Consider the following 109,577-nt stretch of genomic DNA (forward strand, 5'->3'; position numbering starts at 1 on the left):
TTCCACTATTCCGAGCCGATGCCGGTTCTCTCCGCACTGAATTTCTTCGAGCGAAATGCGGGCAAGATCGCGGCGGGCGAGCCGGTCGCGGTCGAGACCGTATCCGGTTCGAAAACCTGACCTCTTCGCCATTGGCCTGGCATCGCATTTCGGAAACCCGTCTGCGATACAAGGTCGCTTGACTCAGCACATCATGTCTTTCCTGTTACGATGGATCGACGCACAGCCGAACCAGGACTATTCCGTGACCGCGACACATTCCGTCATCAACCAGACCCCGCTGCTCGCCGGCAACGCGTTTCGCGACGATCCGCTGCTGTTGCAGACCGCTTCCGGATATCCGGAGGCGCAATTGCGCGAATGGCAGCAGATCGGGGCCTATGTGCGCTCCGCCGAAGCGCAGGATCTCGCCCGGCTGGCGAACACCGAAACGCCGCGGCTGAAAACGCATGACCGTTATGGCCACCGCATCGACCGGGTCGAGTTTCACCCGTCCTACCACGCGCTGATGCGCCGTTCGGCGGGCTGGGGCCTGACCGGTTCGGTCTGGGAGGCGAAGGCCCAGGGCGCGCCGCCCGGCCACGTCGCCCGCGCGGTCTCCTTCTACATGGTCTCGGGACTGGAAACGGGGCATCTGTGTCCGATCACAATGTCCAGCGCGTCCGTCGCGGCGCTGATGGCGACGCCGGACCTCGCACGCGGATGGGCGCCGGGAATCGCGTCGCGCAAATACGATTCGTCGAACAAGCCACCCGCCCAGAAGGCCGGACTGACCATCGGCATGGGCATGACCGAGAAACAGGGCGGCACCGATGTTCGCGCCAATACGACCGAGGCGATCCCGGAGGGCAAGGGGCTTTACCGTCTGACCGGGCACAAATGGTTCATGTCGGCGCCGGCGAGCGACGGCTTCCTCGTCCTCGCGCAGGCGCCGCGCGGCCTGAGCTGTTTCCTGCTGCCGCGCATCCTCCCGAATGGCGAGGCGAACGCGATCCGATTCATGCGCCTCAAGGACAAGCTCGGAAACCGCTCCAACGCGTCGTCAGAGGTGGAATTCGAGGCCGCTCTTGCGAATCTCGTTGGCGAGGAGGGCGAGGGCGTTCGCACGATCCTCGAAATGGTGACGCTGACGAGGCTCGATTGTGCCGTCGCGTCCGCCGGTCTCATGCGGGCCTCGCTTTCCGAGGCCGTCCACCACGCACGCCATCGCCACGTGACCGGAGACGTTCTCTCGGACAAGCCGCTGATGGTCCGCGTTCTCGCCGACATGGCGATCGATACGGCCGCGGCCACCGCATTGTCGATGCGGCTTGCCCATGCGTTCGACCATGCGCGCACCGACGCGTTCGAGGCGGCCTATGCCCGCGCCATGACGCCGGTCGTGAAATACTGGGTCTGCAAGGTCGCGCCGGCGATGATCGGCGAGGCGATGGAGTGCATGGGCGGCAATGGCTACACGGAGGATTTCCCGCTCGCGCGCCACTATCGCGAGGCCCCGGTCAACTCGATCTGGGAGGGATCCGGCAACGTCATGGCGCTCGACCTGTTGCGCGTATTGCGCCAGACGCCGGAAGTCTATGATGCGATTCTCGACGACATGGCCCGCCATCTCGGCCGCCGCGCGGCCGGCACGCTCGACGTGCTGAATGCCGCGCTCGATCTGGCGCGCACAGACGAGGGATCGATCCGTATCGTGGTCGAGCAGCTTGCGCTCGCGGCTGCCGCCGCCGAACTCTACCGAATTGGCGCGGGACGGCTGGCGGACGCGTTCTGCGAAACACGACTGGCAGGCCAATGGCGGTCCAGCTACGGCATGCTCGACAGCCGTTTCGATGCCGCCAACCTGCTTGAAGCGCTCTATCCGCCGGACAATTGAGCCGTAACCGCGAGGACGAGCGGGATCGTGACGAACGAGACCGCCGTCTGGACAGTGACGATGGCGGCATAGAGTTGTGCGTCGCCGCCCATCTGCCGGGCAATCACGTAGCCGTTCATCGCCGTCGGGACCGCTGCGCACAGCGCGAGATATGAGATCTGCGTCTCGTCGAGGCCGAGCGCGAAGGCTACCGCGATCACGATGGCCGGATAGAGCAGGAGCTTCAGCGTGATCGCCAGCCAGACGGTCGCGTTCGGCCGTAGCGCGTCGCGCGGATGCAGGCCGGCGCCGATGGCGAGCAGCCCCATGCCGAGCGCCGCCCGGGCGAGAAGATCAAGCATCTCGAGCGCCGTTTCCGGAAGCGAGAAGGGCAGGGCGCGCATGACGATCGCGGCGCCCGCGGCGAGAATGAGCGGATTGACCGCAATTCTGCGCAGGACCCCGAGAAGGTTCGCATCACGATTCGTGAACCAGGCGATGACGGCCACCGATCCGACATTGATGGGGATGATCATCACCGCCATGACCAGTGCGACCATGGCCGCGCCTTCGGCGGGGAACATCTTTTCCGCCACCGCGAAGGCCAGAAAACCGTTCCAGCGCATCACCGACTGGAAGACGCTGGAAAAGGATGCGCCGCTCATGGACATCCGGTCGCGAAGCAGGGGCCAGAGGGCGAGCGTGCCGATCGCGATCGACGAGCTTGCCACGCCGAGTGCGATGGCGATCGAATCGAGGCTGAGCGTCGAGAAATCCGCGCGCAGAATCGTCACGAAAAGGAGCGTCGGGTAGAGGACGTAGAAGCCCATCATGTCCAGTCCGCGCCAGAAGTCGGGCGTGAACAGGGTCAGTCGCCGCAACGCCTGTCCGAACAGAATCAGCAGGAAAATCGGCAGAATGGCGGTGAAAACGGGGATCATTCGGGAGGAGTCCGGACGGTGGAACCCCTCTCTTGCCCCATCCCGGCGGTCGCGGGCAAGGGCTGTGGAAAGCCGTTAACCTTAACAAAGGGTTTACATTGCGGGTCGAAGGCGCGCAGCCGATAGTCGGGGCGATCGAACGGTGGCGGTATGCGGCGAATCCTTGTTGGCAGTATTCTCTTGAGCTGGATTACGTTCCTGGTGAGCGTGACGGTGCGCGGCGTCGGTGGCGCGGAGCACGGCCTGCTGGCCGAAATACAGCTCTTGCTGACCGGTTCACCGGCATTTTCCTTGTCTTTTGGGTTTGCACGGGCGCTTCTGACCGGCGTGGTCGTCGTCACGCTGACCGCCGTGCTTTGGGCGCTGATGATCGCGGTTTCCGCCGCCGAGGAGGAGCGCCGCGAACGCACCGTTTCACTGGTTGGCGCTTTCGCCTGGGTCCTGACCGTAACGGCCGTGCTGACGATCACGTCGATCTTCGCCGAAGCGCCGCAGGCCCTGACGATGCTGTTCGCCATTCAGATCGCGACACTCGCGTCGATGCTGGCGGCCGGCGGCGTGGAGATCGCCGCCGAGGTATTGCGCTCGGTGTCTAGTGACGAGGCCACCGAGCCGAAGCCGGTCGCCGCCATCCGGCAATTTGCACCGGGCCATGCAGGCCTCGCGCTTGTCGGAACGCCGGCGAACGACCGGGAGCCGCGCTGATGCGTTATCTCTTTTGGCTCTGGCTGGTGCCGTTGTCGCTGTTCTGGGGCTGGTTCGGCCTTTCCTACTACGACATGAATTTCGGCCTGACGATGTTCAGCCGCGAGTTGCACGATCTGGTCTTCAGGATTTACGGAACGCTTCTCCACATCGATCCCGCCACGATCCCGTGGCTGTTCTTCAAGGCCTGCATTTTCGATACGGTGCTGATCTTCGGGATTGTCGCGTATCGCAAGCGCCGGGCGATTCGGAACTGGTGGACAAGCCGCAAGGCCGGTCAGGAGCCGAAGACCGGTGAAGCGCCGCACGAAGCCGCGCCGGTTCAGCTTCCCGCCGAATAGAGCCTGTCGAGCGCGCCCTGCAGGATGAAGGCGGCTGCGGCCGAATCGATCCGGTCGGCGCGCTTGCCGCGCGAGACATCCTGCTCGATCAACGAACGTTCCGCCGCCACCGTCGACAGTCTTTCGTCCCAATAGGCGACGGGCATGTCCGTCAGCCGCGCCAGGTTGCGGGCAAAGGCGCGGGTCGCCTGCGCGCGCGGCCCTTCGGTTCCGTCCATATTGAGCGGCAGGCCGAGCACGATCGCGCCCGCATTGTCCTTTTCGAGCAAGGCCAGCAGCGCCGTCGCGTCGGCGGTGAACTTCTTGCGCCGGATCACCGGGCGGGGAGTCGCGAGCGACAGGCCGCGATCGCTGACCGCGATACCGATCGTCTTCGTGCCCAGATCGAGGCCCGCGACAACCTGTCCGGGCTTCAGCGACGCGGGAATGTCCTCAATTGCGATTTCTGGCATGGCCGACCGGTTTTGACCGTGTAATTCTTGGTCGAGGCTTCTACAGGGAAGCGAAAACCAATGCGAGGAGATATGGCAATGAAACTCACCTGGTACGGCCATTCGGCATTTCGCGTCGAAACAGGCGACGCGCAGATCCTCATCGATCCGTTCCTGTCCGGCAATCCGTCATGGTCGGGCGGCTGGGAAGACGTCGCCGACGGCGTAACCCATGTGCTGCTGACGCACGGCCATGACGACCACATCGGCGACGCGGCCGACATCCTCAAGAAAACCGGGGCGCAACTCGTCGCCAATTTCGAGGTCTGCATGTATCTCGTCGGCCAGGGCGTTGACGACAGCCGGATCAATCCGGGCAATTTCGGCGGCACCGTCGATTGCGGCGGCTTCACCACGACATTCGTGCGTGCCGACCACTCTTCATCGAGCCAGACAGGCGGCGGCGGAAACGTCTATCTCGGCAATCCCGGCGGCCTTGTGCTGCATTTTCCCGATCAACCGACGCTCTATCACATGGGCGACACCGACATTTTCGGCGACATGGCGCTGATCAACGAGTTGCACAAGCCCGAGATCGGCATCGTGCCGATCGGCGACCGGTTCACCATGGGCGGGGCAGTGGCGGCGCTGGCGTGCCGGCGATACTTCTCCTTCGCGAAAGTGATCCCGTGCCACTACGGCACATTCCCGATCATCGACCAGGATGCGGCGACTTTTACGGAAGCGATGGAAGGCGATGCCGATACGGTTGTGGCGCCGGAAATCGGTAAGCCGTTCGAAGTTTGAACGGGGGCGGCGAACTGTCGGCGCGGGTGATCCTCACCGACTGTAACATTTGGGAAATTACGGGTGTTCGCAAAGCGCGTAGGCTTCGAGGCGGGATGGGTATTTTGATTCTCCGCTTCACGTGCGGAGCAGCGCGAAGGGAATCGCTCAATGAAGAAGTACCTCACCTGTACAGCAGCGACAGTCGGCCTGCTGTTTTCTTCGGCCGGCCTGGCGACCGCAGCGGATGAAATCGGCTATCCGTCCTATGGGCTCTATGCGAGCCTCCACGGCGGCTGGTACCTGCCGCAGGAGCCGACCGCCACGTTCGAAGTCGGTCCGGACACGGTGCTCGGCGGTATCAATGTCGATAATGGCTACCGCATCGGCGGCGCGATCGGGTACGACTTAACCCGCAATTTCGCTGTGGAATTCGAAACGTCCTTTGCGCGCGCGAACGTCAACTCGATCGATGTCGGCCCCCCGGTGAATGCAACCCAGCCGGCGCCGGGCTACGGCACGCTTCTGACCCTGATGGGCAACGCGATCGTCGGCGAGGATTACGGCAAGTGGCGGCCCTATGTCGGCGCCGGTATCGGTGGCGCGCTCGTCACGCTCAATGTCGATTTCATGTCCGGGCTCGACGACAGTGACTGGGCGCTCGCCGGACAGGTCTTCGCCGGTATCGACTATGCGATCAGCGACAACGTCTCGGTGGGTGCGCGTTATCGCTACCAGCATGTCGGTTCGACCAACTACTTCGACGACGGCGACGAGCCCGTCGGCCTCAGCGATTTTGGCGCGCACAGCATCGAATTCGGCCTGAAGGTCAAATTCGGCGGCTAGGCCTTCGAGAAGACCATCGCGCTGACAGGGACGGGCGCGGCGCGTGTTGCGCCGCGCAAACGGCAAGGCTATAGCGGGCGAAAGCGAATGATCTCCCGGAGAATTCCATGTCCGTCGACCTTGCCACCGTCAAGCGCGTCGCCAAACTCGCCCGCATCGCCGTTACCGAAGAGGAAGCGGCGAAGATGGAGGGTGAACTCAACACAATCCTCGGCTTCGTCGAGCAACTGAACGAAGTCGATGTCTCGGGTGTCGAGCCGATGACTTCGGTGACGCCGATGGAGATGAAGAAGCGCATCGACGTGGTGACCGACGGCGACAAGGCCGAGGATATCGTTGCCAACGCGCCTGCTTCGGAAGACAATTTCTTCCTCGTGCCCAAGGTGGTGGAGTAGGCGCTCATGGCGATCGCAATCACCCGCGAGACGCCTTTGCAGGATGACGTGCGCGGCCTGGTCGCCGCGCTCAATGATCATCTCATCCCGCTGTCGCCACGCGAGTTCCAGTTCCAGATGACCGTCGAGCAGATGGCCGGTCCGGAGACCGTGCTGTTTGTCGCCCGCGACGAGAGCGGCAAGGCGGTCGGAATTGGCGCGCTGAAGGTGCATGACGGGACCTTCGGCGAGGTCAAGCGCATGTATACGGATCCCGCCGTGCGCGGCTCCGGCGTGGGCCGGAAGCTCCTCGACGCAATCGAGGCCGAGGCGCGCGAGCGTGGACTGGCCGAACTGAAGCTCGAAACCGGTGGCACGCCGCCATTCGCGGACACCTGGACCGTCTATGAACGGTGCGGCTTTTCGCGCTGCGGCGTCTTCGCCGACTATCCCGATACGCAATACAACGTCTTTTACGAAAAGAAGCTGACCGCATGACCGACCTGACCAGCCTCACCATTGCCGAAGCGCGCGAGAAACTGCGCGGCAAGGAGGTCACCTCCGCTGAACTGACTGACGCCTATCTGGCCGCCATCGACGGCGCCAACGGCGCGCTGAACGCCTATGTGAAGGTGACGCCGGAGAAAGCGCGCGCCATGGCGAAGGCGTCCGACGAGAAGCTCGCCAAAGGCGAGGGCGGCGCGCTGGAGGGCATCCCGCTCGGTATCAAGGACCTGTTCGCCACCGAGGGCGTCCACACCCAGGCGTGCAGCCACGTGCTGGACGGTTTCGAGCCGCGTTACGAATCGACGGTCACCGCCAATCTGTTCGCCGACGGCGCGGTCATGCTCGGCAAGCTGAACATGGACGAGTTCGCCATGGGGTCGTCCAACGAGACGTCCTATTACGGCCCGGTGAAGAACCCGTGGCGCGCGAAAGGCTCCAACAAGGACCTCGTGCCCGGCGGATCGTCGGGTGGCTCGGCCTCGGCCGTCGCCGCGCATCTGTGCGCCGGCGCGACAGCCTCCGATACGGGCGGCTCGATCCGCCAGCCGGCGGCGTTCACCGGCACGGTCGGCATCAAGCCGACCTATGGCCGTTGCTCGCGCTGGGGCATCGTCGCCTTTGCCTCGTCGCTGGACCAGGCGGGCCCGATCGCGCGCGACGTGCGCGACGCCGCGATCATGCTGAAATCCATGGCCTCCGTGGACGACAAGGACACGACCTCCGTCGACCTGCCGGTGCCGGATTTCGAAGCGGCGATCGGCCAGTCGGTGAAGGGCATGAAGATCGGCATTCCCGCCGAGTACCGAATGGACGGAATGCCCGAAGAGATCGAAGCGCTGTGGCAGCAGGGCATCGAATGGCTGAAGGACGCAGGCGCGGAGATCGTCGATATCTCCCTGCCGCATACCAAATACGCCCTGCCGGCCTATTACATCGTCGCGCCAGCGGAAGCCTCGTCCAACCTCGCGCGCTATGACGGCGTGCGCTACGGGCTGCGCGTTCCGGGCAAGGACATCATCGACATGTACGAGAAGACCCGCGCCGAAGGCTTCGGCGCCGAGGTCAAGCGCCGCATCATGATCGGCACCTATGTGCTGTCGGCCGGCTACTACGACGCCTACTACCTGAAGGCGCAGAAAGTGCGCACGCTGATCAAGCGGGACTTCGAGACGGTCTTCGACAAAGGCGTCGATGCGATCCTGACCCCGGCCACGCCCTCGGCGGCCTTCGGTATCGCCGATCAGGATATGGCGGTCGATCCGGTCAAGATGTATCTGAACGATATCTTCACGGTGACGGTGAACATGGCCGGCCTTCCTGGCATCGCCGTTCCGGCCGGTCTCGACCACCAGGGCCTGCCGCTGGGCCTCCAACTGATCGGCAAGCCCTTCGACGAGGAAACGCTGTTCCGCACGGGCCACGTGCTCGAACAGGCTGCGGGCAAGTTTTCGCCGGAGAAGTGGTGGTAGGCTGCGTTTCGCGCCTTACTGCGATCCGCGCAGGGCGGTGTTTCCGCGCCAGGGTTCGATCTCGCAACGGCGCAGCAGGCGTCCGGCTTCAGCGGTCAGTGTGAAGCCGATGCCTGAGGTGGCTTCGGTGGCGTCGTTGCTTGGGCCGAGCGCCATCAGGGCGGTGTCGCGGTCGTGGCCGCCGAGATTCACGATCGCCTTGTCGAAACACTCGCAGGACAGCGTGATTTCCGCGTTGGCCTTGATGCCGGCCATCCGGTTGCCATAGGCCTCGGCGCAGGTCGCGTAGGCTTTTCCCCGACGGTAATATGAACTGTCCATCTCGCGCATCGTGTCACGCAACGAGCTTTTCGCATCGGCGACCAGCGCTTCGACTGTGCCCAGTTGTCCGGTCGCGCTAAGATGCGAAGCGACGCCGCCAAGCGCGCCCGCAGCGAGGACTGTCGAGAAAAGGACAAGTGAAAAGCGCAAGATATTTCCTTCCGGCAGTAATCCTTGTCAAAATCGCGTGAAGAAAATCTTGCAGTTTCGGTCGAGCTTTTCGAAAAGTACGGTTTTCTGGCACATTGGCGCCGCCAAATTCTCGAATGGCCAGCATTGAACGGAGATTTCCATGTCCAAAGCCAACCAACTGCTGCTCGAAGCCCTCGACAGCCTGAAAGCCGGCGATTTGCGGACCGGGCCGGAATGGGAGCGCGCGCACGAGATTTGCCAGGCGCATGAAGGCGAGGCGGATTTCGACTGGATTCACGCGCTGTGCCACCGCATCGAGGGCGATGACGGGAATGCCGGCTACTGGTATCGCAGCGCCGGCCGCGCGCGGAACCGGGGCACGATTGCCGAGGAATGGGCGGCGATCCGGGGTGCCCTCGCGGGATAAGGCCGCTTCCTACAATGCCGCGATGTCGCAGCGCTGGAAGAGAAGGCGCAGGCGGAACTGCATAAGGATCGATTGAAACGGACTACTCGTGAGGGGGTTCGCGGTGCCGTCCCTGGAGAACTTCATGGCATTTCGTTCGAGCTGTCCGGCGATGTCTCGCCCTTGCGCGCGGCGAACACTCTTTTCGTATCCGGATGGGCTGCCGTTGCGCGGATAGGCGGTCTGGCTCGTGAGGCGGATGCTGTCACGCACGGAGCTTTCGAACAGCCGCAGATAGATCAGCGGGACGGCGATTTCCTGTGAAGCCGTGGTCCACGTGCCATAGGCATCGCCGAAGCACCGGCAGGCTTCCTGGCGCTTCAGCGGGGTTTTGCGCGTCATCACGCGCGAGAAGTCGCGCATGCATATGCGGTATCCGTCATTCGCACTGCGGGACGTGTTGTCGGGCGATTCGCCAAAGGCCGCGCCGTGAAGCGCCATGATCCCGGATCCGGCTGAGGAGAGGGCATCCGGATTGTGTTGAAGGTAGCTCGCTCCGGCTCCGACGACGCCGGCAAAAACGATTGCGGCGGCGATCAGTTTGACGGACATGGCGCGTTCCTTCTTCTCGACCGTGCGCGCCCTGGATCGCGCCGCCGGTCGCCAGCTCCATGCGCAACCATAGCATGCAGCCATTAACAGAATGCCCAACCCTGCCTTGCGTTTTGTATCCATGCGCATCGCTGTGCGTTTTTGCACATGTCACGCACCACCACCCGGCTACAGGTCGAGCTCCCAGCGCAATCGCAAGCAAGGAGAAGGGGTAATGCGCATAATGATCCGATTGTTCATATTTCTGACTATTCTGGCCGCGGGTCCGGCCCTGGCCGCGGATCGAGCCATCATCGTGATGGACGCTTCCGGTTCCATGTGGGGCCAGATCGCAGGCAAGACCAAGATCGAGATCGCCCGCGAAACACTCGCTGGCGTTCTGCCCGACATTCCAGGTGACATGGAACTCGGCCTGATTGCCTATGGCCACCGCGAAAAGGGCGTATGCTCCGATATCGAGGAAATCGTTCCGCCTGCCGCCGGCACGCGCGAGCGTATCGCAGAGGCGGCCAACGGGCTCAATCCGAAGGGCAAGACGCCGCTCAGCGACGCGGTCCTGCAAGCCGCGCAGTCGCTCCGATACACCGAGGACAAGGCGACCGTCATCCTCGTCACCGACGGGATCGAGACCTGCGAGGCCGATCCCTGCGCGGTGGCGAGCGAGCTCGAAAAGGCCGGTGTCGATTTCACCGTTCATGTCGTCGGCTTCGGCCTGTCGGAGGAGGAGGGCAAGCAGGTCTCCTGCCTCGCCGAAAACACCGGCGGCCGCTACCTGCAGGCGAAGGACGCGGACGAGCTGTCCGACGCCCTGACACAGACCGTCGCGGCGACGCCGGAACCAGAACCTGAGCCAGAACCGGCAGCTATCGAAGACAATGTTACCGTGAAGGCGGTGCTTGCCGAAGGCGGTTCGGACTACGATCTCAATGGCCGCTGGGATTACTTCCCGATGGAGGGCGACAATCCGGCCGAGAAATCCGTTAAGGGCGGGTATGACACGGTCTTCACCACGACGCTCGAACCGGGCCGCTACCTGCTGCGCTACCGGAAGGACATGGTCGTCTCCGAGACGGTGGTCGAGGTGACGGAAGGCGAGGCGATCGACCGGGACCTCGTTCTCGACGCCGGTGTCGTCACCGTCCGCGTGCTGCCCGACGATGGCGCGGACGTGGATAACGCGGCTCGTTACGACCTCGAGATCGGCGATGTCCGGGATGGCGGTTACGGCGAGGGCACCAAGGTGGTTCCCGCCGGCGAAATCCGGCTGACGACCCGGCTCGGCGAAAGCAATGCCGAAGAAAGCTTCACGCTGGCTGCGGGAGAGATCGTGGAGCGCGAGGTGGTGATGGGAATCGGTATCCTCGCGATCAACGCCGAATATTCCGAGGGTGGCCCGATGGTCGAGTCTGGCAGTCTGCGGGTCGACGTGTTGTCGGGCAAGAAGTCGCTGGACGGCAAGCGCAAGGACATCGATGGCGGCTACGGACCGGGCAATGAGTTCAAGCTGCCTCCCGGAGACTATCTCGTGCGCGCCCGTCTCGACAAGGCGATTGCCGAAGCGCCTGTCACCGTGACGCGTGGCGAGATGACGGACATCACCGTCAACCTCGACGCCGGTGTCCTGTATGCCTCCGCGCCGGGCGCCTACCGGATCGATGTCTTCGAGGCGAAAGCCGACCTTCAGGGCAATCGCGACCAGATCGACGGCACCTATGGCGAGGAATACCAGATCACCCTCAATCCGGGCGACTATCTGGTTGTCGCGACGATGGGCGACGGAAATGGCGAGAAGAAGGAAGCGACCGCCAGCGTGACGGCCGCCGAACGCAGCGAAGTCACGATCGACTAGGCAGCGGCCCAAGCCCGAAAATACGCATGAAAAAACCCCCGGATTGTGCTCCGGGGGTTCTTTTGTGGTTCCGGCGAGGGAGGAACAAGCTGGAGTGCCGGAACCGGGAGCCGGTTACGCGGTCTGCAGGGCCTCTTCGGCCTCGATCTCGTGCTTGAGACGCTCGAAGAGGTCGTGGTTCTTGCAGAAATAGGGTGTTTCGTCCGGTTGATCGTTTTCGGCCATCCAGGACTGGCAGGTATCCTCGCGGCCGCAATCGGCGCAACGCGCCTGGGCCCGCTTCATCACAGCGTCGCTGTTCGGGCGCGATTCCAGCGCGCCGCGCATGCGCAGCTTGTCGACCATGACATGGAACAGCGAGCCGCGTCCCGGGGCTGCAAAGAAGTGGCGCATGGAAAGCATTGGATTTCCCCCTCCAGTGATCATTTGTGGAGGCAGTTTCCCGCCCTTTGTCCGCATCGACATTGATCCTGATCAAATGGGCCAAGGCAGACAGATTTTGTTCCGTCTCCACGCCGGGCCGGAATTCCGATAGTCTCGCCATCTGAGTCGCAACCCATCAGGAAACCGCCGGAATGAACCGAAATGTCCTTTATATCGTCGTCGCCGCACTCGTGGTCGCGGTCGCCGTTATCGGCTATCTCTACTATCAGGAACAGCAGAAGCCCGATGGCATCAAGATAGAACTCGGCGAGAAGGGGCTCTCCATAGAAGCCGAGTAATCGCGGACCGGACGGGCTGGCCGAAGGGGCCTGGTGGATACTCCGCCAAGCAAAAGCGGCTTGCAGCCATTATTGCGTTGCACTATCGAAACGGAAACATTCCGAACCGAAAAGCACCACATGACCCTCGTCGATACCCGCACACCCGAACCGAAACGCTTCATTCCCGGCGCGACCGGCGATTGGGAGATCATTATCGGCATGGAAGTCCATGCCCAGGTGATCTCCAATTCGAAGCTGTTTTCGGGTGCCTCGACAGAGTTCGGCGCGGAGCCGAACAACAATGTCTCGCTGATCGACGCGGCGATGCCCGGCATGCTGCCGGTGATCAACGAGGAATGCGTCAGGCAGGCGGTGCGCACCGGTCTCGGCCTGAAGGCGAAGATCAACAATCGCTCGATCTTCGATCGCAAGAACTACTTCTTCCCGGACCTACCGCAGGGCTACCAGATTTCCCAGTTCAAGGATCCGATCGTCGGCGAAGGCAAGATCATCATTTCGGTCGGTCCGGACAAGCAAGGCAATTTCGAGGATGTCGAGATCGGTATCGAGCGGCTGCATCTCGAACAGGATGCCGGCAAGTCGATGCACGACCAGCATCCGACCATGTCCTATATCGACCTGAACCGCTCGGGCGTGGCGCTGATGGAGATCGTCTCCAAGCCGGACTTGCGCTCCTCCGACGAAGCCAAGGCCTACATGACCAAGCTGCGCTCGATCGTGCGCTATCTCGGGACGTGCGACGGCAATATGGACGAGGGCTCGATGCGCGCCGACGTCAATGTCTCCGTCCGCAAGCCGGGCGGCGAGTTCGGCACGCGCTGCGAGATCAAGAACGTCAACTCGATCCGCTTCATCGGCCAGGCGATCGAATACGAGGCGCGCCGCCAGATCGCCATTCTCGAGGATGGCGGCACGATCGATCAGGAGACGCGTCTCTTCGATGCCGCCAAGGGCGAGACGCGCGCCATGCGCTCCAAGGAGGACGCGCATGACTACCGCTATTTCCCCGATCCGGACCTGTTGCCGCTCGAATTCGACGACGCTTTCGTCGCCGAACTGGCGAGCGATCTGCCGGAGCTTCCCGATGAGAAGAAATCGCGATTTGTCTCGCTGGGACTCTCCGCTTATGATGCCTCCATTCTGGTCTCGGAGAAGGCAATCGCGGACTATTTCGAAAAGGTAGCGGACGGACGCGATGCCAAGGCGGCGGCGAACTGGGTGATCAACGATCTGCTCGGCGCGCTGAACAAGGCCGGCCTGTCGATCGACGAGACGCCGGTGACGCCCGCACAGCTCGGCGGCGTGATCGACCTCATCAAGAGCGGCGACATCTCCGGCAAGATCGCCAAGGACCTGTTCGAGATCGTCTGGAACGAAGGCGGCGACCCGGCGAAGATCGTCGAGGATCGCGGCATGAAGCAGGTCACCGACACCGGCGCCATCGAAGCCGAGGTCGACAAGATCATCGCGGCCAATCCTGACAAGGTGGAACAGGCAAAGGCGAAGCCGACGCTCGCCGGCTGGTTCGTCGGACAGGTCATGAAAGCCACCGGCGGCAAGGCTAATCCGCAGGCCGTTCAGGCGCTGGTGAAATCCAAGCTCGGCATCGAGGACTAGGTCAGGGGGAGACTGTCAGAATGTGGCTACGGACAGCATCGCAGGATGATCTCGAGACCATCAGCGCCATGTTGTCCGAGACATGGCACGCCACCTATGACAGCATCTACGGCAAGGAGAAGGTCGCCGAACTGACCGAGGCCTGGCATTCCGTGCCGGCGCTCAAGCAGCGGCTGTCGAAGCCGCGCTCCGAGTTCATCGTCTGCGACGACGGCGCGGAGATCACCGGCATGGCCTTCGTCAGCCAGATCGACTCCGAAACCTCCATGCTGCACCAGCTCTATGTGCGCCCGTCCGCGCAAGGGCAGGGCGTCGGCAAGAAACTGCTGATCGAGATGGAAGCCTGCTTCCCGGACGTCCGCAAGATCCGCCTCGAAGTCGAGGAGGCCAACGACCGCGCCATCGCCTTTTATGAACGCGAAGGCTTCAAGAGGGTCGACACCACTCCCGATTGCGGCGTCAAGGGCTCCGGCATCCCGGCCGTGATCATGGAAAAGGTGATCTGGTAGGCGGTTGATCGCAGAATGGGCCGAAGCGGCCCGGATTTCGGCGGTTCAGACGCGGTGGGATGTTCGCCCGGGATACGGCGAAGGACGGCTTTGAGCCCGAGATCAACAAGACTGCGCTTTGCCGGCCTGTCCGCTCTGATCGGCGTGAAGTGAAGCGTGCCTCAATATTTCTTTCGCGGACTGGCCCGCGGCCGAGCGGATCTCCCTGGCCAAGTCGGAGTCCGGAAGCGCCCGCGAAAGGACCATTCCTCCAACGCAAAGGGCGCTGATCGCCTGTGCCCATTGCTTTGCCTCGTCCTTCTCCCCGGACATATTCGCCTGAAACAGAGAGACCATCGCCTCGAGCAAGACCTGCAAAGATTTTTGTGCGTCTGCTCCACCCCGGGCGATGTCGGACGGCAAAGCGATCATCGGGCACTGGCCGTCCAGATCGTTCAGGTGCTCGGGCGACAGATAGGCGTCGATCATCTGAAACGCCATCTCGGGTTTCAGATTGGTCACGTCCACGCCGGCGTCCTCGCGCCATACCGCGCCACGCCCCATCAAGAAGCTCATCACGGCTTCGCTGAACAGGTCTTCCTTGTTCTTGAAGTGGTTGTAGAACCCGCCGCGCGTCAGCCCGGCCGCCTGCATCACCATGTCTATCGAAACACCGTTGAAGCCGTGCCGGTTGAACAACATGCGGGCTGTCTCGACAATCTTCGCGCGCGTTTTCTTTTTATGGTCAGCGCTGTACGGCATGTTTTCCTCCGGTGTCCGACAGCACGGTACCACGTGCTAAAATATGTTCTTTATCATATTTAGAAACGTGCCAATCGTGTTGTCATCGCGCAAGGCAAGGAACTCCCGCTCATGGCCCCCACACTGCTCCCGGTTACATTCACCTTCATTAGCGTTCTCGCGATCTGTCTCATGCCGCTCACCGGTTGGATCGGCCTCTATCGCGGCAAGACGAATATCCTGCGTGCCGACGGCGGCGACCCGACGCTTTTCAAACGCATCCGAATTCACGGCAATCTTATGGAAAACGCACCGCTTTTTGCACTTGTCCTCGGCGCGTCCGAGACCGCCGGCCTAGGGTCGTCATGGCTCTGGCTGGCAGTGGCCACTTTTCTGGCAGGGCGTGTCCTGCACTACATGCTCTACGACAAAAAGACACGCGGCGTGGCGATGTCTGTGACATTGCTGCCGGGCTTGGTGATGGGGTTCTGGCTTCTGTTTCAACTGCAAAGCCAGGTCTAGACTATCCGCATTGGGGACCGGGCTCGGGGTGACCTGAGCTGACATTCGTCGAAGTGCTTTCGTCTGGAGCGAAAGGGCAAAAGTCTCGAAGGGGACCGTCTGCGGACAGTCCGCTTCGGGCATCGAGAATGGGATAGCTGCCGCTAAGCGCGGACTGATCTCGACGGCGACTTGCGACTCCGTTGCGGCCATTTGCAATTCGAGGACCGAATGACCGCCTCTGGTCCTAAAGCGGAGATTGTCTCCACCGACGCATGGAGAAGGCCGCCTCGTCAGTTATGTAGAAAGTATTTCTCGCTATCGGTGCACGGTATCGGTAGCCTCGTTGCGGACAACTCGGCGAAGCAGTAAGGATGAGGTATTGGCGTCAGCGAGCCGACCTTCATGTCGATAACACCGAATGGCAGCAACGAGCCCGATTCAGTCGTTTCCTCTACGGTCTTGACCGTCCGCTTCGCGAGACGCTCGTTGTGCTTGGCCGGCTCGGCACGTCGTTACACACGGGCTGTCATGCGGTTCTGCTGATCAGGCCGTCATTGTGGGAAGCTCACGCTCCACCAGTCGATCTGCTTCGTTGTGAAGCTCGACATAGGTGCCGATCACGAGTTCCCTGATCCATTTCGATGCCGGATCGTTGGCGAGGCGCGATGACCAGAAGAAACGGGTTCGAAACGGCGACGGAGTGATCTGCGGGACAAGCGGGCGCAGCCCGTATGTCTGCATGTCCCAAGCCATGAGCACGCGCGGGAACGTGCCGATGAGATCGCTGCTCGCCAGCAGCGGGCCAAGGCTCGAGAATTCCGAGATCAGGGCGCCGATGGTGCGGTCCGGCGGATCGCGGTCGGCGGGCTTGTCGAGCGGACTGGCCGACTCGTTGGCGATGTTTACCTGCACATGCGGATAGCGCGACCAGGCCGCGGGCCCCCAGTTGGAAAGCGCAGGGTGGCCGGCGCGCACGAAACTCGTCCACTGGAAAGCCGGAACCTCGACCTCCTCGAGGCCATCGGGAAGCCGCGTCTCGCCGCCCAGATGCGCGACGTCGACCAGCCCTTCCGCCACCGCCTCGTAGACCTGCCGCGGGGCCGACAGCCATTCCAGTCGCGCGGCCGGCGCAGCCTGATGAAGCCTGTTCACGACTTCCGACAGCATCTTCCCCACGATCGGGCAGGCCACGCGGAAAACGCGGTCGCTCGTGGCTGGAACGAATGGTTCCGGCAGGGCGAGAACGCGCTTAATGCTGCGCAGGATCGGTCGCACGTCGTCGATCAGCGTGAGGGCGAACGGGCTCGGCTGCATGCGCCCGCCGACCTTGACCAGAAGGGGATCGCCGACCTGATCGCGCAGCCGCGCCAGCGCGTGGCTGATGGCCGAGGGCGTCTTTCCAAGTTTCGCGGCGGCCGAAGCCACGCTGCCTTCCAGCATGAGCGCTTCGAAGACGACCAGCAAATTCAGGTCGATGCGGTGCAGCTGAATTTCCTTCATGACCGCTGAAAACCTTTCGTTTGAGGCCCGGCCCGTCTTTCGCCAAGCTCACCCTACGTCAGAACTCCACTGCTAACCAACGTGAAAGGAACCCAGGCGATGGGACTGAGAATTATTGGCTCCGGCTACGGCCGCACAGGCACGATGTCGACGAAGATGGCGCTGGAACAGCTCGGTTTCGGCCCCTGTCACCACATGGTCGAGGTGATGGGCAACCCGGCACAACCGCCCCATTGGACCGCGATCGCCGCCGGCGCTGAACCCGATTGGGCCGAGGTCTTCGCCGGCTATGACGCCCAGGTCGATTTTCCGGGCGCCTCCGTCTGGCACGAATTGTCCATCGCCTTTCCGGACGCGAAGGTGATCCACACGGAACGCCCGGAAGAGGAATGGTGGGCCAGCTATTCCGCGACGATCGGCAAGTTCTTCCAACATCGCGAGGGCCTGGACTTGCCGCCGCCGGTTGCTGCGGTCTTCGAGACGATGGACAAGCTGCTGGTGGAGGGAGTGTTCGGCGGACTCGATCGGGAAAGCTCTCTTTCCGCCTACCGCAGCAACAACGAAAAGGTGCGCGCCACAATCCCGTCAGAGCGGCTGCTGGTCTTCACCCCCGCCGACGGTTGGGAGCCGCTCTGCCGCTTCCTCGACGTGCCGGTGCCTGCCGGCGAATTCCCGCGCAGCAACGCCCGCGACGAATTCTGGGCGCTGTTCGGAGGCGAACCGGAGCTGGCCTGATACCGCCGGTTGCCCGCAACCTAAATCCGTTGCCGGAATGAGAGCCGCCGTTCGCGCGTCCGAAGTGAACGGCGGTGAAGTCCGTTAAGCCGACCTCAGTGGCTCCCAGTAAGAAAGCCCGCTTTCCGCCCGCAATTGACCTTCGATAAACCAGAGGCGAATGGCAGCTTCCGGGATGGCTGAAAATGACCGCTCATGGCCGAAATGCGGGCGCGAAGCTGCCGATAGCATGGTCGAGACGAAGTGCGACAAAGGTCAGTGTTGTCCGCTTCGCAAACGCCGGCGGTCGATTGATTGACCGGCGAGAATTTGCCGAAACGGTCATGTGTCCCTGGTCGTTTAAGGGATGCGCATGAAACCCCGCGTTACCGCGTTTCGTTTCCCTCCGGGTCGTATATCTGCACCACGGAACATTCGATCACGTAGTCCCGTGCCTCCGGATCGCAGGTGGCGTCGGCGGCGTTTTGGGCGATCTGCTCGCTCGGCAGCCCGCAGATCACCTCGTGCCAGTGCAGGCCTTCCTGGTGCTGGACGAAGATATCGACGCTCCAGCCGGCCGGCTGGCACCAGTTGGTGCGGATGCAGTCCTCGTCGCGCGCGCCCGTCTCCATGCATTGCGCGACGGCGCAGGCGAAGCCTTCCTCCGGCGTTGCGCCCATGCACACGCCGCTTCCCTGTTCCGGGGCCTGTACGAAGGCGATGCCCTTGGGCCCGTCCTGCGCGGCGGCGGGAAATGCGGCCAGCGCCGCGATGACGAGGATGTGAATGGGCCTGATCATGAAGCTCTCCCGAACGTGACCGCCGCAGGCTAGCACGCCGCGCCAAACGGGCATACGTTTGTCGCGCTGGTCCAGGGGGAGAAGCAAGATGATCCGTTTCCTGAAAATCGCCATTCCCGTTTTCATCGTCGGCTTCGTCGCGGGCAACGCCTTCTGGTATCTGGCGTCTCCGCTCTGGATCGACCGCGAGGTCAACGAGGTGCTGCCGGCCGAGTTCATGGCGACAGCCCTCAAGGAAGGCCGCTTTCGCGATGCCGATCTCGCGCACAAGGGCGAGGGCAGGGCGCAGATCATGCGCAGCGCCGCCGGCACATCGCTGGTGCGCCTGACCGAATTCACCGTCACCAACGGCCCCGATCTCGAGGTCTGGCTGGTCAAGGCGCCGGACCCGCAGTCCTCCGACGACGTCAAGCAGAGCGAGTGGGTCTCGCTCGGTCCGCTCAAGGGCAACAAGGGCGACCAGACCTATCTCGTGCCCGATGGCACCGACATCGACGCCTATGGCTCCGTCGTCATCTGGTGCGAACAGTTCGGCGTCCTCTTTTCGCCGGCCACGCTCACCGAGGTCTGATCCATGTCCCGCGCAACGATCCACAATCCCGACAATGACGCCCATTTCATGCGGATCAAGCCGGTGCGCGCTGCCGTGCGCGTCGGTCGCGGTTCGACGCTGCTTGCCGAATCGCGCAACGCGCTGTGGGTGCTGGAAAACGGCCGGGACGTCTACGACCCGGTGATCTACATACCGGAGGCCGACATCGCCGGACCGCTGGAACCGGTGGCCGGAAAAACCACCCATTGCCCGCTGAAGGGCGACGCCTCCTATTTCACGCTGAACGGCGAGGAGATCGCCTGGACCTATGACCGGCCGTTCGAATGGTCGCAGCAATTGCGCGGCCATGTCGCGTTCGATGCCGGCAAGGTGACGATCGAGGTGACCGGGACCGATGCGCTCGTTTGATGAAATCTTCGCGATCGCCGCGGAACGCAAGGGCGGCGCAGACGCCTTGAACCCTCTTCTGGAGCCGCCATCCGCCCAAGCCGATCTTGCCGCCATCCCGGATAATCGCTGGCTCGCCCAGTCGACGAAATGCATCTTCAACGCCGGCTTCAACTGGAAGGTCGTCGAGGCGATGTGGCCGGGCTTCGAGGCGGCGTTCGAGGGATTCGATCTCGGCCGCTGCGCCATGCTGAACGACGAGGATATCGCCCGTCTGGCCTCCGATACCCGAATCGTCCGCCATGGCGGCAAGATCCGCTCCGTGCAGGAAAACGCGGTTTTCTTCGCGGGGCTGGCGAAGGAACACGGATCTGTCGGCAAATTCATCGCCGACTGGCCGGACGAGGATTATGCCGGCCTCCTGGCTTTCCTGAAGAAAAGGGGCTCGCGCCTCGGCGGCAATACCGGGCAATATTTCCTGCGCTTCATGGGCAAGGACAGCTACGTGCTGTCGCGCGACGTCGTGGCCCGGCTGATCGCCGAGGGCGTGATCGACAAGGAGCCGACCTCGAAATCGGCCATGGCCGCCGTGCAGGAGGCGTTCAACACGTGGCGCAGACAGTCCGGCCGTTCGCAAAAGGAAATCAGCCGCACGCTGGCGATGAGCATAGGGTAGTGCGGCGATGGACATGCCGGTTGGAAACGCTGTCATAAGGGACGCCGTGGAGGCCGACGTCGCGGCGCTTGCGGCGATCTTTGCCGCCGACGACAAGGGCGGGCATGGCGACACGGCCGATCCCTCGGCTTTGCCTGCTTATCTCGCCGCATTCCGGACAATCGAGAACAGCCCGGACAATCGGTTGTTCGTGATCGAATTCGCTGGCGAGGTCGTCGGCACGGCCCAGGTCACCTTCATCACGTCGCTTTCAGGGCGCGGCTCGACGAAGATGACGATCGAGGCCGTGCAGATTCGCGGCGACATGCGCGGCCATCGCCTTGGCGAACGGCTGATGCGGCATTGCATCGAATTCGGCCGGGCGCGGGACGTGGCGCTGGTCGACCTGATGTCGAACGGCGTGCGCACCGACGCGCACCGCTTCTATGAGCGGCTCGGCTTCGTGAAGTCGCATGCCGGGTTCAAGATGAAACTCCGGTGAACCGGCAGGCCATCTGCCCTTGCATTCGCCTTGTTGCAGCGCCATAAGCGGGGGAGCGAGAACACGCGCCGGAACAGATCACGATGATGAAATTCCTCACCCGCTTCTTCACCTGGTGGAACGGCCAGACGCTCAACACGCAGTTCTATACATGGCGTAAGGGCGAGCGTGTCGGCGAGGACGAATTCGGCAATATCTACTATCAGGGCGGCAAGGACGCCGAGGGGCGCACGCGCCGCTGGGTGATCTATAACGGCTACTCGGAAGCCTCTTCCATTCCGGCCGGCTGGCACGGCTGGATGCACCACCGGACCGAGACGCCCCCTTCCAAGGAAGAATACACGCCGCGCGAATGGCAGAAGCCGCATCGCCAGAACATGACGGGCACCGCCGGCGCATATCGTCCGCACGGCTCCATGTACAACCCGGAAAGCCGCCCTGTGGTGACCGGCGACTACGACGCCTGGACGCCCGGCGACTGACGGAAATTTCGCCGCCCGGGTCGAATTTTTTCCGCGCTTCTGCCACAAGTTGGGTCTAGTGATTCCATCGAGAGACGGAACCGGGACGAAATCGGGATCATGATGCGCGCATTTTTCAGAATTTCTGCAGGAGCGGCGGTGCTGGCGGCAATGCTGGCGGCTGTTCCCGCAAACGCGGAACGCGCGCAGAATCCGGTCGCGGAGTTTTCCGGCATCGACAAGATCACCGGCCGCATCATTACCTTCGACGTCTATATCGACGAGACGGTCCAGTTCGGCGCGCTGCAGGTGACGCCGCGCGTCTGCTATTCGCGCTCGGACAACGAGGCGCCCGGATCGGATTCCTTCGTCGAGGTCGACGAGATCACGCTGGACCGCAAGATCCGCCGCATCTTTACCGGCTGGATGTATGCCGACAGCCCCGGTCTCAACGCCGTCGAACACGCGGTCTATGACGTCTGGCTGAAAAGCTGCAAGGCCAACTCCGACGTCCCGCCGCCGGACACGAGCGCTGGCGCCAACTGATCCTCAGTCGAATTCGGCTTCGCCCGCAAGCGCGTCGGCCAGCATGTCCTCATATTCGTCATGCGGCACGTCGATCGCGCCGAAACGCTTCAGGTGTTCGGTCGTGAACTGCGTGTCCAGCAGCACAAAACCACGCTCTCTTAGCCGTTCGACAAGATGGACGAGGCAAATCTTGGACGCGTCGGTCTTTCGCGAGAACATGCTCTCGCCGAAGAAGGCGCGGCCCAGCGTGACCCCGTAGAGCCCGCCGACGAGCTGGTCGTCGTCCCATGCCTCGACCGAGTGCGCGTGCCCCATACCGTGCAATTGGCAATAGAGGTCCCGTATCGTCCGGTTGATCCATGTGCGTTCGCGGTCGGTCGTCGTCTCCGCGCAGGCGCCGATGACCTGCCGGAACGCCGTGTTGATACGGATGTCGAAGGGCGCCTGTCGCACCTTCTTGGCGAGGCTTTTCGGGATGTGGAAGGCATCGAGCGGCAGCACGCCGCGCATTTCCGGCTGGACCCAGAAGATTTCCGGATCATCCGCATCGTCGGCCATCGGAAAGATGCCGGCCGCATAGGCCCGCAGCAGGATCTGCGGTGTCAGGCCGCGCTTTCCACCATCGTCGCTACGTGTCATTGCGCCGGCGCTCCCGCGCGCGGACGCCGCCCGGCGTTACGGGGCGGACGATGCCGCAAGGTACTTTTCCAGCCAGTGAATATCGTAATCGCCATTGGCGATGTCGATGTTCTGCACGAGGTCCTGGAACAACGGCAACGTCGACTTGATGCCATCTACCACGAACTCGTCGAGACAGCGCCGCAGACGCATCATGCATTCGACGCGGTTGCGGCCATGCACGATCAGCTTGCCGATCAGGCTGTCGTAATAGGGCGGGATGCGGTAGCCGGCATAGACGCCTGAATCGACGCGCACGCCCAGCCCGCCGGGCGTGTGGTAGTGGGTGATCGTGCCGGGGGAGGGCATAAAGGTCCGCGCATCCTCGGCATTGATGCGGCACTCGATCGCGTGACCCTCGAAGGTGATCTCGCTCTGGCGCACCGACAGGCCCGCACCGGCTGCCACGCGCAACTGCTCATGCACGAGGTCGATGCCGGTAATCGCTTCGGTGACCGGATGTTCGACCTGAAGGCGGGTGTTCATCTCGATGAAATAGAACTCGCCATTCTCGTAGAGGAATTCGACCGTGCCCGCGCCGCGATAGCCCATTTCGGCGACCGCATTGGCGCAGATCTCGCCGATTTCCTTGCGCTGCTTGGCGTTGAGGGCCGGTGAATTGGCTTCTTCCCAGACCTTCTGGTGGCGGCGCTGCAGCGAACAGTCGCGTTCGCCGAGATGGACGCCCGCGCCCTTGCCGTCGCCGACGACCTGCACCTCGATGTGGCGCGGCTTGCCGAGGAACTTCTCGATATAGACCTCGTCATTGCCGAAGGCCGCACCGGCTTCCGAACGCGCGGTCTGGAGCGCGACCACGAGGTCGTCCTCCGTGCGCGCGACTTTCATGCCGCGTCCACCGCCGCCGGCCGTCGCCTTGATGATGACCGGATAGCCGATATCGGCGGCGATACGTTTCGCTTCGCGCTCGTCGCTGACGCCGCCTTCCGAACCGGGGACGACCGGGATGCCGAGCCTTGCGGCCGTGCGCTTCGCCTCGATCTTGTCGCCCATTATCGAGATGTGCTGGGCGGTCGGGCCGATGAAGGTGATTTCGTGGGCTTCGAGAATCTCGGCGAATTTCGCGTTCTCGGACAGGAAGCCGTAGCCCGGATGCACGGCATCCGCGCCGGTGATCTCGCAGGCCGCGACGATCTGGTGGATGTTGAGATAGCTGTCGCGCGAAGGCGGCGGTCCGATGCAGACGCTCTCATCGGCGAGCTTCACATGCATCGCCGATTCGTCGGCCGTCGAATGGACCGCGACGGTCGCGATGCCGAGTTCCTTGCAGGCGCGTAGGACCCGGAGCGCGATTTCTCCGCGATTGGCGATGAGGACCTTGTTGAACATGGGACTTTCCGCTCCGCGTTACGCGATGACGACGAGCGGCTGGCCGTATTCCACGGGCTCCGAATCGGTGACGAGAATCTCGGTGATCGTGCCCGATTGGGGCGACGGGATCTGGTTCATCGTCTTCATCGCCTCGATAATCAGCAGCGTCTGGCCTTCCTTGACGGTCTGGCCGACCTTGATGAACGGGTCCGAGCCGGGGGCCGGCGAGAGATAGGCCGTGCCGACCATCGGGGAGGGCACGTCGTTGCCGGTTTTGGCGGGCGCCGCTGCCGGCGCGTCCGGCTGGGGAGTCGCGGCTTGCGGCGCGGCCGGGGCCGCGGGTGCCGCAGGAGCCGGCGCAGCGGCCTGGATGTAGGACGGTGCCGACACTTCGCGCGAGACGCGGATGCGCAGCTCGCCCTGTTCGATTTCGATCTCGGTGAGGTCGGTCTCCGTCAGAATGGCTGCCAGATCCTTCACGAGCCCCGTGTCTATCGCCGGCTTATGTTCACCCATGTTGTGCCTCGAAAAATACCTGTCTCATGTCCGTCAACGTTTCATATGAACGGCGAGGGCGCGTATCGCAAGCAAATAGCCCTCCGTCCCCAGTCCGCAAATCATTCCCTTCGCCACTGGCGTGATGTGGGAATGATGGCGGAAACGCTCACGTGCGTGAATGTTGGAAATATGCACCTCGACAACGAGTGCGCCCGAGCCCGAAATGGCGTCGCGCAGCGCGATCGAGGTGTGTGAATAGGCGCCGGGATTGAACACGACGCCCGTAGCTTCCCTGCCGGCTTCCTGGATCTTGTCGACGAGCGCACCTTCGTGGTTCGACTGGAATGTCGATACCTCGAAGCCGAGTTCGGCGCCAAGGCGCTCGCAGGTGGCTTCCACATCGCTCAGGGTCTCCGAACCATAGGTCGCCGGCTCGCGCGTGCCGAGCAGGTTGAGATTCGGTCCGTTGAGGATGAGGATGCGATCGGTCATCGCGGGTCGTGCCGTCCCTTGCTGTTCATGCGGAAAGCCGTCGCGCTTCGGTAGAGGCTGTGACGCCCGCCGACAAGGGGAAAGGCGGGAAATTGCCCGCGAAGCCCCTGTTTCCGCACATTTTTCTTCTCAAAACAGCGTTTTTTGCGCGTTTGCCGCCTCAGCAGACCGTCGAGCCGCATTCGCGGACATTGGCCACCTTGGTCATCAGGACTTGCTCGCCGAGCGCGCCGGAGACGACCTCGTCGCCGATCACATAGGCCGGCGTGCCGGTGATGCCGAGTTCGTTGGCGAGTGCGTATGTGGCGCGGATGCGTTCCGAGATGCTCGGGTCTTCCATGCGTGCGCGCAGTTCGGCCTCGTCCGCGCCGAGATCGGTGGCGATCATCATGGCCGATTCCTCGCTCGCGCGGCCGTCGAAGCCGAGCAGCCGCAGGTGAAATTCCGGGTATTTTTCGGGCATGATATCGGAGAAGGCGAGCGCGACGCGATGCGACGCCTCCGAATCCGGCCCGAGAATGGGGAATTCCTTGAGGACGAATTTCAGTTCGGGGTCGTTTTCCATCATCGCGATCATGTCCGACATGGCGCGCTTGCAGTAACCGCAATTGTAGTCGAAGAACTCGACAACGGCGATGTCGCCGTCGGGATTGCCGAGAACCGGATCAGACATGTTGTCGAAGATGTTGGTCTTCTGCGCCGCGATGGCCTCGCCCTGCTGTTCGCGCTGCGCGACCATCTGCTTTTCCTGAAGGGCGTCCTGCACTTCCAGCATGATTTCCGGGTTTTCCAGCAGGAACTCGCGAATCGCGGCGTTGATCGCGACCTTGTCGAGAGCCGGAGCGGGCGCAGGCTCGGCGGCGGTTTCCTCCACGACCTCGACCGGCATGACCTGCTCGGCAGGCTGCGATGCGAAATAGGTGGCGAAGCCGAGGCCGCCCGCAAAGGCGACGGCTACGGGAAGAACAAGTTTCCAATCCAGGGCGGGCATGATTTATCCTCTCAGGCGGTTCGCGCCGGCTTAGCGGCGATTTCTCGGAATTTCAAAGCGTTGTATGTCATCGGCGCGCAGCCATTGCGGCGTGTTCGGCGGAAAGCGGCGCTTGGCGCGCGCCGCGAAGACCTTGGCTTCCTTATAGCGGCCGGAATGAAAATTCTGTTCGGCCGTGGCGAGATCGGCGCTGCCGACATCGCCGAGCCGGCCATAGGCCATGGCAAGAAAGCGATATCCCTCGGCGTTGACCGGATCGAGCGACAGCGCGACTTCGAGTTCGCCGACCGCGCGACGCAGGCTTTGCGGGTCGCCCTGCAAAACCAGTGCGTGGCCAAGTGCGCTCTGGATCAGGCTGGAGCCTCCCTTTTCGAGCCGCGCGGCCTTGTCGAAAGCGTCCGCCGCACCGCGCGCATTGCCCGCCTTGAGCTGGATTTCGCCTTTTATCTCATAGAGGTAGGGGTTAGACGGGTCGCGCGCGATCAACTTGTCGATCATCGGCAGCGCGGCGCGCGGGGAGCCGTGCAGGAATTTCGTGATCGTGCGCGCATATTGCGCGGCCTTGCTGCTCTTCGTCTTGCGCGCAAAGCCTTCCGCCGCCGAGGGGCCGTTGGAATAGGCAAGTATCTTCGCACGCGCCATTTCATGGCGTTCGACGAGGCTCGCCGGATCGGTCTTGTCGAAATAGGGGCTCTTGCGCGCGGCGGTTTCCAGCGCCGTTATGCGCTCGCGGGGCAGGGGGTGGCTGATCTTGTAGGGGTTGATCCGATCGTTGATCAGGGAGATGCCGCGGTCGAGCCGCGCGAACGTGGTCAACATGCCCTTCGCCGACTGCCGGGTCTTGTTCAGATAGTCGACCGCCGCACGGTCCGCCGTGAGTTCCTCGCTGCGCTGATAGGTCAGGAGGCCACGCCGTGCCGCTTCCTGTCCGCCCATCATGATGCCGCTGCCCGCGCCGACGCCGGCGCTGTTTCCGCTGCGCCCCGCCGCGACCGCGGCCGACACGCCGAGAATGGTCGTCACAGTGGCTATCGTCTGCGCGCGGTCGAGCTGCTGGCGCAGCCGGTCCTGGTGGCCGCCGGCCAGATGCGCGATTTCATGCGCGAGAACGCCGATCACCTCGTTCGGCGTCTCCGCGAGCGCGATGGTGCCCGTGTTGACGAAGATCTTGGTGCCGGAAACGAACGCGTTGAAGGAGGGCGAATTGACGAGCACGACATCCGTGCGGTCGGAGCGCAGGCCTGCCGCCTTGAGCAGCGGGCGCGCATAGTCGACCAGCAATTTCTCGATTTCTGCGTCACGGACGATCGGCGTGCGCGATTGCGCCGAAGCCGGCAGAACCGCGGCAATCACAAGCGTCGCCGTCGCTATCCACATCGCCAGTTTGCGCGCCAATTGGCAAAACTCCGTCGTCTGTGCTTTTAGAGCGCTCACGGTCAGGTGGGCTAGCGCGATTTGCCCGCCAATCATAGCGAAAACAAGGCCCGCACACCGTATCGTGATGGCGGGCCGTGACGCGGGAGCGTGTTGGAATGACGATCTTGTCGGCGCGGGGAGCGGTCGAGCCGTTCTACGCCATGGATGTTTTGCGCGAGGCCAACGCATTGGCGGACGCCGGGCACGACATTTTGTCGCTGGCGGTGGGCCAGCCCTCCCATTCCGCGCCGAAAGGCGTTCTCGAAGCTGCCGAGAAGGCGCTGCGCGAGGCCAAGCTCGGTTACACCGACGCGCTGGGCCGCATGGAGACCCGTCGTGCCATCGCCGCGCATTATGCCGAACGCTATGGCGTGGAGGTGCCGGTCGGGCGGATCGCGGTAACGACGGGGTCGTCGGCCGGATTCTCGCTTGCGTTCCTGGCGGTCACCGATCCGGGAGGCCGGGTCGCGATCACCGCGCCCGGTTATCCGGCCTATCGCAACATCATCAAGGCGTTGTCGCTCGAGGCCGTCGAGATCGAGACCGACATGGCCGAGGATCACATGCTGAGCGTCGACGCGCTGCAGGCCGCGCATCGCGAGAAGCGCATCGACTCGCTGCTGATCGCCAGCCCGGCCAACCCCACGGGAGCCGTGACCGACCGCCACCATCTCGCCGCGCTGATGGATTTCTGCCGCGACGAGAACATCGCTTTCATCTCCGATGAGATCTATCACGGCCTGCGCTACACCGGCGACGACCGCACGGCGCTGTCGCATACTGACGACGCGATCGTCATCAATTCCTTTTCAAAATACTACTGCATGACCGGCTGGCGCATCGGCTGGATGGTGCTGCCGGAAGATCTCGTTCGTCCGGTCGAGCGGCTTGCGCAGAGCCTCTATATCTCCGCGCCGGACCTGTCGCAGCTCGCTGCGCCGGCCGCATTCGGCTGTACGGACGAACTGGAGGCGATCAAGGACGGCTACCGCGCGAACCGCGCATTGCTGATGGAACGGTTGCCAGCGATGGGCATATCATTCGCCGCGCCGCCGGATGGCGCGTTTTACGCCTGGTGCGATGTCAGCGCACACACCAATGATTCCATGGATTTCGCGAAGCGGATGCTCGAGGAAATCCATGTCGCCGCCGCGCCCGGCCTCGATTTTGACCCGGTGAACGGCCCGCGCTACATGCGTTTTTCCTATGCGGGATCGACGGAGACCATCGCCCGCGCGCTCGACCGCATGGACGGGTGGCTGACAAGCTAATTGACCGCTCGCGCCATCTCGGCGAGCTTGTGGACGGTGTTCAGGTTGCGCGCCGTCTTGTCCGCCTTGATGAAGCGGTCGAGCTTCTGTGCAATCACCGAGCGGCCGAAGCCGTCCGGCGTGTAGACGTAGAGAATGTTGCCCCTGATCTCCGCCGCCTCGTTGTCGGGTGCGATCGCGCGCAATTCGTCAAGATCGGCGTCCGCCGGCGTGCTGTCCAGAAAGATCAGGTGGAGCGCCTTGCCCGCATCGGCGGGAAAGGGATTGGCCTCGAGCGCCGCTTCGAGATGCTCCAGGGTCAGGGCGAAAACCGACGGCCTGAACCCGAATTCCCCTTCGATAGAACCGGCGACCGCCTGCGCGACTTTGCCGGCGTCGGTCTCATCCGAGCCGAACACGCAATTGCCGCTTTGAATATAGGTCTGAACGCTCGAAAAACCTGATTCCTCAAGCAGTTCGCGCAATCTCTTCATGGGGACGATGTGCTTGTCGCCGACATTGATCCCACGCAAGAGAACGATCCAAACGGTCATGGGCGACAGTCCCCGGAAAGAAGAAAGGCGGGACAAGCCCGCCTTTCAAATCGTCTTAGAAGAAGCCCTTGCGGGACCACCAACCGGTGCGCTTGGGCTTTTCTTCCGCGGCGCTTCCCTCGGATGTCACGACGGGCTCCGCGTTCAGATCGAGCGTTTCCGCGGTCGCGCGCCGGCGCGCCGGTTTCTCGCTCTCGTCCTGCTCCTCCGTCTCGGTCTCTGCGTTGTCGTTGGCGACAGCAGAGTCCGCCACAGCGGGCTCTTCGGCCGTATCCGTGTTCTCGTTTGCAGCTTCGGTCGCGACCGGTTCCGCCTGAGGGGTTTCGGCTTCCGCAGTCTCGACGGCCTCGGCCGCCTTCGCCTGTTCCGCCGCGGCCTGTTCCTCGGCTGCCTTTGCGGCTTCCTCCGCCTTGCGGCGGTTCTCGGCTTCCTGCTCGGCGGCTTCCGCCGCGATCATCTCGGCCAGCGGTCCGACCGGTTCGGCGTCGGGCAGGCGGAAGTTCCGCCGGTCCCGGCCACCGCGACGTCCGCGCGACCGTCTGCGCTTCTTGTTGCCGCGAGCGTTTCGGGATTCGCCGTTATCGTCGCCGTCATCGCTGTCGTCGCCGGAATTGTCCGACTGTGCCTCGGAATCCGACGTATCGTTGCCATCCCGGTTCTTGCCGCCGCGACGACGCCGACGACGCCGTTTGCGGTTGCGGCCGTCATCCTCGTCCTCGCCGCCGTCTCCGCCGTCGTTGGTTTCCGCATTGTCCTCGGTCTCTTCCTCGATGACCGGGATATCGTCGTCCTCGTCCTCATCACCGTAATCGGGCCTGATCGGCTGGACGCGCGGCAGGTCGGAAATCTCGCCCTTGTCGAAGGCGAAGATCTCGGTGCCGATGAACGGATCGGTCACGATCTCGATATGCAGGCCGAAGCGGCCTTCCATCTCGGTCAGCGTGTCGCGCTTGTGGTTGAGAATGTAGAGCGCCGTGTCGGCATCGGTGCGCACCGTGATGTGGTGCTTGCCGTTGCGCATCAGATAGTCTTCCAGCGACCGGATGACGTGCAACGCCACCGATTGCTGCGAGCGGATATGCCCGGCGCCGCCGCAATGCGGGCAGGGCTGCATGGTGCTTTCGAGCACGCTGGCGCGCATGCGCTGGCGGCTCATCTCCATGAGGCCGAAATGCGAGATACGGCCGACCTGGATGCGGGCGCGGTCGTTCTTCAGGCAATCCTTCAGTTTTTTCTCGACCGCCCGGTTGTTCCGGTTCTCCTCCATGTCGATGAAGTCGATCACGATCAGGCCGGCAAGGTCGCGCAGACGCAACTGGCGTGCGACCTCCTCGGCCGCCTCCAGGTTGGTCTGCAGCGCGGTATCCTCGATGGAATGCTCGCGCGTGGACTTGCCGGAGTTGACGTCGATGGCGACGAGCGCCTCGGTCTGGTTGATGATGATGTAGCCGCCGGATTTCAACCGGACGCTTGGCTGGATCAGCCCGTCGAGTTGCGCCTCGATGCCCGTCTTGGCGAAGATTGGCTGCGACTCGCGCCACGGCTGAACCATCTTGGCGTGGCTCGGCATCAGCATGCGCATGAAGTCCTTGGCCTCGCGATAACCTTCCTCGCCGGCGACAAGGATCTCGCTGATGTCCTTGTTGTAGAGGTCGCGGATGGAGCGCTTGATCAGGCTGCCTTCCTCATAGACCAGCGTCGGCGCGGTCGAGGCGAGCGTCAGTTCGCGCACGCTGTCCCACATGCGCATCAGATATTCGTAGTCGCGCTTGATTTCCGGCTTGGTGCGGTTCGCGCCGGCGGTGCGCAGGATCACGCCCATGCCCTGCGGAACCTGCAGTTCCTTGACGACTTCCTTCAGCCGCTTGCGGTCGGATGCATTGGTGATCTTGCGCGAAATGCCGCCGCCGCGCGCCGTGTTCGGCATCAGCACCGAATAGCGGCCGGCCAGCGACATGTAGGTGGTCAGCGCAGCGCCCTTGTTGCCGCGCTCTTCCTTGACGACCTGCACGAGGATGATCTGGCGGCGCTTGATGACCTCCTGGATCTTGTACTGGCGGCGCAGCGCGCGCTGGCGCGGGCGGGCCTCTTCCATCGCGTCGTCGCTGCCGACAGTGTCGATCTCGTCATCTTCACTGTCGTCGTCGTCATCGTCCGAATCGTCGCGGTCGCTGTTGTTGCCGCGGCGTCCACGTCCGCTCGACCGGCCGCGACGGCGGCGTCCGCGCGAACGGCGGTTGTCGTCATCGTCGCTATCGTCATCGGAGGAATCGTCGTCGTCGTTGTCGTCGTCATCGGAGTCGTCCGACGCATCCGTTTCCGGCGCTTCGGAAATCACGTTTCCGTCGTCTTCGGCGCGCGCGGCGATGGTTTCCGGGCCGTTGTCCTCATTGCGGGAATCGCCGGCTTCGGTGTCGTCGCTGTCGGCGTCCTCGGCTTCGGCGGCCTGGCGGGCTTCCCAGTCGGCCAGGATCGCATCCATCGCGACGGGTTCGGCGTCCGGGACCGACGGTCCGCGCCTGTTGCGGCCGGACGTCTCGCGTTTGCCGTTTTTGGTCTTGCGTCCGCCGCGGCGGCGGCGGGAGCGGCGATTGTCGCTGGCTTCCTGCTCGTCGTCTTCCTGCTCGGCAAGCATCGCTTCCTCGGCGAGGAGCGCCTGACGATCGGCAAGCGGGATCTGGTAATAGTCGGGATGAATTTCGCTGAAGGCGAGAAAGCCGTGGCGATTGCCGCCATAGTCCACGAACGCCGCCTGGAGAGACGGTTCGACCCGCGTGACCTTGGCAAGGTAGATGTTGCCGCGGATCTGTTTCTTGTGTTCGGATTCGAAATCGAAGTCTTCTAGGCGGTTACCTTTGACTACAACAACTCGGGTTTCCTCCCGATGGGAGGCATCGATCAGCATTTTGTTTGACATTGATTCTTGTTCCGGCAGCCGCGCAATCGCCCGGAGGTTGCGACCGGTGGCGCGCCGCCGGACGTCTTGCCGGCGGGATTGTGCTGCTCATTGTATGTTTTGCCGGCACGCGCGACGCCACGGCGAGAAAGGGTTTTTCTCGTGTCTGCCGTGTCTCAACGTCTGCCTTGGTCGAAATAAACGCCATGAAAAGGGCCAACAAAAACGACTGCATTGGGGCTCCCGAAAGGAAGCCGGTTGATTTGCTCTTCTCGAGAGCCGGGCCCATTTTTTGAGGGCCCGTTGGAAAATGCCGCCAGTCTACAACCGAACTGGCAGGCGAAACCTTCGAAACTGACAGGGTGCGGATTGACGCTCCACTGCACTTGCAATTTAGAATTTTGCTAAACCGGCTGCAAGCGTTTTAATTCCGCATGCCAAGATGCTGGGGCCTGACAATGCTTGACTTCTGCGCGCCGGGTAAAGATCCGGTTAACCATGATGGCATATCCAGACCTGTGTGGCGATGTAGCCTGGAGAATGCGGTGCCGCCGCGCAAACGGGGTGTTTGGCGTGATTGACCGGAAATTTCCGCGAGCCTTGATCGGTCGGGCAGGGGTTCTCATCCTTGCGGCGGTCATGCTGTGCGCCGCCCAGGCCTCCGCCTCCAACAGGGCGCCGGTCGCGCTCGACATGCGCATCGTGGGCGACGATGCGGTGACGCGCATCGTCATCGAGTTCGACAAACCCGTCGACGTATCCCACCAGCTTCTCGACCGGCCATGGCGCCTGGTCCTCGATTTCAACAAAATCGGCTACGGATTCGACGAAAAGTCGGTCAACAAGTCGGGCCTCGTGTCGGGCATGCGCTATGGCGACATGGGCGGAAACCACTCGCGGCTGATATTCCGCACGAGCAGGCCTTTCAGCGTGGCCGCCCTTCGTTCGCGCGAGGACCAGCAAACCGGACGTCATAATTTGGTGATCGATCTCGAAGTGGCCGGCGAGGACGAATTCGCCCGTGCCCTCGACCGCTCGATCACGACCAGCGCGGTGGTCAATACGGCCCAGAAGCAGGATCGCATCGGCGCGGTGCATACCGATGACAAGCCGTTCACGATCGTCATCGATCCGGGACATGGCGGCATCGACAACGGCGCGATAGGGGTGCGCGGCACGCAGGAGAAGGATGTCACGCTCGCCTTCTCGCGGACGCTGCGCGACCGGCTTTCGCGTTTCAAGGGCGCGCAGGTGTTCATGACCCGCGATTCGGATGTCTTTGTCGCGCTGGCCGACCGGACCGGCTTCGCGCGGCAGCATCAGGCCGATCTGTTCATCTCCATACACGCGGATTCGCTGCGCCAGCACGGGGTGCGCGGCGCGACCATCTACACGATCTCGGAAAAGGCGTCCGACCAGGTGGCGGCAAGCGTCGCCGCCAACGAAAACCTGGCCGATTCGGTCGCCGGCGTGGAACTGCCGAGCGAGGACACCGCCGTCTCAGACATTCTCGTCGATCTGGCCCGGCGCGAGACGCTTGGATTTTCCGTGCAGTTCGCCCGTCTTGCGATTTCGGACATGAAGGGCTTCGCGCGCCTGATCAAGAACCCGCACCGCTACGCCGGCTTCCGCGTTCTCAAGGCGCCGGACGTGCCGTCGGTGCTTATCGAGCTCGGCTACCTGTCCAACAAGGACGACGAGGCCCTGCTCAACCAGACGGAATGGCAAAACGGGCTTGCCGACAGGCTGGCCAACGCCATCTCGAAGTTTGCCAGCCTCTCGTCGCGCGACATCGAGACGAACGTGGCGGCCGACCGATGACGTCGATTGCCCCGGACCGTTGCCGATTGGGCACGGTTTTTTGCATCAATGTCATGGTGCGGTCCAATTTGGGATGAAAGGCATGTTTCAAGCGTTGCGCGACTCTAGTAGTTTGCGCGATACGCTCCTGATCGCGGCTCCAGCGCGCGTGGAATGCGACTGAAAGAGAACAAATGCTTCGTCTACTTGGATATTTCTTCGGAATCGGAACAATCGGGTTCCTGCTGGTGGCCGCCGCGATCGTCGTCTATGTCGGCGACCTGACCAAGGACCTGCCGGATTACGAGGTGCTCGCCAGTTACGAGCCCCCGGTGACGACCCGCGTCCATTCCAGTGACGGCCAGCTGATGGGCGAGTTCGCCCGCCAGCGCCGTCTCTATATTCCGATCCAGGCCGTGCCCGACCGCGTCAAGGCGGCGTTCCTGTCGGCTGAGGACAAGAACTTCTACCATCACCATGGCGTGGACATGCTGGCGCTGGCGCGAGCTGTCGTGACCAACCTGGAAAACCTGCGCAACGGACGCCGGCTGGTCGGCGCGTCGACGATCACCCAGCAGGTCGCCAAGAACTTCCTGCTGACGAATGACCGCACCGTGGACCGCAAGATCCGCGAGGCGGTGCTCTCGTTCCGTATCGAGCAGGCCTATTCCAAGGATCGCATCCTCGAACTCTATCTCAACGAGATCTTCTTCGGGTCCGGCGCCTACGGGATCGCCGGCGCGGCGCTGACCTATTTCGGCAAGTCGGTGAACGAGCTGAACCTTCAGGAAGCCGCCTATCTGGCCGCGCTGCCCAAGGCGCCGTCCAACTACCATCCCTTCGACGATACCGAAGCGGCCACCGAGCGCCGCAACTGGATCATCGACCGGATGACGGAGAACGGCTACGTCGCCAGCGAGGAAGCCGAAGCGGCCAAGAAGCAGCCACTCGGCGTGAATTTCCGCCGTTCGGGCGATTATGTCTTCGCCGCCGAGTATTTCACCGAGGAAGTGCGCCGCCAGGTCATCGACCGCTACGGACAGGACGCGCTTTACGAAGGCGGGTTGTCGGTGCGGACCACGCTCGACCCGAAGCTTCAGAAAATGGCGCGCACCGCGCTTCAGCACGGATTGATCAAGTATGATCGCGGGCGTGGCTATCGCGGTCCGGTCACCACGATCGATGTTTCGGGCGATTGGGGCGTTTCGCTCGCCGAGGTCGATCGGCTCAGCGACGTGCCGGAATGGAAGCTCGGCGTTGTCCTTTCCGTCGGCGATGACGGAGCCGAGGTGGGATTGCGTCCCGAACGCGAAATTTCCGGCGACATGTCTTCGAACCGCGAGACGGTGAAGCTCGCCGCCGCGGGCATCGAATGGGCGAAGACCCGGCGCGCCGACGGCCGCACGTCCAAGGTCAAGAGCATCAGTGGCGTGCTCTCCGTTGGCGATGTCATCTATATCGAGAACAAGGAAGACGGCTACGAACTGCAGCAGGTCCCCGAGGTTTCGGGCGCTCTGGTGTCCATGGACCCGAATACCGGCCGCGTGCTGGCGATGATCGGCGGGTTTTCCTATTCTCAGTCGCAGTTCAACCGCGCCACGCAGGCCTATCGCCAGCCCGGTTCCTCGTTCAAGCCCTTCGTTTACGCCGCTGCGCTGGACAATGGCTACACGCCGGCATCCGTGGTGCTGGACGCGCCGATTCAGCTCGTCTCCGGCGGCGAGGTCTGGCAGCCGAAGAACTATGGCGGCGGCTTTGCCGGCCCGTCCACGCTGCGCCTCGGCATCGAGCGCTCGCGAAACCTGATGACGGTTCGCCTCGCCAAGGACATGGGCATGCAGCTCGTCGCGGAATATGCCGAGCGATTCGGCATCTATGACGACATGCCGCCGCTTCTCGCCATGGCGCTCGGCTCCGGCGAAACGACGGTGCTGCGCATGGTGTCGGCCTATTCGGTCATCGCCAATGGCGGTCGCTCGATCGAGCCGTCCTTCATCGACCGCGTGCAGGACCGCTACGGGCGCACCATCTACAAGCACGACCAGCGCGAATGCGTCGGCTGCAATGCCGAACGCTGGTCCGGCCAGGAAGAGCCGCAGCTGATCGACAATCGCGACCAGGTTCTCGATCCGATGACCGCCTACCAGATCACTTCGATGATGGAAGGCGTCGTGCAGCGCGGTACGGCCACGCTGATGCGCGAACTCGGACGCCCGCTCGCCGGCAAGACTGGAACGACCAACGAGGAAAAGGACGCCTGGTTCATCGGCTTCACGCCGAACCTGGTGACCGGAGTCTATATCGGTTTCGATCAGCCGGAACCGATGGGACGCGGCTCGACGGGTGGCGGCCTGGCCGCACCGGTGGTCAAGGAATATCTGACCGCCGCGCTCAAGGACGTGCCGATCGCCGATTTCCGGCTGCCCGAGGGCATGAATATCGTCGAAATCGACCGCAAGACCGGCATGCGCGCGCAGGGCGGTCCCGACACGATCCTCGAAGCCTTCAAGCCCGGCACCGGACCGGCCGACTCCTATCAGGTCATCGGCATCGAGACGGTCGCGGTCCAGATCGAGGAGCAGCGCAAGATTTCGCCACGCGCCCAGGAAGCGATCCAGAGCGGGCAGGGTGGTCTCTTCTAGCCTCGCCCTTTACACGGCGGCGCCGGGTGCCTAAAACCCGGCGCCTGAACGACATTTTCACGAATCCGGGGAACAGGACATGCGCGCCGAAACCGCGACGCTCGTCGACGACATCAAGCAGGCCATAAGCCTGCTGAGGAGGCATCTTTGACTGGGACGAGTCCGTCAAACGCCTGGAATATCTGAACGCACGCGCCGAGGATCCCGACCTCTGGAACGACGCCGCCGAAGCGCAGAAGCTCATGCAGGAGCGCCAGCGCCTCGAGGACATGATCAGCGCCATTCGCGATTTCGACCAGATCCTTGAAGACAGCGTCGAACTCATCGCCATGGGCGAGGAGGAAGACGACCAGGAAACCATCGGCGAGGCCGAACAGGCAATCCGTGACCTGCAGGGCGCGATCGACAAGCGGTCGGTCGAGGCGCTGCTGTCCGGCGAGGCCGATTCGAACGATACCTTCATGGAAATCCATTCCGGTGCCGGCGGTACGGAGAGTCAGGACTGGGCGTCGATGCTGTTGCGCATGTACACGCGCTGGGCCGAGCGCCGCGGCTTCAAGGTCGAGGTCGTCGAAGTCCAGGCCGGCGAGGAAGCGGGCATCAAGTCGGCGACGATCCAGGTGAAAGGCCACAACGCCTATGGCTGGATGAAGACGGAATCGGGCGTCCACCGGCTGGTGCGCATCTCGCCCTACGATTCCAACGCGCGCCGTCACACCTCCTTCGCCTCGGCTTGGGTCTATCCCGTGATCGACGACTCGATCGACATCGAAGTCGCCGAAAGCGATTGCCGCATCGACACCTATCGCGCCTCAGGCGCAGGCGGCCAGCACGTCAACACGACCGACTCGGCCGTGCGTATCACGCACATTCCGAGCGGCATCGTCGTGCAGTGCCAGGCCGAACGCTCGCAGCACAAGAACCGGGCGAGGGCCTGGGACATGCTGCGCGCGCGCCTGTACGAGGAAGAGCTGAAGCGGCGCGAGGCCGAGGCCAATGCGACCGAGGCCACCAAGACCGAGATCGGCTGGGGCCACCAGATTCGCTCATACGTTCTCCAGCCCTACCAGCTCGTGAAGGATCTGCGCACCGGCGTGGAATCGACGGCGCCCTCGGACGTGCTCGACGGCGACCTCGACGAGTTCATGGAAGCAGCGCTCGCGCACCGGGTTCATGGCGGCGATATCGAAGTCGAGGATGTCGAGTAGGATCAGGCGACCGCCTGATCCGATTTCTCGATCAGGTCCGGCCATTCGCCGATCATCCCGGCGAAGGCCGCGTCGTCCATATGGTCGATATAGCGCTCGCCGGCCGGACCCAGCGCCTGCATGTCGTAGCTGACGATCACGTCGGTCGAACCGGGGCCGCGCGCCCGGCAGCGCACCTCGACGAAGGCCGCCCGATTGCCGGGCGTCAGCCGAAAATAGCGCACGTGATGGCTTTCCGGCTCCCATTCGAGGCAGGTCCACCATGTCCGCTCATCGCCATTGCCGGTTGCAAACAGCATGTCTTTCCGGGTCTCGCCGCTGTCCGGTGCGAAATAATCCGGCTTCCAGCCCGGAACCCATTCTTCTTCACCCTTGGGGGTGAACAGGGGGAAGGCGTCGCCGACCGCGCGTTCGACCACGAATTCATGGCTGAAAGCCTTTCTCACCGGTCTTCCTCCGACAGTTTGTGCGCATCGGCTGCGGTCATCCGGCATTCATAGACATCCCGCAGCTTTTCGATCGCGGCCAGCGTCTCCTCCGAGAAGGGCTGCTTGCCCTCGAAGGCATGCAACACGATCCCTTCCAGAAGGTCTCCGAGGCTCATTTCCTTGTATTCGGCGAGACCCTTCAGGACTTTCAGAAGCGGTGACGCGATGCGGACACCGGTCTGTGTCCGCTCGATTTTCTCAGGTGTTACCATGGTAACATTATAGCGAACTGCTGAAAGTTCTCAAGTGCCGAAACGAACCGGTTTTGTGTTCCTCGATGGGTGGCGACCCCGGAAAATTCTTTGGAAATCAGGGATGAATCGCCTGTGACGCAACGCACAGCGATGGAACCGACCTGCGGGTAGGTTCGTTTCAAATCCTGACAAGGAGCAAAACAATGGAACCGATCGTTGCTGTAATGCTGATACTTGGTTGCGACCACTCGATGATGGTCTGCCGCCAGGCCGACCAGCCGGTTCACTATGCCTCCGTCGAAAGCTGCGAAGCAGACAGGGACCTGCGCGTGCGCTTAGTCGACAAATATCCGATGGCCGTCGCGGAGTGCATCGAGGTCCCGGAACTGGGATCCGACCGCAAGGTCGTCATCGACTGGCGCGTGGACGCTGCCGGAGGCCTTCTCGCCGAGGCGCGCCTGCGCGATGTCGGCCCGCTGACCGCGAAAGCGGAACTGCGCACCACCGCCGCCGGCGGCGTGTGATCGCAAGATACTCCCAACTCCATCAAAACGGCGCGGCACACTCTGCCGCGCCGTTTTTGCGTTCTGCCTTGTTTCGCGGTTGCGTTGGGTCTTTGATGGGATGTCAGCCGACGAACGAGGATGCGGGCGATGCGGGATTTCGCGAATTCATGGCAATTCTGGGCGCTTCTCGCGGCTGCATTCGCAGCACTGACCGCCATTTTCGCCAAGGTTGGCATCAGCGGCGTCAACTCCAACTTCGCGACCCTGTTTCGCACGCTGGTCGTGGTGGCCGCGCTTGCGCCATTGCTTTGGTTCACCGGGGAGTATCAGAGCCTGTCCACGCTGTCGGCGAAGACGGTCACGTTTCTCGTCCTGTCCGGGCTCGCGACCGGCGCATCATGGCTTTGCTATTTCCGGGCGCTGCAACTGGGGCAGGCGGGACAGGTCGCGCCCGTCGATAAGCTCAGCGTCGTCTTCGTCGCGATCATTGGAGCCCTGTTCCTGGGCGAACGGCTCTCCCTGACGGGTTGGAGCGGTGTCGCGCTCATCGCTGGCGGGGCCATTCTGGTTGCCGTGGGGTGACGGTCAGTCGCTGCCGGCGTTCCATCCTTCGGAAAGGCGGCGATTGAGTTCGTTCATGTCGGCCAGGATCAGGCCGCCGCGCGAACGCTCGACGATATTCTCGCGCTCCATCTTCGCGATCTCGCGGCTGACGACTTCGCGCCTGCAGCCGATGCGCTCTGCCAGTTCAAGCTGGATTGGCGGCGGCGAGACGATCCGCTGTCCGTCGTGCCCCTTGCGCGGCCGGGACAGCCTTATCAGTTCGGAATAGAGCCGATACTTGGCCGGAAGGAAGGCATGTTCGGCAAGGCGTGTGTTGAGCGACCGGATCAAGATCGACATCGAGCGCATCAGTTGCAGGGCGACATCCGGCGAATCGCGCAGGATCGCCAGGAAAACCGATTGCGGCACGGTGATCACGCGGGTGCGCGTCATTGCGGTGACGTTGGCCGAACGCGTGGTGCCGTCGATCGCGGCCAGTTCTCCGAAAAACTCCCCATCGGCGAATTCGCCGAGGATGACCTCGCGCCCGGTGGCGATCCGCAGGATGACCCTGACGCGGCCCGACTGGATGAGGAAAACACTATGGCTGGAATCGTCGAAATCGAGCACCAGCTCGTTGGCGCCGTAGTCACCCGAACGCACCATCGCGGAGAAGCGCTGGTCCTGCTCGTCGGTGAGTGTCTCAAACAGCGAAAACGACTTCAGGGAAACCATAGCAGTGTCCGGAAGGAAGTTGCGAAACGGAGGCCGTCATATGGTTGCATGTTTGCCACGCGAGTCAAGCCGAACCCCGGAAGCCTGTGAGGCTTCCGGGGCGGGAACGGGAGACGTCGGGCGGGGCATTGACCGTCGTCTCCCCGGAGCGGATTGCCTTAGTAGTAAGGCGAGATGCAGGGCTTGCGGTAGCCGGAGTTGGACATGAAGGAGTTGTCCTCCATCCGGTAGGTCTTGTACTTCGCGAAGCACCAGTTGTAGTGCGCGTTGGCGCTTCCGGTCGCCTGGTTCTTCTTGTTGGCGTTGGCAAGCGCGGCGCCGGCGATGAGGCCGCCCACAATGCCGATGGCAGCGGCCGTTCCGGCGTTCATGCCCTTGGGACCGGGAGCCGGCGGAACCGGCTTCGCCGGGGGCGCCTTGAAATTGCCGGGCTTGCAGAGCCACGGTTTCGTTGCGCAGATGCCCGGGCCCTGCGGGTTGAACACGAGGTTCTTCGGCGGCTGGGCGTTGGCGGTGGTGACCGGCACGATGCCGCTGACCAGAAGCGTTGCGGCGGTTGCGACAGAGGCGACGGTGTTCTTGAGCGAGATGGTTTTCATGATCTTCTTCCCTTTGCGGTGCCGCTGTGTTGCGGCGTTGGGAAGAAGGTAGGCGATCCCGCAAAATACGTGTGTGCGATCGGTCACAAGGTGTGACAGGTCACGGTTTTCCGGACTTCTGCGCATGCGCGACCGCGATTTTCGCGGCAAGGCGCGCATTGTTCTCGACCAAGGCGATATTGGTTTTCAGGCTGCGCCCGTCGGTGATTTCGAGGATGCGCGCGAGAAGCCAGGGCGTGACCGCCTTGCCGCCGATGCCGGCATCCGCCGCCTCGGAAATGCCGCGCTCGATGAATGTCGCCATCTCCGTCAGCGGGATCTCGTCGGATTCGGGAACCGGATTGGCGACGAGCACGCCGCCATGGCCGAAACCCGAAAGCCGCGCGCGCATGACCATGAAGTCGGCGATCGCTGCCGCATCATCGAGCCGAAGCGTGGCGGTGAGGCCGGAATCGCGGGACCAGAAGGCCGGAAATGCGTCCTGCCCATAGGCGATGACGGGCACGCCGCGCGTCTCCAGTACCTCGAGCGTCTTCGGCAGATCGAGAATGGCTTTCGCGCCCGCGCAGACGACCGTGACCGGCGTACGCGCCAGTTCGTCGAGATCGGCGGAGATGTCGAAACTGGTCTCCGCGCCGCGGTGGACGCCGCCAATGCCGCCGGTGGCGAAGACCGGGATGCCCGCCGTGTGCGCGGCCATCATCGTGGCGGCGACGGTGGTTCCGCCGGTCAGCCTGCGCGCCATGGCAAAGGCGAGGTCGGCGCGCGACAGTTTCAGCGGGTCCTTCGCCCGGGCAAGCGCTTCGGCCTGCTCTTCGGTGAGCCCGACATGGAGCACGCCGCCGATCACCGCGATCGTCGCCGGGACCGCGCCGTTGTCGCGGATCAGCGTTTCGACCGAACGGGCCATGGCGAGATTGTCCGGATAGGGCATGCCATGCGTGATGATGGTCGATTCCAGCGCGACGACCGGCTGCCCGGTTTCGAGCGCTTGTGCGACCTCTTGCGACGGGATGATGGGGATCACGCGTTTGCTTCCTTTTCCAGTGTTTCGAGTTCGCGGACAGTGGTGGCCGCGCGGATGGCGTCGAATTCCGCGCCCGTGAGCGCCTGTGCGATCGGACCTTCGACGCGAAGTGTCAATTGCGCCGCGGCTACGCCGGACCGGACCGCCTCCGCGAGGCCGGAAATGTTGTCTTTCGAAAGCGCCGCCAGCGTGGCGCCGGCCAATGCGTCTCCGGCGCCGGTCACGTCGGCGACCTTCGCCGCGGGGGGCGGAATGACAGCCCGGCGGGCTTCGCCATCCAGCACGAGCACCGCGCGCGACCCGTCGGTGATCACCGCGCGGGAAAAGCCGAGCGCAGCGAGACCGTCGAGGCACTGCCGGGCGTCATCGCGACCGGTGAGGGCCTTTGCCTCGCGCCTGTTCATGAAGACCGTGTGGATGCGTGATGCGATCGCGGTGAGCCGTGGCGCTTTTGCGGGCGAGATCGCGATTGCGAAGATCGGACCGGCCGCGCGCTCTGCCACCGCGCGCAGCGCGGCTTCGGGAAGATTGGCATCGACGAGAATCGCACGTGCGTTCGAGAGCGCCTCGCGCAATGCTTTCCGGCGCAATTGGCGGGGAAGGGCGGTTTCATAGATCGCCATGTCGGCCAGTCCGGCGATCTGCTCGCCGTCGCCGGAGAGGATCGCGGTGTAGCTCGCGGTGCGGCGATCGAGGAAGACGGCCGACAGGTCGGCGATCCCGGCGTTTTCGATCGTCTCGGCGAGAATCGCACCATCGTGGTCGCCGCCGCGCGCCGAGATCAGTGCCGCCGGCGCCGTGCCGCGCAGCACGGCGTTGCGAAGCGCGTTCAGCGCCCCGCCGCCGACCGAGGTGACGAGGCGGCCGGGATTGGACGCGCCGGCATGAAAGACGCCGCTCACATGGCCGATTCGGTCCATATGCGCGCCGCCGACGCCGAGAAGCGCCCATCCTTCATGATCGTCTTCGCCGTTCACCGCTCGTCTGTCTCCGAAAACACTGGTCAATGAATGAAGAATCAGGTCAGCGTCAATCGCACACCACCCGCATCGGACACCTCGAGGACCGGCATCCGGAAAGGGTGCAGGGGGAACATAAACAAAACAAAATCCGGTTTTCTAAATTTATCAATAAGTTATACGATTTGCAAAAAAGGAACAAATCGCGTACAAACAAACTTGAGATTTTACAGTCTGCGCGGTTGCGGCGATAACCCAAGGGTGAGAAACATGGCTCAGAACAGTTTGCGTCTGGTTGAGGACAAACAGGTGGACAAGTCGAAAGCATTGGATGCGGCGCTCTCGCAGATCGAGAGGACCTTCGGCAAGGGGTCCATCATGCGGCTGGGCGCCAATGAACAGGTCGTCGAGATCGAAACGGTTTCAACCGGCTCGCTCGGCCTCGATATCGCGCTGGGGATCGGCGGGCTTCCCAAGGGACGCATCATCGAGATCTACGGTCCGGAAAGCTCGGGCAAGACGACGCTGGCGCTCCAGGTCGTTGCCGAAGCGCAGAAGAGTGGCGGCATCTGCGCCTTCGTCGATGCCGAGCACGCACTCGACCCGGTTTATGCGCGCAAGCTTGGCGTCGCGCTGGAAGATCTGTTGATCTCGCAGCCGGACACCGGCGAGCAGGCGCTCGAGATCGCCGACACGCTGGTGCGCTCCGGCGCCTGTGACGTGCTGGTGATCGACTCGGTTGCTGCACTCACGCCGCGCGCGGAGATCGAGGGCGAGATGGGCGATTCGCTGCCGGGCCTTCAGGCAAGGCTGATGAGCCAGGCGCTGCGCAAGCTCACCGCGTCGATCTCGCGTTCCAACACGATGGTGATCTTCATCAACCAGATCCGCATGAAGATCGGCGTGATGTTCGGCTCGCCTGAGACGACGACCGGCGGCAATGCGCTCAAATTCTATGCCTCGGTCCGCCTCGACATCCGCCGGATCGGCGCGGTCAAGGATCGCGACGAGGTGGTCGGTAACCAGACCCGCGTCAAGGTCGTGAAGAACAAGATGGCGCCGCCCTTCAAGCAGGTCGAATTCGACATCATGTATGGCGAGGGCGTTTCGAAGACCGGCGAACTGATCGATCTCGGCGTGAAGGCGGGTATCGTCGAGAAGTCGGGCGCATGGTTCTCCTATGACAGCCAGCGGCTCGGGCAGGGGCGGGAGAACTCCAAGCAGTTCCTGCGTGAGAACCCGATGATCGCCGACGAGATCGAACTCGCGTTGCGTCAGAATGCCGGCCTGATCGCCGAGAAGTTCCTGGAAGGCGGTCCCGGGGAGGACGACACCGCCGCCGAAGGGTAACGCAGCGGCCGGATCGCTCCGGCCCGCTACCGAAAGACATGGGCAAGGCCCGGTGTGCTTCTGGCGCTCCGGGCCTTTCGCTTGATTGATCCGGCCGCCTGACCGATATGCTGGACAGAGCCGGGTCCGATTGAGTAAGGCAATGGCCTTTCCGGAGCTTTCCCGCGCTCCTTGCAGGCAGGATTTCATGAGCAGCGTCAACGACATTCGAAAGACATTTCTCGACTATTTCGCGCAGAACGAACATGAGGTCGTTGCGTCGAGCCCGCTGGTTCCGCACAACGACCCGACGCTGATGTTCGTCAATGCCGGGATGGTGCAGTTCAAGAACGTCTTCACCGGTCTGGAAAAGCGGCCCTATTCGCGCGCCGTAACATCGCAGAAATGCGTGCGCGCCGGCGGCAAGCACAACGACCTCGACAATGTCGGCTACACCGCGCGTCACCACACCTTCTTCGAGATGCTGGGCAATTTCTCTTTCGGCGACTATTTCAAGGAACGCGCGATCGAGCTTGCCTGGAACCTGATCACCAAGGAATACGGCATACCAGCCGACAAGCTGCTCGTGACGGTCTACCACACGGATGACGACGCGTTCTCGCTCTGGAAGAAGATCGCCGGCCTGCCGGACGAAAAGATCATTCGCATCCCGACCCATGACAATTTCTGGGCGATGGGCGACACCGGTCCGTGTGGACCGTGCTCGGAGATCTTCTACGATCACGGCGAGGGCATCCCGGGCGGCCCGCCCGGAAGCCCGGACGAGGATGGCGACCGGTTCATCGAGATCTGGAACCTCGTCTTCATGCAATACGAGCAGATGACCGTCGATGAGCGTGTCGACCTGCCGCGTCCGTCCATCGACACCGGCATGGGTCTCGAGCGCATCGCTGCGGTGCTGCAGGGCGAACACGACAATTACGATATCGACCTGTTCCGCCACCTGATCGCGACGTCGGAGGAACTGACCAAAACGGCGGCGCAGGGCGCAAACCGCGCGAGCCACCGCGTCATCGCCGACCATCTGCGCGCATCCAGCTTCCTGATCGCGGACGGCGTTTTGCCCTCCAACGAGGGACGCGGCTATGTGCTGCGCCGCATCATGCGCCGCGCCATGCGCCACGCCGAACTGCTGGGCGTCAAGGAGCCGCTGATGCACCGGTTGGTGCCGGCACTGGTCCATGAGATGGGCCAGGCTTATCCGGAACTGGTGCGCGCCCAGCCGCTCGTCGAGGAAACGCTCCTGCTCGAGGAAACCCGCTTCCGTCGCACGCTTGATCGTGGCCTGTCCCTGCTCAACGAAGCCAGCGCCGGATTGGCCGAGGGCGACGCGCTCGACGGCGAGACCGCTTTCAAGCTCTACGATACCTATGGCTTCCCGCTCGACCTGACACAGGATGCTCTGCGTCAGCGCGGCGTCTCGGTCGACATGGACACGTTCAACGCCGCGATGGAAAGGCAGCGCGCCGAGGCGCGCGCCAACTGGCACGGCTCCGGTGACCAGGCGACGGAATCCGTATGGTTTTCGCTGCGCGAGAAATACGGCGCGACGGAATTCCTCGGCTACGAGGCGGAGAAGGCGGAAGGCGTCGTCTATGCGCTGGTGCGCGACGGCGAGGAACTCGCCGAGGCCAATACCGGCGACGAAGTCGCGATCATCGTCAACCAGACCCCGTTCTACGGCGAATCCGGTGGCCAGCAAGGTGACCGCGGCACGATCCGGACCGACGGCGTGACAGTGACGGTGACGGAAACGCAGAAAAAGGCCGACGGTCTCTTCGTGCATTTCGGAACGGTGACGGAAGGCGTGCTGAAGCCCGGAGATGAGGTCGAGCTGGAAATCGATCACGAGCGGCGCACGCGTCTGCGGTCCAACCACTCTGCCACGCACCTCATTCATGAGGCGCTGCGCGAGGTGCTCGGCACCCATGTGGCGCAGAAGGGCTCGCTTGTGGCCGCCGATCGCCTGCGCTTCGATTTCTCCCATCCCAAGCCGATGACGGCGGGCGAACTGGAGGAAGTTGCCGATATCGCCAACGAGATCATCCTCCAGAACGCCCCGGTGCGCACGCGGCTTATGGCGCTGGAAGATGCACGCGAGACGGGCGCCATGGCGCTGTTCGGCGAGAAATATGCCGACGAGGTCCGCGTCGTCTCGATGGGCACCGCGGAGCGCGGGGAGAAGAAGGGCAAGACCTACTCCATCGAACTGTGCGGCGGCACCCATGTCCGCAACACCGGCGAGATCGGCCTGACCCATGTCATCGCCGAAACCGCCGTGGCATCGGGCGTGCGCCGTATCGAGGCGCTGACGGGCGATGCGGCGCGCGATTATCTGGCCGAACAGGACGAGCGCGTGCGTGCGGTCGCGGCGGTGCTCAAGACCAATCCGGACGATATCCTGCCGCGCATCGAGGCGCTGGTCGAGGAACGCCGCAAGCTAGAACGCGAACTGACCGAAGCCAAGAAGGCGCTGGCGCTTGCCGGTCCGGCGGGCGGAGCCGGTGAAGGCCCCGAAGAGGTCGCCGGAACGAAATTTGTCGGCCGCGTCGTCGAAGGCGTTTCGCCGAAGGATCTGAAGCCGATGGCCGACGAGGCCAAGCAATCGCTCGGCAGCGGTGTCGTCGTGTTCGCGGCGTCCTCGGAGGACGGCAAGGGCAGCGTCGTGGTTGCCGTCACGGGCGACCTGACGGACAAGTTCAGCGCCGTCGATCTCGTCAGGGTCGCGTCTGTCGCGCTTGGCGGGAAGGGCGGCGGCGGCCGCCCGGACATGGCGCAGGCCGGCGGACCGGATGGCGCGAACGCCAAGGCGGCGGTCGACGCGGTTCGTGAGGCGCTCGCCGGGTAGAAGCGTCTACTCGGCCTTCGCTTTTATCCTGCGTAGCCGAACCAGCAACTGCCAGCCGAGGATCAGCGTGATAACACCCGCGCCGATCATCCATGCCGCGTTGGCGACGATATCCGCCAATTCGGCGATCGACTGGGCAAAGACGGCGCCGAGCGAAAGATAGCCGCCGATCCAGACGATTTCTCCGGCGATATCGGCCATGGAGAAGCGGTGCATGGGATGCGAGGACAGGCCGCTCGTCAGGTTGACATAGGGCCCGAGCGGACTGAACAGCCAGCGGCTGAGGAAGATCGAGCCGTCGCCCCATTTGCGCGTGAAGGCTTCCGCCTTGAGCAATTGCTTCTGCGCCGCCGGCCAACGGCCGATGCGGTCTCGTATGGCTGAGGCCGCGAAACGCCCGATCAGGTAACCGACATGGTCGCCGGCAACCGCGCCGGCCAGCCCCCACGCAAAAAGCTGCCAGAAGGACAGGTCGCCATCCGCCTGCAGGGCGCCGGCCGTCAGCAGCAGGATGGATGTCGGCAGGGGTATCCCGAATTGACCCGCCGCCACGATCGCGAAAAGAGCCGGAGCCCCGTAGACGGAAAAGACCGAAAGGATCGTCTCGGTCATTGCCCGTCTGTCGCCTCGTCGGCGCGGGCCTCGCGCAGCGCCGCGTTGACGCGGCCGATCAGCTCGTCGACCGGCACGCCGCGATCGGCGGCGATCCTCGCGATCGGCCGGCGGTCGCGGTCCTGTGGATCGAGGCCGAGAGCCTCGCGCACGGTTTCGATCTCGACGCGGTAGGATTTTGCGACATAGCCGGCCGGCATCCATCCGGCCACCGGCACGTCCTGATGGGCGGACCAGTAGATGAAGAACGCGGTCGTTCGGACGCCGAAGACGATCGTGAGGGAAAGGGCGATCGCGAAGGCGATCACCAGGAGCCTGTTGTGTTGCCAGAGGGTGCGGATCGTTTTGTTCAAACCGCCCCTCCGGCGTCAGGTTTCAAAGGTCAGGCCATGGCCTTCTGAAGGTTCTCGTCGATCTTGTCGAGGAACCCGGTCGTGGACAGCCAGGGCTGATCCGGACCGATGAGCAGGGCGAGATCCTTGGTCATGTGGCCGGATTCGACCGTATCGACGCAGACCTTTTCGAGCGTCGTGGCGAACCGCGCCAGCTCGGCATTGTCGTCGAGCTTGGCGCGGTGTGCGAGACCGCGCGTCCAGGCGAAAATCGAGGCGATCGAGTTCGTCGAGGTTTCCTGGCCGGCCTCGTGCTGGCGGAAGTGGCGTGTGACCGTGCCGTGCGCGGCTTCGGCCTCGACGGTCTTGCCGTCCGGCGTCATCAGGACCGAAGTCATCAGGCCGAGCGAACCGAAGCCCTGCGCGACCGTGTCGGACTGGACGTCGCCATCGTAGTTCTTGCAGGCCCACACATAGCCGCCGGACCATTTCAGGGCCGCTGCCACCATGTCGTCGATCAGACGGTGTTCGTACCAGATCTTGGCTTCCTCGAACTTGGCCTTGAACTCGGATTCGTAGATCTGCTGGAAGATGTCCTTGAAGCGCCCGTCATAGACCTTGAGGATTGTGTTCTTGGTCGACAGATAGACCGGCACCTTGCGCTGCAGGCCGTAATTGAGCGAGGCACGCGCGAAATCGGTGATGGAGTCGTCGAGGTTGTACATGCCCATGGCGACGCCGGCGGATGGCGCGTCGAAGACCTCGCGTTCGATTTCGGTGCCGTCTTCGCCGACGAATTTCATCGTCAGCTTGCCCTTGCCGGGGAAATGGAAGTCGGTGGCGCGGTACTGGTCGCCGAAGGCATGGCGGCCCACGATGATCGGCTGCGTCCAGCCTGGCACGAGGCGCGGGACGTTCTTGGCGATGATCGGCTCGCGGAAGATCACACCACCGAGGATGTTGCGGATCGTGCCGTTGGGCGAGCGATACATGCGCTTCAGGCCGAATTCCTCGACGCGCGCTTCGTCCGGCGTGATCGTCGCGCATTTCACGCCGACGCCGTATTCCTTGATGGCATTGGCCGCATCGACGGTGATCTGGTCGTCGGTCTCGTCGCGCTTCTCGATGCCAAGATCGTAATATTTGAGGTCGATATCGAGATAGGGGTGGATCAGCTTGTCCTTGATGAACTGCCAGATGATGCGGGTCATCTCGTCGCCGTCGAGCTCAACGACCGGATTGTCGACCTTGATCTTTGCCATGGGTTTCCTCGGTTGATTGTGCGCCGCAAACGCGGCTGTGGAGAGTGGCGTGGCTATAGCAAAGCCGTTTGTCGCGTGCAAACGGTGCCATCGTCGAAAACGACGCACTGGACAAGCAACCGACGCGCTGTTTCTGCACCGGGGATATTTCCATGTCGGCCCGGTTGTGGCAGGTGCGTGTTTTCCGGATCAGCGAACGGACATCATGGCGGGAACGGACAGAAAACGCGGCATGATCGCGGAGGGACCGGCGATCGTGCTGGTCGAGCCGCAGCTCGGCGAGAATATCGGCATGGTCGCGCGCGCGATGGCCAATTTCGGCCTTGCGGAATTGCGCCTCGTCAGCCCGCGCGACGGCTGGCCCAATCCGAAGGCCGAAGCAGCGGCGAGCGGTGCGATCCACGTGCTTGAAGGCGCGCGCCTGTTCGACAGCGTGGCCGAAGCGCTGACCGACTGTTCCTATGTCGTTGCGACGACCGCGCGCCAGCGCGAAGGTTTCAAGACCGTGCTCGGTCCGATGCAGGCGGCGGAAAACCTGCGCGCGCATTTCGGCGTCGGCAGCCGGACGGCAATCCTGTTCGGACGCGAACGCTTTGGCCTCGACAACGAGGAAGTCGGGCTTGCCGACGATATCGTGACGTTTCCCGTCAATCCGGCCTTCGCCTCGCTCAACCTGGCGCAGGCCGTGCTGCTGATGAGCTATGAATGGATGAAGTCCGGCATGAAGGACGCCGAAGACCTTCCTTTCGCCGGACCGGAATTCGCCATCGCGCCCAAGCAGGAACTCTTCGGCCTGTTCGACCAGATGGAGCAGGCGCTGGAGAGCCGCGGCTATTTCAGGCCGCCGGAGCGCAAACCCGTGCAGGTGGAGAACTACCGCGCGGTGCTGACGCGGGCCGGCTTTTCATCCGAGGAAATCCGGCTGCTGAGGGGTATCATCTCCAGCCTCGACAGGTTCTCGCCCTCCGCGCCGCGCGGCTCGGGCTCTCCCGGCGACGATCCGCGTCGCGCCTCGACCGGCGGAAAGCGCTCGAAGCGCAAGCCCGCGCCGGAGCGCTCCGATGACTGACCAGCGGCAGCGCACGGCGCTGTTCTTCGACAGCGGCATCGGCGGATTGTCGGTTCTTCGCGAGGCGCGCGTGCTGATGCCGGATTGGCGGTATGTCTATGTCGCCGACGACGCGGCCTTTCCCTATGGCGCGTGGGAGGAGGACGCTTTGCGCGAGCATATGACGGCGCTGTTCGCGCGGCTGCTCGACGACTACTCTCCCGCGCTCTCGGTGATCGCCTGCAACACAGCTTCCACGCTCGCCATCGACCATCTGCGCGCGGTCTTTCCCGGCGAAACCTTTGTCGGCACCGTGCCGGCGATCAAGCCCGCCGCGGAGCGTACGCGCTCCGGCATGGTTTCGGTTCTGGCGACGCCGGGTACAGTCAAGCGGCAATATACGCGTGAACTGATTCGCCAATATGCGCAGAAATGCCATGTCCGATTGGTTGGAAGCGACAATCTCGCCGCGATGGCGGAAACCTATGTGCGTGGCGAGATGGTGGACGAAGAGGCGGTAAGGCGCGAAATCGCGCCCTGTTTTCGCGAAGAGGATGGCCGGCGCACCGACATCGTGGTGCTCGCATGCACCCATTATCCGTTCCTGGTGAACCGGTTCAGAAAGATGGCGCCCTGGCCGGTCGACTGGATCGATACATCCGAGGCGATCGCGCGGCGCGCCCAGTCGCTTGCCGATACGATGGACACGCAGCCCGGACGGCCGGAAGGGCCCGATCTGGCGGTGTTTACCTCCGGCAAACCCACGCCGGAACTTGGCCGTCTGATGCAGGGCTTCGGCCTCACGATAGCCTAGGGCCGCCGCAGCTTGATTTTTGCGTGCCTTCGCTTAGTCTCGCTGATGGTGCCGCGGGGCGCCGCCCGGTCCACGGAGAGGCTTCATTGCCGCCCGCCTGACATGACTGACAGCCATTCGGCTTTCCTTTTCCCGATCAGTGGACCACGGGAGATGCGAGGGAAAGACCGATGACACGATCATCCGAAATATCCAATGAACCGGCACGCCTGGCGAGCTACCGCAAGGCGGCCAAGTCCCTGAAGCGCGCAGTACGCAACGGCGAGGGCGAGGCGCTGGCGCGCATAGCCATGACCGGTAAGCCCGCGTCGGCAATCCGCCATGCCGACTGCCTCCACGCAATCGCCCGCGAGGCGGGATATGGAAGCTGGCCGGCGTTGAAATTCGACATCGAGACCCGGGCGCTCGACCGGGAAGGCCGCCAGCGGCGGCTGGCGCAGGCGCTTTTCGAGGGCTGGAAACCGCAGGCCGAACGGTTGCTCGAAAGCGATCCGTCGCTTGCCGGCGGGCATCTCGGCCTGAAGGCGGCGCTCTATGACCGGCAGGCCGTGGCGGCCATACTCGAAAGAGACCCCGATGCGGCGACGCGACGGTTCGGAAGCCGTTCGCCTATCCTGTTCCTGACATTTTCGCGTTACTGGCGGATGTGGCCGGAAAGCGCTGATGACGCGATCGCCGTCGCCGATCTTCTGATCGAAAGCGGCGCGGACATCGACGACACGATGCCGGCCGATCCGCGCGAACCCGAGGGATTCAAGCTCTCCGCGCTCTATGGAGCGCTCGGCCATTCCGGACATGTGAAGCTGGCGCGACATCTGCTGGAGCGGGGGGCGACCCCGAACGACAACGAGTCCTTCTATCATGCGTGCGAACTCGGCCATCTCGACGGCATTCGCCTGCTGATGGAGCATGGTGCGACGCTCGACGGCACCAATGCCTTCTTCCGCATGCTCGATTTCGACAATCTGGAAGGCGCGCGGATGATGCTCGACTATGGCGCGGACCCGAACGAATGCCCGACCCAGTGGATGGTCGCGCATCGAAGCGAACGGGGCAATTCGCTCCATCACGCCATCAGGCGGGGCAGGGATGGCCGTTTCGTCGATCTCCTGCTGGATGCCGGCGCCGACCCTTCCGCGCTATATCTTGGTCATACCGCCTACGCGCTCGCCCGGATCTACGGCAACCGGGACGCCGCACGGGCGCTTGAGGAGAGGGGAGCGGCGTCGCCGCTTGCCGAGAATGAGCGATTCCTGGCGGCGGCAGTGGATGGGGATATGGCGGCTGTAGATGCTTTCAGGCACCGCTCGCGCGAACTGATCGCATCGCTGCATCCGGAGGAACAGGCGCTTCATATAGAAGTCGCGCGCATGGCCGGAGGTCTCGAACGTCTGAAGGCGCTTGTGGCTGCCGGCTTCGATCCCGACTATCGCGACCGGCAAGAGAACATCACGGCGCTTCACGGGGCCGCTTGGTTCGGGTTGGCGGATCATGTCGCTTTCCTGCTGCAATTTCCGCAGGATCTGGAACATCGCAACGTCCATGGAGCGAACGCACTTGGCACGGCGATCCACGGTTCGACGAATTGTCCGGAAGCGGCGGCCGGTGATTACGAGCGCACGGTCGAATTGCTGATCGAAGCGGGATGCTCGATCAATCCGGATCGCGGTGACCTGCTGATGGGAAGCGAAGCGGTTACGGCATTTATCGAGGCGGCACTGGCCGAAACGTGACGGTCGCGCGGCATCAGCTGATGCCGCGCACCCACGAAAAGGCGCGGCGGATCTCCGCCTCGCCGTCCTGCTCGAACCACTTGCCGTGCGCGATGACGACCTTGTCCGGATGACAGTCGATCATCCACTCGATAACGGGGCGCAGCCTGTCATGATGCCCGGCGAAGGTGGCGCGCATGTCGCGCGGCGCGCGCCCGTTCGGCGCCATCACGCCGATCAACTTGTACATGAACCGTGCGAGCCATCCGTGCAGGCGCTTGTCCTCGAAGTTTTCGATCAGGTCGGTCAGGATCAGCACCCGGGACGCCTTGTGGAAGAAGACGACTTCTTCGAGAACTTTGCTGCCGCGCGCGATGCGCTGATCGATTACCGGGGCCCAGTCGTCCGGGGGCAAATCGGAGAGATCGTCGGTGAAGGCCACCTCAGAGCGTTTGCGCACGTTTGGAGAGGCCCAGACCTTCGCGTCCGGAAACCGCTCCGCCCAGGCGCCGATCGATACGTGATGTATCGCGTTGGGCGAGACGAGATGCCTGACCGGCCCCAGGGCCTCGACCGCAGCCAGCAGGCTTTCGTCGGGGTGCGTTGGCGAATGCAGCCACAATCCGCCATCGGGCAGGCGGACGATCGTCATGCGGGTGGGGAAGGGCCATTTGACCGGAATGCCGTATCCCCATTGCAAAACCGGCCCGTTCACGATCCATATGTCGGGGCCGATCGCGATCGGTGTGTTCAGGGGCTCGTAGGGATCGTAGCTGCCGACCATGCGATGTTCCTCTTAGCGGGATTCGTCGCCGGAAATTTGCATGCGCGGGCAAGGTCTGTCGACAGCGCCTGGATCCGAAAAAACCGCAAAGCTTGACTATCCGCCGATTGCTTTATAAAGACCCGGCAGTGCAGGGCTTTCGGCCCTGCATTTTATTTGACGTATCCCGTGGACAGTATCGCAATGCGTGCGTGGGCTGTCCTGTCAGTCGGCGAAAAAGGCCGGCAGAGGAGGGTGCGTTTCCTTCGGTCCGGGACGTTGGTTCCGGACACAACCGTTTGAAAGGAAATGCGATGAGCAAGCGCGAATCGTCCAAGTACAAAATCGACCGCCGCATGGGCGAAAACATCTGGGGCCGTCCGAAGTCCCCGGTCAACCGCCGTGAATACGGCCCCGGCCAGCACGGCCAGCGCCGCAAGGGCAAGCTGTCCGATTTCGGCGTTCAGCTGCGCGCCAAGCAGAAGCTCAAGGGCTACTACGGCGACATCTCCGAAAAGCAGTTCCGCAAGGTCTATGAGGAAGCATCGCGTCGCAAGGGCGATACGCCGGAGCTTCTGATCGGCCTCCTGGAAAGCCGCCTCGACGCCATCGTCTACCGTGCGAAATTCGTTCCGACGATCTTCGCCGCGCGCCAGTTCGTCAATCACGGCCATGTCTTGGTCAACGGCACGCGCACGAATATCCCGTCTTTCCGCTGCCGCGTGGGTGACGTGATCGAAATCCGCGAGAAGTCGAAGCAGATGGCACTCGTTCTCGAAGCGACCCAGCTCGCCGAACGCGACGTGCCGGACTATATCGACGCCGACCACAACAAGATGGTCGCGACCTTCGCGCGCGTTCCCGCGCTCGGCGACGTACCGTATCCGGTGCAGATGGAACCGAACCTCGTGGTCGAGTTCTACTCGCGATAAGCCCGACGGCCATCGCGGACATCATTCGAACGGGACGGCATTCGCTGTCCCGTTTTTGCTTTGGGTGGGGCAGCTTCGCCATTTGCGCGACTGCGCATTTCATATGATCGACAACGCGTGTCTGATACGTGGAACCGGAGGAGTGGGGATATGACATCGGAATTGAAGCCGTCCCATGCGCGCGTCCCGCTGCTGGCTTACGCGCTCCTGTTTGCGATTTTCCTGTTCTGGACTGCTTACGGCCAGTGGTCCCAATACAATCTCGACCAGTTCGCGGACATGGTCGAGAACCACGCATGGGGCATTCGCTGGCAACTCGGAAACGTAAACCATCCGCCGCTCTTCGGCTGGATCACGGCCGCATGGTTCAAGATATTCCCGCGCACCGATCTTGCGTATCGCTTCCTCGCCGCGGCAAATATCGCCGTCAGCTTTCTCGTGATGCTGCACATCGCCAAGCGGTTCCTGAATTCGCGACAGATTGTCGTCGCCCTGGCAGTGGCGCTCGCGCTTCCTCTCCTTGGCTTCATGTCCCTGACTTACAACGCCAATTCGGCGATGTTGCCGTTCTGGGCGCTGTCATTTCTTGCCTATCTGCGGATCCTCGAAAAAGGACGGATCCCCGACGCATTGCAGTTGGGGCTCTGGACAGCCCTCGCCATGCTTTCGAAGTATCTTTCGGCGGTCTTGCTGCTCGCGATCCTTGTGCATTCGCTTGCCGATCCCTCCGCGCGTCGCCTGTGGCGGAGTGCCTTGCCAGTCGCTGCGGCTGCTGTCTTCGGCGTCGTGCTCATGCCGCATCTTGTCTGGCTGTATAGAAACGATTTCACCTCATTCGAATTCGCGGTCGCCAAGCAGGGCGCGCGTACCGCGTCGAATATCCTTGGGAGCCAAGTCGAGTTCTTTTTCGCGCAGGTGCTGTACGCCCTTCCGGGTTTCGGCGTGGCCGCGCTTCACCGGCGTTGGCGCGACGGGCAACCGTTGTTCGCCATGCACCAGTTCATGGCGCTGACCGAAACCGCACGCGGGCGCGCCTTGCTTTCGGTCGGGCTGCTGCCAATTCCCCTTACCATGCTGCTCGGGCTCGTCGTCTGGGCGCCGCTCACCAGCAACTGGTCGGTCCCGTTCTTCATTTTCGCGCCGATCCTCATCGTTTTGCAGTTGCCCGCGCCGCTTGTCGATCGGCATCCGAGGACGGCGCCGGTGTTCATCATAGGGTTCATTGCGTGCCTGCTGGCGCTGTCGCCTTTCATTCGCAGTATAGTGCTCTCGCAGGGACGCGCGAATTCGGACTTGCCGGTGGCGGATATCATTCACGAAGCGGACGACGTCTGGTTCGACATCACCGGCGCGCCGCTGATGTATACGAATGGCGACCGGATTCTCGCCTTCGGCGCAACGTTCTATTCGCGTTTCAAGCCCATGGCGTTCAACGAAAACGCACTCGTGCGGGGCGACTGGATCACGCGCGACGATATCGCCGAGCACGGATACATGATCCTGTGCCTGAGTGAGAGCTGTGCGGACAGGCCGGATTTCGAGGACAGGGGTGAGATCAAGCGGGTTCTGACCGTTCCGCCTCCCAAGGGGGCGTCTCGGAAAAGCGATTACGCCATCACCGTCTTTATTCGGCCGCCCGAGGGTTGACGGCGATAGCGCCATGCGCACGAATCCAGACACTTCGAAGGCATCCCGGGAGCACATGAAATGAACCTGCAGACACCGGTCGCAGCGCCGATGCAACCGACCTCCGACGATCCGTCCGCGCCGGTGCATCCGCTCTTTGCGGATACGCCGGGGTCTGTCGAGTTCCGAAAACTCAGAAAACGCCTGCTGCGCAACATGCGCCAGGCGATCGACGATTTCGCGATGGTGAAGCCGGGCGACCGCTGGCTCGTCGGTCTCTCTGGCGGAAAGGACTCCTTCGGGCTTCTCGCGCTGCTGCTCGACCTGAAATGGCGCGGACTTCTGCCGGTCGACCTGCTGGCCTGCAATCTCGATCAGGGCCAGCCGAGTTTCCCAAAACACATCCTGCCAGACTGGCTGGCGAAATACGGGATCGAACATCGCATCGAGTATCAGGACACCTATTCGGTCGTCACGGACAAGATCCCGGAAAACCGGACCTATTGCTCGCTATGCTCCCGTCTGCGCCGCGGCCATCTCTACCGGGTTGCGCGCGAGGAGGGGTGCTCGGCGCTTATCCTGGGGCATCACCGGGAAGATATCCTCGAAACCTTCTTCATGAACCTGTTCCATGGCGGTCGGCTCGCCGCCATGCCGCCGAAGCTGCTCAATGATGAAGGCGACGTGATGGTGATGCGGCCGCTGTCCTACTGCGCCGAGGCCGACCTCGAGAAATTCGCTGCCGGCATGCGGTTCCCGATCATACCCTGCGATCTGTGCGGATCGCAGGACGGCCTCCAGCGCAACGCGATGAAGGCGATGCTCGCGGATATCGAGAAGCGCATGCCCGGCCGCAAGGATACGATGATCCGGGCCATGACGACTGTCCGTCCGAGCCATCTGCTGGACCGTTCGCTGTTCGATTTCGCATCCCTGTCGACGAACAACGGCGGTGGCCAGTCGAACGATCAGTGAGAGGGCGCGTCACCCGGATTGCTGAAAAGCTTTCCCTTTTCCGCGACGAGCACCAGCAAGAGCGTGATGAACGACATCAAGGCGCTGCCCGCGATCAGGGGCAGGGCCGTCCCGTCGAATGCCTGACCGATGGCCGCGCCGGCGAGGCCTCCGCCGACAGTCTGCGTGAACCCGAGCACCGATGAGGCCGTTCCCGCGACTTTCCCAAGCGGTTCCATGGCGATGGAATTGAAATTCGCGCCGATGAGGCCGAACAGCGGCATGATCACGATCAGGACGGTCATGAAAAGCCAGAGCGGCACGTCGTGGGTGAAAAACCAGAGCGATGCGATGGTGGACAGGACGAGGTGGGCGATGAGCGCGCCATGCGACAGGCGGCGCATGCCGATCCGTTGAACGATCCGCGCATTGAGGAAGGATGCGGCCGACATGAACGCCGCGCCGACCGCCATCGCCAGCGGGAAATAGGCGTGCAGGCCGTAGACTTCCCCGAGAATCGGCTGCGCCAGATTCAGGAATGCGAACAGCGACCCGAAGAAGAATGCCGTTCCCACCGTGTAGAACAGCGAAATCCGGTTGGAGACGACGAGTTGGAAGCCCCTGAGAACCGGGCCGACCGCGAGCTCCCTGCGGTTTTCCGGATTGAGCGTTTCCGGCATGCGCATCGCGGTCCACACCGTCATGGCCACGGCGAGCAGCGCCATGAACCAGAAGATGTGTTGCCAAGGGCCGATCATGATGATTCCCTGACCGACAAACGGTGCGATGATCGGGACGACCATGAATACCATCATCACAAGCGACATGGTGGAAGCCATGGTCCGGCCGGAATGCGTGTCGCGCACCATGGCCAGCGCGATCACCCGCGTTGCCGCTGCTCCGAGCCCCTGGACGAAGCGAAAGACGAGGACGAGTTCGAATGTCGGCGCGAATGACCCGGCAATCGCGCAGGCGATATAGATCGCAAGCCCGATGAACAGCGGTATACGCCGGCCGAAGCGGTCTGAGATCGGGCCGAAGAACAACTGCGCCGAGCCGAAACCCAGCACGTAAGACAGCAGCAGATACTGAACGCTGTTGCCGTCGATCGAATAGGCCGATGCAATATTCGGAAATGCCGGGAGAAGAATGTCGATCGCCAGCGCGTTGAGCGCCATCAGTCCCGCGACGATGGCGATGAATTCGACTCGCGGCACGCGCATGTCCGCGAGTTGCTCCGTAACGGGCCCGGTGGATTTTTCCTGCATGGGGTCGTGCCTATTCCGCCGCAGCGGCCTGTTCGGTGTAGCCGGCGAGTTCGCCGTTCAAGACGTAGCGGAGAATCTCGACGACCTGTTCGGGGGTCTTCGTCACAGCGAGCGCGGCGGCGTCGACTTCCTTGAGCGCATGGGCGTGTTCGTCCTGATGCATGACGATAAGCGGCTTGCCCAATGCACTCGCATAGCCAGCGTCGAATGCCGCGTTCCACTGCTTGTATTTCTCGCCGAACCGCACGACGACGACATCGGCTTTCCCGATCAGCGTGCGCGTGCGTATCGCGTTGACCTGGGCGCCCTTGTGATCGTGCCAGAACTTGTTCGGCTCTGCGCCAAGAATGGCGACGCCGCAGTCGTCGGATGCCTCGTGGTGCGTGACCGGGCCGGTCAGGGTTACGGGCAGGCCCGCATCCTTCACGCCCTTTTCGATCTGCGCGCGCCAGTCTGTGTGGATTTCACCGGATAGGTAGACGGTCCAGGTCATCGTCGTGCTCCTTCGCCCGTGGAATAAGGCCAATGGCATCCGCCTGTCCATCGCCGGGCGCGATTATTTCCCGAGATGGATCGTTTCCGAATAAGCGACAGCGGACAGAGCGTCAGCCGGCAGGCGCCCAGTCGATCCAGCGCCCGTGATAGTCGCCCCGGCCTAGGGGCAATGTCTCGCCGTCTGCGCTATCGCCGTTCCACAGCGTCACGGAAAGTGCGGCGCCGTCCGGTTTCCCGTCGGGCTCGAAGCGAAGCCATGCGAGCGGCGCGTAGGCTGTTGCGCGTGTGCCGGCATCTTTGATGAGCGCCGCCACCGCACCCTGTTCGGCCGCCGGCATGTACTGCCACATGATGGTGTGGAAGATCACGTGGAGATGTCCCGTCCGTGGCATATTCAGCCGTCCTGCGAGGAAGCGCCCGGCGTCCGCCGTTTCGACCTGCGGCGGGAAATCCTTGGCGATTCGAAGCGCGCCGTTCAGCCGGTCGAGACGGGTGGTCTGGTCTGCCCAGACATAGGAGCGCAACCGAAGACGATCCTCTTCGCGGTCGATCGGGATCGGCGCGATATCGCAGCCGGCACTTTCTGCGACAGTGACCGGAACCGGGGCAGGAGGCGTTCCGCCGCGCCATTCGCAAGGCAGCACGACCGGCGAATTCTCATCGCCCCATGTCCAGCTTCCGTAGTCGTAGCGGTAGCGGTGCCAGTTCTGGTTCAGGCCGGCGCTCGACCCTATCTCCGAGACCGCGAGCGGCAGCCCGCAACGCTTCGCGAGCCAAAGAAAGGCGGGCAGCAGGACTGCCGAACGAGCTGTCTCGTTGGTTTGCGGCGGGCTGTCGAGAAACTGTGCGATAAATTCGCCGTGTCGCGTCACGGCGCCGAACACTGCTTCGGCAAGCACATCTTTCGCCGCCTCGGTGGGCGGGTAGACGGCGGCCAATTCCGGGTCACGGCCTTCCAGCACCAGAGAATGCAGTGCCCCGGTCAGGCGCAGCGGCAACGCGTCGCCGACAGGGGCGAGATTGCCGCTCCAGCCGGCGAGCCGGTCATGAACCGGGCCGTGAGGTAGGCCCTTGGCCGTGATCAGCCCGCAAAGCGCTGCCGTGAAGGGCGATCCGAGCCGCTCACATGATTTTTCCTGTTTCGCAAATGAACCGGCGACCCCTTCCGGGAGCGGCATGGGAGGCATGTCGCCATGCCCACCGGTTCCGGTCAGGCCGCACCCTTTGAGGCGACGCCTTTTTCTTGGAAGTGACCCTGCAATTCACCGGCCTGGAACATTTCGCGGATGATGTCGCAACCGCCGACGAATTCGCCCTTCACGTAGAGCTGCGGAATGGTCGGCCAGTTGGAATAATCCTTGATTCCCTGGCGAATATCGTCGTCCGCGAGCACGTTGATGCCCTTGTAGTCGACGCCGAGGTAATCGAGGATCTGGACAACCTGTCCGGAAAAACCGCATTGCGGGAAGCCCGGCGTGCCCTTCATGAAAAGGACGACGTCGTTGGATTTGACTTCCTGGTCGATGAAGTCGTTGATTCCGCTCATAATCTCATCCTTTGTCTCACCGGATGCGAGATCCGGTCGATTTTCGGTTTGTTCTATATATTGCGGCTGCGCTTTATTTCACAACCCGGATGCATCTTTACCGATGCGGGCGGGCGGCGCTGCGGCAACCGGCGGCTTCAGCCGAGCCTATTCAGGCGCACTCGTCTGCAGCGCAAGCGCGTGGAGAACACCGCCCATGTTTCCCTCGAGCGCCTGATAGACCATCTGGTGCTGCTGCACGCGCGACTTGCCGCGAAAACTCTCGGACACGACTTCGGCCGCATAGTGATCGCCATCGCCCGCGAGATCGCGGATCGTCACGGTGGCGTCCGGAATTCCGGCCTTGATCATTTTCTCGATGTCCGAGGCGTTCATGGGCATCAGTGCGGTCTCCTATTCCGCGGCTTCGGCGCGGTGCGATGCATCCATGAAGTCGGGGAACCACGATTCATGGATGGCGGACAATTCATTGACAGATATGGAGACCGGCACCGGCGCCGTCAATGCGAGGATGTCGCCGCCGACCGTACCCAGTTCGCGGAACGGAACACCGGCGCCTTCCGCGTTGAGCGCGAAGAAACGGGCGAGTTCGGCGCTCACGGTCACGAGATAGCGGCCCTGGTCCTCGCCGAACAAAAGCGCGTGAGCCGGCCCGGCGTCGCCGGCATCGACCGTCACGCCCTTGCCGGAGGCCATGCACATTTCCGCGAGCGCGACGAGCATGCCGCCGTCCGAAATGTCGTGGCAGGCGGTGACCTGGCCGTTGCGGATGGCAGAGCGCACGAAATCGCCGTTGCGTTTCTCGCAATAGAGATCGACCGGCGGTGGCGGACCGTCATTGCGGTCGTTGACGAGACGGTTGAAGACCGACTGGCCGAGATGCGTGCCGTCGCCGCCGAGAAGAAACACTGTGTCGCCGGATTGCATCGTCGAGATACGCGCCATGACCGAATAATCGGGCAGCAGGCCGACACCGGCGATGGTTGGCGTCGGCAGGATCGCCTCGCCATTGGTCTCGTTGTAGAGCGATACATTACCCGAGACGATCGGGAAACCGAGCGCCGTGCAGGCTTCGCCGATCCCCTCGATCGCGCGCACCAGCTGGCCCATGATCTCCGGGCGTTCCGGGTTGCCGAAATTGAGGTTGTCGGTCGCGGCAAGCGGCTCCGCGCCGGTGGCGGTGATGTTGCGCCAGCATTCGGCGACGGCCTGCTTGCCGCCTTCATAGGCATCCGCTTCGCAATAGCGCGGCGTGACATCGGAAGAGAATGCGAGCGCCTTGGTCTCGTGCCCATCGACGCGGACGACGCCGGCGTCGCCGCCCGGCAATTGCAGCGAATTTCCCTGGATCAGCGTGTCGTATTGCTCCCAGACCCAGCGGCGCGACGACATGTTGGAAGAACCGAGTATCTGCTTGAGCGCCGCGCCGTAATCTTCGGGCTCGGCGAATTGCGACGCCTCGATTTCCTGGTAGAGGCCCGGGCTCATCCACGGGCGGTCGTATTCCGGAGCCTCGTCGCCGAGTTCCTTGATCGGCAGGTTGGCGACTTCCTCGCCTTCATGGAAAATCCGGAAGCGCAGATCGTCGGTCGTTTCGCCGACAATCGCGAAGTCGAGGCCCCATTTGTGGAAGATCGCCTTGGCGTCGTCTTCCTTTTCGGGGCGCAGCACCATCAGCATGCGCTCCTGGCTCTCGGATAGCATCATCTCATAGGCCGACATGCGCTCCTCGCGCACAGGCACCTTGTCGAGGTCGAGCTGGATGCCGAGATTGCCCTTCGCGCCCATTTCGACGGCCGAGCAGGTCAGCCCCGCCGCGCCCATGTCCTGGATCGCGATGACGGCGCCGGAGGCCATCAGTTCGAGGCAGGCTTCGAGCAGGCACTTCTCGGTGAACGGGTCGCCGACCTGCACGGTCGGGCGCTTCTGGTCGATATCGTCGCCAAACTCGGCCGAGGCCATCGTCGCGCCGCCGACGCCGTCGCGGCCGGTCTTTGCGCCGAGATAGACCACCGGCAGGCCAACGCCCTTGGCTTCGGACAGGAAGATCGCGTCTGTCTTGGCGATGCCGGCGGCAAAGGCGTTGACGAGAATGTTGCCGTTGTAGCGGGCATCGAATTCCACTTCGCCGCCGACTGTCGGGACGCCGAAGGAATTGCCGTACCCACCGACGCCGGAAACGACGCCGGAAACGAGATGGCGCGTCTTCGGGTGATCCGGTTCGCCGAAGCGCAGCGCGTTCATCGCCGCGACGGGCCTTGCGCCCATGGTGAACACGTCGCGCAGGATACCGCCGACGCCCGTGGCCGCGCCCTGGTAGGGTTCGATATAGGAGGGGTGGTTGTGGCTCTCCATCTTGAAGACCACGCAATCTCCGTCTCCGATATCGACGACGCCGGCATTCTCGCCCGGTCCCTGGATGACCTGCGGCCCCGTGGTCGGCAGAGTCTTCAGCCATTTCTTGGAGGATTTGTAGGAACAGTGCTCGTTCCACATGGCCGACCAGATGCCGAGTTCGGTGAAGGTCGGTTCGCGTCCCGTGAGTTCGACGATACGGTCGTATTCGTCGGGCGTGATGCCGTGGGCTTCAACGAGTTCGGGCGTGATGGGAACAGAGTTGCGAATGGTCATGTGGGCGATCGTCTCGCGAGGTTCGGGCTTGAGGCACGTGCTATCACTCCGCCCGCACGCAGGACAAGCGGTCGCGCCGCTTTGGATGCGGACAGATGTGGATTGCGGGACGCGGGCCGCTATTCGAGCGAGTCGAAGTTCAGCGACGGCGAGGACAGCAGGTCGGCGAGGGCGGTTATCCCGCGTTCCATCTTCGCGTCGCTGAGCGGGCCGGTCAGCGAGATGCGGATATTCGGGCAGGGGTAGTTGATCGCGCCGATCTTGTATTCATCCGCGCCATCGACCACGACACCCGCTTCCCGTGCCGCCTTGCCGAAGGTTCCTGGCAGCCATGGATCGGGCAGGGTGAGCCAGATGAACGGGCAGTCCGGATCGCTGCGGACTTCGACATCGGGATTGGCGTTGGAGAGCAGGTCGTCCGCCATGCGGGTTCGCCGCGCGATGATCTGGCGCACGCGCGAGCGGATCCTCGCCGCCTCGCCGGACAGCACCAGACGCGCCGCGGTCTCCTTGAGCAGGAAGGGCGCGCCGCCCGTCAGCAGGCGATGCGCATTGACGACCCGGGTCAGCGTGCCGGGCGGGCATGAGATCCAGCCGGAGCGCAGCCCCGCCGACACGGATTTGGAAAGACCGTTGAGGTGGAACGTCCGTTCCGGCGCCATCGAGGCGAGCGGCGTCGGCGCGTCGTCCTTCATGCCGCCATAGATGTTGTCCTCGATGATCCAGACATTGTACCTGCGCGCGATTTCGACGATGCGCACGCGATTTTCCTCGGAAACGGTTCCGAGCGTCGGATTGTTCAGCGTTGCCACCAGCACAATCGCCTTGGGGTGCTGTTGCGCGCAGACATGTTCGAAATCTTCCGGGTCGATGCCGTCGGGCGTCGATTTGAGCCGGGCGACGCGTCGTCCGGACATGGAGACGGCGCGAGGCGTTGCGGGGTAGCACAATTCCTCGAAGGCGATCCGGTCGCCGATGGTCGAGATGGCGGCGATCGCGGCCATGATGCCGGCATGCACGCCGAGTGTCGGGATGACGAGCAAGGGGTCTGGCGACCATCCGCCATGGCCGAGCCAGAGGCTGCCGGCTTCCTGCCAGGAGCGCGGTACCGACCGGATGTAATCAATGCCGGCATAGCCGCTCTCGACACTCGTCTTGCCGATGATCTCGCCGATAAGGCCGCCTTGGCCGACATCCGCGGCCGCGGTCGATGTCATCGCGATCGCGGCGTCGGGAAGCTGGAGCCTGTCGCCAGTCGGCGCGGCGGGCACGTGCCGCACTGTCGTGGCGGGGCGGATTTCATCGTCGGGTCGTTCGAGCACATAGGTGCCGCGCCCGACCTCGCCGGAGACAAGGCCGCGCTCGCGTACCATGGAATAGGCGCGGCTGACCGTGCCGACCGTGACGCCGAGGTCGAAGGCGAGGTTGCGTTGCGGCGGCAGCTTCGCGCCGGAGGGAAGATCGCCGGTCTCGATCGCGTCTTCAATACGCCCCGCGAGCCGCACATAGAGCGGACCGTCACCGCTTTTGAGATCTGGAAGCCAAGTTGTCATGGTGACAATTTATAGGTTGAGAGACAATTCGAGTCAATGTACCCCAACGACAGTTTCAACCTCCCACTGAAAGGGTCAGTACAATGGTATCAATTGATACAATCGTGCCGCACAATGGCCCTGTACGCATCGGCTACAGGACATATGCCGGCATTGGCGCGGTGCCTCTGCAGGAATGGTTCAAGGTTCTCGTAGCGATCATGCGCGCGCGTTATACGAAACAGCGCACCCGCCGACACCTGCGCGATCTCACCGATGATCAGTTGCGCGACATCGGCATCACGCGCAGCCAGGCGCAGTGGGAAGCGGACCGGCCGTCCTGGTGGTACCGTAAATAACAGAAATACGGGCGCCTGCCGTCAGCAGGCGCTTCGTCCGCCCGACCAGGCGATGACATCGTCATTGATCCGCGCCGAAACCGGCTCGGACGCCAGCGGGCCAAAGGTGGTGATCTTCACCGGATCGCCACTTGCCTCGATCACGAGTTTCGGCAGCCCAGTCGACTTGCCTCTCTCCACCACAAGCAGTCGCGGGTTGCCGATCCTCGTGTCGAGTTCCGGAATGACCGCGAGACCGCGGAATGCCCGGTCGCCTGACCGGAACCAGCATTTCTGCGCATTCTCGTTGATCACGGAAAGGGCCTCGACAGACTTGTCGGCAGTGATCTCGATATTCAGAACGCCGCCAGCGCGTTCGCCGGTGCAGCCGACGACGAGGAGGCTGGCGGCCAGCGCGAGATGGGCCCGGCCGCGTCCGGGCATCAGGCGGCTGCCTTCCCGGTAATCCCCAGCGCACTTTCGAACAGACCGCGCCCGTCGGAGCCGCCATGGGCGGCCTCGATCAGGTTTTCGGGATGCGGCATCATGCCGAGCACATTGCCGGCCTCGTTGACGATGCCCGCGATATCCTCGATGGAGCCGTTCGGATTGGTGCCTTCGGCATAGCGGAAGACGACCTGGCCGTTGCCGTTCAGCCGCTCCAGCGTTTCCGCGTCGGCGAAATAATTGCCGTCATGATGGGCGACGGGGCAGCGGATGACCTGGCCCTGCGCATAGGCGGAAGTGAAGGCGGTCTCGGCGTTCGTCACCTCGAGCTTCACTTCACGGCAGACGAATTTCAGCGAGGCGTTGCGCATCAGCGCGCCCGGCAGAAGGCCCGCCTCCAGCAGGATCTGGAAACCGTTGCAAACGCCGAGAACCTTCACACCGGCCTCGGCCTTGCGCCTGAGAGCGCCCATGACCGGCATGCGCGCCGCGATCGCGCCGCAGCGCAGGTAATCGCCATAGGAAAAGCCGCCGGGAACAACGATCAGATCGACATCGGGAATGTCCGTATCCGTCTGCCAGACCGTAACCGGCGGCGTGCCGGAAATCTTCGTGATCGCCGCGATCATGTCGCGGTCGCGGTTGAGACCGGGCAGGAGGAGGACGGCGGTTTTCATCGTCAGACGATCTCCACCGCGTAGTCCTCGATCACGGTGTTGGCGAGGAGCTTCTCGCACATCGCCTTCAGGTCGGCTTCCGCCTTTGCGCGGTCGGAGGTATCGAGTTCGACGTCGAACACCTTGCCCTGACGGACCTTGGCGACCTCTGAGAAGTCCAGTGCGTGCAGGGCGCCTTCGATGGCCTTTCCCTGCGGGTCGAGGACGCCGCTCTTCAATGTAACCGTGACGCGTGCCTTGATCATTTTTTCTTCCGGGTCGCTTATTTCACCAGAACCGGGCCCTTGGGGCGCGACTGTTCTGTCTCGTTCATGATGCCCAGCCGGCGGGCAACTTCCTGATAGGCCTCGACGAGCCCACCGATGTCTCGGCGGAAGCGGTCCTTGTCCAGCTTCTCGTTGGTCTTGACGTCCCACAGCCGGCAGGAATCGGGGGAAATCTCGTCGGCGACGACGATGCGCATCATGTCGCCCTCATAGAGCCGCCCGCACTCGATCTTGAAGTCGACGAGCTGGATGCCGATGCCGAGGAAGAGGCCGGTCAGGAAATCGTTGACGCGGATGGCCAGCGCCATGATGTCGTCGATTTCCTGCGGGCTCGCCCAGCCGAAGGCGGTGACGTGTTCCTCGGTGACCATCGGATCATCGAGAGCGTCGGCCTTGTAATAGAATTCGATGACCGAGCGCGGCAGCACCGTGCCTTCCTCGATACCGAGGCGCTTGGAAATCGAGCCGGCCGCGATGTTGCGGACGACGACCTCGAGCGGGATGATCTCGACTTCGCGGATCAGCTGCTCGCGCATGTTCAGGCGCTTGATGAAATGCGTCGGAATGCCGATCCGGTTCAGATTGGTGAAGATATGCTCGGAAATCCGGTTGTTGAGGACGCCCTTGCCCTCAATGACGTCGTGCTTCTTCTTGTTGAAGGCGGTCGCGTCGTCCTTAAAAAACTGAACCAGGGTGCCGGGCTCGGGGCCTTCGTAAAGGATCTTGGCCTTGCCTTCGTAGATGCGGCGGCGTTGTTTCATGAAATTCGTGCTCTGCATTGAAAAATGGCTGCCGCGGCCGAACCGCGATGTCATTTGCGCCGTTTACTCCAAACGTCGCGTAAGCACAAACGTAGCCTTCGCCTATCCAGTCATTTTCCTCATGCGACCAATGGGCGGACGCAATCGAGTTGATATTTTGCCGGCCATTTGATTTAGACGTGCCAACACCCATCTGACCGGCACGGGAATCGCGCCGTAAAGACCTTTCAATGGAGACGATCGCCATGTCGATGAAAGACCGTGAGGACGCTTACGAGAACAAGTTCGCCCATGACCAGGAACTGCGGTTCAAGGCAATGGCGCGTCGCAACAAGCTGCTCGGCCTCTGGGCGGCCGAAAAACTCGGCAAGAGCGGAGCCGAGGCGGAAGCCTATGCGAAGGAAGTGATCATCGCGGACCTCGAAGAGGCCGGCGACGAGGACGTCTTCCGCAAGATCCGCGGTGATTTCGATGCCGCAAGCGTCGATCAGTCGGACCACCAGATCCGCCGCACCATGGAAGAACTGCTCGCCGAGGCGGTCAAGCAGGTCCAGAGCGACTGATCCGGCGCCCGACATGACCCATGACTATTCCCTCGCGGACCGGCTGAGCGCCGGCGAGACGGTGTTTACCGTCTGGTCGTCGCTTCCCGATCTCGGCCTCATCGAAGTGTTCGCGCAGGGCCCGTTCGGCGCCGTCACGCTGGACATGCAACATGGCGCGCATCACGTCGAAAGCGTCGCGCGGGGGCTTTCTCCGGTCATTACAGGCGGAAAACCGGCGGTTGTGCGTATCGCCCAGGGCGATTTCGGCATGGCGTCGCGTGCGCTCGACATGGGCGCGGATGCGGTGATCGCACCGATGATCAATTCCATCGAGGACGCGAAAGCGTTTCGCGATGCGATGAAGTATCCACCCGTTGGCGGGCGGTCCTGGGGGCCGACGCGCGCGCTCAAGCTGCGCGGGTTGGCCGGCGGAAACGACCATCTCTCGACAGCCAACAGGAAGACGCTGGCCTTCGCGATGATCGAGACCCGTGAGGCCTACGCGATCGCCGCCGATATCGCCGCGCTGGACGGGATCGACGGCCTGTTTGTCGGGCCTTCGGATTTCTCGATTGCATGGTCGAACGGCGCGGCGGTGAACCCGGCGTCGGAGGACATGCAGGAAGCGGTGGCGAATGTCGCGCGCATCGCCCGCGACTCCGGAAAGCATGCGGCGATTTTCGCAGCGGCACCGTCCGCTGCGCCAAGTTACATCGAACTCGGCTATCGTTTCATCGCGCTTGGCCTGGATACGGTGATGCTCGATGCCGGGCAGAAAGCGATCCTGGCGGCCGCCGAAGCATAAATCGGCGGCGCTAAAGCCGTTTCATGAATTCCGAGAAGACCATCAAACCTTCAGGCCAGGGCCCGTGTCCCGATTCGGCGTTGATGTGGCCGGATTCGCCCGCATCGACGAGGAACGAGCCCCACGCATCGGCGATATCGTCGGCCTCCTCGTAACTGGAGAACGGGTCGTTTCGGCTGGCCACCACGAAAGAGGGGAAGGGCAGCGGGTCGCGCGGATAGGGGCCAAAGGTCATCAGGTGCTTCGGCCGGACATCCGGATTGGCGACGTCGGGCGGCGCAACAAAGAACCCGCCGCGGACGTTCTCGGCTCCGTCCCGGATCGCGTGCACGGCCGCCGCGACTCCCAGAGAATGCGCCACGAGAACGACCGGCCTTTCCGCACGATCGATTTCCTCGCGCACACGCGCGATCCAGTCCTCGCGTACCGGCTTCGACCACTCGGCCTGTTCAACGCGGCGCGCGGACGGCATGCCGCTTTGCCACCGGCTTTGCCAATGATCGGGCCCGGAATTGGTGTAGCCGGGGATGATGAGGATTTCTGCGTCCTTGATCTTCATGCGTCGGAGGTCGGCATTCCGCCGCCATTTGTCAATCCGGCGCATGAAGAGTTTTCGAGGCAGGGCGTTACTGAGCCGCCGGCACGGTATCCGAGATCGCCGGGGCCGTGACGGCGGGGGCGGTCACTTCGGTGTCGATGTTCCCGGTTCCGCCAGACATGAAGAAAATGCCGACGATCATGAGGGCGATGACGCCCAAGGCGATCATCGGGCCGGTCGAACTGGCTTTTCCGGTGTCCTGATAGGGATACATGCCGGATCGGGTGTCGAAGTCGTCGCGATAGTCCACCATTTAAGGTCTCCTTTCATCCGATTGCGGATGAGAGAAACCTGGCGGTTGAAAATGGTGATTTCCGAGCCGATCGGTTCACATGGCGTTTCGGTTCGAAAGGAATCGCGTTCCATTCGGGTCTGGCCGGAAAATGAAAGAAAATACAGATCGTTAGAGATTTTCAGCCCGGATCAAACGAGATTACGCCCGGTCACAATCCGGGAGAATCCGGCGCACTCTCGCGCGGTTTAGCGGAAAAACCGCAGACGCGACCCGAATACGTTGACCGCAAGACCGACGAAGACCAGCGCCGATCCCGCTGCCGTCAGGGGCGTCAGCGCTTCGCCGAATACGATCGCCGTAGAGACCATTCCGAATACCGGGATAAGCAGCGCGAACGGGGTCACGGTGGCGGCTGGATGACTGCGCAGCAGATGGATCCATGCCGCGAAGGCGAACACGGTGGTCGGGTAGGCGAGAAAGGCGATCGACAGCGCCGATGTGACGGAGGGAACATGATCGGGCAAGCCGAACATCGTGCCTTCGAAGACCATGGACAGCGCAAACAGGGGAATCGGTGCGGCGAGGCTCGACCAGCCCACGAAGCCCAGCATTGCGGTTGGCTTTGCCGCTTTTGCGATGATGTTCGCCAGGCCCCATGCCGCGGCCGAGGCTATAACCATCAGGAAAGGCACCGGTGGCGTGATTTCGGCATTCGCGAAGCCGATCAGCAGGATGCCAGACACCGCGACTGCCGCGCCGGCGATTTCATGCCTGCGCGGCCGTTCGGAAAAGACGATGACGGCAAACAGCACGGTGAAGAACACCTGCATCTGCACCACCAGCGAGGCGAGGCCCGGCGGCATGCCCAGCCGGATCGCCGAAAACAGCAGACCGAACATCACCGCGCCCTGCGTCACGCCGTAAGCGACCAGAAGCCGGAGCGGCACCTTGGGGACCGGAACGAAGAAGATCAGCGGGATTGCGGCGAAGAGATAACGGTAGCCCGTCACCAGCAAGGGCGGCAGGTCGGTGACCGCCAGCTTGATCGCGACGAAAGCGAAGCCGTACATGGCGCTTGCCAGGATGGCGAGCAGGATATGCGCAACGGGCATCTGATCTGTCCGGGCCGGAACGCGCCGGCGCGCGCCAAGTCAGTCGATCAGGCGGTTCCGAAAACCCGCCTGAAGATCGTATCGACATGCTTGGTGTGATAGCCGAGATCGAATTTCTCGCGGATCGTTTCCTCGGGCAGGGCAGCGCGCACATCGGCGTCGGCGAGGAGCTCCTCCAGGAAATCCTTGTCCTGTTCCCAGACCTTCATGGCATTGCGCTGCACCAGACGATAGGCGTCCTCGCGGCTCACGCCGGCCTGGGTGAGGGCGAGGAGCATGCGTTGCGAATGCACGAGGCCACGGAATTTGTTGAGGTTCGCCAGCATGTTGTCGGGATAGACGACAAGCTTGTCGATGACACCGGTCAGGCGCGCCAGCGCGAAATCGAGCGTCACCGTCGCGTCCGGGCCGATCATGCGTTCGACCGAAGAATGCGAGATATCGCGCTCATGCCACAGCGCCACGTTTTCCATCGCCGGATTGGCGTAGGCGCGCACCATGCGGGCGAGGCCGGTGAGGTTTTCGGTCAGCACGGGGTTGCGCTTGTGCGGCATGGCCGACGAGCCTTTCTGGCCCGGCGAGAAATATTCCTCGGCCTCCAGCACCTCGGTGCGCTGAAGATGACGGATCTCGACCGAGAGGCGCTCGATCGATGACGCGATGACGCCGAGCGTCGCGAAGAACATCGCGTGGCGGTCACGCGGGATGACCTGCGTCGAGACGGGTTCGGCGGTCAGGCCCATCGCCTCGGCGACATGCTCCTCCACCTGGGGATCGATATTGGCGAAGGTGCCGACCGCGCCGGAAATGGCGCAGGTCGCGATTTCCGCGCGCGCATGAACCAGCCTTTCGCGGCAACGCGAGAATTCCGCATAGGCCTGCGCGAGCTTGACGCCGAATGTGGTCGGCTCTGCATGGATGCCGTGGCTGCGGCCGATCGTGATCGTGTCCTTGTGCTCGAAGGCGCGCTTCTTCAGCGCGGCAAGCAGGGCGTCCATGTCGGCGAGTAGGAGGTCCGTCGCCCGCATCAGCTGCACGTTGAAGCAGGTGTCGAGCACATCCGACGAGGTCATGCCCTGGTGGACGAAACGGGCGTCCGGCCCGACGATCTCGGCCAGATGCGTCAGGAAGGCGATCACGTCGTGCTTGGTTTCGCGCTCGATCTCGTCGATGCGGTCGATATCGAAGGTTGCCGCCCCGCCCTTGTCCCAGATGGTTTTCGCCGCGCTTTCCGGGATCACGCCCAATTTCGCGAGCGCGTCGCAGGCATGCGCCTCGATTTCGAACCAGATACGGAACTTGGTCTCCTGCGACCAGATCGCGACCATTTCCGGCCGGGAATAGCGGGGAATCATGAGGGACGCCTTTACGGACAATGAGAGAATATGCGCTGCCAGTTACCAGACCGCCGCGCCGCGCTCAACTCGCCCTTCGGGTTAACCACCAACTCATCGCGACCAGGGAGACCGGGCCGAGCGGCCAGTAGAGCCGCGTGCCGAGGACCGCGAACTGATATGTCGAGCCAAGCGCGGTGTAGAATTGCTGGTAGAACCAGACGATCGACAGCGGATAGCCGTGCCACTGCGCGTAATAGGTCCGGTATTCGAGCGCCAGCACGCCCGCGGTCGCACCAAGCGTGAAGAGGGTCAGCACACAGGCTGCGATCAGCAGGCTCCAGGGATGCGAACTGCGCCGGACAAGCCACAAGATTGGAAAGTGCGCGAAGAGATAGCCGATGAGGCCGCCTACGCCGTAGAGGGCAGCGATCTCGACGACCTGCGGATCGAGAATGCGACCGCGCTCAAAGAGCAGGCCGACAAGCGCCGACTGGCCCATCAGGACGGCCCATGCCAACGCGGTGGCGACGATCTGCAAGAGACGTGTCAGCATGCTCGATTGCGCCACCGCAGGGCGTGCAAGGGCGACAGATGTTTCCATGGCGTCAGTTTGCCGGACGCCTTGTCACGGCCATCCACCGGTGGTCCGGTCCTTCGAAACCGTAGCTGATCACGCTGATCATGACCGCGAGCGCCGACTGGCCGTTTTGCATGAATGTCTGGACGCCGCCGATCCGGTAGCCGATCGGGCAGCCGCGGCTGGAAGGCACCGAACTGTCTTCGTGAAGGATTTCGGTCGTACCACCGGGAGAGGCATCGATGGAGAGCAGGCGGAACCCGGTGGTGGTGTCGTTGAGCCCGGCACAGGTGCCGGACGCCGCGAAGCTCAGTTCCTCTATCCTGAATTCGAGCGGCGAATCGATCGCCGGGAAAACAGGGCGCGGATTGACCGCCATGCGATGCGGATCGGCGGAAAGCTCGGTAATCGCATTGAACCCCGCCAGGTATCCCGGATTGTCGGCGAGTTCCGCGTCGGTGACGATTCCCTGTCCCGCCGTCATCGCCTGCTGGCGCGCCGCATCGACGTTGACGGTCTCGTCGTCCAGACGAACGCGGATCGGTGAGGGCGAAACGAAGCTGTCGCTCGCCGTATCGATGTAGAAGCGGTTGGCATAGGGAAAGCCGGAGCCGTCCTGGCGTCCGTATTCCTCGAATGCGAAAATCGCGCCGTCGGCGCTGAAACCGAGAATATCGAGCGTTGATGCGTCGCCGGCACAAACCGGTGATACGGCAGCCGCGATGACGAGTGCCGAACTACCGAGAACACTGCAAATCCTCATTTGCGCCCTCCTGTCATCCCGTTTGATTGCCTTGCTCCTATTCTGGGACCATGTGTCGACGCTGTCCAGCAGCGACGACATCAGGTTGCGGACAAGGTAAAGGCCGGGGCTCAGGAACGGTCCGACCAGACCGGAAGGACATCGCCTTCGCTTGGCGTGGCAGCATGAACCCCGCGCGCGATGGCCCGTGACATCGTTGCGGCCGCTGCCGCGCACAGGTCGATGAAATCATCGCCGCCGGGGCGAAGCGATTTGTGCCCCGTCGAGACGGCAAAGACGAGATCGCCATCCATCGGCGTGTGACAGGGCCAGATGGCGCGCGCGAAACCGTCATGGGCCGAAATCGCCAGACGCTTGCATTCGGCCTTGGTCAGCAGCGCGTCGGTGGCGATGACGGCGATGGTCGTGTTGGCGCGGGGATTGACCGCCCTGTGCTTGAGGCGGATGTCCGTGGCGCCTTCCGGTAGCGGCGTCGGCAAGCCGAGCCCGCCGAACTCGTCGCCGATCTCGAAGGGCGCTGCCCAGAAATGGCGCGTTCCGCCGATCGTGGTCGTACCGACCGGATTGGCCGCCGCAAGCGCCCCCACCGTGGCGCCCGATCCCTCCAGCACCGCGGAGGCCGATCCGAGGCCGCCTTTCAGGTCGGCCGTGCGCGCGCCGGCGCCTGCACCGGCAGTGCCGAGCGCGAACTCGGTATCGGCGGCTTTCAGCGCGTCGTATCCCAATTCGCGATAGGGCGGATAGCGTCCCCAGTCCTTGTTGCCGCCATTTGCGAGATCGAACAGGATGGCCGCCGGCACGATGGGGATACGGTGGGGACCGGCGGCGAAACCGCGTCCCGCCTCGACGAGCGCCGCCTGAACGCCGGACGCCGCGTCCAGTCCGAAGGCCGAACCGCCGGAAAGCACCAGCGCATCGACGGTCTCGACCGTTTGGTGTGGCTCGAGAAGGTCTGTTTCCCTCGTACCCGGCGCACCGCCGAGAATCTGTACGGCGGCGGTCGATGGTTTTTCGCAGAGAATGGCGGTGACGCCGGATTTCAGGTGCGGATCGTCGGCATTCCCGACGGCAATTCCCGCCACATCGGTAATCAGGTTCCGCTTGCCGCGCGTCCAGTCGGTCACTGAATGGAGCCCGTGCTGGAACCGCCGGAAACCGCGACGGGGCGGCCGTCCTCGATCACGAAGATCCGGAACAGATTGCGCGAAACATTGCCATCGCCGTCGAAGCGGATGGGGCCCAGCACCGTCTGGAAGGTACGGCCGAGGAAATCGCCGAAAAAAATCGGTTCGTCGGCATCGAGCCCTTCGAGAGCGGCCATCGCGATCTGCAACGCGGCATAGGTCGGGACGAGGTAGCTGTTGCCGATGACAGTCGCGCCTTCCGTGGCGTCGGCAAGCGCCTTGGGAAGCTCTCCCGCTCCCGACCAGGCGGGCAGTGCGCCGAGGATGGTTCCGTCGGCCAGCACGGCATCGTCCGGCGAGGCGACGAAGGCGCTTCCTCCGGCAAGTGTCAGCGACACGCCAACGGCTTCGGCATCCGCACCGATGATTGCCGCGTCGAAGGCGTCGCCGCCAACGAAGACATGCGTCGCGCCGGATTTTTGCAGCCGCCGAACCAGCGCCACCTGATTTTCCAGTTGCGGCCGGTAGGTGTCGGTAAAGACCGGTTTCAGATTGTCTTCCTCGAGCCGGAAGCGAACCTCTTCGGCGATCTGGCGGCCGTAAAGCGTGCCGTCGTCGATGATCGCGAAATTGATGCCGCGCCACGCTTCCTTGAGATAATCGGCAATGGCGTCGGCTTCGTCGGACGCCTTTGGCGCAAGGCGCAGGACCGGCCAGTTGCCCTTGCGCCGGTCCACGGTAATCGCCTCGGACTGCACGCCGATCAGCAGCAGCGGAATATTGGCATCCGCGAGTTTCGGCATGGCGGCATCGAAGGCTTCGATGCAGGGATAGCCGATGGCGATCCGCACGCGCGATTCGATCATCTCGTCGGCGGTTTTCACGCCGCCCTCCGGCTCGCATTCGTCGTCATGGAGTTCGATACGCGCATCCGGAAACCGGTCCACCGCTGCCCGCGCGCCTTTCTCGATTTCCTTGCCCACGACGGCGTAGAAGCCGCTGATCGGCGCGGAAACGCCGATTGCGCCGCCTTCCTTTGCAACCACGGGCGCGGACAGCAGCAACATGGCGGCAGCGGCAACCGCCGCGCGAACGCCAAAACGCCCGAAGCGGGGAGCATTCTGTCTCGAATTGCGACTGCGTCTGGACATGTCACTTTGATGCACGCCGCGCCGCCTCAGGGCAAGGCCAAAGGTGGCGCTTTCGGGTCGTGACCGATCAGCCCTTGGCGACGGACGCCACCGTCTCTATGTTCCGCGGAACCGGTTGCCTCGGAGCGAATGACCACGACATGACGATTGCACTGCCCGCCTCGATCGACGAAACCCTGTCATTGCTGAACGGCGAGGACTATGTCGCCGACCGTTCGCTGGCCACCGTGCTGTATCTCAGCCTGAAGATGGGCCGCCCATTGTTCCTGGAAGGCGAGGCCGGCGTCGGCAAGACGGAAATCGCCAAGGTGTTGTCGAAGGCACTAGACCGGCCGTTGATCCGGCTGCAATGCTATGAGGGGCTCGATATTTCCTCGGCGGTCTATGAATGGAACTATGCCGCGCAGATGATCGACATCCGGATCGCCGAGGCGTCCGGCGAGACGAAGCGCGAGACGCTCCACAAGGACATTTTCTCGGACGACTACCTGATCCGCCGCCCGGTGCTGGAAGCCCTGTCCGGCGAACCCGGCCGGCCGCCGGTCTTCCTGATCGACGAACTCGACCGCACCGATGAAGCCTTCGAGGCCTTCCTTCTGGAGGTGCTGTCCGATTTTCAGGTCACCATACCGGAATACGGGACGATCAAGGCCGTCGAGCGGCCCGCCGTGATCATCACGACCAACCGGACGCGCGAGATCCACGACGCGTTGAAGCGTCGTTGCCTCTATCACTGGGTCGATTACCCGACCGCCGAGCGCGAACTGGAAATTGTCGCCCGCAAGGCGCCGCAGGCCAATCGCCGCCTCTCGGAAGAGGTGGTTGGCTATGTCCAGAAGCTGCGCGAGATGGAATTGTTCAAGGCTCCGGGCGTCGCGGAGACGATTGACTGGGCGACTGCGCTCACGGAACTGGACCGCGTCGCCCTCGACCCGGCAACGATTTCCGACACGATCGGCGTTCTCCTGAAATACCAGGACGATATCGCCCGGCTGCAAGGCTCCGAAGGCAAGCGCATCCTCGATGACGTCAAGGCCGATCTCGACGCGGCGTGACGATGGCGACTGTTTCCTCCGGTCCGGACACACCCACGCAGGCCGAAGAGGGCCGGCTGGCCGATAACATCGTCTATTTCGCGCGGACGCTGCGCAAGGCTGGCATGAAGGTCGGCCCCGCTGCGGTGACCGACGCCATCGAAGCGGTGATGGCGGCGGGAATCGGCTCGCGCGACGACTTCTACTGGACGCTTCATGCGGTTCTCGTCACGCGCCACGAGGACAGTGTCGTCTTCGACGAGGCGTTCAAGCTGTTCTGGCGCTCGCGCGAACTGATCGAGAAGATGCTGCAGATGTTCTCGCCCAAGGCGCCGGAAACGCGCGAAGCCGAAAAGAAGCGGGCAGGCGAATCCCGCGTGGCCGATGCGATGTTCGAGGGGCACAAGAAACGCGAGCCCGAGGAACGGCCGCCGGAAATCGAGGTGGACGCCCGAATGACGTTTTCGGGCCGCGAGGTTCTGCGCGACAAGGATTTCGCGCAGATGTCCGCCGCCGAGCTGGTCGCCGCGAAAAAGGCGATCTCCGAATTGCGGCTGCCGCATGACGAGGTGCGCACGCGCCGGTTCAAGCCGTCGACCCGCAAGACGCGTGTCGATCCGCGCCGGACCATGCGCCAGGCGATGCGAACCGGGGGCGATCTCGTTATCCCGCAATTCCGCGAACAGCGCATGGTGCACCCGCCGCTGGTCGTCCTTGCCGACATCTCAGGCTCGATGAGCCAGTATTCGCGTGTGTTCCTGCATTTCCTCCATGCTCTCACGGAGCATCGCCGCCATGTGCATACATTCCTGTTCGGCACGCGGCTGACCAATGTGACCCGCCAGATGCGCCATCGCGATATCGATATGGCCATCGAGGACAGTGCCCGGGCGGTGGATGACTGGTCGGGCGGCACGCGCATCGGCGTGACGCTCGCCACCTTCAACCGCCAATGGTCGCGCCGCGTGCTGTCGCAGGGCGCGATCGTATTGCTGATCACGGACGGTCTGGAGCGCGATGACACCGAGGGACTGCAGCACGAGACCGAACGGCTGCAGAAGTCCTGCCGCCGGCTGATCTGGCTGAACCCGCTGCTGCGTTTCGAGGGGTTCCAGGCCAAGGCAAAGGGCGTGCGGGCCATGCTGCCCCATGTCGACGAGTTCCGCCCGGTGCATTCGCTGAATTCGATCTCGGATCTGTGTCTTGCGCTCGGCGCGGGAACGTCGTCCAATCCACGCATGAAATCGCCCATGCAATGGATGCGCGAACTGGACCGCGCGGCATGACGGGGTGGGAGGACAGCAAATGAGCGAACAGTTTCATGACGATCCGCTGAAGGTGGCGGAAGCCTGGATGGGCGAGGGACGCCCTGTCGCCGTCGCCACCGTTGTCGAGACATGGGGGTCCGCGCCGCGCCCGGTCGGTAGCCATTTGGTGATCGACGCGGACTCGAATTTCGAGGGCTCGGTGTCGGGCGGCTGCGTCGAGGGCGCGGTTATCGCCGATGCGCTCGATGTGATCGAGACGGGCGAGCCGAAAATGCTCGAATTCGGCGTTGCCGACGAGACGGCCTGGCGTGTTGGCCTGTCCTGCGGCGGGCGCATTCGCGTTTATGTCGAGCGTATCGGGTAGACCGCCATGGATCCGCTTTCGCTGAAGAAACTGAATGCCGCCCGCGCCGCGCGCGAAGCGATTGCCCTGGTGACGGATCTTGGCGATGGCCGGGATCGTGTCGTCAAGGAAGGCGATCCCGTCGCCGGGGAGCTTGGAGATGCACTCGCGAGGACTTTTCAGACCGGCAAGTCCGGCGTCGTGACGGTCGATGGGCGCGATTTCTTCATCAATGTCCACTTGCCGCCGCCCCGCCTGGTCGTGATCGGCGCGGTCCATATCAGCCAGGCGATGGCCCCGATGGCGGCGCTTGCCGGCTACGACATGGAGATCATCGATCCGCGCACCGCTTTCGCCACGCCGGAACGGTTCGAGGGCGTGCGCCTCGACGACGATTGGCCGGAGGATGTGCTGAAGCTGCGCCCGCTCGATCCCTATTGCGCGCTGTGCGCCGTCACGCACGATCCCAAGATCGACGACTATCCGCTAAAGGCCGCGCTGGAGGCGAAATGCTTCTATGTCGGTGCGCTCGGCAGCCGCAAGACGCATGGAAAACGGGTCGAGCGCCTTCTGGCGGAAGGCGTGCCACAGGCGGCGATCGACACCATTGCGGCCCCGATCGGGCTCGATATCGGCGCGTCCAGCCCGGCGGAGATCGCGGTGGCGGTGCTCGCCCAGGTGATCGAGGCGTTCCGCAAGCGCGAAATCGTGTCAGGCAAGGCGGCCGCCTGAGCCATGTGGTTCGGAACCCGCCCGCTCGACGACGCCGACGATCTGGTTGGCGCGACGCTCGCTCATTCCATCCAGATCGCGCCGCGCAGGAAATTGCGCAAGGGGCATGTGCTGACGCCGGAAAGCCTTGTGGCGATCGGTGAAGCCGGCATCGGCGAAATCACCGTCGCGATCCCCGAAGCCGGCGACATGACAGAGGACGCGGCGGCCGGACATATCGCGGATGTCTTCGCGCTGGAGGGATTCCGACGCGAGGATGTCGGCACCGGGCGCGTGAACTTTCACGCGGCGGCGGATGGTGTTCTCGTTGTCGCGCCCGGGCGCATCGATGCGCTGAATACCGTCGATCCGGCGATCACGCTGGCCACCTTGCCGAACCATTCGCCGGTCCGCGAGGGCCAGATGATCGCGACCGTGAAGATTATTCCTTTCGCCGTCGATGGCGCTCTGGTCGAGAAGGCCGCAGCCGAGGTGACGGCGCCCGACACGATCCGTGTCCATCCGTTCCGCCGGGGTTTGAAGGTCGCGATGATCCAGACGCGTGTGAAGGGAACGAAGTCTTCCATGCTGGACAAGACGTGGCGGATAACGAATGCGCGCCTGGAAAGCATGCACGCCGTGATGACGGATGAAAGCCGCACCGACCACGCCGTCGCACCGCTCGCCGAGGAAATCGCCGCGCAGATCGCGGAAAACGATATCGTGCTGGTGTTCGGCGCGTCCGCCGTGACCGACCCGCGCGACGTGGTGCCAAAGGCGATCGAGCAGGCGGGCGGCGCTATCCTGCATGTCGGCATGCCGGTCGACCCCGGTAACCTGCTCGTGCTGGGCGAGATTGGCGGAAAGCCGGTAATCGGTGCGCCGGGTTGCGCGCGCAGCCCAAAGGAAAACGGGTTCGACTGGGTCATGCGGCGGCTGTGTGCCGGCATCGCGGTGAAGGGCGACGATATCGTTTCGATGGGCGTCGGCGGCCTGCTGACGGAAATCCCGATCCGTCCGCATCCGCGTGAACGCCAGGCGCCCGAATCAGATAAATGACGGTGGAACGAAGACGTCCGGAAAACGCCGCCTCCGTTCTGCTCGCCGCCGGGCTGTCGCGGCGCATGGGCACGCGCAACAAGCTGCTGGAAGAAATCGAGCCGGGTGTGCCGGTCATCCGGCGCAGTGCCGAGCGGGCGTTGGCGAGCGCGCCGCGACCGCTTTATGTCGTGACGGGACACGAGGCGAACAGGGTGCGCGACGCGCTTGCCGGCCTCGACTGCCGCTTCGTCCACAATGCCGGCTTTGCGGAAGGCCTGTCCGGCTCGATCCGGGAGGGGTTCAGATGCGCCATGGGTGAGGGGGCGTCGGGCGTCCTTGTCCTGCTCGGCGATATGCCTTTTCTTCCCGTCGAGGCTCTCGACGCCGTGCTTGGCGCGGCTGCGGACGATGCGGAGAAGGTGGTGCAGGCGGTGCATGAAGGCCGGCCCGCGCATCCCGTCTGGCTCCCGGCGCGCATCGCGGACACGATCGATGCACTGAAGGGCGACCGGGGCGTGCGCAGCCTGCTCGCGGCCAATAACGAAACGATGGTGGCGGTGGAAACCGGGCCGGACGGCGCGCTTGACCTCGACACGCCGGAGGACATGGCGAGGGCGCGTGCGCGGACTGCCGTTTCCGGCAATTGAAACGCTTTGCGGAACGGTTCTAGGGTTCGCGCCATGAAATGGAGGCGGACGATGATTCTACCTGGCGTGAGGAAACCGACGGCGCGTCTCTTGTCGGCCGCTCTCTTCATCGTCGCCTTCGCCGCGTTGGCTACGGCTCCCGCCGGGGCGTTTGAGCTGAAGCCCTTCAAGGATCGCCTTTTCGCCTATCCGGGCACATTGGAGAGCCGTGACGGCGGGGCGTATATCACGGTCGACTACCGCGAATTGCGCGATATCAACAAGCGCGACCAGGTGCCCGAACGACGCGTCAACCGGCGCTACGTGGACCTTGCGCCGAAGAAGTACCAATCCGAGCAGGCGCTGCAGACGGCGGCTGGCGAGATCCGGTTCTTCGTCGTCGGCAATCCCGTCAATACGCGCCTCGTGACAGTCTATGTCCACGGGCGCGGCGGCGACCGCAGCCAGGGCGTCAACGACTTCTCATTCGGTGGCAATTTCAACCGCATCAAGAACCTGATGGTGCGCAACAGCGGGATCTACATCACGCCGGATGGCGGCGATCTCGGCGACATGGCGGCCGCGCGAATCCGGCTTTTGCTGGAAGCGGTGTTCCGGCAGGTGCCGGGCGCGCGGGTTGTCCTGGCCTGCGGCTCGGCGGGTGGTGCGGTCTGCCACTCGCTGGCGCATGTCGATCAGGTCGCGATGCGCCTGGCGGGCATTGCGCTGCTCGGCTCCTTCGGCAGCGACGCCTTTGTCGGCTCGGCCGCTTATCGCAACCGCGTGCCGGTCTTCATCGCGCATGGCGGTTCGGATTCCGTCATTCCCGTGCAGGGCGTCGAAGCCTTCTACCGCACCTTGCGCGGAACGCAGGGCTATCCCGTGCGCATGGTGCGGTTCGAAACCGGCGGCCATGGCACGCCAATCCGCATGACCGACTGGCGCGACATGATCAACTGGATGCTGTCAGCGCGGTCGGGCTGAGAAGCCTTCTTACGAGTGCTTAGCCTGAGAATCGGCGGCGTGCTGCCGCTCGTTCATCGGCGCATTATTCACCCGAGAGTGCACATTTGCGCGGCAGTCCTGTCCGGGAATTTTTCTCGGAAATTTTCGACTTGATTTTTTCGGCGGTGAAGTTCGCGTTGAAAGAATTCCGTTAAATATCTGAAATATAGAGATTAAATGAAATCGTGAAAGAGGCCTCCCGGAATGCGGCCAACCCGTATTGACAACGGGATTTCGTCTTGCTTCCATCAATCAGCAGATGTGCAAAAATTGCTCATTTGTTGATTTGTCGGAGGCAAGTCGAAGAAACCGGAGACCGTATCTCCCAGGGAGGATCTTTATGAAGACTCGTCGCAATGCAATGAAACTGTTCGCAACCGCAGCATCGGCTGCGATGCTCGTCGCCGGTGCCGGCATGACGTCCGCGATGGCCGATGGCCTGAAAATCGGCTTCAGCCAGGTTACGCTTCAGTCCCCGTTCTATGTGCAGTTGAAGAACGGCGCCGAGGCGGCCGCAGAGGCAGGTGGCGACACGCTCATCTTCCTCGATGCCAACGGTGACGTGAGCAAACAGAACAACGATATCCAGGACCTGATCACGCAGGGCGTGGATGCAATCATCATCAACCCGGTCAATCCGGACGCCGTGGTTCCGTCGCTGGAAGCAGCCGATGCAGCCGGCATTCCGGTCATCACGGTCGACCGCAGCGTTCGCGAAGGCATCGTCGTCGCGCATATCGGTCGTGACAACGTCGCGATGGGATCGATGGTCGGCGAAGCGGTCAAGGCTCGCCTTGCCGCAGACGGCGTCGAAGGCGCCAAGATCATCGAAATCCAGGGCGATGCCGGTGGCGCGGTCATGATGGATCGTCGCGATGGCTTCCATGCCGCCATGGAAGGCTCGGGCCACGAGATCGTTGCAGGCCCTTACGCCGAATACATCCGCGCGAACGCCGTTGTCGCCATGCAGGACCTGCTGCAGGCCAACCCCGATGTCCAGGTCGTCTACGCACACAATGACGACATGGCCCTCGGTGCTCTGCAGGTTCTCCAGGAAAGCGGCCGTGACGACGTTCTCGTCGCCGGCGTGGACGGCCTGTCCGAAGCTCTGGAAGTGATGGCGACCGGTGGCAACTACGTGGCGACCGCGCTGAACGATCCGCAGTATCTCGGTGATGTGACGATCCAGGTGGCGCGTGAAGCGATCGCCGGATCGGACGTGCCGGAATTCGTCGATGCGGGCTCCAAGGCCGTGACCAAGGACAATGTCGAAGACTTCCCCCGTGACGGCCTCTTTGCCGAATACCGGCCGGAAATCAATTTCGAGTAATCCATACCGGGAGGGCGGAGCGAAGTCGTTCCGCCCTCGACCCAACCGCCCAGCGTGCATGACTGCGCGGCGGAAACCCCGCGAAATTCAAGGAGTGTGCCCGCGATGCGTGCTGCTGTCCTCTATGCGCCCGGAGACATCCGTCTCGAGAACGTGCCCGATCCCGAGCCCAAGAACGGTCATGTGATTGTCAAAGTCGAGGCCGTCGGCGTCTGCGGATCCGATTTCCCGCGCATGCTGATCAAGGGCGCTCACAAGATGCCGCTGATATGCGGGCATGAATTTTGCGGTCGCATCGTTTCGCTCTCGCCCGATGTGTCGGGCTTCGAGAAGGACGAACTCGTCGCGATCCCGCCGATGCTTCCCTGCTACGAATGCGACCAGTGCCAGCGCGGCCAGTTTTCCCGTTGCAGGAACTACGACTATTTCGGTTCGCGCCGCGATGGTGCCTATGCCGAATATGTCAGCGTACCCGTATCGAACCTCATCAAGGCCTCCCAAGACCTCGATCCCCGCGCCATCGCCATGACGGATCCTGCTTCCATCGCGTTGCATGCGATCTGGAAAGGCGGTGGCGTGACGGCGGGCGATATCGGCGGCGTGGTCGGATGCGGACCGATCGGCCTTTTTGCCATACAGTGGCTGAAGCTCATGGGCGCGAGCGAAGTTGTCGCGATCGATGTCTCGCCGGAGAAACTCGAGATGGCGCGCCGGGCCGGCGCGACGCATACAGCGCTCGGCAGCGACGACCTGTCCGAATTACCGCTGTGCAACCTGATCGTCGAGGCGGCCGGCCATCCCAGCTCGATCAACCCGGCGATCCGCCTCGCGGCGCCCGGTGGCCATGCCGTGTTCATCGGCATCCCGGTCGGCGAAGTCGAGCTCAAGAATGCGACATTCCAGCATTTTCTGCGTCAGGAAGTTTCGCTGCATGGCGCCTGGAATTCCTTTGGCGCGCCGTTCCCCGGACCGCAATGGTCCGTTACGCTCGACAAGCTCGCATCCGGCGCGCTCGAATGGGAATTCATGATCAGCCATGAACTGCCGCTGGAGGATCTGCCCGGTTTCTTCGAGCGGTTGAAGACGGACAAGTCTCTGCATTACAGCAAGATCATGTTCCGCCCCTGACGGGCGCACATGCTTGCAACCCGGCGACCGCGACGACAATAAGAACAACGCCAGTGCAGGGGAGGTGCCTCAATGGCCAAATTATTGAGCTTCGACTTCGGCACCGGCGGCGTTCGTGCCGGCGTATACTGCACCGATACGCGCGCCATGGTGTCGACCGCCGAGGCGAATTACGACACGGTCTTCCCGCATACCGGCTGGGCCGAACAGGATAGCCGGCAATGGCTGACCTCCATGGTGGCCGCCGGACGACAGGCGGTTTCCTCTGCCGGAACGAAGCGCATCGACGCGATCTGCGTGGCGACAACCGCCTCGACAGTTGCCTTTTGCACGCGTGACGGCGAGCCCGTCCGGCCCGCGATCCTCTGGATGGATTGCCGCGCATCGGAAGAAGCAGCCGCCACCGCCAAGGTCGATCACCCGGTCATGGCCTATTGCGGCGGCGAAGACGCGGTCGAATGGCTCGTTCCCAAGGCGATGTGGACGGCGCGCCGCCAGCCGGATGTCTACGCCCAATCGGACGTGATCTGCGAGGCGCTGGATTTCATCAATTTCCATCTGACCGGTCAGTGGGTTGGGTCGCGCATGAACGCGGCGTGCAAATGGAACTACGATTCGCTGAACGAGGTTTTCGTTCCGGAGATCTATGAAGAGCTGGGGATCGGTGACCTCGCCGACAAGCTGCCACAACGGATCGTTCCGGTCGGCGGTGTGATTGGGGATGCGGCGGGCCCGCTGCTTGCCGAGATGGGGATCGAGAACACGCCCGTCGTCGCACAGGGCGGTATCGACGCACATATCGGCATTTTGAGCGCGAATACCGTTCGCCCCGGCGGGGTTCTGGTCATCGGCGGGACATCCACCGTGCATCTGACCCAGTTGGCTGGCGCGGGCGACGTGAGCGGCTTCTGGGGGCCGTATCCGAATGCTCTGACCGACGGCGACTGGCTGGTAGAGGCGGGGCAGGTGTCGTCCGGCTCGATCCTGTCATGGCTGAGCAACGACATTTTCGGCATGGATGCCAGCCAGCATCAGGCATTGATCGGCGAAGTCGTGGCGCGGCCTGCGCGGGCGAACGGTCTGCTGGCGCTCGACTACTGGATGGGAAACCGGACGCCCTACAGGGACCCGGACCTGCGCGGCGCGATCATGGGCCTGTCCCTTGGTCATTCGCGTGCCGACATCTATGCGGCGGCGGTCGACTCGATTGCGCTCGGAACGGCGAATGTCCTCTCGGTGCTTGGCCAGCGCGGTGTCGAGATCGAGCGTTTCGTCATGGCGGGCGGAATCTGCCGCAACGCGGCCTGGCTTCAGGCGACGGTTGACGCGATTGGACGTCCGGTCGCGGTGGCGACCGAAGAGAACTTGTCGCTGGTCGGCGCGGCGGTTTGTTCAGCGACAGCGCTTGGCATGTGGCCGGATCTCGCAGCAGCCTCGGCGGGAATAGGAGTCGCGACCAAGGAGATGCAACCGATCGAGGAGCGCAGCCGCTGGTATCAGGACACTCTGTCGCTTTATCAGGATGCGACGGAAGCCCTGAGGCCGCTGCTGCACACCCTTGCTAAGCGGCAGCAGGCGGAGGCGATGCCATGAGCGATACCGCACGCACCCCTTCTGTCCGGTTGCCCTCGGACGAACAGCGCGAACACCTGATGGTTCAGGTCGCCAAGATGTATTACGATCTGGACCGCACGCAGCAGGATATCGCGCGTGAACTGGGCCTGACCCGGTGGCAGGTGGGGCGCCTCCTGTCCGAAGCCAAGCAGGGCGGGATCGTACGCATCGAAATCACGCCGCGCACGAACAGGCGTGCGGCACTGGAGGTGAAACTCCAGGAAATCTACAATCTGCGCGACGCCATCGTGGTGCCGATGGGCGAGATCGCCGATGCGGCGCTTCTGATGGAATCCGTCGCGCAAGCGGCCGCGACATATATCGCGTCGATAAACCCGAAACCGGACCTGATGGGCTTGTCCTGGGGACGAACCATGTCGGCGGTTGCGCGCTGTCTGCCCGAAAAATGGAATCCGGGCCTGCATGTCATCCTCGTCAACGGCTCGACCGCGCTCCGTTTGACCTCCACGCGCACCAGCGCCGTGGCGGAGACATTCGCGCAGACTGCCGGTGGAAGCGCGACGTTGCTGCCCGTTCCGGCGATCGTCGGAAAGAAGAGCACGCGTGAAGCCCTCGAGGCCGATCCCATGGTCGAACGTGTCCTCAGCCTTGCGGAGAAAGCCGGGATCATCTGTTTCGGCATGGGCGGAATTTCGCACCGGTCGGTCCTTCTCAGCTCCGGCTATCTGACCGAGGACGACATCGACAGGTTGCAGGAACGCGGCGCGGTCGGCGACGTCCTCGGACGATTTATCGACGCCGATGGCAACACGGTGGACCAGGCGCTCGATGACCGCACGGTCGGGTTGCCGCTGGAAACGTTGCGGCAGACCGAACGCGCTGTCGGCATCGTCTCCGGCGAGGAAAAGCACGATATCGCGCTGGCGGCCCTGAAGGCCGGATACGTATCGGTCCTGATTACCGACGAGGCGACGGCTCGCCACGCGATCGACAATGCGCCGGAGGGCGACAGAACATGACCGACGTGATGAATGTTAGCGGTGTGGCCAAGACGTTCCCGCCCAACGTGATCGCGCTCGAAAAGGCGGATCTGAACGTGCGGCGCGGCGAGGTCCACTGCATTCTCGGTGCGAACGGGGCCGGAAAGTCCACGCTTCTCAAGATTATCGCCGGCGCCATTCGTCCGACGAGCGGCACGATCGCTATCGACGGCAACACTGTGCAGATCGGATCTCCCTCGGAAGCGTCCGAGCACGGAATCTCGATGATCTACCAGGAACTCGATCTGGTTCCGCAATTGACGGTCGAACAGAACCTCTATCTGGGCCAGGCGCCGTCCCGGCTCGGTGTGCTGGACAAGGCGAAGCGTCGTGCGGGAGCGATCGATGCGCTGCGGCGTGTCGGTGCGGGATTTTCGCCCGACAGGCGCGTGGAAACGCTCTCGGTCGCCAACCAGCAACTGACGGCCATTGCCCGTTCGCTGACCAAGCAGGCCAAGGTCATCATCATGGACGAGCCGTCGGCGGCGTTGAACGAAGCCGAACTGGAACGCGTATTCGAAGTGATCCGGGAACTAACGGCACAGGGCGTCGCGATCATCTATGTGAGCCACAGGCTGGGCGAACTTCGCGAGATCGGCGACCGGGTGACGGTCCTGCGCGGCGGCGCGACGATCGACACATTCGATGTCGAGGGCACGGACGACCAGACTCTTGTCGAAGCGGTGGTTGGCAGCAACCGCTCCCTGCTGGAGCGGCATGAGAGACCGCCTCTGTCGGATCGCGTTGCACTGAAGGTCGATCGCCTGAAGGGAGACGAGGGGCTCGACATATCGGGATACGAGGTTCGCTGGGGCGAGATATCCGGGCTGACCGGGCTGAATGGCTCCGGGCGCACCAGTTTCCTGCGCTCGCTCTATGGCGTGCGCGGATTCACCGGCCAGGTGGAATTTGACGGCGAAAGTTTTCACCCGAGCAATCCGGCGCAGGCCATTTCACGCGGTGTCGGTCTCGTTCCCGAGAACCGGAAGACCGAGGGCCTCATTCTCGACGCCCCGATTTATACGAATGCAACGCTGCCAATGCTGAAAGGGACGTGGGCCGCGCGCCACGCGGAACGCAAGCGGCAGACCGTGCCGGTGCTCGCGCAGCTCTCGACCAAATACGGCCATCCGGAACAGAAGACCATGCAGCTTTCCGGCGGCAATCAGCAGAAGATCGTCCTGGCGAAATGGGTGATACGCGGATCGCGGCTGCTGTTGCTCGACGAACCGAGCCGCGGGCTCGATGTCGGCGCCAAGGCCGATCTGTACGACCTCGTCTCCAAGCTGGCCGAAGACGGCGCCGCCGTGATCGTCGCCAGCAGCGAACTCGATGAACTGTATGCGCATTGCGACCGGATCTGGGTCTTCCACGAAGGCCGAAACATCCGCCATTTCGATCCTGCCGTTACGGATCAGGACACAATTCTGAAGGCCCAGATTTTGGGAGAGCATCATGACTGACACAACCAGCGATACGGGGAAGCACCAGGGGCCTTCGCTCGGGGCGCGGATCGTCGACACGATCATTCAATACAACTTCGTCGTCATATTCCTGTTCGTCGTCGTGATCGCATCGCTCCTGTCCGACAACTTCCTGACGTTCACGAACATTTCCAACCTGTTCCAGCAGGCCGCCGTCGTGGGTGTCGTTGCTGTCGGCATGACCTTCGTGATCCTGACCGGCAATATCGACCTGTCCGTCGGCAGCGTGGTCGCGTTTTGCGGCATGCTCGTAGCGGTGCTTCTTGCGGCGGGCGTCGATCCGACCCTGTCGGTCCTCGTGACCCTCGTCGTCGGCGCGTCCTTCGGCATGTCGATGGGGGCGATTACCGCGCTTGCGGCGGTCCCGAGCTTCATCGTCACGCTCGCCGGTCTCGTGTCGTTTCGAGGCCTGACCTATCTCCTGACCGATGGCGTTCCCGTCAGCGGCCTGCCGTCCGGCTTTTCCGCGATCAGTTCGACGATGATCCCGCTGCTCCCCGGTTTCAACATGTCCTCGATGGGGCTGATTTTCATCCTGCTCTGCGTCGTTGCCACGCTGGTCCTGCGATACACCGTTCTGGGTGAGTATGTTTACGCGACGGGCGGCAACCCGGAAGCGGCGCGGCTTGCGGGCCTGCCCACACGCCGGATCATCATCGCCGTCTTCGGCATCTCGGGACTGATGTCGGCGCTTGCGGGCATCCTCCTGACCTCGCGGCTGAGAATTGGCCAGCCGACCGCGGCGCAAGGCCTCGAACTGGATGCGATCGCCGCCGTCGTTCTCGGCGGAACGAGCCTTTTCGGCGGACGCGGCAGCGTTGTCGGGACACTCTTTGCGGTGATGCTCCTGCAGGTCCTGCGCAACATCTTCAATCTGCTCGGACTGGGGTCGTTCTATCAGATGACGGTCACCGGGATCATCATCATCGCCGCCATCCTGCTCAACCGGTTCCTCGATATCCGAAAGGGTCGTTCATGACAGACCTCAGTTCCGCGGCCGCATTGGCCAAGTCCAACGCGCATATGAACGCCGGCACGCCTCTGACGCCCGAATGGTTCGAATCCATCGCCGTGAATACCTCGGCTGCGAACCGCCGTGCGGCGTCGCTTGGCGGGCGGCGCACGGTGAAGAAGGAATTCCAGGCCGCATGGCTGGTCAGGGCGATCACCTGCATCGACCTGACGACGCTGGCCGGCGACGATACCGCCGGACGGGTAGCCAGGCTGTGCGCCAAGGCCCGCAATCCGCTGCGCGCCGATATCGTCAAGGGACTGGGTCTCGAAGACGAGCGGATCACGACGGGTGCGGTCTGCGTCTACCCGACCATGGTCGGCCATGCGGTCAAGGCGCTGCGCGGATCGGGCGTTCCGGTCGCCTCCGTTGCGACGGGTTTCCCCGCCGGTCTGACGCCGTTGCCCCAGAAACTCGCCGAGATCCGCTACGCAGTCGAACATGGCGCGGACGAGATCGACATTGTCATCACGCGCGAACACATCCTGACGGGCGACTGGCAGGCGATGTATGACGAGGTTTCCGCCATGCGGGAAGCGTGCGGCCATGCGCATCTCAAGGCCATTCTCGCCACTGGCGATCTTCAGACGCTGCGCAACGTTTACAAGGCCTCGATGATCGCGATGCAGGCCGGCGCGGACTTCATCAAGACCTCGACCGGAAAGGAAAGCGTGAACGCCACGCTGCCCGTCAGCCTCATCATGCTTCGGGCCTTGCGCGACTATGGCCGGCTGTCCGGCCAGACGGTCGGCTTCAAGCCCGCCGGCGGGCTCAAGACAGCGAAGGACGCCATGCTTTGGCTGATCCTGATGAAGGAGGAACTCGGCGTCCGCTGGATGCAGCCGGACCTGTTCAGGATCGGCGCGAGTTCGCTTCTCGCCGATATCGAACGCCAGCTCGAACATTATCTGACAGGCCGCTATTCGAGCCTGAACCGCCACGCGATGGCCTGAGGTTAGAACATGACTCAGCAGATCAAGGACATTTTGAAATCCATGGATTACGGTCCCGCACCCGAGTCCCGCGACGAGGCGGCCAAGTGGCTGGCGGCAATGCCGAAAACGGGTTTTGGCCACTTTATCGGCGGCAAGTTCACCACCGCGAAGAAGGATGCGACCTTCGCGGTGACCAATCCCGCTTCGGACGAGGAACTGGCCCGCGTTGCGCTTGGAAGCGCATCCGATGTCGATGCGGCGGTCAAGGCCGCGACGGCGGCGTTCCCCGCGTGGTCCGGCCTCGGCGGCCATGCCCGCGCCCGCTATCTCTACGCCATCGCGCGCCATATCCAGAAACACAGTCGGTTCCTCGCTGTGCTGGAAACGATGGACAACGGCAAGACCATCCGCGAGACGCGCGATATCGATATCCCGCTGGTCGCGCGGCACTTCTACCACCATGCCGGCTGGGCCGAGCTGTTGGAAACCGATTACGAGGGATACGAGCCGGTCGGCGTGTGCGGCCAGATCATTCCGTGGAATTTTCCGCTTCTGATGCTCGCATGGAAGATCGCGCCGGCGCTGGCCGCCGGGAACACGGTCGTTCTGAAGCCAGCGGAGCAGACGCCGCTCACGGCGATCGCCTTCGCGGAAATCTGCCGCGAGATCGGCTTGCCGGATGGCGTCGTGAACATCGTGCAGGGCGATGGCGCGACGGGCTCAGCAATCTGCAAGCATCCGGGAATCGCGAAGATCGCCTTCACCGGATCCACCGATGTGGGGCGCATCATCCGGGAGCAGACGGCGGGCAGCGGCAAGAAGCTCTCGCTGGAACTGGGCGGCAAGTCACCGTTCATCGTCTTCGCGGACTCCGATCTGGACGCCGCGGTCGAGGGCGTGGTCGACGCGATCTGGTTCAACCAGGGTGAAGTCTGCTGCGCGGGCTCCCGCGTCCTGGTTCAGGAGGGCGTTGCCGAACTCTTCTTCGACAAGCTCAAGACGCGCATGAACACGTTGCGCGTTGGCGATCCGCTGGACAAGACGATGGATGTCGGCGCGGTGGTCTCGCATGAGCAGAGCGACCGGATTCGTGCGCTGGTCGAGACTGGCGAGACCGAGGGTGCGACGCTCTGGCAATATGAGGGCGCTATTCCGGAAAAGGGCAGCTTCTGTCGGCCCGGTTTCTTCACCGGCAGCGAACCGGCCTCGACGGTCAGCCAGGAGGAAATCTTCGGCCCGGTGGCCGTGACGATGACGTTCCGGACCCCGGACGAGGCGGTCGAGATCGCCAACAATACGCGGTACGGCCTGGCGGCGTCTGTCTGGACGGAGAACATCAATCTCGCCGTTGACGTCGCCGCGCGGATCAAGGCGGGCATCGTCTGGATCAACGAGACGAACGTTTTCGACGCGGCTGCCGGGTTCGGCGGTTACCGCGAAAGCGGGTTCGGTCGCGAGGGCGGCCGGGAAGGGCTCTACGAATATCTCAAGGCCGACTGGGAAGCCGGCGGAAAGAAACGCACCGATGAGCGGTTCGAGCCGTCGGGCCATACTGCGGCGGACGCACAGGTGGTCGCCATCGACGGGATCGACCGCACGCCGAAACTCTATGTGGGCGGCAAGCAGGCGCGTCCCGACAGCGGATATTCCTATGCCGTGACCGGAAAGAACGGCGCCGTGATCGGCCAGGCCGGGCTCGGCAATCGCAAGGATATCCGAAACGCCGTCGAAGCCGCGTCCAAGGCCGCTGGCTGGGGTGCGTCCACGGGTCATAACCGCGCGCAGATCCTCTACTATCTCGGCGAGAACCTGGATGCGCGGAGAGCCGAATTCTCGAACCTCCTGAGCCTCTCGACAGGCGTCTCCGCCAAGGCGGCGGCCGACGAGACGGAACGGTCCATTCGGCGCATCTTCTGGTACGCGGCCTATGCCGACAAATTTGACGGAGCGGTGCATGCCACGCAGTCGCGACATGTGACGATCGCGATGAACGAACCCTGGGGCGTGATGGGGATCGCCTGTCCGGACGAGATGCCGTTGTTGTCGCTCGTGTCCCTGACCCTGCCGGCCCTCGCGATGGGCAACCGCGTTGTGGTGGTGCCGTCGCAGCGCCATCCGCTGCTCGCGACCAATCTCTACCAGGTGATCGACACGTCGGACGTGCCGGGCGGCGTATTCAACATCGTCACCGGCGAACGAGACGCCCTTGCCGGCACGCTCGCCAAGCATGATGGCGTCGATGCGGTATGGTATTGCGGCACGGCGGATGGAAGCGAGATGGTCGAAAAGGCGTCGATCGGAAACCTGAAGGCGACTTGGACCGACAAGGGTATCGCGCGCGACTGGCGCGATGCGAAGATCGGGCAGGGGCGCGAGTATCTGCGCCGGGCCACGCAGGTCAAGAACATCTGGCTGCCTTACGGCGAATAGGAACCGGCCGAATGAGCCAAATCCGAGCGTCAGCAGGCGACGGTAGCATGATGACCGACACCATGAAGCGTCTCGTTATCTTCGATTTCGACGGCGTTCTGATCGACAGCGAGAATATCGCGCTCGAGGAATTGCGGAACTGCATCGGCGCCTACGGCGTCGAGATCGACCTTGCCGAGACGAGGGCGCGGTTTCTCGGCAGTTCCGTCGCCGATCACATGGCGTTCATAACGGAGCGGACGGGGCGACCTTGTCCCGACAGCTTCCGGGCCGATTGGCATGAGCGATTATACGGCCGTTACCGCAAGGAACTGCAACTCGTTCCCGGCGCGGCCGTCACGCTTTCCGGGCTGGATGAGGCGGGCATACCCTACGCGATCGCAACGGGGGGCGCGGTCGAACGGCTCAATGTCGGGCTGGAATGTACCGGACTGACCGAGCGCTTCGACGGCCGCGCTTTTAGCGCCGAACTGGTCGCGCGCGGCAAGCCCGCGCCCGATATTTTCATTTACACGGCCGAGCAGATCGGTGTTGCGGCGTCGGATTGCCTTGTGGTCGAAGACGCGCCGCACGGCACGCGCGGTGCATTGGCGGCCGGAATGCAGGTCGCAGGGTTCACAGGCGGCTCGCATTTCGAGGCAATGCGCGACAGGGCAGCCGAAACGCTGCTACATGCCGGTGCAGAGGTGATCGTCGACACCCATGCCGCTTTGCTCGACTACGTGCTCGAATGGGCGGACGAGCTACCCGAATAGGCAAAGACACCCCGGTCAAACCGGACCTTGCGATTACTCTTCAATCTCGTCCAACGGGTCGGCCGTCTGCGTCTGCTCGCCGAGGGTCTTGATGCGGCGGCAAGGATGTTCGGCTGTTTCGAGGTTGCGAGATTTATCCGAACCAGCGCGCCACTACTCAGGTTGCTCATCTGCCAGCGGCTTCGAACGTTTCAGGGCGCTCCAGACACTCCAGGCGAGGATTGCCGCCGTTATCGCCAGCACGGTGGCGCTGATCGGGCGCTCTGCGAAGACCATGAGGTCGCCACGCGAAAGCAGCATGGCGCGTCTGAACTGTTCTTCCATCATCGGGCCCAGCACGAATCCAAGCAGCATCGGCGCAATGGGGAAACCCAGTTGGCGCATTCCGTAGCCGATAAGCCCGAAAACGAGCACGAGCCAGACGTCGAAGCTGCTGGTGTTCACCGCATAGGTTCCCAGGCAGATGAATGCCAGAATGGTCGGAAAAAGCCAGCGATACGGGATGGTCAGCATGCGCACCCAAAGCCCGATCAACGGAATGTTCATCACCAGCAGGATCAGATTGCCGACCCAGAAACTCAGCACGAGCGCCCAGACGACTTCCGGCTCGTCCGTCATCAGGCTTGGGCCGGGCGTGATGCCGTGGATGATCAGCGCGCCCAGCATCAGTGCCATGGTCGGGCTGCCGGGAATGCCCAGGGCAAGCGTCGGAATGAATGCTGTCATATCGGCTGAGTTGTTCGAGGCCTCCGGCGCGGCCAGCCCTTCGACTGCTCCCTTGCCGAACCGCTCTGGCGTCTTGGAGACACGCTTCTCGATCGCGTAGGCCATGAAGGCAGCCACGATCGGACCGGTACCCGGCAAGGTGCCGAAAAACGCGCCGATACCGGAACCGCGAAGCATCGGCTTCCAGGAGCGCCGCATCTCGTCCCGTGTCGGTTTCATGTGTCGGAAGCCCACCGTACTGCTGTTGAGGCGCGCTTCGCGGACATTGCCGATGCTGGCGATGACTTCGGCGACGCCGAACACGCCCATGGCGAAGGGGATCAGGCCGACACCCTCGGCGAGTTCGAGCCGGCCGAAGGTGAGCCTTGGCGCGCCCGTGTATATATCGAGCCCGACGCAGCCGATGAGGATGCCGAGCGCCACCGCGGCCAGTCCCTTGCTGGCCGAACCTTCCGAAATCGTCGAGGCCGCGACGATTCCGAGGAGCATCAGCGCGAAATACTCCGCTGAGCCAAAACTGAGTGCCACATCGGCGATGAAGGGCGCGAAGAACATCAACAGCAACGTGCCCAGCGTCCCGCCGACAAAGGACGAAACGGCGGTGAACAGCAGCGCCACGCTAGCCCTGCCGGATTTCGCCATCGGATGGCCGTCGAGGCAGGTGACGGCGTTGGAGGCCGTGCCCGGTATGTTCAGAAGGATAGAGGCGACACTGCCGCCATAGGTCGTGCCGTACCAAATCCCTGCCAGCATGATCATCGCAGTCGTTGGCGGCAGGTAGAAGGTGAGGGGAAACAGCACGGAGATTGCGGTCATCGGACCGATACCCGGTATCACGCCGACGAACATGCCGGCGAATACACCGATGAGACAGTACAGCAGATTGACCGGATCCAGCGCGACGCTGAGGCCGAGTGCAAAATTTTGCAGCAGGTCCATCACAGGTCCCATTTGAAAAGAGAAAGCTGCAGACCGAGGCCGTACCGAAAGAGCGCGATTGAGACCGCACTGAGCGCCATCGACAACAGCAGCATCTGCGATGGTTTGGTCGTCTTGTCTGCGAAGGATACGGTCAGAACCAGGGCGACCATGGCCGGGACAAGGCCGAGCCTGCCGATCAATAAGGCAAAGACGGCCAGCCCGGCGAGGATCGTCCCGGCCTTGCGCGCGGAGAACGAGACCGCGCTACCCCGGCGGGTCAGCGCCATGGCGAGTTGACCGATGCCGAAAAGTCCCACGATGACGCACATCGCCAGCGGAAAGAAAGCCGGGCCCATCCGCCTTGCCGTTCCAATCGGAAGATCCTGAAGAGCAATGGCTGCAAGGACGGCGACCGCGATCAGGACTATTCCGCCGAGCACGTCTGTTTCAAGTATGCGTTTCATCCCGACGCCTTTCAGTTACCATCCCCCCGCCGCGGATCTGCAACGCGGCGGTGTCGGCATGCGAAGCGGATAGACGACGGGGCTATGGTCTGACCATGGCCCCGTTTGTCCACGCGGTGGGCGCTATGACGTTATTGCAGCGTGATGCCGGCCGATTCCACAACTGTTTTGAAGTTGTTGTACTCGGTTTCGAGCATCGATTCGAATTCGGCAGTCGGCGTCGGCGACGGCACGAAACCAGAAGCTTTCATCTTTGCATCGACTTCTTCATCGGCAAGAGCCTCGTCGAGCAGACCGCGCAACGTATCGATCCGGTCTTCGGGCGTGCCCTTCGGCGCCATGACCGCGAACCATGACCGTGCCTCAACATCGAGACCCTGTTCCTTCGCCGTCGGCAAGTCTCCCAGGCTGTCGACCCGGTCGGCACTGAGCACTGCAAGCGCGCGCGCCTTTCCGGATTCGATCAGCGGCACAGCGGCGTTTGGCGTCTCGATCATGTAGTCGACTTCTCCGCCAAGAAAGGCGGTGCGTGCGGCGGAGGTGCCCTTGAAGGGGATGTGCACCGCTTTCACGTCGGCCTTGGCAATGAGCATTTCCATGGCGAGATGCTGGACGGTGCCGACGCCGGGCGTGGCATAGTTCAACGCGTCCGGATTGGCCCGGCCGTAGTCCATCAGATCGCCAAGCGTCTCGTAGTCGGAGTCGGTACTCACCAGCAGGACGAATGGCGCCTGGGTGACGAGACCAATCGGGTCGAAGGAGCGATATCCGTCGAAGCCGAGATTGTTGTAGATATGCGGCGCGACGACCATCGCGGTGGAGGTCGCCATAAGCAGCGTGTAGCCGTCCGGCTCCGCCTCTGCGACGCGCGCCGCGCCGATGGTCGAGCCCGCCCCGGCGACGTTCTGCACCACGACCGGCTGGCCGATCCGGCTCGAGATCGCGTCGCCGATCAGGCGCCCAGCGGCATCCGTCGGTCCGCCGGCCTGGAACGGCACGACGAGAGTGATCGGGTGCGACGGATAGTCCTCGGCGAACGCCACCGTTGCCGCCAGCGCGGCGACAGCTCCGAGCGCGATGGCGCGCAGTTTTGAAATGGACATTCTCATATTCCTCCCTGGGTTCGGTAATCTTGCTAAAGGTCGGAGACCCGGCGGCGCAAACCTCTCGCGGGTATGAAAACCCTGGCGCCCTCCCGATCGACATGAAACTGTTACCTTAACGTTCCCTTCGGAAAAACAGATGCGCCGGAGATAGTGCCTATCGCAAAACGGCATAGTTTTTGCGAAATTATCTATCTTAGGATTAGATTGGCGAGGGAAGGCTGGCGATGCAGGCCGGCTTGCGCCGGATGGCGAATGCTAGAGCAGATCGAATGGCAGGATATCGGGAAAACATGACGGAAAAATCGCGCACGGTGTATCTGATCGCCCGTCTCTACTATCTGGTCCGCGAGCAGATGGATGCCGAGTTGGCAAAGGAGGAGATCACCTCGGTCCAGTACACGGTCCTCAGCCTCATCAGAGGCAGTGACGGGCTGTCGTCGGCGCAGCTCGCGCGCCGCTACCGGGTCAAGCCGCAATCGATGCACAAGACCGTGCGCGACCTGGAAGCCGCGGGTCTGATAGAGCGCGCCGCGGGCTGGGAGAACAAGAAGGCGCTGGTCGCGGTCCTCAGCGAGAAAGGGCGGGAGCGGCTGGCGCGTTGCGACACGCTCATCGACGCCTATGAGCGACAGCTGTTCCGGGACGCTCCGGCGGAAGACCTGGAAGCCTTCCGCCGCGTGGCGAAATCCTTGATGGAGCGGCCGGGACCTTGAGGTCCTGCGCGCGGATTCGGGTCATTCCGTCAGATGCGTATAGAACCGCGTGATCAGATAGGGCTCCATCGCTTCGGTGCCGCCTTCCTTGCCGTCCCCGGAATCGCCGATCCCACCGAATGGCAGTTCGGGGAAGACGAGGCCCTGGTGGTTGACCGATACCATGCCGCTCTCGATGCCGTTGATCGCCCGCGAGGCGTTGCGCGACGATCGCGTGAAGGCATAGGCGCCGAGGCCGACATCCAGTCGGTTCGCCTCCGCCAGCGCCTCTTCCTCCGTATTGAAGGACGCGAGCAGCGCGACCGGACCGAAAGGCTCCTCGTTCATGATCCGCATGGCGGGCGTTACACCGCTCAGGACGGTCGGCGCGAAGAAAAAACCGCGATTGCCGAGCCGGTTGCCGCCGCACTCGACACGCGCACCCTTCTGCGCAGCATCCGCAACCAGCGCTTCGAGCGCCGTCACGCGGCGGTCATGGGCAAGCGGTCCGACTTGCGTTCCCTCGTCCAGCCCGTCCCCGACCTTCAGCGCCTTCACCCCCGCGACGAAGCGTGCTGTGAATTCCTCCATCACCTCTGCCGCGACGAGGAAGCGGGTCGGGGAAATGCAGATCTGCCCCGCATTGCGATACTTCGCCGCGACGAGAACCTGCACGGCGCGTTCGAGATCGGCATCGGCGAAGATCAGCACCGGGGCGTGGCCGCCGAGTTCCATTGTCGTGCGTTTCAGGTGGCGGCCCGCGATTTCCGACAACCGGCGCCCCACGGCGGTGGAGCCGGTGAACGAAATCTTGCGGATTACCGGGTGGGCGATCAGATATTCCGAGATCTCGGCGGGGTGGCCGAACACGAGGTTGACCACATCCGGCGGCAACCCGGCGTCGATGAAGGCGGCGACAAGCCCGCAGCAGCTTGCCGGTGTTTCTTCCGGTCCCTTCAGTATGATGGAACAGCCGGCGGCGACTGCCGCGGCGATCTTGCGGGTCGCCTGGTTGATCGGGAAGTTCCATGGCGAGAAAGCCGCGACCGGGCCGATCGGCTGCTTGAACACGACCTGCATAACGCCGGGGAGACGCGCGGGAATTTGTCGTCCATAGGTGCGGCGGGCTTCCTCGGCGAACCATTCGATGATGTCGGCTGCGGCATTGGCCTCCTGCCGGGCTTCCGTCAGCGGCTTGCCGTGCTCCAGCGTCATGGCGCGCGCGATCGATTCCGCGCGCTCGCGCATCAGCGCGGCCGCTTTTCTCAGGACTTGCCCCCTGTCGAAGCCCGAAACGCGCGACCACGCCTCAAAGCCGCGTCGGGTCGAGGCAACGGCGCGCGAAAGGTCGTCGGTCGTCGCGACGGGCAGCAACCCGATCTGCTCCTCGGTCGCCGGATTGAGAACCGGGAGCGCCTCTGGCCGACCGGAACGAATCCATTCGCCGGCAATGAACAGGCCGGGTGCCGGGTAGTCATTTGACATGAAACTCTTCCTTCTTTCCTTTGTCTGCAAATCCGATCAACGACCGGGAAACGGGCTCCGACCATGAACATCGAAGACCTCAGAGCATTTGTCTGGGTGGCCGAAGCGGGCGGGTTTTCCCGAGCTTCGACCGAACACAGGGTCGCGCAATCTGCATTGAGCCGCCGCGTGGCGCGGCTGGAATCCGATCTCGGCACTGAACTGGTTCGGCGCGACGGACGCGGCGTTCGGCTGACCGAGCACGGGGTGCTGCTGCAGGAACGCTCGTCGCGCATCTTTGCCGAGATCGATGCGGTTAGAACGGAGATGTTCGAGCACTCTGACGAACCTCGCGGCGAGGTGACGCTGGCATTGCCGCCGACGACCGCTCAGGTCCTCGCTCCGCTGATCGCCAAGGCATTGAGCGAACGCTACCCGCAGGTAAGGTTGCGCATGTGGGAGGGATTCAGCGGCGCGATCCACAAATGGGTGGTATCGGGCGAGGTCGATATCGCCTTGCTCTACGAGCCGGAAGAGCGCTCCGACATTCGCGTCACGCCGCTTGTACGGGAACCGATCTACCTCATCGCTTCCCAAAGAATGCGCGAGGCGTTTCCGATTCTGAAGGAAGGGGCGCCTGTAAGGTTTTCTGACCTGCCGAAAATCCCGCTCATCCTGCCGACCAAGAGTCACAGCATTCGCAGCCTGATCGAGCGCAAGGCGATCGAGCGGCGGCTGAAGCTCGACCTGGCGTTCGAGGTGGACGGCATCCGTGCCACGAAGGCGATGGTCGCGGCCGGGCTGGGGTGCACGCTTTTCAGCTATGCCGGAGTGTATGAGGAACTGGCGGACGGGACGCTCGAAGTGTTCGAAACCACGCCGCGGCTGACCTGGACGCTGGCGCTTGGAGAGGCAAGGCATCACGATGCCAACCGGGCGGTGAGGGTGGTACGGAATCTTGTGCTTGAACAGCTGCATGCGCTGATGGACGGCGGATACTGGAAGGGAAGGTTTCTGGTTTCGAAACCCTCCTGATCCTTCGTACCCGCCGGCAGATTCAGATTTCCGTCGTGGTGACGTCGTCGCGAAATATCCAGTCGTAGCGCGCGATGATCGCTTCACGGCTCCATTCGCTGTCGATGAATTGCTTCGCCGTTTCGCTTGTCTTGAATGCGGCATTGTGGAAACGCCGGATGTTGTCGTTTGCGCCTTGTACCTTGCGGTTGGCGATCGGACTCCGGGTCTTCTCGTACTGGCTCAATGCCTTCACGGGATCATCGGCGTATTGTTCCAGGCATCGGCCGAGGATCACCGAATCCTCCACCGCCATGACCGCGCCTTGGGCGAGCAGCGGCAGGGTCGGATGACAGGCGTCGCCCAACAGGGCCACGCGGCCTTCGGCCCAGGTCTGGAGCGGCGGCCTGACCATCAGGGCCCATTTGAATTGGGAAGGCGCCGCCTCGATCAGCTTCTGAACATCCGGATGCCATCCGGCGAAGTCGTTGCGGAATTCTTCTTTCGATCCTTCCGTAGTCCAGGATTCGACCTGCCAGTCATCGCGCTCTGCGGTGGCGACCACGTTCATCAGCTTGCCGCCGCGAAGGGGATAGTGCACCACATGGCCGTTCGGGCCGACCCAGACAGTGGCGCGTGGCCGGCTCATCTCTTCAGGCAACCGGTCGAGCGGGATAACGCCGCGCCAGGCCAGCATGCCCGAGAACTTCGCCGGCTCGCTGCCGAAGAGGCCGTTGCGAATGACGGAATGAACGCCGTCGGCGCCGATCAGGATGTCGCCACTGGCGCTGCTCCCGTCAGCGAAGTTCAGCGTTACCGATTCCGCATCCTGGGTGAATCCGACACATTTTTTGTCGAGGTGGATCGCGTCGGGTTTCTTGCGGCGCACCGCATCAATCAGAACCTGCAGCAGGTCGGGCCGGTAGACGGTTAGATAGGGGTAGCCGTACCGGTGCAGCGCCTCGGTGCCGAGGTCGAACATTTCCCAGGTCGTGCCGGCATCCCACAGCCGGATTACCTTGTCGTCGGCATCCGACGACAACCGGGCCAGATCGTTGAAGACGCCGAGATGGTCGAGCGCGCGATTGCCGTTGGGGCTGATTTGCACGCCGGCTCCGACCTCTCCGAGCTCGGGCGCCTGTTCGTAGACCTCGACGTCGAATCCCCGATTGAGAAGCGAAAGAGCGGCAGCGGTGCCGCCGATTCCGCCGCCGGCGATGATGACTTTCGTCTTGCTGTTCATTCAGCCCTCCCAGGCTTCGCGGATGTAGAAGCCGAGCTTGTCGAGCGCCGGCCGGTCGTTGACTTCGAAAAGGTCGCAATCTTCGGCGGCCGTAATCTCGTGGCGCGCCCAGCCGGGCGCCGCGAAGACGTCGCCACGCTTGAAAGCGAAGCTCTGGTCGCCACTGGCGAAAGTGCCGGCCCCCTTGGTGACCGCGAAGATCCGGCTGGCGGTGTCGCGCTGTGGCCCGATCCGTGCGCCGGCCGGCATGCGGATGCAGGTCAGATCCATGGTCAGCATGTGTTCGGCCGAAGCGAGCAGGTGGCGGCACACGCCGTTCTCGTCCGGGGCCGCCTCGTCCAGGGCGGCGTCGATATCTGCGCGCTTGAACCAGTAGGGATGGGCCACGGGCTCTTCTGCGACCGTTTGATAAACGTCGGGATGCTCTTCGTAGAACATCGGCTCAAGCCGATGCACCAGCGGCACGTCGAGGAAGTCGATCCAGCAGGCGGTATCGGCGCCTTCGTTGTAATGGCTGTGCCAGCAGCCGCCGGGCGTAAGCAGCACGTCGCCGGGGATCATCGGAATTTTCACGCCGTTGACGACGGTAAAGAGGCCGGGGCCGGCATCCAGCACCAGGCGGAGCGCATTCGGCGTGTGGCGGTGAGCGCGGGCATGTTCGTTGGGCTTGATCATCTGGTAGGCGCTCACCAGCGTCCGGACCGTGTCGTAGTCGTTGTCGCCCACCGGATTGAACATCAGCAGGTTGCGGCGTTCGGCCAGCTCGGTGTCGATCCACTGGCTGGCCTTCTCCAGCGCCGCATAGGCTTCGGCATAGGACCAGTGCCGTGGCGTGAACTCCGTTGCAGGCTCTTTCCACAGCGAGCGGCGCTTCTTGTGCCAGCCGGCGGTGTATCGGGCCTCGTTGAAGACAGGGTAGAGGTCATCCAGTCCCTTGGCGGCGTTGATTTTCTCGGTCGTGTTCATCGTGTCTCTCCGTATTGTTTGAGCTCAGGCGCCGCGCTTGAATTCATAAGGCTTGTCGAAAACCACGTTCGCGCCGTACCTGCCTGCGATCACGGGCAGGGACATCCGACCGACACCGGCCACATCGATGGTCACCGTGTCGCCGGGATTGATCGGCCCGACGCCTGCGGGCGTACCGGTGGCGATGATGTCGCCGGGATACAGCGTCATGGCGGAAGCGGCGATCGCCACCATGTTCGGCATGTCAACGATCAGGTCGCGGCTGTTGGCGTGCTGGCGCAATTCATCGTTCACCCACAGCCGCATCTCGATGTCGGACGGATCGGCGATCTCGTCGCGGGTCACAATCCACGGGCCGATCGGCGTGAACGTGTCGTAGGACTTGCGCATTACGCGCTCCTCCTTGCCGCGAACGGTGATGTCCATCAGGCAGGCGAAGCCGAAGACGTGATCCATCGCTTCCTCGACCGGAATACCGCGGCATTCCTTGCCGATGACCAGGCCGATCTCGCATTCGTGGTGGAATTCGCGCCCATCGATGTTGGGCGTTTCGATGGCATCGGCCGGACCGATGATCGAGGAATTTGCCTTCAGGAAGAAACCCTGAATATTGGCGAGCCCGGTTGAGGTCATCTCGCGGGCGTGATCGTGATAATTGACCGGATAGGCGATCAGCTTGTTGGGCCAGGGGACCGGTGTCTCGAGCCTGACCTCGTCCAGTGACTTGGCCGGGCGGCTCGCGACGGCCTCCTCGAGGGGGCCGCGCAGGCGATCGAATTCCGCAATCATGCGAAGCGGTCCAACCGGCGGCCATTCTCCGGACTCTACGCCGGCCAAGTCGGTCACGTCGGTAATCCCGGCCTCGGTGACAATTCCGATCCTGCCTCCGTCAAATCGCGCAATTTTCATGTCTGTCCTGTCTCCTTGCATGTATCGGCAAACCATCGGCTCGCACGGTTGCGAGAGATTAGGAGGCAGAGCGCATCGTAAAAATAGATGGAATGGAGATTGATCCCATCGCACATCGGGATGGATTGGAAAGCCGTTCCATTGGAAATAATCGTTCTATTCCAATAAGAAACGCCGCATTCCGTACGTTCGTTCGAATTTCACAGCCGCGCTTGACACGCAGGGTGGCGCGGCATTATGCATATTATCAGCTAAACTGAGAAAATAGCAGCATATCTGATTATATCACCCATAGGGAGAGACGCATGGCAAAGACTGCGGAAGGTGTTCCGGGCGGCAAGAACGTCACGGTGGAATTCGAGGATGGTATCGCGTGGGTCCGGCTGAACCGGCCCGAAAAACGCAACGCGATGAGCCTGGAACTCGGCTATGAGATGAACGAGGTCATGGACGCGCTGGAGCTGGACGAGCGTTGCGGCGTCTTTGTCCTGACCGGCGAGGGCGAAGCTTTCTCCGCTGGCATGGATTTGAAGGGGTTCTTCCGTGAAACCGACGGCATGTCGGATCTTCATCGCAAGCGGGCCTACCGCGTGAACCGCGACTGGCAGTGGCGGCGGCTGATGATGTACGGAAAGCCGACCATCGCCATGGTCAATGGCTGGTGTTTCGGCGGGGCGTTCACGCCGCTGATCTGCTGCGATCTCGCCATCGCGTCCGAAGATGCGGTTTTCGGCCTGTCGGAGGTCAACTGGGGGATCATCCCGGGCGGGGTGGTGCCGAAAGCGGTGCAGACGCTGGTGAACGACCGTCAGGCGCTCTACTACATGATGACCGGCGAGACATTCAAAGGCGCCAAGGCTGCGGAACTCGGGCTTGTGAACGAAGCCGTTCCGGCCGACCGGCTGACGGAGCGGACCAGAGAGTTGGCCAAGGTGCTTTTGGGCAAGAATCCGCTGGTGCTGCGCAATACCAAACTGTCCTATCGCTACATCCAGGAGATGTCGTGGGAGGAAGCGGGTGAATATCTGATGGCCAAGGGCGACCAGACGACCTTTATGGATCCGGAGAAAGGCCGCACCGAGGGCATCAAGCAGTTCCTCGATGACAAGACCTACAAACCCGGCCTGGGCGCGTATTCGCGTTCGTGATCCGGGTGGCCGGGCCCCGCAGGTTAAGCGGGGCTTGGCGGTCGGGTGATTTGCCCTCAGAGGTCGGATTCAGGGAGAAAGCTCATGGATAGACGAGCCCCAATCGAGCGGCTGCTCAGGCCGCGATCCGTTGCGGTCGTTGGCGCGTCGGCGACCCGGAAGGCGTTGGCGAACAGCGTTCTCGACAATCTGGCACGCGCAAAGTTTGCTGGTGCGGTCCACGTCGTTCATCCGAAGGCATCCGAAATCGAAGGACGGAAGGCGGTACCGTCATTGGCCGAGCTGCCCGAGAACGTCGATTGTGTCGTGCTCGCGATTCCGGCTGCCGCCGTGCTGCAGGCCGTGCGTGATTGCGCGGCGCGCAAGGTCGGCGGCGTCATCGTTTTTTCCGCGGGCTTCGCGGAACTGGGCGAGGAAGGGCGCGCCGCACAGGACGAGATCCGCAGTATCGCCCGCGATGCGAATATGGCGGTCGAGGGGCCGAACTGCCTCGGCATGATGAATTTCGTCGATGGCATTCCGCTCACCTTCAGCGCGACCGACCTCGTTCCGGTCACGGCGCCTGGTATTGGTATCGTCTCGCAGAGCGGGGCGATGGCCGTGGTCGTGCGCGGCGCCTTTCATGGCCGCAACCTGGCTGTCAGCTATGCGATATCGACCGGAAACGAGGCCGCCAACGGGATCGAGGACTTCCTCGAATTCCTGCTGGATGACGCAAGCACCCGCGTGATTGCGATGATCGGCGAACAGTTGCGCGACGCGCGGCGTTTTCTCGAACTCGCCGGCCGGGCGCGCGAGATCGGCAAGCCGATCATTCTTCTTCATCCGGGCAAGTCCGTCGCGGCCCGCGAAGCCGCGAAAACCCATACAGGCGCGATGGCAGGCGACAACGAGGTCATGCGCGCGATGGCGCGCGGCAAGGGCGTGACCGTCGTCGACACGCTTGAACAGCTTATCGACGTCACCGAGTTCGTTCAGCGCTTCGGTTTTCCGTCCGGATCGGGCCTGAGCGTGATCGGCGAGTCCGGTGCGCTCAGTGCGCATCTACTGGACTATTGCGAGGAGCAGGGCGTTCCGTTGCCGTCCCCCGAGGGTGTGGTCGCCGAGCGGTTGGCCGCCATGGCTCCGGGCTTCATACAGCCAGCCAATCCGCTGGATCTGACCGCGCAGGCGATGACCAATCCCGATATCTACCGCCAGTCGCTCGACGCGATCGGCGCCGACGAGCGGGTCGGCGTGGCAATGCTTGCGATCAGCCTGACGAGCCGGGCGATGGCGGAGCGCAAGATGCCCCCGCTCATCGATATCCTGCGCCGCCACGAGCGATCGAAGCCAATTATCTTTTCGATGGTCGGCGACGATGCCGATATCGGCAGCGATTACATTGCCGAACTCAGGTCACTCGGCATTCCGTTCTACCGTTCTCCCGAGCGGGCAGTGCGCGCCATTTCGGTGCTGTTGGCTGCAGAGCCGCAGCGCGATGATCGCGCACTGCCGTCGCCCGCTCCGGATTTTGGCGTCAGGCAGGGCATGTTGTCCGAGGCGGAGTCGAAGGAATTGCTGCGTGGCGCCGGCCTTCCCGTTCCCGAGTTTCGCATAGCGCAGACCGCCGACGAGGGCGTCCTCGCCGCGGAGGCGCTCGGCTATCCCGTCGTCATCAAGGTGCATTCCGCGCATCTGCCGCACAAGAGCGATGTCGGCGGGGTGGTTCTCGGACTTGCCGACGAGGCGGCGCTGCGCGCTGGCTGGCAACGCATGATGGACAATCTGGCGCGTAACGCACCCGATGCTCCGGTCGAGGGCGTTCTTGTCGAGAGAATGGCGAGAAAGGGCGTCGAACTCATCGTTGGCGCGCGTAACGACCCGCAATGGGGCCCGGTCGTTCTCGTCGGTCTCGGCGGCGTTTACACGGAACTGTTCAAGGATCTGAAGTTGTTGCCGGCAACCAGCACGAAGGCGCAAGTGATTGAAGCGCTAGACCGGTTGAAGGGCGCACAGCTTCTGCAAGGCTATCGCGGCAGTGCCGTATGTGACCTGGAAGCGGTCGCGCAAGCCGTCTGCGGATTGGGAGACTTCGTCGCGCGATATCCGCGGGTGGCCGAAGTCGAGATCAACCCGCTCCTGGTCTATGGCGCGGGCGAGGGAACGCGCGCTCTCGATGCGCTTGTTCGCGTGGAATAGGGAAAGAATATAATGGATTTTGCGATCTCCGACGAACAGAAGATGCTCGTCGAGACGGTGGCCACGATCATGCAGCGCCATGCGTCCGCCGAGGAAATCGGACATTGGGATGCGGAACGCAGCTATCCCGAGGAGCTCTACAGTAAATGGGCCGAAGCGGGTCTGATCCAGTTGCCCTTTCCCGAAGAGTATGGCGGGCTCGGCGGCGATGCTTCCGACGTGGCTCTGCTCGTCGAGGAAATCTCGAAGCACAGCAGCGATCTCTGCATGCCCTATTCGAGCGCGATTTTCTGCGGACTGAACATCCTGCGCAACGGCACCGAGGCGCAGAAACAACACTGGTTGCCGAAGATTCTGAGCGGGGAGCAGAAGATGCTGATCGGCATTTCCGAGCCCGGCGCGGGATCGGACGCGACAGCGATGACCACCCACGCCGTTCGCGAGGGCGACCACTACCGCATTAACGGACAGAAGCTCTGGGTCACCGGAGCAGGCCTGAAGGACGCTATGCTCAGCGTCTATCTGAAAACCGACCGAACGGTTTCGCACCGGGAGGGAGTTTCGCTTTTCCTGATCGACAGCAAGGCGCCGGGCGTCAGGCTGCGCAAGCTCGACATGCTCGGGCGCCGGTGCAGCGGTACCTACGAGGTCTTCTTCACCGACGCGCTGGTGCCCGCCGAAAACCTGATCGGCGGCGAGGGACATGGCTGGCAATGCCTGATGTCGGGCCTGCAATACGAACGCGCGGTTTCGGCGGCATCGAGTTGCGGCGGAGCGCAAGGCGTGGTCGATCTCGTCACCGCCTATGTGAAAGAACGCGTGCAGTTCGGCCGGCCGATCGGCACATTCCAGGCAATCGCCCACCGTATCGCGGACATGCAAACGCAGGTCGACGCCGCCAGGATGCTGACGTTACGGGCGATCTGGTTGTCGGGCTCCGGGGCGAACGCGCTGCGCGAGATATCGGAGGCCAAGCTTTTTGCCTCTGAAACCTACGTGAAAGTGGCGGCCGAAGGGGTGCAGCTGATGGGCGCCTACGGGCTGAGCCGAGAATACGCCATGGAGCGCCATTATCGCGACGCGCGCAGTGCTACGATCGCTGCGGGGACATCGGAGACCTTGCGCAATCTGATTGCGGCTCTGATGGGTCTTAAGTCGAAGTGAACGCCTTCTTCCCTTGTTCTGAGGCAAGGAGGCCGTGATGGGGATCGGCAATTTCAGTGACGGCTTGAGCCGCGATGCAGTGGCGCAGACAACTGAGCGCCGCTATTCAGTCGCGGAGGTTTCGAAGCGGCTCGGCGTGAGCCGCCACTCGCTCCATGCGCGGAAGCCTTGACGGCGAATGACGGCAAAGACCGCCAAGGGACCCCGCCAGAATCCACTGCTGTCAGATTGGCAGGCCCAGCGTAGCATCGTCGCTACGCGCTGAGAGCACTTATTCTTCACGACATGAATGACCATGTGAGCATCGCGATTCGGCGATGCTTTGCCGATGGGGTCTTTGCAAACTGTCACTCTGGAATTCCGGAACAGAGATTTTTCGAAATTCAAAAGCGGATTCGGGGCCGAGTTGTCGTCTCAGTTTGGAGGCGCACCGGCTAATTCGCGGATAATTCGAAGCAGTCTGAAGGCGAAATTGGAAACGCAATTTCGCAAGGGGCGCTTGGCCGGCGAACCCGGATTCGAGCCGCGGCTGACAAACATCCGAACCGAAGGAATATGGGCGCTTTATCCGGTACCGAACAAAGACCGGACAGCGAAAAAGCCAATTCAGAAATCTGTTGAGAAAACTGGCACGCCCAACGGGACTCGAACCCGTGTTTCCGCCGTGAAAGGGCGGCGTCCTAGACCGCTAGACGATGGGCGCGGATCAGGTCACGGGTCTATAGAAACATTCTTCGCGGTCCGCAAGCCCGATTGCCGCGCCTTTTCATGATTTTTTGCCACAAGCGGATGAAGGTCTGATTTCGCGTGGCTCATGACGGTTTTCCCGCACCGCAAGCCAAGCGAGAACGTGTGGAAAAATTCAGGAAATCAGGGAGTTGCGGCTATTTGCGGCGACGGCAGCGCCAGTTCCAGTCGCGCTTCGGGCCGATATCGATATGGACGGATTGCGTGTGGCAATAGGTGCCCACGCCGCCGCGCCCCGGCATGTCGCGAAGATAGGACGCCAACTCGGTCTTGCTCACGCCTTCGATCTGGATATCGGCGGCCGAACAGTACATGTGCAACGAGTTCGACGCGCCGCTGGCTTTCTTGTTGCGCGAAGGCGAACGGAAGCCCGAAGTAACCACGACGCTGCGGCCGTAATGGCCCTCTACCTGCTTGAGCACCCGGACGAGGGCAGGCTTCAGGCAACTGATATCCACCTTGTCGTGCTGGACACGCAAGCCATTCGGAGCGAGCCGCGCGAGGCCGGCGGCCGATGCGACGCGAATTGGCTTGTCGTTCTTGTCGGCGGATGCGCCTGCAGAATTGTTGAGGCCGAGCGCGCGGTCACGGTCGACGCCGGGCAATGCTCCGGCGCTGGCGCTCGCGATGAGCGGACGGGCTTTCTTGTCCGGAGCGCTCCAGAGTTCGGCGGTGGCGCCGTTCTGTGAAACCGGTGCGGGCGGCACGACCGCTTTGCGGGCGCTGCCGTTGCGATTGGAAAACAGCGAGAGGAGGGCGCCGGTGCGCTTGGCTATGCCGGATACCGGTGGCCGAGGTGTCGTGTCGATCTGCGGTCCGGCAGCGGAATAAATCCGCGCCGTCGCGGCATCCAGATTGTCGTCGCTTCCGCCGGGCGCGGCGGGAAATTCGTTGTTGGCCGTTGCCGGAACGGCGGTCGTCGATCCCGTCGTCAGCGGCTCGTCACCGGCATAAGCCGCAACCGTCGTGGACTCTTCATCTCCAAGCGCTGCCGGCGGGGTGGCCGCTAATGCACCCTCGGCATCCATGCCCGAAAATGCCGCTTCGTCTGTGAAGGAGAAACCCTGGCCGGCCTGTGACGTGCTGATCGCGGACGGGTCGAGCGCCGATGCCATGCACCCGCTCAGGCTCGTGGCCGCAACCAGAATGGCCAGCCAACGAAGGCGCCTGCCGGTAAGGCTGTAAGCTGTGTTGCCGGTCAATGTCCCGCCTTGTGTCCCCAAAACGCGTGCGATGTAGCTTGTAAGCCACCATCGCGGTAAATGGAAGGTTACCCGAATACCGCATGATTCTACAAATGCACGCCTTAGCCCGCCATCTGCCGCTAGACGGCAAATCGGGCCAAAACGTGATTTGTCGCGAAAAACCGGTCGAAACCTACCAGGATCCGGTGTTTTCCATCGATGCCCAGGGCTCTGCCTTCTCCAGCGCGTCGCCCTTCTGCAGCAGCTCGATCGAGATGCCGTCGGGCGAGCGGACAAAGGCCATGTGGCCATCGCGCGGCGGCCGGTTGATCGTGACGCCGCTTTTGGCGAGTTTCTCGCAAGTCTCGTAAATGTTGTCGACGGCATAGGCGAGGTGGCCGAAATTGCGCCCGCCCTCGTAGTCTTCCGGGTCCCAATTGTAGGTCAGTTCCACCATCGGGGCTCCCGAGGTTTCTGCCGCCTGCCTGTCGTCGGGCGCGGCGAGAAAGATCAGCGTGAACCGTCCGCCCTCGTTTTCGATGCGGCGCACTTCGACAAGGCCGAGCTTGTTGCAATAGAAGTCTAGCGACTCGTCGATGTCGCGCACGCGAACCATGGTGTGCAGATAGCGCATTGTGTTTGTCTCCGTTTTCCGTCCGGTTTTGTAGTGTCCGTATCGCTCGGCGCAAGGGGAGGAAGTGCCCGGTTCGCGCGGACGGAACCGAAAAAACGTAACGATGTGTGAAAAACCAAGTTTCTGCCTTGTGGTGATCGGACCTGCCGATGCTATCCTCCAAAAAGAGAATCAGTGTCGGTTATCGGGACAAAAGCGCTACTCATGGGGGAAAAAGGATCATCGGCAGCTAGCCTTGGACGTGTCGCCGCACAATCCGAAAGCCCGGACGTTTTCGAGAT

General features: G+C 63.0%; 116 protein-coding genes, 1 tRNA gene and 1 pseudogene (2 of these 118 running past the window's edge). 63 read left to right on the plus strand and 55 right to left on the minus strand.

Annotated features, from left to right (window positions below):
• Together LC343_RS18205 and LC343_RS18210 are read left to right on the plus strand one after the other, a co-directional pair.
• Window positions 1–120 carry the 3' end of a putative bifunctional diguanylate cyclase/phosphodiesterase gene (locus LC343_RS18205; RefSeq protein ID WP_223478596.1) on the plus strand. The gene continues 1,479 nt to the left of window position 1, outside the view, so the window shows 120 of its 1,599 coding nt (coding positions 1,480–1,599); its start codon lies off the left edge, out of view; its stop codon occupies window positions 118–120.
• Between the two features lie 73 nt (window positions 121–193).
• Window positions 194–1,876, plus strand: a complete 1,683-nt coding sequence (locus LC343_RS18210; RefSeq protein WP_223478597.1) for an acyl-CoA dehydrogenase family protein — start codon at window positions 194–196, stop codon at window positions 1,874–1,876.
• On the opposite strand, the gene LC343_RS18215 is transcribed toward LC343_RS18210, so the two are convergent.
• Window positions 1,858–2,796: an AEC family transporter gene (locus LC343_RS18215; protein WP_223478598.1), complete on the minus strand. Its 939-nt coding sequence runs from the start codon at window positions 2,794–2,796 to the stop codon at window positions 1,858–1,860. The genes LC343_RS18210 and LC343_RS18215 overlap by 19 nt on opposite strands.
• 180 nt (window positions 2,797–2,976) lie before the next feature.
• On the opposite strand from LC343_RS18215, the gene LC343_RS18220 reads away from it, so the two are divergent.
• Both LC343_RS18220 and LC343_RS18225 read left to right on the plus strand, forming a co-directional pair.
• Window positions 2,977–3,501, plus strand: coding sequence for a hypothetical protein (locus LC343_RS18220; protein ID WP_223478599.1), 525 nt, complete (start codon window positions 2,977–2,979; stop codon window positions 3,499–3,501).
• Window positions 3,501–3,842, plus strand: a complete 342-nt coding sequence (locus LC343_RS18225; RefSeq protein WP_223478600.1) for a DUF6105 family protein — start codon at window positions 3,501–3,503, stop codon at window positions 3,840–3,842. The genes LC343_RS18220 and LC343_RS18225 overlap by 1 nt, the downstream gene beginning before the upstream one ends.
• Here LC343_RS18225 and ruvX read toward each other — a convergent pair.
• Complete coding sequence (gene ruvX / locus LC343_RS18230) at window positions 3,824–4,294, minus strand: Holliday junction resolvase RuvX (protein ID WP_223478601.1); 471 nt, start codon at window positions 4,292–4,294, stop codon at window positions 3,824–3,826. The genes LC343_RS18225 and ruvX overlap by 19 nt on opposite strands.
• Before the next feature lie 78 nt (window positions 4,295–4,372).
• Here ruvX and LC343_RS18235 point away from each other — a divergent pair, with 78 nt between their 5' ends.
• The 5 genes from LC343_RS18235 to gatA all read left to right on the plus strand — a co-directional run bounded on the left by LC343_RS18235 (window position 4,373) and on the right by gatA (window position 8,255).
• Window positions 4,373–5,080 (plus strand): metal-dependent hydrolase, encoded by a 708-nt coding sequence (locus tag LC343_RS18235; RefSeq protein WP_223478602.1) that lies wholly within the window; start codon window positions 4,373–4,375, stop codon window positions 5,078–5,080.
• A gap of 150 nt (window positions 5,081–5,230) precedes the next feature.
• Complete coding sequence (locus tag LC343_RS18240; RefSeq protein WP_223478603.1) at window positions 5,231–5,905, plus strand: outer membrane protein; 675 nt, start codon at window positions 5,231–5,233, stop codon at window positions 5,903–5,905.
• 107 nt (window positions 5,906–6,012) lie between these two features.
• Window positions 6,013–6,300 carry an Asp-tRNA(Asn)/Glu-tRNA(Gln) amidotransferase subunit GatC gene (gene gatC / locus LC343_RS18245; RefSeq protein WP_223478604.1) on the plus strand — a complete coding sequence of 96 codons (288 nt, stop codon included), beginning with the start codon at window positions 6,013–6,015 and terminating at the stop codon, window positions 6,298–6,300.
• Window positions 6,301–6,306: 6 nt separating this feature from the next.
• On the plus strand, window positions 6,307–6,777 hold the full coding sequence (locus tag LC343_RS18250; RefSeq protein WP_223478605.1) for a GNAT family N-acetyltransferase: 471 nt from the start codon (window positions 6,307–6,309) through the stop codon (window positions 6,775–6,777).
• Window positions 6,774–8,255 carry an Asp-tRNA(Asn)/Glu-tRNA(Gln) amidotransferase subunit GatA gene (gene gatA / locus LC343_RS18255; RefSeq protein ID WP_223478606.1) on the plus strand — a complete coding sequence of 494 codons (1,482 nt, stop codon included), beginning with the start codon at window positions 6,774–6,776 and terminating at the stop codon, window positions 8,253–8,255. The genes LC343_RS18250 and gatA overlap by 4 nt, the downstream gene beginning before the upstream one ends.
• Window positions 8,256–8,270: 15 nt before the next feature.
• Here the strand turns inward: gatA and LC343_RS18260 are convergent, their stop codons facing one another.
• Complete coding sequence (locus tag LC343_RS18260) at window positions 8,271–8,726, minus strand: hypothetical protein (protein ID WP_223478607.1); 456 nt, start codon at window positions 8,724–8,726, stop codon at window positions 8,271–8,273.
• A 142-nt stretch (window positions 8,727–8,868) separates the two neighbouring features.
• Between LC343_RS18260 and LC343_RS18265 the strand changes: the two genes are divergently transcribed.
• A complete protein-coding gene (locus tag LC343_RS18265) occupies window positions 8,869–9,135 on the plus strand; it encodes a hypothetical protein (protein ID WP_223478608.1) in 267 nt (88 codons plus the stop codon).
• A gap of 9 nt (window positions 9,136–9,144) precedes the next feature.
• Here the strand turns inward: LC343_RS18265 and LC343_RS18270 are convergent, their stop codons facing one another.
• Window positions 9,145–9,726 (minus strand): hypothetical protein, encoded by a 582-nt coding sequence (locus LC343_RS18270; RefSeq protein ID WP_223478609.1) that lies wholly within the window; start codon window positions 9,724–9,726, stop codon window positions 9,145–9,147.
• A 214-nt stretch (window positions 9,727–9,940) separates the two neighbouring features.
• On the opposite strand from LC343_RS18270, the gene LC343_RS18275 reads away from it, so the two are divergent.
• Window positions 9,941–11,575 carry a vWA domain-containing protein gene (locus LC343_RS18275; RefSeq protein ID WP_223478610.1) on the plus strand — a complete coding sequence of 545 codons (1,635 nt, stop codon included), beginning with the start codon at window positions 9,941–9,943 and terminating at the stop codon, window positions 11,573–11,575.
• A gap of 114 nt (window positions 11,576–11,689) precedes the next feature.
• Here LC343_RS18275 and LC343_RS18280 read toward each other — a convergent pair whose 3' ends face one another.
• Window positions 11,690–11,977, minus strand: a complete 288-nt coding sequence (locus tag LC343_RS18280; RefSeq protein ID WP_223478611.1) for a DUF6455 family protein — start codon at window positions 11,975–11,977, stop codon at window positions 11,690–11,692.
• Window positions 11,978–12,150: 173 nt separating this feature from the next.
• Between LC343_RS18280 and LC343_RS18285 the strand changes: the two genes are divergently transcribed.
• The 3 genes from LC343_RS18285 (at window position 12,151) to LC343_RS18295 (ending at window position 14,426) form a co-directional block, all read left to right on the plus strand.
• Window positions 12,151–12,297 carry a hypothetical protein gene (locus tag LC343_RS18285; RefSeq protein WP_223478612.1) on the plus strand — a complete coding sequence of 49 codons (147 nt, stop codon included), beginning with the start codon at window positions 12,151–12,153 and terminating at the stop codon, window positions 12,295–12,297.
• A gap of 120 nt (window positions 12,298–12,417) precedes the next feature.
• Window positions 12,418–13,917: an Asp-tRNA(Asn)/Glu-tRNA(Gln) amidotransferase subunit GatB gene (gene gatB, locus LC343_RS18290; protein WP_223478613.1), complete on the plus strand. Its 1,500-nt coding sequence runs from the start codon at window positions 12,418–12,420 to the stop codon at window positions 13,915–13,917.
• A 20-nt stretch (window positions 13,918–13,937) separates the two neighbouring features.
• Complete coding sequence (locus LC343_RS18295; RefSeq protein WP_223478614.1) at window positions 13,938–14,426, plus strand: GNAT family N-acetyltransferase; 489 nt, start codon at window positions 13,938–13,940, stop codon at window positions 14,424–14,426.
• 102 nt (window positions 14,427–14,528) lie between these two features.
• Here LC343_RS18295 and LC343_RS18300 read toward each other — a convergent pair whose 3' ends face one another.
• Entirely contained in the window at window positions 14,529–15,167 is a 639-nt protein-coding gene (locus LC343_RS18300; protein ID WP_223478615.1) for a TetR/AcrR family transcriptional regulator, read from the minus strand.
• Between the two features lie 111 nt (window positions 15,168–15,278).
• Between LC343_RS18300 and LC343_RS18305 the strand changes: the two genes are divergently transcribed.
• Window positions 15,279–15,668: an MAPEG family protein gene (locus LC343_RS18305; protein WP_223478616.1), complete on the plus strand. Its 390-nt coding sequence runs from the start codon at window positions 15,279–15,281 to the stop codon at window positions 15,666–15,668.
• A 525-nt stretch (window positions 15,669–16,193) separates the two neighbouring features.
• Here the strand turns inward: LC343_RS18305 and LC343_RS18310 are convergent.
• On the minus strand, window positions 16,194–17,150 hold the full coding sequence (locus LC343_RS18310; protein WP_223478617.1) for a LysR family transcriptional regulator: 957 nt from the start codon (window positions 17,148–17,150) through the stop codon (window positions 16,194–16,196).
• 99 nt (window positions 17,151–17,249) lie between these two features.
• Here LC343_RS18310 and LC343_RS18315 point away from each other — a divergent pair, with 99 nt between their 5' ends.
• Complete coding sequence (locus tag LC343_RS18315; protein WP_223478618.1) at window positions 17,250–17,885, plus strand: sulfotransferase family protein; 636 nt, start codon at window positions 17,250–17,252, stop codon at window positions 17,883–17,885.
• Between the two features lie 365 nt (window positions 17,886–18,250).
• Here the strand turns inward: LC343_RS18315 and LC343_RS18320 are convergent, their stop codons facing one another.
• Window positions 18,251–18,664: a hypothetical protein gene (locus tag LC343_RS18320; RefSeq protein ID WP_223478619.1), complete on the minus strand. Its 414-nt coding sequence runs from the start codon at window positions 18,662–18,664 to the stop codon at window positions 18,251–18,253.
• Between the two features lie 88 nt (window positions 18,665–18,752).
• Here LC343_RS18320 and LC343_RS18325 point away from each other — a divergent pair, with 88 nt between their 5' ends.
• The 6 genes from LC343_RS18325 (at window position 18,753) to LC343_RS18350 (ending at window position 21,768) form a co-directional block, all read left to right on the plus strand.
• Window positions 18,753–19,235: a DM13 domain-containing protein gene (locus LC343_RS18325; RefSeq protein ID WP_223478620.1), complete on the plus strand. Its 483-nt coding sequence runs from the start codon at window positions 18,753–18,755 to the stop codon at window positions 19,233–19,235.
• A 3-nt stretch (window positions 19,236–19,238) separates the two neighbouring features.
• A complete protein-coding gene (locus LC343_RS18330; protein ID WP_223478621.1) occupies window positions 19,239–19,625 on the plus strand; it encodes a DUF427 domain-containing protein in 387 nt (128 codons plus the stop codon).
• Window positions 19,612–20,280 (plus strand): DNA-3-methyladenine glycosylase I, encoded by a 669-nt coding sequence (locus LC343_RS18335; RefSeq protein ID WP_223478622.1) that lies wholly within the window; start codon window positions 19,612–19,614, stop codon window positions 20,278–20,280. Before LC343_RS18330 ends, LC343_RS18335 begins: the two co-directional genes overlap by 14 nt.
• A 7-nt stretch (window positions 20,281–20,287) precedes the next feature.
• Window positions 20,288–20,761 (plus strand): GNAT family N-acetyltransferase, encoded by a 474-nt coding sequence (locus tag LC343_RS18340; RefSeq protein WP_223478623.1) that lies wholly within the window; start codon window positions 20,288–20,290, stop codon window positions 20,759–20,761.
• 83 nt (window positions 20,762–20,844) lie between these two features.
• Complete coding sequence (locus tag LC343_RS18345; RefSeq protein WP_223478624.1) at window positions 20,845–21,243, plus strand: NADH:ubiquinone oxidoreductase subunit NDUFA12; 399 nt, start codon at window positions 20,845–20,847, stop codon at window positions 21,241–21,243.
• Between the two features lie 99 nt (window positions 21,244–21,342).
• Window positions 21,343–21,768, plus strand: a complete 426-nt coding sequence (locus tag LC343_RS18350) for a DUF2155 domain-containing protein (RefSeq protein WP_223478625.1) — start codon at window positions 21,343–21,345, stop codon at window positions 21,766–21,768.
• Window positions 21,769–21,771: 3 nt separating this feature from the next.
• Here LC343_RS18350 and aat read toward each other — a convergent pair whose 3' ends face one another.
• From aat to LC343_RS18380, 6 genes are all read right to left on the minus strand, one after another.
• Window positions 21,772–22,389, minus strand: coding sequence for a leucyl/phenylalanyl-tRNA--protein transferase (gene aat, locus LC343_RS18355; protein WP_223478626.1), 618 nt, complete (start codon window positions 22,387–22,389; stop codon window positions 21,772–21,774).
• 36 nt (window positions 22,390–22,425) lie between these two features.
• Window positions 22,426–23,775: an acetyl-CoA carboxylase biotin carboxylase subunit gene (accC, locus tag LC343_RS18360; protein WP_223478627.1), complete on the minus strand. Its 1,350-nt coding sequence runs from the start codon at window positions 23,773–23,775 to the stop codon at window positions 22,426–22,428.
• Window positions 23,776–23,793: 18 nt separating this feature from the next.
• On the minus strand, window positions 23,794–24,273 hold the full coding sequence (gene accB / locus LC343_RS18365; protein ID WP_223478628.1) for an acetyl-CoA carboxylase biotin carboxyl carrier protein: 480 nt from the start codon (window positions 24,271–24,273) through the stop codon (window positions 23,794–23,796).
• Window positions 24,274–24,306: 33 nt separating this feature from the next.
• Complete coding sequence (aroQ, locus tag LC343_RS18370) at window positions 24,307–24,747, minus strand: type II 3-dehydroquinate dehydratase (RefSeq protein WP_223478629.1); 441 nt, start codon at window positions 24,745–24,747, stop codon at window positions 24,307–24,309.
• Between the two features lie 160 nt (window positions 24,748–24,907).
• A complete protein-coding gene (locus tag LC343_RS18375; RefSeq protein ID WP_425420060.1) occupies window positions 24,908–25,636 on the minus strand; it encodes a DsbA family protein in 729 nt (242 codons plus the stop codon).
• A 132-nt stretch (window positions 25,637–25,768) separates the two neighbouring features.
• Window positions 25,769–27,208: a M48 family metalloprotease gene (locus LC343_RS18380; protein ID WP_428982609.1), complete on the minus strand. Its 1,440-nt coding sequence runs from the start codon at window positions 27,206–27,208 to the stop codon at window positions 25,769–25,771.
• A 62-nt stretch (window positions 27,209–27,270) separates the two neighbouring features.
• Here LC343_RS18380 and LC343_RS18385 point away from each other — a divergent pair, with 62 nt between their 5' ends.
• Window positions 27,271–28,425 carry a pyridoxal phosphate-dependent aminotransferase gene (locus LC343_RS18385; RefSeq protein WP_223478632.1) on the plus strand — a complete coding sequence of 385 codons (1,155 nt, stop codon included), beginning with the start codon at window positions 27,271–27,273 and terminating at the stop codon, window positions 28,423–28,425.
• Here the strand turns inward: LC343_RS18385 and LC343_RS18390 are convergent.
• Window positions 28,422–28,958 carry a DUF1697 domain-containing protein gene (locus LC343_RS18390; RefSeq protein WP_223478633.1) on the minus strand — a complete coding sequence of 179 codons (537 nt, stop codon included), beginning with the start codon at window positions 28,956–28,958 and terminating at the stop codon, window positions 28,422–28,424. The two genes, LC343_RS18385 and LC343_RS18390, sit on opposite strands and share 4 nt — an antisense overlap.
• A 55-nt stretch (window positions 28,959–29,013) precedes the next feature.
• Window positions 29,014–31,875, minus strand: a complete 2,862-nt coding sequence (locus LC343_RS18395) for an Rne/Rng family ribonuclease (RefSeq protein ID WP_223478634.1) — start codon at window positions 31,873–31,875, stop codon at window positions 29,014–29,016.
• Window positions 31,876–32,454: 579 nt separating this feature from the next.
• Here LC343_RS18395 and LC343_RS18400 point away from each other — a divergent pair.
• The 3 genes from LC343_RS18400 to prfB all read left to right on the plus strand — a co-directional run bounded on the left by LC343_RS18400 (window position 32,455) and on the right by prfB (window position 37,504).
• Window positions 32,455–33,675 carry an N-acetylmuramoyl-L-alanine amidase gene (locus tag LC343_RS18400; RefSeq protein WP_223478635.1) on the plus strand — a complete coding sequence of 407 codons (1,221 nt, stop codon included), beginning with the start codon at window positions 32,455–32,457 and terminating at the stop codon, window positions 33,673–33,675.
• Window positions 33,676–33,848: 173 nt separating this feature from the next.
• Window positions 33,849–36,296: a penicillin-binding protein 1A gene (locus LC343_RS18405; RefSeq protein WP_223478636.1), complete on the plus strand. Its 2,448-nt coding sequence runs from the start codon at window positions 33,849–33,851 to the stop codon at window positions 36,294–36,296.
• Window positions 36,297–36,375: 79 nt separating this feature from the next.
• Window positions 36,376–37,504 (plus strand): peptide chain release factor 2 gene (prfB, locus tag LC343_RS18410; protein ID WP_223478637.1). Its coding sequence is split into 2 segments (ribosomal slippage): window positions 36,376–36,444 and window positions 36,446–37,504, totalling 1,128 coding nucleotides; the frame shifts between segments, so codons are not numbered across the junction.
• 2 nt (window positions 37,505–37,506) lie between these two features.
• On the opposite strand, the gene LC343_RS18415 is transcribed toward prfB, so the two are convergent.
• Together LC343_RS18415 and LC343_RS18420 are read right to left on the minus strand one after the other, a co-directional pair.
• Window positions 37,507–37,950, minus strand: a complete 444-nt coding sequence (locus LC343_RS18415) for a hypothetical protein (protein WP_223478638.1) — start codon at window positions 37,948–37,950, stop codon at window positions 37,507–37,509.
• Complete coding sequence (locus LC343_RS18420) at window positions 37,947–38,204, minus strand: hypothetical protein (RefSeq protein ID WP_223478639.1); 258 nt, start codon at window positions 38,202–38,204, stop codon at window positions 37,947–37,949. The genes LC343_RS18415 and LC343_RS18420 overlap by 4 nt, the downstream gene beginning before the upstream one ends.
• A 185-nt stretch (window positions 38,205–38,389) precedes the next feature.
• On the opposite strand from LC343_RS18420, the gene LC343_RS18425 reads away from it, so the two are divergent.
• Together LC343_RS18425 and LC343_RS18430 are read left to right on the plus strand one after the other, a co-directional pair.
• The gene (locus LC343_RS18425; RefSeq protein ID WP_223478640.1) at window positions 38,390–38,710 is read left to right on the plus strand and encodes a hypothetical protein; all 321 of its coding nucleotides are present in this window, start codon (window positions 38,390–38,392) and stop codon (window positions 38,708–38,710) included.
• A gap of 129 nt (window positions 38,711–38,839) precedes the next feature.
• Window positions 38,840–39,274, plus strand: a complete 435-nt coding sequence (locus LC343_RS18430) for an EamA family transporter (protein WP_223478641.1) — start codon at window positions 38,840–38,842, stop codon at window positions 39,272–39,274.
• A gap of 3 nt (window positions 39,275–39,277) precedes the next feature.
• Here the strand turns inward: LC343_RS18430 and LC343_RS18435 are convergent, their stop codons facing one another.
• From LC343_RS18435 to LC343_RS18450, 4 genes are all read right to left on the minus strand, one after another.
• A complete protein-coding gene (locus LC343_RS18435) occupies window positions 39,278–39,970 on the minus strand; it encodes a Crp/Fnr family transcriptional regulator (protein ID WP_223478642.1) in 693 nt (230 codons plus the stop codon).
• Window positions 39,971–40,128: 158 nt separating this feature from the next.
• On the minus strand, window positions 40,129–40,569 hold the full coding sequence (locus LC343_RS18440; RefSeq protein ID WP_223478643.1) for a BA14K family protein: 441 nt from the start codon (window positions 40,567–40,569) through the stop codon (window positions 40,129–40,131).
• 100 nt (window positions 40,570–40,669) lie between these two features.
• Window positions 40,670–41,596 carry a pseudouridine-5'-phosphate glycosidase gene (locus LC343_RS18445; protein ID WP_223478644.1) on the minus strand — a complete coding sequence of 309 codons (927 nt, stop codon included), beginning with the start codon at window positions 41,594–41,596 and terminating at the stop codon, window positions 40,670–40,672.
• Window positions 41,593–42,573: a carbohydrate kinase family protein gene (locus LC343_RS18450; protein WP_223478645.1), complete on the minus strand. Its 981-nt coding sequence runs from the start codon at window positions 42,571–42,573 to the stop codon at window positions 41,593–41,595. Before LC343_RS18450 ends, LC343_RS18445 begins: the two co-directional genes overlap by 4 nt.
• Window positions 42,574–42,825: 252 nt before the next feature.
• On the opposite strand from LC343_RS18450, the gene recA reads away from it, so the two are divergent.
• Together recA and alaS are read left to right on the plus strand one after the other, a co-directional pair.
• Window positions 42,826–43,905 (plus strand): recombinase RecA, encoded by a 1,080-nt coding sequence (recA, locus tag LC343_RS18455; protein ID WP_223478646.1) that lies wholly within the window; start codon window positions 42,826–42,828, stop codon window positions 43,903–43,905.
• 187 nt (window positions 43,906–44,092) lie between these two features.
• A complete protein-coding gene (gene alaS, locus LC343_RS18460) occupies window positions 44,093–46,753 on the plus strand; it encodes an alanine--tRNA ligase (protein ID WP_223478647.1) in 2,661 nt (886 codons plus the stop codon).
• A gap of 6 nt (window positions 46,754–46,759) precedes the next feature.
• Here the strand turns inward: alaS and LC343_RS18465 are convergent, their stop codons facing one another.
• Genes LC343_RS18465 through LC343_RS18475 form a run of 3 tightly spaced genes read right to left on the minus strand, consistent with a single transcriptional unit; the run spans window position 46,760 to window position 48,959 of the window.
• Window positions 46,760–47,365 (minus strand): DedA family protein, encoded by a 606-nt coding sequence (locus LC343_RS18465; protein ID WP_223478648.1) that lies wholly within the window; start codon window positions 47,363–47,365, stop codon window positions 46,760–46,762.
• Complete coding sequence (locus LC343_RS18470; RefSeq protein ID WP_223478649.1) at window positions 47,362–47,718, minus strand: hypothetical protein; 357 nt, start codon at window positions 47,716–47,718, stop codon at window positions 47,362–47,364. The genes LC343_RS18465 and LC343_RS18470 overlap by 4 nt, the downstream gene beginning before the upstream one ends.
• Before the next feature lie 29 nt (window positions 47,719–47,747).
• Window positions 47,748–48,959 (minus strand): NADP-dependent isocitrate dehydrogenase, encoded by a 1,212-nt coding sequence (locus LC343_RS18475; protein ID WP_223478650.1) that lies wholly within the window; start codon window positions 48,957–48,959, stop codon window positions 47,748–47,750.
• A 205-nt stretch (window positions 48,960–49,164) separates the two neighbouring features.
• On the opposite strand from LC343_RS18475, the gene LC343_RS18480 reads away from it, so the two are divergent.
• The 3 genes from LC343_RS18480 to LC343_RS18490 all read left to right on the plus strand — a co-directional run bounded on the left by LC343_RS18480 (window position 49,165) and on the right by LC343_RS18490 (window position 52,554).
• Entirely contained in the window at window positions 49,165–50,028 is an 864-nt protein-coding gene (locus LC343_RS18480) for an RNA methyltransferase (RefSeq protein ID WP_223478651.1), read from the plus strand.
• Window positions 50,021–50,821 (plus strand): glutamate racemase, encoded by an 801-nt coding sequence (gene murI / locus LC343_RS18485; RefSeq protein ID WP_223478652.1) that lies wholly within the window; start codon window positions 50,021–50,023, stop codon window positions 50,819–50,821. The genes LC343_RS18480 and murI overlap by 8 nt, the downstream gene beginning before the upstream one ends.
• A gap of 170 nt (window positions 50,822–50,991) precedes the next feature.
• The gene (locus tag LC343_RS18490; RefSeq protein ID WP_223478653.1) at window positions 50,992–52,554 is read left to right on the plus strand and encodes an ankyrin repeat domain-containing protein; all 1,563 of its coding nucleotides are present in this window, start codon (window positions 50,992–50,994) and stop codon (window positions 52,552–52,554) included.
• 13 nt (window positions 52,555–52,567) lie between these two features.
• Here LC343_RS18490 and LC343_RS18495 read toward each other — a convergent pair whose 3' ends face one another.
• The gene (locus LC343_RS18495; RefSeq protein ID WP_223478654.1) at window positions 52,568–53,317 is read right to left on the minus strand and encodes a DUF4336 domain-containing protein; all 750 of its coding nucleotides are present in this window, start codon (window positions 53,315–53,317) and stop codon (window positions 52,568–52,570) included.
• A gap of 293 nt (window positions 53,318–53,610) precedes the next feature.
• On the opposite strand from LC343_RS18495, the gene rpsD reads away from it, so the two are divergent.
• The 3 genes from rpsD (at window position 53,611) to ttcA (ending at window position 56,829) form a co-directional block, all read left to right on the plus strand.
• Window positions 53,611–54,228, plus strand: coding sequence for a 30S ribosomal protein S4 (gene rpsD / locus LC343_RS18500; RefSeq protein ID WP_223478655.1), 618 nt, complete (start codon window positions 53,611–53,613; stop codon window positions 54,226–54,228).
• 150 nt (window positions 54,229–54,378) lie between these two features.
• Complete coding sequence (locus LC343_RS18505; RefSeq protein WP_223478656.1) at window positions 54,379–55,875, plus strand: glycosyltransferase family 39 protein; 1,497 nt, start codon at window positions 54,379–54,381, stop codon at window positions 55,873–55,875.
• 90 nt (window positions 55,876–55,965) lie between these two features.
• Window positions 55,966–56,829, plus strand: a complete 864-nt coding sequence (gene ttcA, locus LC343_RS18510; RefSeq protein WP_428982615.1) for a tRNA 2-thiocytidine(32) synthetase TtcA — start codon at window positions 55,966–55,968, stop codon at window positions 56,827–56,829.
• Here the strand turns inward: ttcA and LC343_RS18515 are convergent.
• The 7 genes from LC343_RS18515 to LC343_RS18545 form a co-directional block, all read right to left on the minus strand.
• Window positions 56,823–58,031 (minus strand): multidrug effflux MFS transporter, encoded by a 1,209-nt coding sequence (locus LC343_RS18515; RefSeq protein ID WP_428982617.1) that lies wholly within the window; start codon window positions 58,029–58,031, stop codon window positions 56,823–56,825. The two genes, ttcA and LC343_RS18515, sit on opposite strands and share 7 nt — an antisense overlap.
• 55 nt (window positions 58,032–58,086) lie before the next feature.
• Window positions 58,087–58,569, minus strand: coding sequence for a YtoQ family protein (locus LC343_RS18520; protein ID WP_338018599.1), 483 nt, complete (start codon window positions 58,567–58,569; stop codon window positions 58,087–58,089).
• A gap of 112 nt (window positions 58,570–58,681) precedes the next feature.
• Window positions 58,682–59,758 carry a DUF2332 domain-containing protein gene (locus LC343_RS18525; protein WP_223478660.1) on the minus strand — a complete coding sequence of 359 codons (1,077 nt, stop codon included), beginning with the start codon at window positions 59,756–59,758 and terminating at the stop codon, window positions 58,682–58,684.
• A gap of 23 nt (window positions 59,759–59,781) precedes the next feature.
• On the minus strand, window positions 59,782–60,117 hold the full coding sequence (gene grxD, locus LC343_RS18530; RefSeq protein ID WP_223478661.1) for a Grx4 family monothiol glutaredoxin: 336 nt from the start codon (window positions 60,115–60,117) through the stop codon (window positions 59,782–59,784).
• Between the two features lie 147 nt (window positions 60,118–60,264).
• Window positions 60,265–60,498, minus strand: a complete 234-nt coding sequence (locus LC343_RS18535) for a BolA/IbaG family iron-sulfur metabolism protein (RefSeq protein WP_223478662.1) — start codon at window positions 60,496–60,498, stop codon at window positions 60,265–60,267.
• A gap of 12 nt (window positions 60,499–60,510) precedes the next feature.
• A complete protein-coding gene (gene purL / locus LC343_RS18540; protein WP_223478663.1) occupies window positions 60,511–62,748 on the minus strand; it encodes a phosphoribosylformylglycinamidine synthase subunit PurL in 2,238 nt (745 codons plus the stop codon).
• 119 nt (window positions 62,749–62,867) lie between these two features.
• On the minus strand, window positions 62,868–64,301 hold the full coding sequence (locus LC343_RS18545) for an aminotransferase-like domain-containing protein (RefSeq protein ID WP_223478664.1): 1,434 nt from the start codon (window positions 64,299–64,301) through the stop codon (window positions 62,868–62,870).
• An 83-nt stretch (window positions 64,302–64,384) separates the two neighbouring features.
• On the opposite strand from LC343_RS18545, the gene LC343_RS18550 reads away from it, so the two are divergent.
• Window positions 64,385–64,639, plus strand: a complete 255-nt coding sequence (locus LC343_RS18550) for a DUF1127 domain-containing protein (protein WP_223478665.1) — start codon at window positions 64,385–64,387, stop codon at window positions 64,637–64,639.
• A 21-nt stretch (window positions 64,640–64,660) separates the two neighbouring features.
• Here LC343_RS18550 and LC343_RS18555 read toward each other — a convergent pair whose 3' ends face one another.
• Genes LC343_RS18555 through purC form a run of 4 tightly spaced genes read right to left on the minus strand, consistent with a single transcriptional unit; the run spans window position 64,661 to window position 66,769 of the window.
• Window positions 64,661–65,062: a hypothetical protein gene (locus tag LC343_RS18555; RefSeq protein WP_223478666.1), complete on the minus strand. Its 402-nt coding sequence runs from the start codon at window positions 65,060–65,062 to the stop codon at window positions 64,661–64,663.
• Window positions 65,062–65,742, minus strand: coding sequence for a phosphoribosylformylglycinamidine synthase subunit PurQ (gene purQ / locus LC343_RS18560; protein WP_223478667.1), 681 nt, complete (start codon window positions 65,740–65,742; stop codon window positions 65,062–65,064). The genes LC343_RS18555 and purQ overlap by 1 nt, the downstream gene beginning before the upstream one ends.
• Window positions 65,743–65,744: 2 nt before the next feature.
• Window positions 65,745–65,987 (minus strand): phosphoribosylformylglycinamidine synthase subunit PurS, encoded by a 243-nt coding sequence (gene purS, locus LC343_RS18565; RefSeq protein WP_223478668.1) that lies wholly within the window; start codon window positions 65,985–65,987, stop codon window positions 65,745–65,747.
• A 17-nt stretch (window positions 65,988–66,004) separates the two neighbouring features.
• Window positions 66,005–66,769: a phosphoribosylaminoimidazolesuccinocarboxamide synthase gene (gene purC, locus LC343_RS18570; protein WP_223478669.1), complete on the minus strand. Its 765-nt coding sequence runs from the start codon at window positions 66,767–66,769 to the stop codon at window positions 66,005–66,007.
• Here purC and LC343_RS18575 point away from each other — a divergent pair.
• The 3 genes from LC343_RS18575 to LC343_RS18585 all read left to right on the plus strand — a co-directional run bounded on the left by LC343_RS18575 (window position 66,768) and on the right by LC343_RS18585 (window position 68,119).
• Window positions 66,768–66,941, plus strand: coding sequence for a hypothetical protein (locus LC343_RS18575; RefSeq protein ID WP_223478670.1), 174 nt, complete (start codon window positions 66,768–66,770; stop codon window positions 66,939–66,941). The genes purC and LC343_RS18575 overlap by 2 nt on opposite strands.
• A 73-nt stretch (window positions 66,942–67,014) precedes the next feature.
• The gene (locus LC343_RS18580; RefSeq protein WP_223478671.1) at window positions 67,015–67,332 is read left to right on the plus strand and encodes a DUF1476 domain-containing protein; all 318 of its coding nucleotides are present in this window, start codon (window positions 67,015–67,017) and stop codon (window positions 67,330–67,332) included.
• Window positions 67,333–67,345: 13 nt separating this feature from the next.
• A complete protein-coding gene (locus LC343_RS18585; RefSeq protein WP_223478672.1) occupies window positions 67,346–68,119 on the plus strand; it encodes an HpcH/HpaI aldolase family protein in 774 nt (257 codons plus the stop codon).
• A gap of 10 nt (window positions 68,120–68,129) precedes the next feature.
• On the opposite strand, the gene LC343_RS18590 is transcribed toward LC343_RS18585, so the two are convergent.
• From LC343_RS18590 to LC343_RS18625, 8 genes are all read right to left on the minus strand, one after another.
• Window positions 68,130–68,678 carry an RBBP9/YdeN family alpha/beta hydrolase gene (locus LC343_RS18590; RefSeq protein ID WP_223478760.1) on the minus strand — a complete coding sequence of 183 codons (549 nt, stop codon included), beginning with the start codon at window positions 68,676–68,678 and terminating at the stop codon, window positions 68,130–68,132.
• Between the two features lie 67 nt (window positions 68,679–68,745).
• Complete coding sequence (locus tag LC343_RS18595; RefSeq protein WP_223478673.1) at window positions 68,746–68,970, minus strand: hypothetical protein; 225 nt, start codon at window positions 68,968–68,970, stop codon at window positions 68,746–68,748.
• Between the two features lie 227 nt (window positions 68,971–69,197).
• Entirely contained in the window at window positions 69,198–70,064 is an 867-nt protein-coding gene (locus LC343_RS18600; protein ID WP_223478674.1) for an EamA family transporter, read from the minus strand.
• Window positions 70,065–70,111: 47 nt separating this feature from the next.
• Window positions 70,112–71,419, minus strand: coding sequence for an adenylosuccinate lyase (purB, locus tag LC343_RS18605; RefSeq protein WP_223478675.1), 1,308 nt, complete (start codon window positions 71,417–71,419; stop codon window positions 70,112–70,114).
• A 64-nt stretch (window positions 71,420–71,483) separates the two neighbouring features.
• Complete coding sequence (locus LC343_RS18610; RefSeq protein WP_223478676.1) at window positions 71,484–72,002, minus strand: hypothetical protein; 519 nt, start codon at window positions 72,000–72,002, stop codon at window positions 71,484–71,486.
• A gap of 4 nt (window positions 72,003–72,006) precedes the next feature.
• A complete protein-coding gene (locus LC343_RS18615; protein WP_223478677.1) occupies window positions 72,007–72,741 on the minus strand; it encodes a DUF2259 domain-containing protein in 735 nt (244 codons plus the stop codon).
• 110 nt (window positions 72,742–72,851) lie between these two features.
• Complete coding sequence (locus tag LC343_RS18620; protein WP_223478678.1) at window positions 72,852–73,865, minus strand: P1 family peptidase; 1,014 nt, start codon at window positions 73,863–73,865, stop codon at window positions 72,852–72,854.
• Window positions 73,862–75,016 carry a branched-chain amino acid ABC transporter substrate-binding protein gene (locus LC343_RS18625; protein WP_223478679.1) on the minus strand — a complete coding sequence of 385 codons (1,155 nt, stop codon included), beginning with the start codon at window positions 75,014–75,016 and terminating at the stop codon, window positions 73,862–73,864. Before LC343_RS18625 ends, LC343_RS18620 begins: the two co-directional genes overlap by 4 nt.
• Window positions 75,017–75,156: 140 nt before the next feature.
• Here LC343_RS18625 and LC343_RS18630 point away from each other — a divergent pair, with 140 nt between their 5' ends.
• The 16 genes from LC343_RS18630 (at window position 75,157) to LC343_RS18705 (ending at window position 92,733) form a co-directional block, all read left to right on the plus strand.
• Window positions 75,157–76,071, plus strand: a complete 915-nt coding sequence (locus LC343_RS18630) for an AAA family ATPase (RefSeq protein WP_223478680.1) — start codon at window positions 75,157–75,159, stop codon at window positions 76,069–76,071.
• Between the two features lie 2 nt (window positions 76,072–76,073).
• A complete protein-coding gene (locus LC343_RS18635; protein WP_223478681.1) occupies window positions 76,074–77,336 on the plus strand; it encodes a vWA domain-containing protein in 1,263 nt (420 codons plus the stop codon).
• A gap of 19 nt (window positions 77,337–77,355) precedes the next feature.
• Window positions 77,356–77,682: an XdhC family protein gene (locus tag LC343_RS18640; RefSeq protein WP_223478682.1), complete on the plus strand. Its 327-nt coding sequence runs from the start codon at window positions 77,356–77,358 to the stop codon at window positions 77,680–77,682.
• Between the two features lie 6 nt (window positions 77,683–77,688).
• Window positions 77,689–78,393, plus strand: coding sequence for an XdhC family protein (locus tag LC343_RS18645; RefSeq protein WP_223478683.1), 705 nt, complete (start codon window positions 77,689–77,691; stop codon window positions 78,391–78,393).
• 3 nt (window positions 78,394–78,396) lie between these two features.
• Window positions 78,397–79,431 (plus strand): molybdopterin-binding protein, encoded by a 1,035-nt coding sequence (locus tag LC343_RS18650; RefSeq protein WP_223478684.1) that lies wholly within the window; start codon window positions 78,397–78,399, stop codon window positions 79,429–79,431.
• Entirely contained in the window at window positions 79,428–80,060 is a 633-nt protein-coding gene (locus LC343_RS18655; RefSeq protein ID WP_223478685.1) for a nucleotidyltransferase family protein, read from the plus strand. Before LC343_RS18650 ends, LC343_RS18655 begins: the two co-directional genes overlap by 4 nt.
• A 51-nt stretch (window positions 80,061–80,111) precedes the next feature.
• Window positions 80,112–81,023, plus strand: a complete 912-nt coding sequence (locus LC343_RS18660; RefSeq protein ID WP_223478686.1) for an alpha/beta hydrolase — start codon at window positions 80,112–80,114, stop codon at window positions 81,021–81,023.
• A 361-nt stretch (window positions 81,024–81,384) separates the two neighbouring features.
• Window positions 81,385–82,374, plus strand: coding sequence for a substrate-binding domain-containing protein (locus LC343_RS18665; protein ID WP_223478687.1), 990 nt, complete (start codon window positions 81,385–81,387; stop codon window positions 82,372–82,374).
• A gap of 105 nt (window positions 82,375–82,479) precedes the next feature.
• The gene (locus LC343_RS18670; RefSeq protein WP_223478688.1) at window positions 82,480–83,502 is read left to right on the plus strand and encodes a galactitol-1-phosphate 5-dehydrogenase; all 1,023 of its coding nucleotides are present in this window, start codon (window positions 82,480–82,482) and stop codon (window positions 83,500–83,502) included.
• 72 nt (window positions 83,503–83,574) lie between these two features.
• The gene (locus tag LC343_RS18675) at window positions 83,575–85,095 is read left to right on the plus strand and encodes an FGGY-family carbohydrate kinase (protein ID WP_223478689.1); all 1,521 of its coding nucleotides are present in this window, start codon (window positions 83,575–83,577) and stop codon (window positions 85,093–85,095) included.
• Window positions 85,092–86,096, plus strand: a complete 1,005-nt coding sequence (locus tag LC343_RS18680) for a sugar-binding transcriptional regulator (protein ID WP_223478690.1) — start codon at window positions 85,092–85,094, stop codon at window positions 86,094–86,096. The genes LC343_RS18675 and LC343_RS18680 overlap by 4 nt, the downstream gene beginning before the upstream one ends.
• Window positions 86,093–87,580 carry a sugar ABC transporter ATP-binding protein gene (locus LC343_RS18685; protein ID WP_223478691.1) on the plus strand — a complete coding sequence of 496 codons (1,488 nt, stop codon included), beginning with the start codon at window positions 86,093–86,095 and terminating at the stop codon, window positions 87,578–87,580. Before LC343_RS18680 ends, LC343_RS18685 begins: the two co-directional genes overlap by 4 nt.
• A complete protein-coding gene (locus tag LC343_RS18690; RefSeq protein WP_223478692.1) occupies window positions 87,573–88,580 on the plus strand; it encodes an ABC transporter permease in 1,008 nt (335 codons plus the stop codon). Before LC343_RS18685 ends, LC343_RS18690 begins: the two co-directional genes overlap by 8 nt.
• Complete coding sequence (gene deoC / locus LC343_RS18695) at window positions 88,577–89,566, plus strand: deoxyribose-phosphate aldolase (protein ID WP_223478693.1); 990 nt, start codon at window positions 88,577–88,579, stop codon at window positions 89,564–89,566. Before LC343_RS18690 ends, deoC begins: the two co-directional genes overlap by 4 nt.
• Window positions 89,567–89,575: 9 nt before the next feature.
• Entirely contained in the window at window positions 89,576–91,978 is a 2,403-nt protein-coding gene (locus LC343_RS18700) for an aldehyde dehydrogenase family protein (RefSeq protein ID WP_223478694.1), read from the plus strand.
• Between the two features lie 47 nt (window positions 91,979–92,025).
• Window positions 92,026–92,733, plus strand: a complete 708-nt coding sequence (locus LC343_RS18705) for an HAD family hydrolase (RefSeq protein ID WP_223478695.1) — start codon at window positions 92,026–92,028, stop codon at window positions 92,731–92,733.
• 153 nt (window positions 92,734–92,886) lie between these two features.
• On the opposite strand, the gene LC343_RS18710 is transcribed toward LC343_RS18705, so the two are convergent.
• The 3 genes from LC343_RS18710 to LC343_RS18720 all read right to left on the minus strand — a co-directional run bounded on the left by LC343_RS18710 (window position 92,887) and on the right by LC343_RS18720 (window position 95,947).
• A complete protein-coding gene (locus LC343_RS18710; RefSeq protein WP_223478696.1) occupies window positions 92,887–94,398 on the minus strand; it encodes a tripartite tricarboxylate transporter permease in 1,512 nt (503 codons plus the stop codon).
• Window positions 94,398–94,844 carry a tripartite tricarboxylate transporter TctB family protein gene (locus tag LC343_RS18715; protein WP_223478697.1) on the minus strand — a complete coding sequence of 149 codons (447 nt, stop codon included), beginning with the start codon at window positions 94,842–94,844 and terminating at the stop codon, window positions 94,398–94,400. The genes LC343_RS18710 and LC343_RS18715 overlap by 1 nt, the downstream gene beginning before the upstream one ends.
• A gap of 131 nt (window positions 94,845–94,975) precedes the next feature.
• The gene (locus LC343_RS18720; RefSeq protein WP_223478698.1) at window positions 94,976–95,947 is read right to left on the minus strand and encodes a Bug family tripartite tricarboxylate transporter substrate binding protein; all 972 of its coding nucleotides are present in this window, start codon (window positions 95,945–95,947) and stop codon (window positions 94,976–94,978) included.
• 293 nt (window positions 95,948–96,240) lie between these two features.
• On the opposite strand from LC343_RS18720, the gene LC343_RS18725 reads away from it, so the two are divergent.
• Window positions 96,241–96,663 (plus strand): MarR family winged helix-turn-helix transcriptional regulator, encoded by a 423-nt coding sequence (locus LC343_RS18725; RefSeq protein WP_223478699.1) that lies wholly within the window; start codon window positions 96,241–96,243, stop codon window positions 96,661–96,663.
• Window positions 96,664–96,684: 21 nt separating this feature from the next.
• On the opposite strand, the gene LC343_RS18730 is transcribed toward LC343_RS18725, so the two are convergent.
• On the minus strand, window positions 96,685–98,127 hold the full coding sequence (locus tag LC343_RS18730; protein ID WP_223478700.1) for an NAD-dependent succinate-semialdehyde dehydrogenase: 1,443 nt from the start codon (window positions 98,125–98,127) through the stop codon (window positions 96,685–96,687).
• Window positions 98,128–98,190: 63 nt separating this feature from the next.
• Between LC343_RS18730 and LC343_RS18735 the strand changes: the two genes are divergently transcribed.
• Window positions 98,191–99,141: a LysR family transcriptional regulator gene (locus LC343_RS18735; RefSeq protein ID WP_223478701.1), complete on the plus strand. Its 951-nt coding sequence runs from the start codon at window positions 98,191–98,193 to the stop codon at window positions 99,139–99,141.
• 22 nt (window positions 99,142–99,163) lie between these two features.
• Here LC343_RS18735 and LC343_RS18740 read toward each other — a convergent pair whose 3' ends face one another.
• The 3 genes from LC343_RS18740 to LC343_RS18750 are packed head-to-tail and all read right to left on the minus strand — an operon-like array spanning window position 99,164 to window position 102,238.
• Window positions 99,164–100,363, minus strand: a complete 1,200-nt coding sequence (locus LC343_RS18740) for an FAD-dependent monooxygenase (protein ID WP_223478702.1) — start codon at window positions 100,361–100,363, stop codon at window positions 99,164–99,166.
• Window positions 100,364–101,329: a cupin domain-containing protein gene (locus LC343_RS18745; RefSeq protein WP_223478703.1), complete on the minus strand. Its 966-nt coding sequence runs from the start codon at window positions 101,327–101,329 to the stop codon at window positions 100,364–100,366.
• A gap of 24 nt (window positions 101,330–101,353) precedes the next feature.
• Window positions 101,354–102,238, minus strand: coding sequence for a fumarylacetoacetate hydrolase family protein (locus LC343_RS18750; RefSeq protein ID WP_223478704.1), 885 nt, complete (start codon window positions 102,236–102,238; stop codon window positions 101,354–101,356).
• A gap of 305 nt (window positions 102,239–102,543) precedes the next feature.
• Between LC343_RS18750 and LC343_RS18755 the strand changes: the two genes are divergently transcribed.
• The 4 genes and pseudogenes from LC343_RS18755 to LC343_RS18770 form a co-directional block, all read left to right on the plus strand.
• Window positions 102,544–103,386, plus strand: a complete 843-nt coding sequence (locus tag LC343_RS18755) for a p-hydroxycinnamoyl CoA hydratase/lyase (protein WP_223478705.1) — start codon at window positions 102,544–102,546, stop codon at window positions 103,384–103,386.
• An 84-nt stretch (window positions 103,387–103,470) separates the two neighbouring features.
• Window positions 103,471–105,567, plus strand: a complete 2,097-nt coding sequence (locus LC343_RS18760; protein WP_223478706.1) for an acetate--CoA ligase family protein — start codon at window positions 103,471–103,473, stop codon at window positions 105,565–105,567.
• 12 nt (window positions 105,568–105,579) lie between these two features.
• Window positions 105,580–106,731: an acyl-CoA dehydrogenase family protein gene (locus LC343_RS18765; protein WP_223478707.1), complete on the plus strand. Its 1,152-nt coding sequence runs from the start codon at window positions 105,580–105,582 to the stop codon at window positions 106,729–106,731.
• Between the two features lie 37 nt (window positions 106,732–106,768).
• Window positions 106,769–106,891, plus strand: a pseudogene (locus LC343_RS18770) (transposase); the annotation flags it as partial.
• Between the two features lie 467 nt (window positions 106,892–107,358).
• On the opposite strand, the gene LC343_RS18775 reads toward LC343_RS18770, so the two are convergent.
• The 3 genes from LC343_RS18775 to gloA form a co-directional block, all read right to left on the minus strand.
• Window positions 107,359–107,434 (minus strand) — tRNA-Glu (locus LC343_RS18775).
• 181 nt (window positions 107,435–107,615) lie between these two features.
• Window positions 107,616–108,593 carry a YcbK family protein gene (locus tag LC343_RS18780; RefSeq protein WP_223478708.1) on the minus strand — a complete coding sequence of 326 codons (978 nt, stop codon included), beginning with the start codon at window positions 108,591–108,593 and terminating at the stop codon, window positions 107,616–107,618.
• Window positions 108,594–108,855: 262 nt separating this feature from the next.
• Window positions 108,856–109,296 carry a lactoylglutathione lyase gene (gene gloA / locus LC343_RS18785; RefSeq protein ID WP_223478709.1) on the minus strand — a complete coding sequence of 147 codons (441 nt, stop codon included), beginning with the start codon at window positions 109,294–109,296 and terminating at the stop codon, window positions 108,856–108,858.
• A gap of 204 nt (window positions 109,297–109,500) precedes the next feature.
• Here gloA and LC343_RS18790 point away from each other — a divergent pair, with 204 nt between their 5' ends.
• A protein-coding gene (locus LC343_RS18790) for a cold-shock protein (protein WP_223478710.1) crosses the window boundary here: on the plus strand, window positions 109,501–109,577 show its beginning. Its footprint extends 502 nt past the window's final position; 77 of the gene's 579 nt are visible here — the first part of the coding sequence; the start codon lies at window positions 109,501–109,503; its stop codon lies off the right edge, out of view.

Origin of the sequence: Oricola indica, from assembly GCF_019966595.1 — a bacterium.
Classification (GTDB): domain Bacteria; phylum Pseudomonadota; class Alphaproteobacteria; order Rhizobiales; family Rhizobiaceae; genus Oricola; species Oricola indica.

What these genes read in the sequence shown, in the direction of transcription:
- LC343_RS18210 (WP_223478597.1), top strand. Translation starts at nt 194, where the DNA reads ATGTCTTTCCTGTTACGATGGATCGACGCACAGCCGAACCAGGACTAT.
- LC343_RS18215 (WP_223478598.1), bottom strand. Translation starts at nt 2,796, where the DNA reads ATGATCCCCGTTTTCACCGCCATTCTGCCGATTTTCCTGCTGATTCTG.
- LC343_RS18225 (WP_223478600.1), top strand. Translation starts at nt 3,501, where the DNA reads ATGCGTTATCTCTTTTGGCTCTGGCTGGTGCCGTTGTCGCTGTTCTGG.
- ruvX (WP_223478601.1), bottom strand. Translation starts at nt 4,294, where the DNA reads ATGCCAGAAATCGCAATTGAGGACATTCCCGCGTCGCTGAAGCCCGGA.
- LC343_RS18235 (WP_223478602.1), top strand. Translation starts at nt 4,373, where the DNA reads ATGAAACTCACCTGGTACGGCCATTCGGCATTTCGCGTCGAAACAGGC.
- LC343_RS18240 (WP_223478603.1), top strand. Translation starts at nt 5,231, where the DNA reads ATGAAGAAGTACCTCACCTGTACAGCAGCGACAGTCGGCCTGCTGTTT.
- gatC (WP_223478604.1), top strand. Translation starts at nt 6,013, where the DNA reads ATGTCCGTCGACCTTGCCACCGTCAAGCGCGTCGCCAAACTCGCCCGC.
- LC343_RS18250 (WP_223478605.1), top strand. Translation starts at nt 6,307, where the DNA reads ATGGCGATCGCAATCACCCGCGAGACGCCTTTGCAGGATGACGTGCGC.
- gatA (WP_223478606.1), top strand. Translation starts at nt 6,774, where the DNA reads ATGACCGACCTGACCAGCCTCACCATTGCCGAAGCGCGCGAGAAACTG.
- LC343_RS18265 (WP_223478608.1), top strand. Translation starts at nt 8,869, where the DNA reads ATGTCCAAAGCCAACCAACTGCTGCTCGAAGCCCTCGACAGCCTGAAA.
- LC343_RS18270 (WP_223478609.1), bottom strand. Translation starts at nt 9,726, where the DNA reads ATGTCCGTCAAACTGATCGCCGCCGCAATCGTTTTTGCCGGCGTCGTC.
- LC343_RS18275 (WP_223478610.1), top strand. Translation starts at nt 9,941, where the DNA reads ATGCGCATAATGATCCGATTGTTCATATTTCTGACTATTCTGGCCGCG.
- LC343_RS18280 (WP_223478611.1), bottom strand. Translation starts at nt 11,977, where the DNA reads ATGCTTTCCATGCGCCACTTCTTTGCAGCCCCGGGACGCGGCTCGCTG.
- LC343_RS18285 (WP_223478612.1), top strand. Translation starts at nt 12,151, where the DNA reads ATGAACCGAAATGTCCTTTATATCGTCGTCGCCGCACTCGTGGTCGCG.
- gatB (WP_223478613.1), top strand. Translation starts at nt 12,418, where the DNA reads ATGACCCTCGTCGATACCCGCACACCCGAACCGAAACGCTTCATTCCC.
- LC343_RS18295 (WP_223478614.1), top strand. Translation starts at nt 13,938, where the DNA reads ATGTGGCTACGGACAGCATCGCAGGATGATCTCGAGACCATCAGCGCC.
- LC343_RS18300 (WP_223478615.1), bottom strand. Translation starts at nt 15,167, where the DNA reads ATGCCGTACAGCGCTGACCATAAAAAGAAAACGCGCGCGAAGATTGTC.
- LC343_RS18305 (WP_223478616.1), top strand. Translation starts at nt 15,279, where the DNA reads ATGGCCCCCACACTGCTCCCGGTTACATTCACCTTCATTAGCGTTCTC.
- LC343_RS18310 (WP_223478617.1), bottom strand. Translation starts at nt 17,150, where the DNA reads ATGAAGGAAATTCAGCTGCACCGCATCGACCTGAATTTGCTGGTCGTC.
- LC343_RS18315 (WP_223478618.1), top strand. Translation starts at nt 17,250, where the DNA reads ATGGGACTGAGAATTATTGGCTCCGGCTACGGCCGCACAGGCACGATG.
- LC343_RS18320 (WP_223478619.1), bottom strand. Translation starts at nt 18,664, where the DNA reads ATGATCAGGCCCATTCACATCCTCGTCATCGCGGCGCTGGCCGCATTT.
- LC343_RS18325 (WP_223478620.1), top strand. Translation starts at nt 18,753, where the DNA reads ATGATCCGTTTCCTGAAAATCGCCATTCCCGTTTTCATCGTCGGCTTC.
- LC343_RS18330 (WP_223478621.1), top strand. Translation starts at nt 19,239, where the DNA reads ATGTCCCGCGCAACGATCCACAATCCCGACAATGACGCCCATTTCATG.
- LC343_RS18335 (WP_223478622.1), top strand. Translation starts at nt 19,612, where the DNA reads ATGCGCTCGTTTGATGAAATCTTCGCGATCGCCGCGGAACGCAAGGGC.
- LC343_RS18340 (WP_223478623.1), top strand. Translation starts at nt 20,288, where the DNA reads ATGGACATGCCGGTTGGAAACGCTGTCATAAGGGACGCCGTGGAGGCC.
- LC343_RS18345 (WP_223478624.1), top strand. Translation starts at nt 20,845, where the DNA reads ATGATGAAATTCCTCACCCGCTTCTTCACCTGGTGGAACGGCCAGACG.
- LC343_RS18350 (WP_223478625.1), top strand. Translation starts at nt 21,343, where the DNA reads ATGATGCGCGCATTTTTCAGAATTTCTGCAGGAGCGGCGGTGCTGGCG.
- aat (WP_223478626.1), bottom strand. Translation starts at nt 22,389, where the DNA reads ATGACACGTAGCGACGATGGTGGAAAGCGCGGCCTGACACCGCAGATC.
- accC (WP_223478627.1), bottom strand. Translation starts at nt 23,775, where the DNA reads ATGTTCAACAAGGTCCTCATCGCCAATCGCGGAGAAATCGCGCTCCGG.
- accB (WP_223478628.1), bottom strand. Translation starts at nt 24,273, where the DNA reads ATGGGTGAACATAAGCCGGCGATAGACACGGGGCTCGTGAAGGATCTG.
- aroQ (WP_223478629.1), bottom strand. Translation starts at nt 24,747, where the DNA reads ATGACCGATCGCATCCTCATCCTCAACGGACCGAATCTCAACCTGCTC.
- LC343_RS18375 (WP_425420060.1), bottom strand. Translation starts at nt 25,636, where the DNA reads ATGCCGGTCGAGGTCGTGGAGGAAACCGCCGCCGAGCCTGCGCCCGCT.
- LC343_RS18380 (WP_428982609.1), bottom strand. Translation starts at nt 27,208, where the DNA reads ATGATTGGCGGGCAAATCGCGCTAGCCCACCTGACCGTGAGCGCTCTA.
- LC343_RS18385 (WP_223478632.1), top strand. Translation starts at nt 27,271, where the DNA reads ATGACGATCTTGTCGGCGCGGGGAGCGGTCGAGCCGTTCTACGCCATG.
- LC343_RS18390 (WP_223478633.1), bottom strand. Translation starts at nt 28,958, where the DNA reads ATGACCGTTTGGATCGTTCTCTTGCGTGGGATCAATGTCGGCGACAAG.
- LC343_RS18395 (WP_223478634.1), bottom strand. Translation starts at nt 31,875, where the DNA reads ATGTCAAACAAAATGCTGATCGATGCCTCCCATCGGGAGGAAACCCGA.
- LC343_RS18405 (WP_223478636.1), top strand. Translation starts at nt 33,849, where the DNA reads ATGCTTCGTCTACTTGGATATTTCTTCGGAATCGGAACAATCGGGTTC.
- LC343_RS18420 (WP_223478639.1), bottom strand. Translation starts at nt 38,204, where the DNA reads ATGGTAACACCTGAGAAAATCGAGCGGACACAGACCGGTGTCCGCATC.
- LC343_RS18425 (WP_223478640.1), top strand. Translation starts at nt 38,390, where the DNA reads ATGGAACCGATCGTTGCTGTAATGCTGATACTTGGTTGCGACCACTCG.
- LC343_RS18430 (WP_223478641.1), top strand. Translation starts at nt 38,840, where the DNA reads ATGCGGGATTTCGCGAATTCATGGCAATTCTGGGCGCTTCTCGCGGCT.
- LC343_RS18435 (WP_223478642.1), bottom strand. Translation starts at nt 39,970, where the DNA reads ATGGTTTCCCTGAAGTCGTTTTCGCTGTTTGAGACACTCACCGACGAG.
- LC343_RS18440 (WP_223478643.1), bottom strand. Translation starts at nt 40,569, where the DNA reads ATGAAAACCATCTCGCTCAAGAACACCGTCGCCTCTGTCGCAACCGCC.
- recA (WP_223478646.1), top strand. Translation starts at nt 42,826, where the DNA reads ATGGCTCAGAACAGTTTGCGTCTGGTTGAGGACAAACAGGTGGACAAG.
- alaS (WP_223478647.1), top strand. Translation starts at nt 44,093, where the DNA reads ATGAGCAGCGTCAACGACATTCGAAAGACATTTCTCGACTATTTCGCG.
- LC343_RS18465 (WP_223478648.1), bottom strand. Translation starts at nt 47,365, where the DNA reads ATGACCGAGACGATCCTTTCGGTCTTTTCCGTCTACGGGGCTCCGGCT.
- LC343_RS18475 (WP_223478650.1), bottom strand. Translation starts at nt 48,959, where the DNA reads ATGGCAAAGATCAAGGTCGACAATCCGGTCGTTGAGCTCGACGGCGAC.
- LC343_RS18480 (WP_223478651.1), top strand. Translation starts at nt 49,165, where the DNA reads ATGGCGGGAACGGACAGAAAACGCGGCATGATCGCGGAGGGACCGGCG.
- murI (WP_223478652.1), top strand. Translation starts at nt 50,021, where the DNA reads ATGACTGACCAGCGGCAGCGCACGGCGCTGTTCTTCGACAGCGGCATC.
- LC343_RS18490 (WP_223478653.1), top strand. Translation starts at nt 50,992, where the DNA reads ATGACACGATCATCCGAAATATCCAATGAACCGGCACGCCTGGCGAGC.
- LC343_RS18495 (WP_223478654.1), bottom strand. Translation starts at nt 53,317, where the DNA reads ATGGTCGGCAGCTACGATCCCTACGAGCCCCTGAACACACCGATCGCG.
- rpsD (WP_223478655.1), top strand. Translation starts at nt 53,611, where the DNA reads ATGAGCAAGCGCGAATCGTCCAAGTACAAAATCGACCGCCGCATGGGC.
- LC343_RS18505 (WP_223478656.1), top strand. Translation starts at nt 54,379, where the DNA reads ATGACATCGGAATTGAAGCCGTCCCATGCGCGCGTCCCGCTGCTGGCT.
- ttcA (WP_428982615.1), top strand. Translation starts at nt 55,966, where the DNA reads ATGCAACCGACCTCCGACGATCCGTCCGCGCCGGTGCATCCGCTCTTT.
- LC343_RS18515 (WP_428982617.1), bottom strand. Translation starts at nt 58,031, where the DNA reads ATGCGCGTGCCGCGAGTCGAATTCATCGCCATCGTCGCGGGACTGATG.
- LC343_RS18520 (WP_338018599.1), bottom strand. Translation starts at nt 58,569, where the DNA reads ATGACCTGGACCGTCTACCTATCCGGTGAAATCCACACAGACTGGCGC.
- LC343_RS18525 (WP_223478660.1), bottom strand. Translation starts at nt 59,758, where the DNA reads ATGCCTCCCATGCCGCTCCCGGAAGGGGTCGCCGGTTCATTTGCGAAA.
- grxD (WP_223478661.1), bottom strand. Translation starts at nt 60,117, where the DNA reads ATGAGCGGAATCAACGACTTCATCGACCAGGAAGTCAAATCCAACGAC.
- LC343_RS18535 (WP_223478662.1), bottom strand. Translation starts at nt 60,498, where the DNA reads ATGCCCATGAACGCCTCGGACATCGAGAAAATGATCAAGGCCGGAATT.
- purL (WP_223478663.1), bottom strand. Translation starts at nt 62,748, where the DNA reads ATGACCATTCGCAACTCTGTTCCCATCACGCCCGAACTCGTTGAAGCC.
- LC343_RS18545 (WP_223478664.1), bottom strand. Translation starts at nt 64,301, where the DNA reads ATGACAACTTGGCTTCCAGATCTCAAAAGCGGTGACGGTCCGCTCTAT.
- LC343_RS18550 (WP_223478665.1), top strand. Translation starts at nt 64,385, where the DNA reads ATGGTATCAATTGATACAATCGTGCCGCACAATGGCCCTGTACGCATC.
- LC343_RS18555 (WP_223478666.1), bottom strand. Translation starts at nt 65,062, where the DNA reads ATGCCCGGACGCGGCCGGGCCCATCTCGCGCTGGCCGCCAGCCTCCTC.
- purQ (WP_223478667.1), bottom strand. Translation starts at nt 65,742, where the DNA reads ATGAAAACCGCCGTCCTCCTCCTGCCCGGTCTCAACCGCGACCGCGAC.
- purS (WP_223478668.1), bottom strand. Translation starts at nt 65,987, where the DNA reads ATGATCAAGGCACGCGTCACGGTTACATTGAAGAGCGGCGTCCTCGAC.
- LC343_RS18575 (WP_223478670.1), top strand. Translation starts at nt 66,768, where the DNA reads ATGAAATTCGTGCTCTGCATTGAAAAATGGCTGCCGCGGCCGAACCGC.
- purC (WP_223478669.1), bottom strand. Translation starts at nt 66,769, where the DNA reads ATGAAACAACGCCGCCGCATCTACGAAGGCAAGGCCAAGATCCTTTAC.
- LC343_RS18580 (WP_223478671.1), top strand. Translation starts at nt 67,015, where the DNA reads ATGTCGATGAAAGACCGTGAGGACGCTTACGAGAACAAGTTCGCCCAT.
- LC343_RS18585 (WP_223478672.1), top strand. Translation starts at nt 67,346, where the DNA reads ATGACCCATGACTATTCCCTCGCGGACCGGCTGAGCGCCGGCGAGACG.
- LC343_RS18590 (WP_223478760.1), bottom strand. Translation starts at nt 68,678, where the DNA reads ATGAAGATCAAGGACGCAGAAATCCTCATCATCCCCGGCTACACCAAT.
- LC343_RS18595 (WP_223478673.1), bottom strand. Translation starts at nt 68,970, where the DNA reads ATGGTGGACTATCGCGACGACTTCGACACCCGATCCGGCATGTATCCC.
- LC343_RS18600 (WP_223478674.1), bottom strand. Translation starts at nt 70,064, where the DNA reads ATGCCCGTTGCGCATATCCTGCTCGCCATCCTGGCAAGCGCCATGTAC.
- purB (WP_223478675.1), bottom strand. Translation starts at nt 71,419, where the DNA reads ATGATTCCCCGCTATTCCCGGCCGGAAATGGTCGCGATCTGGTCGCAG.
- LC343_RS18610 (WP_223478676.1), bottom strand. Translation starts at nt 72,002, where the DNA reads ATGGAAACATCTGTCGCCCTTGCACGCCCTGCGGTGGCGCAATCGAGC.
- LC343_RS18615 (WP_223478677.1), bottom strand. Translation starts at nt 72,741, where the DNA reads ATGAGGATTTGCAGTGTTCTCGGTAGTTCGGCACTCGTCATCGCGGCT.
- LC343_RS18625 (WP_223478679.1), bottom strand. Translation starts at nt 75,016, where the DNA reads ATGTCCAGACGCAGTCGCAATTCGAGACAGAATGCTCCCCGCTTCGGG.
- LC343_RS18630 (WP_223478680.1), top strand. Translation starts at nt 75,157, where the DNA reads ATGACGATTGCACTGCCCGCCTCGATCGACGAAACCCTGTCATTGCTG.
- LC343_RS18635 (WP_223478681.1), top strand. Translation starts at nt 76,074, where the DNA reads ATGGCGACTGTTTCCTCCGGTCCGGACACACCCACGCAGGCCGAAGAG.
- LC343_RS18640 (WP_223478682.1), top strand. Translation starts at nt 77,356, where the DNA reads ATGAGCGAACAGTTTCATGACGATCCGCTGAAGGTGGCGGAAGCCTGG.
- LC343_RS18645 (WP_223478683.1), top strand. Translation starts at nt 77,689, where the DNA reads ATGGATCCGCTTTCGCTGAAGAAACTGAATGCCGCCCGCGCCGCGCGC.
- LC343_RS18650 (WP_223478684.1), top strand. Translation starts at nt 78,397, where the DNA reads ATGTGGTTCGGAACCCGCCCGCTCGACGACGCCGACGATCTGGTTGGC.
- LC343_RS18655 (WP_223478685.1), top strand. Translation starts at nt 79,428, where the DNA reads ATGACGGTGGAACGAAGACGTCCGGAAAACGCCGCCTCCGTTCTGCTC.
- LC343_RS18660 (WP_223478686.1), top strand. Translation starts at nt 80,112, where the DNA reads ATGATTCTACCTGGCGTGAGGAAACCGACGGCGCGTCTCTTGTCGGCC.
- LC343_RS18665 (WP_223478687.1), top strand. Translation starts at nt 81,385, where the DNA reads ATGAAGACTCGTCGCAATGCAATGAAACTGTTCGCAACCGCAGCATCG.
- LC343_RS18670 (WP_223478688.1), top strand. Translation starts at nt 82,480, where the DNA reads ATGCGTGCTGCTGTCCTCTATGCGCCCGGAGACATCCGTCTCGAGAAC.
- LC343_RS18675 (WP_223478689.1), top strand. Translation starts at nt 83,575, where the DNA reads ATGGCCAAATTATTGAGCTTCGACTTCGGCACCGGCGGCGTTCGTGCC.
- LC343_RS18680 (WP_223478690.1), top strand. Translation starts at nt 85,092, where the DNA reads ATGAGCGATACCGCACGCACCCCTTCTGTCCGGTTGCCCTCGGACGAA.
- LC343_RS18685 (WP_223478691.1), top strand. Translation starts at nt 86,093, where the DNA reads ATGACCGACGTGATGAATGTTAGCGGTGTGGCCAAGACGTTCCCGCCC.
- LC343_RS18690 (WP_223478692.1), top strand. Translation starts at nt 87,573, where the DNA reads ATGACTGACACAACCAGCGATACGGGGAAGCACCAGGGGCCTTCGCTC.
- deoC (WP_223478693.1), top strand. Translation starts at nt 88,577, where the DNA reads ATGACAGACCTCAGTTCCGCGGCCGCATTGGCCAAGTCCAACGCGCAT.
- LC343_RS18700 (WP_223478694.1), top strand. Translation starts at nt 89,576, where the DNA reads ATGACTCAGCAGATCAAGGACATTTTGAAATCCATGGATTACGGTCCC.
- LC343_RS18705 (WP_223478695.1), top strand. Translation starts at nt 92,026, where the DNA reads ATGATGACCGACACCATGAAGCGTCTCGTTATCTTCGATTTCGACGGC.
- LC343_RS18710 (WP_223478696.1), bottom strand. Translation starts at nt 94,398, where the DNA reads ATGGACCTGCTGCAAAATTTTGCACTCGGCCTCAGCGTCGCGCTGGAT.
- LC343_RS18715 (WP_223478697.1), bottom strand. Translation starts at nt 94,844, where the DNA reads ATGAAACGCATACTTGAAACAGACGTGCTCGGCGGAATAGTCCTGATC.
- LC343_RS18720 (WP_223478698.1), bottom strand. Translation starts at nt 95,947, where the DNA reads ATGTCCATTTCAAAACTGCGCGCCATCGCGCTCGGAGCTGTCGCCGCG.
- LC343_RS18725 (WP_223478699.1), top strand. Translation starts at nt 96,241, where the DNA reads ATGACGGAAAAATCGCGCACGGTGTATCTGATCGCCCGTCTCTACTAT.
- LC343_RS18730 (WP_223478700.1), bottom strand. Translation starts at nt 98,127, where the DNA reads ATGTCAAATGACTACCCGGCACCCGGCCTGTTCATTGCCGGCGAATGG.
- LC343_RS18735 (WP_223478701.1), top strand. Translation starts at nt 98,191, where the DNA reads ATGAACATCGAAGACCTCAGAGCATTTGTCTGGGTGGCCGAAGCGGGC.
- LC343_RS18740 (WP_223478702.1), bottom strand. Translation starts at nt 100,363, where the DNA reads ATGAACAGCAAGACGAAAGTCATCATCGCCGGCGGCGGAATCGGCGGC.
- LC343_RS18745 (WP_223478703.1), bottom strand. Translation starts at nt 101,329, where the DNA reads ATGAACACGACCGAGAAAATCAACGCCGCCAAGGGACTGGATGACCTC.
- LC343_RS18750 (WP_223478704.1), bottom strand. Translation starts at nt 102,238, where the DNA reads ATGAAAATTGCGCGATTTGACGGAGGCAGGATCGGAATTGTCACCGAG.
- LC343_RS18755 (WP_223478705.1), top strand. Translation starts at nt 102,544, where the DNA reads ATGGCAAAGACTGCGGAAGGTGTTCCGGGCGGCAAGAACGTCACGGTG.
- LC343_RS18760 (WP_223478706.1), top strand. Translation starts at nt 103,471, where the DNA reads ATGGATAGACGAGCCCCAATCGAGCGGCTGCTCAGGCCGCGATCCGTT.
- LC343_RS18765 (WP_223478707.1), top strand. Translation starts at nt 105,580, where the DNA reads ATGGATTTTGCGATCTCCGACGAACAGAAGATGCTCGTCGAGACGGTG.
- LC343_RS18780 (WP_223478708.1), bottom strand. Translation starts at nt 108,593, where the DNA reads ATGGCATCGGCGCTCGACCCGTCCGCGATCAGCACGTCACAGGCCGGC.
- gloA (WP_223478709.1), bottom strand. Translation starts at nt 109,296, where the DNA reads ATGCGCTATCTGCACACCATGGTTCGCGTGCGCGACATCGACGAGTCG.